The organism is Pseudomonas sp. LBUM1646, assembly GCF_059716165.1.
The window spans coordinates 6,413,014-6,527,411 of sequence record NZ_CP166810.1; the positions used below are offsets into that span (position 1 = coordinate 6,413,014).

Sequence of the window (114,398 nt, forward strand, 5' to 3'; positions counted from 1 at the left end):
GGCCTGATCGCCGCCACGATGCGGTATCTGATGAACGTCCTCAGCGAGAGCGTCACCGCGCGCCGCCAGGCGCTGGCAGATGACAGCCCACGGGCGCATCTGCAGGTGATTATCGAAGGCAACTTCGACGCCAGCCAAGTCAATGGCCCGGCAATGAAAACCTGGCTGGCCTTCTGGGCCACCAGCATGCACCAGCCGTCATTGCACAGGTTGCAGCGGATCAACGATCACCGTCTGTACTCCAACCTGTGCTGCCAGTTCCGCCGTGTGTTGCCGCTCGATGAGGCGCGCAACGCCTCCCGAGGCCTGGCAGCTTTGATTGACGGTTTGTGGTTGCGCGGCGCGCTGTCGGGAGACGCTTTCGACACCGGGCAGGCGCAACAGATCGCTTACGAATACATGGATTTCCAATTGGCCAAGCAGGTGAGCTAGAGCACACATAACCGCTCAGCCCCTGAACCGTCACTGATCAGCGTCGCCAACGCTACACGGCACGCCCAGCGACCAACGCCAACCACTTATGCACTTGCGAGGACACTATGGCCCGTTTCGAACTGCAAAAACTCTACATCGATGGCGGTTACTCCGACGCCAGCAGCGACGCCACCTTCGAAGCCATCAACCCGGCTAACGGTGAAGTCCTCGCAAAAGTACAGCGCGCGACCTTCGACGACGTCGAGCGTGCTGTGGTCAGCGCTGAAAAGGGCCAGAAAATCTGGGCTGCCATGACCGCCATGGAGCGTTCGCGCATCCTGCGTCGCGCCGTGGACATCCTGCGCGAGCGCAACGATGAACTGGCCGCCCTGGAAACCCTGGACACCGGCAAGTCGTACTCCGAAACCAAGTACGTCGACATCGTCACCGGCGCTGACGTGCTGGAGTACTACGCAGGCCTGGTGCCGGCTATCGAAGGCGAGCAGATTCCGCTGCGTACCACTTCGTTCGTCTACACCCGTCGCGAGCCGTTGGGCGTCGTCGCCGGTATCGGCGCGTGGAACTACCCGATCCAGATCGCCCTGTGGAAATCCGCGCCAGCCCTGGCCGCGGGTAACGCGATGATCTTCAAGCCAAGCGAAGTCACCTCGCTGACCACCCTGAAACTGGCCGAGATCTACACCGAAGCCGGCGTTCCGGCTGGCGTGTTCAACGTCCTGACCGGCAGCGGCCGTGAAGTTGGCACCTGGCTGACCGAGCACCCACGCATCGAAAAAATCTCCTTCACCGGCGGCACCGACACCGGCAAGAAGGTCATGGCCAGCGCTTCGAGCTCTTCGCTCAAAGAAGTGACCATGGAACTGGGCGGCAAATCCCCGCTGATCATTTTCGACGACGCCGACCTCGATCGCGCCGCCGACACCGCGATGATGGCCAACTTCTACAGCTCCGGCCAGGTCTGCACCAACGGCACTCGCGTGTTCATCCCGACGCATCTGAAAGCGGCTTTCGAAGCCAAGATCGCTGAGCGCGTTGCGCGCATCCGCATCGGTAACCCGGAAGACGAAAACACCAACTTCGGCCCGCTGGTCAGCTTCGCCCACATGGAAAGCGTGCTGGGTTACATCGCCAAAGGTAAGGAAGAAGGCGCTCGTGTTCTGTGCGGCGGCAACCGTCTGACCGACGGCGAATTCGCCAAAGGCGCGTTCGTGGCACCGACCGTGTTCACCGACTGCACCGACGAGATGACCATCGTTCGCGAAGAAATCTTCGGCCCGGTGATGGCGATCCTGACCTACGACACCGAAGAAGAAGTGATCCGTCGTGCCAACGACACCGACTTCGGCCTCGCTGCTGGCATCGTCACCAAAGACCTGAACCGTGCTCACCGCGTGATTCATCAACTGGAAGCCGGTATCTGCTGGATCAACGCCTGGGGCGAGTCCGACGCGAAGATGCCGGTCGGCGGCTACAAGCAGTCGGGTGTTGGCCGTGAGAACGGGATCAGCTCGCTGAACAACTTCACACGCATCAAATCGGTACAGGTCGAACTGGGCGATTACGCCTCGGTTTTCTAAGCAGACGCTGAAAACCCTGTAGCAGCTGCCGAGGCACGAGGCTGCGTTGCGCGTCCGCAGGACCGCCCCCGGGGGTCGCTGCGCAACCCAACGCAGCCTCGTGCCTCGGCAGCGGCTACAGGCGACCTGACCAACTTCAAAGAGGGTGCATTTAATGTCCCAAGAATTCGATTACATCATCATCGGTGCCGGCTCGGCCGGTAACACCCTGGCGACCCGTCTGACTGAAGACGAAGGCGTCACCGTCCTGCTGCTCGAAGCCGGCGGCCCGGATTACCGTTTCGACTTCCGCACGCAAATGCCGGCCGCCCTGGCGTTCCCGCTGCAAGGTCGCCGCTACAACTGGGCCTACGAAACCGATCCAGAGCCACACATGGACGGTCGCCGGATGGAATGCGGTCGCGGCAAGGGCCTCGGTGGTTCCTCGCTGATCAACGGCATGTGCTACATCCGCGGCAACGCGATGGACTACGACAACTGGTCGAAGCTGCCAGGTCTGGAAGATTGGGATTACCTCAACTGCCTGCCGTATTTCCGCAAAGCAGAAACTCGCGACATCGGCCCGAACGACTACCACGGTGGCGACGGTCCGGTCAGCGTGACCACGCCCAAAGCCGGCAACAACCCGCTGTTCCACGCGATGGTTGAAGCAGGCGTACAGGCCGGTTACCCGCGCACTGAAGACTTGAACGGTTACCAGCAAGAAGGCTTCGGCCCGATGGACCGTACCGTGACGCCGAATGGCCGTCGCGCCAGCACCGCTCGCGGTTACCTGGACACGGCCAAGAAGCGTTCGACTCTGACCATCGTCACCCACGCCCTGACCGACAAGATTCTGTTCGAAGGCAAGCGTGCGGTCGGCGTGCGTTACCTGATCGGCGCCGCTGAAGAGCGCGTTGAAGCCAAGGCGCGCAAAGAAGTGCTGTTGTGCTCCGGCGCCATCGCTTCGCCGCAGATCCTGCAACGCTCCGGCGTTGGCCCGGCCGAACTGCTGAACAAGCTCGATATCCCGGTGGTCCACGACCTGCCAGGCGTCGGCGAAAACCTGCAGGATCACCTCGAGTTGTACCTGCAATACGCTTGCACCCAACCGGTCTCGCTGTACCCGTCGCTGCTTTGGTACAACCAACCGGCTATCGGTGCCGAGTGGCTGTTCAACGGCACCGGCATCGGCGCCAGCAACCAGTTCGAAGCCGGCGGTTTCATCCGCACCCGCGAAGAATTCGATTGGCCGAACATCCAGTACCACTTCCTGCCAGTCGCGATTAACTACAACGGCAGCAACGGTGTGAAAGAGCACGGTTTCCAGGCGCACATGGGTTCCATGCGTTCGCCAAGCCGTGGTCGCGTCCAGGCCAAGTCGAAGGATCCGCGCGAGTACCCGAGCATCCTCTTCAATTACATGGCCACCGAGCAAGACTGGCAGGAATTCCGCGACGGCATCCGCCTGACCCGTGAAATCATGCAACAGCCTGCTTTGGACGCTTTCCGTGGTCGCGAAATCAGCCCGGGCATCGATGTGCAATCCGATGAGCAGTTGGACAAGTTCATCCGCGAACACGCCGAAACCGCGTTCCACCCGTCCTGCTCCTGCAAAATGGGCACCGACGAGATGGCCGTGGTTGACGCTGAAGGCCGCGTGCATGGCATGCAGAGCCTGCGTGTGGTCGATGCTTCGATCATGCCGATCATCACCACTGGCAACCTGAACGCGCCAACGATCATGATCGCCGAGAAAATCGCCGACAAGATCCGTGGTCGTCAGTCTCTGCCGCGTAGCACCGCCGCTTACTTCGTGGCCGGTGATGCACCGGTGCGTGGCAAGCCGATGCGGGATGTGAGTCCTACCGCGCAGTAACCTCCCCTGATCGTTCCCACGCTCTGCGTGGGAATGCATCCCGTGACGCTCTGCGTCACACAGCGGACGCAGAGCGTCCATGGCGGCATTCCCACGCAGAGCGTGGGAACGATCTCCGCACACCGGTAATCATTTCCTACACCTCTCCAAGCTTGATCCTACCCCCCGCGCAGGCCTAATCTAGCGCCACGCAAACGTTTCACCCCCCTCGCTGCACCGATACGCCGCTTCTCCAGACCAAGGAGGTTCTCGAATGTTCGATTTCCACCCCCAGCTCAAGCAGCGTTTTGCTGCCTTGCGCACGGGCGCTGAATTCTTTTCGCTGCGCTATGTACGCGAGTCCGGCCAGTACCTGTCAGTACGCAAGAACGTCGCCGAACCGCCAAGCCTGAGCCGTGATGAAGGCGCGATGCTGACCGTTCGGGTCAACGGCGTCGAAGCCTACGCCGCCACCAACGACCTGTCGCAACAAGGCTTGCAAGCAGCGCTGGACAAGGCCGAGCAACAAGCCCGCCGACTCAAGCCCCACGCTTTGCTCGACCTGAGTGCGCAAGTGGTCTCCAGCGACCGCGCCGACTACTTTTCGCCGAACCTCGACCAGCCCTTCCCGTCCCTGAGCGATTGCTACCAACTGCTCGGCGCCGAATCCGCCGCCGTGCCCAAGGACGAGCGACTGGTGAACTGGGAAGTCAGCATCGGCATCACCAACGTCGAGCAAATCTACCTCAGCAACGCCGGCGCCGAACTGCGCCAGGCCCAGCGTTTCGTCTACCCGAGCCTCGAAGTCACCGCCTACGACGGCAACGACAGCCAGACCCGCACTCTGGGCCGCGAGAACTTCGGCCAACAGGGTGGTTTCGATGTGATCAGCCGCTGTGGCCTGGTCGGTGCAGGCCCGAAAATCGCCGATCAGGCACTGCAATTGCTGCTGGCGCCGAACACCCCGAAAGGCCCGCGCGACCTGCTGTTGATGCCGGACCAGATGATGCTGCAGATCCACGAATCCATCGGTCACCCGCTGGAACTGGACCGCATCCTCGGTGACGAGCGCAATTACGCCGGCACCAGTTTCGTCAAGGCCGAAGACTTTGGCCGCCTGCAATACGGCTCCAAACTGCTCAACGTGACCTTCGACCCGGACATCCCGGAACAACTGGCCAGTTACGGTCACGATGACGACGGTACTGCCGCGAGCAAACAATTCCTGATTAAAGAAGGCCTGTTGCTGCGCCCATTGGGCGGCGCACTGTCGCAATTTCGTGCCGGCATGGACGGCGTGGCCAACAGCCGTGCCTGCAGCTGGAACCGTCCGCCGATCGACCGCATGGCCAACCTGAACATCGAGTCCGGCGATCAACCGCTGGAACAGATGATCGGCAATATCGAACACGGCATCTTGATGAGCACCAACCGTTCCTGGTCCATCGACGATGCGCGCAACAAGTTCCAGTTCGGCTGCGAATGGGGCCAGTTGATCGAAAACGGCGAACTCAAAGGCGTGGTCAAGAACCCCAACTACCGGGCCATTTCTGCGCATTTCTGGAAGAGCCTCAGCGCTGTCGGCAACGCCGACACCGTCAAGGTTCTGGGCACGCCAAACTGCGGCAAAGGCGAGCCGAACCAGGTGATCCGCGTCGGCCATGCGTCGCCGGCCTGTGTGTTTAGCAATGTGGATGTGTTTGGGGGAGATGCCTGATGACTCACTTTACGAGCGCCCCGAACAACCAGGCCGAGTCGTTCAATGTCTTGGTCAACTGGGTGCGCGATGCGATTCGCGAGCCTGAACAATTCACCCTCAGCTACGCCGCCGAGTCCTCGGCCTTCGTGCGGTTCAACCACGCCAAGGTCCGTCAGGCCGGGCAGGTGCAACAGGCGAGCGTCGGTTTCAAACTGATCAACGAGGGTCGCCACGCCGACCTGAACATCACGCTGTCGGGTGATGCCGAAGTCGATGTGCAGCGCTTGGTCGAAGGCCTGCAACAGTTGCGCGAAACCCTGCCGTTACTGCCGCAGGATCCGTATCTGCTGCTCAACCACGACGGCTGGCAGAGCAAGAACGTGCAGGACCATCCGCTGCCGGACACTGAGCAGGTCGTGGCTGAAATCACCCAGGCCGCCGAAGGACTGGACCTGGTGGGTTTCTACGCGGCCGGGCCAATCAGTCGCGGCTTCGCCAGTTCGGCGGGCGCGTTCGGCTGGCATCAAGCGAATAGCTTCAACTTCGATTTCAGTCTGGTCCATGAAAACGGCCAAGCGGTGAAAGCCAGTTACGCCGGGCACGACTGGAACAGCGAAGGATTTGCCAAGCGCTTCCAGCAGGCACGCGAGCAGTTGGCGTTTCTCGGACGGCCGCTGCGCACCTTGGCACCGGGGCAGTACCGCGCTTACCTGGCACCCGCCGCCATGGAAGAAATCATGGACATGCTCGGCTGGGGTGGTTTCTCGGCGCAGTCGATTGCCAGCAAGAACAGCCCGCTGCAGAAGCTTTACGCGGGCGACCAATCGTTCAGCCCGTTGGTGTCCGTCGATGAAAAGGTCAGCGGCTCCCTGAGCCCGGCGTTTTCCAGCGAAGGGTATCCGCGCAGCGATCTGGGGTTGATCGTCGAAGGCAAGGCCGGCGCGCAAATGGTCAGCTCACGCAGTGCTGCGGAATACGGCCTGGCGGCCAACGGTGCCGGCGGCGGTGAAATGCCGAGTGCGTTGAACATGGCGGCCGGCGCGTTGCCAGAAGCCGAGATTCTCAAGCAACTGGGCACGGGGCTGTACATCAGTAACCTCTGGTACCTGAACTACTCGGACCAACCTGCCGCACGCCTGACTGGCATGACGCGGTTTGCGACGTTCTGGGTCGAGAACGGCGAGATCCAGGCACCAGTGAGCACCATGCGCTTTGATGACAGCGCCTACAACCTGCTCGGTTCGCAGCTTGAGGCGTTGACCCAGGAGCGCGAGTTGCTGTTGTCGGCGAGTACGTACAGTCAGCGGGCGACGGCATCGGCGTTGTTGCCGGGGGCGCTTGTCAGCCGACTCACTTTAACGCTGTAAACACCGTGTAGCAGCTGGCGAAGCCTGCGTTCGAGGACGCAGTCCTCGCCAGTTCAGCAAACGCGGTATTACAGACGGAACGCGGTTGCCGGTTTGCGAGGACTTCGTCCTCGAACGCAGGCTTCGCCAGCTGCTACAGGGCTTCATCATTCTGCGGATTGTTTCATCTCACACCTACAAGAGGTCCCATGCCCAACCGCCCGCCTCTCGACGCTGTCACTGCCCGCTGGTTGCCGTGGGTCGTCGCCATTGCCTTCTTCATGCAGTCCCTCGACGGGACCATCCTCAACACCGCCCTGCCGGCCATGGCCCTGGACTTGGCGGAGAACCCGCTGCGCATGCAAGGCGTGATCATCGCCTACATGCTCACCGTCGCCTTGCTGATTCCTGCCTCGGGCTGGATCGCCGACCGTTTCGGCACCAAGAAGATCTTCTTCGGCGCGATCCTGTTGTTCAGCATCGGCTCGTTGCTCTGCGCGTTATCGAGCACGCTGACCATGTTGATCGGCGCCCGGATCATTCAAGGCCTGGGCGGTGCCTTGATGTTGCCGGTTGGACGGCTGGTGGTGCTGCGAGCCTACCCGCGCTCGGAACTGGTGCGGATCATGGGTTTCATCACCATTCCCGGTCTGCTCGGCCCGTTGCTTGGGCCAACCACGGGCGGCTGGATGGTGCAGTACTTGTCGTGGCATTGGATCTTTTTGATCAACCTGCCGGTCGGGGTGATCGGTTGCTACGCGGTGTGGAAATTCATTCCTGACCTGCGCGGCAGCGAACGCACGCGTTTCGATAGCCTGGGCTTTCTGCTGTTTGGCGCGGCGATGGTGCTGATCACCATCGCCATGGAAGGCCTCGGCGAATTGCACCTGCCGCATCTACGGGTGATGTTGCTGCTGTTCGGCGGCATGGCCTGTCTGGCGGCGTACTGGCTACGGGCCGGGCACATTGATAATCCGCTGTTCGCGCCGTCGTTGTTCAAGACTCGGACTTTTGCCGTGGGTATTCTCGGCAACCTGTTCGCCCGTCTGGGCAGCGGCGCCCTGCCGTTCCTTGTGCCCTTGCTGCTGCAAGTGGCGTTGGGTTATTCGCCGTCCCAGGCCGGGATGAGCATGTTGCCCCTGGCCGCGGCGGCGATGCTCGCCAAGTCCGTGGCGCGACCGCTGATCGAACGCTTCGGTTATCGCATCATCCTGACCGGCAACACGCTGGCGCTGGGCGTCATGCTGGCGAGCATGGGCCTGGTCAGCGAGCAAACGCCGTACTGGTTGTTGCTGGTGATGCTGGCGATTGCCGGCGCGATCAACTCCTTGCAGTTCACCGCGATGAACACCGTGACCCTGATCGACCTCGACGATGCCAGCGCCAGCAGTGGTAACAGCCTGTTGTCGGTGGTGGCGCAATTGTCGCTCAGCCTCGGTGTTGCATGCGCCGGTGCCCTGCTCGGTGGCTTTACGGCAGAGGTCGGAAACGATGGCGTGGAAACGGTTTTGGGCGCATTCCAACTGACCTTTGTGACGGTCGGAATCATGGCCATGCTGGCTGCGACGATCTTCTCCCAGCTTTCACCAACCGATGGCCGACGGACAGTCAGCCGCGAACACGACATAGAACACTGACCCGTAGCAGCTGCCGAGGCACGAGGCTGTGTTGCGTGTTTGCAGGACCGCCCTCGGGGGCCGCTTCGCAGCCCGACGCAGCCTCGTGCCTCGGCAGCTGCTACAAATGCGAGGCTGCGTTGCGTGTTTGCAGGACCGCCCTCGGGGGCCGCTTCGCAGCCCGACGCAGCTGCTACAACATGACTTCTCGTCCAGAATTTGCAGGTGCAGCGTGCAGGCCTGATACACTGCGCGACATTTTGTTTTGCAGGCCCGTCCCGTGACCACCATCGCCACCGCTTTTAATACTTTGCCGCTGTCCGCCGCCATGCTGGCTAACCTCGACTCCCTCGGTTATGCCCAGATGACGCCGATCCAGGCGCAAAGCTTGCCGGTGATCCTCAAGGGGATGGACCTGATCGCCCAAGCCAAGACCGGCAGCGGCAAGACTGCTGCCTTCGGTATCGGCCTGCTGAACCCGATCAATCCGCGCTTCTTCGGTTGTCAGGCGCTGGTCATCTGCCCGACTCGCGAGCTGGCGGACCAGGTTGCCAAGGAACTCCGTCGTCTGGCCCGTGCCGAAGACAACATCAAGATCCTGACATTGTGCGGCGGCGTGTCCTTCGGCCCGCAGATCGGCTCCCTGGAGCACGGCGCGCACATCATCGTCGGCACCCCGGGCCGGATTCAGCAGCACCTGCGCAAGGGTTCGCTGATCCTGCATGGCCTGAACACCCTGATCCTCGACGAAGCCGACCGCATGCTCGACATGGGTTTCTACGACTCCATCGAAGAAATCATTGCCCAGACCCCGGAACGTCGCCAGACCTTGCTGTTCTCGGCCACGTACCCGTCGGGCATCAAGCAATTGGCCGCAAAGTTCATGCGCAACCCGCAAATCGTCAAAGCCGAAGCGTTCCACGACGACACGCAGATCGAGCAGCGCTTCTACGAAATCTCCCCGGACGAGCGCATGAGCGCCGTGACCAAAGTGCTTGGCCACTTCCGTCCGGCGTCTTGCGTGGCGTTCTGCTACACCAAGCAGCAGGTTCAGGAAACCGTTGATCACCTGACCTCCAAAGGTATTTCTGCTGTCGGCCTGCACGGCGACCTGGAACAGCGTGACCGCGACCAGGTGCTGGCGATGTTCTCCAACCGCAGTACCTCGGTACTGGTTGCCACCGACGTTGCCGCTCGCGGTCTCGATATCGATGCGCTGGACATGGTGATCAACGTCGAACTGGCCCGTGACTCGGAAATCCACATCCACCGTGTTGGCCGTACCGGCCGCGCCGGTGAGAAAGGGATTGCGATCAGCCTGGTGGCGCCGTCCGAAGCCATCCGCGCCCAAGCCATCGAGAAACTGCAACAGTCGCCGTTGAACTGGGATCAGATCGACAACCTCACCTCCCAGGGTGGCGGTCCGCTGCTGCCGGTGATGAGCACGCTGTGCATCGGCGCTGGCCGTAAAGACAAAGTTCGTCCGGGCGACATTCTGGGTGCTCTGACAGGCGATGCCGGTATTCCGGGCGCCCAGGTGGGCAAGATCGCGATTTTCGACTTCCAGGCGTATGTGGCGGTTGAGCGTGGCATTGCCAAGCAGGCCTTGCAGCGTTTGAACGACGGCAAGATCAAGGGTCGTTCGTTGCGCGTTCGCATCCTCTGAACCTGATCGTTCCCACGCTCCGCGTGGGAATGCATCCCGTGACGCTCCGCGTCACATAACGGCGGGCGCAGAGCGTCCATGGCGGCATTCCCACGCAGAGCGTGGGAACGATCATTGTGTGAGGACACCGTTTTGCGCTCTACCGAAGTCGTGATCATTGGCGCTGGCGCCGCAGGGTTGATGTGTGCGCTGACCGCCGCCGGGCGCGGGCGCAAGGTGATGTTGCTCGACCACGCCAACAAGGCCGGCAAGAAAATCCTGATGTCGGGCGGTGGCCGCTGCAATTTCACCAACATGTACACCGAACCAAGCAATTTTCTCTCGCAGAACGAACACTTCTGCAAATCCGCACTGGCCCGTTACACCCAGTGGGATTTCATCGGCATGGTCGCCAAACATGGCGTGCCGTACCACGAGAAAAAACTCGGCCAGCTGTTCTGCGATAACAAATCCAGCGACATCCTCGAGATGCTGCTCAACGAGTGCGATCAGGTCGGCGTCAGCCTGCACCTGGACACCTCGATCCAGACCATCGAGAAACTCGAAAGCGGTTACCTGCTGGACACCACGCTCGGTCAGTTGACCTGCGAATCCCTGGTCATCGCTACAGGCGGTTTGTCGATCCCAACGCTGGGCGCCACCGGTTTCGGTTACCAAGTGGCCAAGCAATTCGGCCACGACCTGCTGCCAACCCGCGCCGGCCTGGTGCCGTTCACCATCACCGATCAGCTCAAAGAACTGTGTACCGAGCTGTCCGGTACGTCGGTGGATTGTCTGGTGAGCTGCAACGAACAAAGCTTTCGCGAGAACATCCTGTTCACTCACCGTGGCCTCAGCGGCCCGGCGATTTTGCAGATTTCTTCGTTCTGGGAATCCGGCGACACGGTAGAAATCAACCTGATGCCGGACCACGACGTGCCGAGCTGGCTGCAACAGCAACAGGCCGAACGTCCGAACAGCGAGTTGAAAACCCTGCTGGGGGAAATCTTCACCAAGAAGATGGCCAACTTGCTGGCGGACAACTGGTTCGTCTCCAAACCGATGAAGCAATACACCCACGCGGAAATCGCCGACATCGCCGAAAAACTGGCGAGCTGGAAAGTCGTGCCCGCCGGCACCGAAGGCTACCGCACCGCTGAAGTGACGTTGGGCGGGGTCGACACCCACGAAGTGTCGTCCAAGACCATGGAATCGCTGAAAAGCCCTGGGCTGTATTTCATCGGCGAAGTGCTCGACGTTACCGGGCATTTGGGCGGCTTCAACTTCCAGTGGGCCTGGGCCTCGGGTTACGCCGCCGCGCAGTACGCCTGACCCCACCACTCGGTGCAGGAGCTGTGTAGGAGCTGTCGAGTGAAACGAGGCTGCGATCTTTTGACTTTGCTTTTTAAAGGCAAGATCAAAAGATCGCAGCCTCGTTTCACTCGACAGCTCCTACAGGGGATTTCATTTCAAGGTGATAACCCCATGTTCACCACGCAAGGAACAGATTTTGCTGTCAGATGTGATCGGCGCCATTGCGTCGGCGTCATTACTGGCTCAATTTAGCGTCATCGCCTCGGAAGGCCCTCGCACTTCATGTCATCGACCCCATTCAGTCAGTCTCTGCGTCGCCTCTGGGCGCTGGATAAATTCAGTTACAGCGTAAGGGTGTTCATCGCCCTGACCGGCAGCATGGCCGTCTGTTGGTATCAGGATGAAATGGGGCTATTGATCCCGTTGTTCCTGGGCATCATCGCCAGCGCTTTGGCCGAGACCGACGACAGTTGGCAGGGCCGCCTCAACGCGCTGGCCGTGACGCTGGTGTGTTTCAGCATCGCCGCATTCTCGGTCGAATTGCTCTTCCCCTACCCCGTCATCTTTATCATCGCTCTGGCATTGGCCGCCTTCGGCCTGACCATGCTCGGCGCCCTCGGCGAACGCTATGGCGCGATTGCCTCGGCAACGTTGATCCTGTCGGTCTACACCATGATCGGCGTGGACCAGCGTGGCGGCGCGGTGACCGATTTCTGGCACGAGCCAGTGCTGCTGGTGGCCGGTGCAGCCTGGTACGGTTTGCTCTCGGTGTTGTGGCAGGCGCTGTTTTCCAACCAGCCAGTGCAGCAGAGCCTGGCGCGGTTGTTCCGGGAATTGGGTTTGTACCTGAAGCTCAAATCGTCGCTGTTCGAACCGATCCGGCAGATGGACGTGGAAGCACGACGCCTGGAACTGGCCCAGCAAAACGGTCGAGTGGTCGCCGCCCTGAACGTGGCCAAGGAAATCATCCTGCACCGTGTCGGCAATGGTCGGCCGGGCTCGAAAGTCAGCCGTTACCTTAAGCTGTACTTCCTCGCCCAGGACATCCACGAGCGCGCCAGTTCCTCGCACTACCCTTACAATGCCCTGGCCGATGCGTTCTTCCACAGCGACGTGATGTTCCGTTGCCAGCGCCTGCTGCGTCAGCAAGGCAAAGCCTGCCGCGCCCTGGCGGAATCAATCCAGATGCGCCAGCCGTTCGTCTATGACGCCAGCTTCGCCGAAGCCCTGAGCGACTTGCACGCCTCCCTCGAACACCTGCGCATCCAGAGCAACCCGGCCTGGCGCGGGTTGCTGCGCTCATTGCGCGCACTGGCGGCCAACCTCGGCACGCTCGACCGCTTGCTCAGCGACGCGAGCAACCCCGACGCCCTCGCCGACGCCACCGACAGCAGCCTGCTCGACCGTTCACCGCGCAACCTCAAGGATGTGTGGCTGCGCTTGCGCACACAACTGACGCCGACGTCGCTGCTGTTCCGCCACGCCCTGCGCTTGCCCCTGGCGTTGAGCATCGGCTACGGCATGGTGCATTTGATTCACCCGTCCCAGGGTTACTGGATCATCCTCACCACGCTGTTTGTCTGTCAGCCGAACTACGGCGCGACCCGGCGCAAACTCGGCCAACGGATCATCGGCACCGCCATCGGCCTGACCCTGGCCTGGGCGCTGTTCGATCTGTTCCCGAACCCGCTGGTGCAGTCGTGCTTCGCCATCGCCGCCGGCGTGGTGTTCTTTATCAACCGCACCACCCGCTACACCTTGGCGACGGCGGCGATCACCTTGATGGTGTTGTTCTGCTTCAACCAGGTCGGCGACGGTTATGGGCTGTTCCTGCCGCGCCTGTTCGATACCTTGGTCGGTAGCCTGATCGCCGGGCTCGCGGTGCTGCTTTTCCTGCCGGACTGGCAGGGCCGACGCCTGAACAAAGTGCTGGCCAACACCCTGACCTGCAACAGCATTTACCTGCGCCAGATCATGCAGCAATACGCCGCCGGAAAAAGTGACGACCTGGCGTATCGGCTGGCCCGACGCAATGCGCACAACGCCGATGCGGCGCTGTCGACTACGTTGGCGAACATGCTGATGGAGCCTGGGCATTTCCGAAAGGAAGCGGATGTCGGTTTCCGCTTTCTGGTGTTGTCCCACACGCTGCTGAGCTACTTGTCAGGGCTGGGCGCGCATCGGGAAACACAATTGCCGCCGGATGTGCGCGAGCATTTGATCGACGGCGCTGGCGTGAGTCTGGCGGCGAGCATCGATGAGATCGCGCAGGGGCTGGCGAGCAAACTGCCGGTGGCGATTCAGAGCGATGCGGAAGAAGCACTGGCCAATGAGCTGGAACAGATGCCCGATGAGATTGATGAAGGCCAGCGATTGGTTCAGACGCAGTTGGCGTTGATTTGCCGGCAGTTGGGGCCGTTGCGCACGTTGGCGGCGCATCTGATTAAAGACACCAGCGAGACCTGAGATTTGCAGTGGCTGGGCGGGCTTGCTCGCGAAGGCGTCATCAGCCACACCACCAACCAACTTGCTGCTTGAGGCTCAAAACTTGCCGCTGCCCTACATCCCATGCTGCTTCATCAACCGCTCGTAACTCCCGTCCGCCTTCATCGCCGCAATCTCCCGATCAAAACCCGCCACAATTTGCTCATGCGCCGGGTTCTTCAGGCTGACCAAAATGTGCAGGCTGTTCTCGCTCAATGGCTTGGGCAGGAACTCCACGGAGTTACGGACTTTGGAGGACTCCCGGGCCAGGTAGTAGCGGGCGACGAACTCATCCTCCAGGGTCAGCTTGACCCGGTCGGCCGCGAGCATGCGCACGGCCATAGCGAAGTTATGCACCGGGACTTTCTGCAGCGCCGCATCTTCATCGAATTCCGGTGAGTAGGCATAACCACGCACCACCGCAATCGGGTAGGTGTGCAGTTGCTGAAGGTTGTTGTATTCGATGGGCGCGTCTTTGCGCTTGATGAAGCGCACGCGGTTGAGCAGGTACTCAGAGGAAAACTGCCCGAGCTTGGTCCGGTCGTCGTTGTACCAGGCGTTGACCAGCACGTCGTAGCGGCCCTCGCCCACGCCCAGCAAGGCGCGCGCCCATGGCACCTGTTCGAAATCGCTGGCATAACCGGCCCGGGCCAGCGCGGTGCTGACGATGTCAGTGGCCAAGCCACCATTGACCAGCGTGGCATCGGTAAAGGGCGGCCAGGCATCGGCCACCAGACGCAGCTTTTCCGCTGCCGCGGTCTGAGTCAGCAACAGCAATCCAATCAAAGCAAAAGCTCGATGCAATCGCGGCATGCTAGAAAATCCTTAGCGGGCGGGCTGCCCGACGTGTTTTTCAGCCAAAACTCCAAAACTCCAAGACTCGAATACCGGCGTAGCGGTACTAAACCTTAGCTCATTGAAGCCACTGCACAGCGCTGACTTGCAGATTACACAAAGAAGACAACGCCGCGCTAAATGAATGATGGCATTTTGGCCTTTGTCACAGATTTCTCAGCCATCAAGACATCTTTCGTCAGGGCGCTTAGTATCGGAAGGACGAAGTTCAAGGAATGTGAAGATGACAATCGAGTGGGTTTGCAAACATCACAGCGATCTCGGGAAAGAGCAGCTGTATGCCATTTTGAAACTGCGTGCCGAGGTGTTTGTCGTCGAGCAGCGCTGTGCTTATCAGGACGTCGACGGCCAGGACCTGGAAGGTGACACCTGCCATTTGATGGGCTGGAACGACGATACGCTGGTGGCGTACCTGCGTTTGCTCGACCCGGAATTACAGGGCGGTGATGTGGTGATCGGGCGGGTGGTGACGGCGCCTGAAGGTCGTGGCCAGGGGCTGGGGCACGTAATGATGGAACAGGCATTGAAGCAGGCTGAGAAGCGCTGGCCTGAAGTGCCGATTTATCTGTCGGCGCAGGCGCATTTGCAGGGGTATTACGGGCGGTACGGGTTTGTCGTGGCGGGTGAGGAATATCTGGAGGATGACATTCCACATATCGGGATGCGTCGTTCCTGAGGGCCCTTTCGCGAGCAGGCTCGCTCCCACAAGGGTACGCATTCCAATGTGGGAGGGGGCTTGCTCGCGAAGGCATCAGAACAGGCGCCACAACTATCAGGGATATTCCAACACCGCTTTAATCTGCCGCAAATTACGCTCGATCCACCCCCGATCAATCGCCCCCCACTCGCGAATCCGATAACGCCCGGCATGATTGCGCGCGCCGTCTTCCTGCTCGAACTCACACACGATATCCAGATCCGCCAGCGCCGCAATGGTGTCCTGGGCCGTGCGCCGGGGCATGCCGGTGACTTCGGTCAATGCCGGGACGCTGCTGGCCAGCCCGCTGTCGATCAGGTACGCCACGTACAACCGGCGGTAGAAGCTGCTTTTGGTCTTGCTGACGTCCATCCAGACACTCCGTTATTGCATATCCCGCCACGTCAGATACACCCGTAGATCAAACTCCACCTGGTGATACCCCGGCAACATGTGTTCGCACAGCTTGTAGAACGCCTTGTTGTGATCCGACTCTTTGAAATGCGCCAGCTCATGCACCACGATCATTTTCAGAAACTCCGACGGCGCTTCCTTGAACAGCGACGCCACGCGGATTTCTTTCTTGGCCTTGAGCTTGCCACCCTGCACCCGGGAAATCGTGGTGTGCAGGCCGAGGGCGCGATGGGTCAGGTCCAGGCGGTTGTCGAATAACACCTTATCGATGGCCGGGGCGTTGCGCAGGTATTCCTGCTTCAGGTCCAGGGCATAGGTGTACAACGCCTTGTCGCTTTGCACGCCGTGCTTTTGCGGGTAACGCTGGCTCAGGTAGTCGCCCAGCCGACCGTCGGTGATCAGCTGACGCACCTGGTCCTGCAACGCAGCGGGATAGGCCTGGAGGTATTTCAACGCGGTCATTGGGCGGGCAACACGAATCACGAAAAGGTCGCCAGTGTAGCGAATTCAGCGAGGCAGCGCGCTCCAGTCGAAGGGCTGCACAAACTCCCCGGCATCGTCGGAGGTCATGGGCCGCGCCACCAAAAACCCTTGCACATACTCGCAGCCATTGGCCTGGAGCCAGTCGTATTGCGCCACCGTTTCCACCCCCTCGGCGATCACCAGCAGACCGTATTGTTTGCAAAGATCGATCACCGTGCGCACCAGCGATGCATCCCGCGTCGAGTCCGGCAATCGCGCAATCAGATGCCGGTCGAGTTTGAGGGTGTCCAGCTCCAGATCCCGCAGATGCGCCAGCGAACACGGACCCGAGCCGAAGTCATCCAGCGCCACCCTCACCCCCAGATTGCGCAGCAAACGCAGTTGCTTGCGGGTTTCGTCGGGGTTGATCATCAACGCTTCTTCGGTGATCTCGACTTCTATCTGGCTCGGCCGCAAGTCATGGCGTTCCAATGTTTGCCGCAACTCAGTGACCAGGTTGGGCATGCCGAACTGCGTACTGCTCAGACTCACCCCCAGTACCAGATCGTCAGCGAACAAGGTTTCCCAGGCTTTGCGCTGCTTGGCGCTGCGATGGTAAATCCAGCTGCCCAGGCGACTGATCAACCGCGCCTCTTCCAGCAACGGCAAAAACAGCCCGGGCGGGACATCGCCGACACTCGGGTGCTGCCAGCGCAGCAACGCCTCGAAGCCACGAATCTGTCCGCCAGTGATGGCGACCTGCGGTTGATAGACCAGATTGAAATCGCGGTTCTCAATGGCCGTGCGCACGCTTTCTTCGAGCATCAAACGCGAGCGCGCCCTGCCGTTCATTTCGTGATCGTAGAAGCGATATTGCTGACGCCCGGCGCGCTTGGCTTCGTACATCGCAATGTCGGATGCACGCAGTAAACCGTCGAGATTCGACCCACAATCCGGGTACGTGGCGATGCCGATGCTGGCGCCAAGGGCAATGTCCAGGCCTTCGATCTGCTGACAGATCGACACCCGCTCAATCAGTTTCTCGGCAATCTTCGCCGCTTGCTCGGGGAATTCCAGATCCAGCAGCGCCGTGAATTCATCGCCGCCCATCCGCGCCAGAATGTCGAAGGGCCGCAAGCAGGCTTTCAACTGTTCGGAAACCCAGCGCAACACCCGGTCACCGGCATCGTGACCGAGGGAATCATTGACCCGTTTAAAACCGTCCAGGTCCAAGTACAGCAATACCCAGGCGCTGTCGGAACGTTCGCCGCGCAGCAGCAGGTTTTCCACGGTCTGGTGAAAACCACGCCGGTTGAGCAGCCCGGTCAGCGGGTCGGTCACCGCCTGGAACTCCAGTTGCTGATGCAGGTGACGCACCACGGACATGTCCAGCACCGTCACCACCATCGCATGCTGTTCGGAGGGCAATGGCGCGCAGGACAACGCCACGGGCACCTGCTGGCCCGGTGCCGTGCGCAACAGCGCATCGTGCAGGCGCAGGGTCTCGCCGCGTTTATAGCCGGTATAAAGGTCGGAATCGGCCCAGATCGGGATGTGCGGTTTTTGCAGGAAATCCAGAAACTCCCGGCCTTGCAGGTCTTTGACCGTGGCATTGAGCAGCCGAGACATCGCGGGGTTGGCAAATCGAATCAGGCCGTCCTCACCCACCACCAGGATGCCTTCGGCGGCATTGTCCAGCACCGAGGCATTAAACGCGCGGGCGACCTCCAGATCGTGGCTCAGGCGCTGCAGCGCCCGGCGATTGCGTTGATGCTCAAGCAACGCCTGCACCTTGGGCTTGAGAATTTGCGGGTCGAAGGGTTTAAACAGGTAATCCACCGCGCCGCTGGCGTAACCCTTGATCACGGCGTCTTGGGACTGTTCGTTGGCAGTGAGGAAAATTATCGGCGTCAGACGGGTGCGTTGACTGCCGCGCATCAGCCGCGCGACTTCAAAACCATCCATACCCGGCATCTGCACATCCAGCAGCACCAGGTCGACTTCGTGTTCAAGGAGCAAACTGAGGGCCTCGAAGCCCGAGGCGGCGGTTATGACCTGCCAATCCTGGCGCTGTAACAGGGCGCGCATGCTGATCAGGTTTTCAGGGTAATCATCGACGATCAATAGGACAGAGCTGCCTTCACTTGGCGTGGGTTGCGCGCATTCCATGCTGCTTCTCTTGTTCGGGGCGACAGGCCGGTTTCTCGTGAAAACCGGACATATACTGAGCCTTCACTCTAGACCCGGATCGGGAAAAGCAGTAGGTGTCATCGCGCCATCATTTAACCAAAGAGTCCATAAGCCGACTAACGGTCGGCGCTACAGCCCCCTGAAACCGGGAGAGATGGCTTTTTGACAGGATGTTGACGTCAATCATCTGCCAGACGGGCATTAACAAAGACGCCGACTACGCTTATAAAGACTGCCCTCCAAGGCCCGTGCTAGAGCTTCTGGCACGGGCGTGCAGCATGAATTCGTGGAAGCTTTGTCTATGATCGATCTCGCAACATGGAACCTCAGCGTTCCTGTCGGCAATCCGCCGTACACCGTCGAAACAGCCAAACTGGTGAACGGTTTCAAGGACCAATACTTCCACTCCGACACCGGCACCTTGTTTTTCTGGTCCCCGGTCACCGGCTCCAAAACCGCAAACGCCAAATACCCCCGCACCGAACTTCGCGAAACCTACAGCAACGGCACTCTGCGTAACTGGCTCTACCCGGAGGCCGACAATTCCCTGCGGGCCACCCTGGCGGTAAACCAGGTGCCGAGCTCCGGCAAAATCGTCATCGGCCAGATCCACGCCTATGAAAGCCAGAAGCCGCTGATCAAGCTTGAGTACCAGTTCAAGACCAGCACGCAAACGGGCAACATCGTCGCCAAAGTGCGCATGCACCCCGATGACGGCGAAGGCCGGGTAATCACCATTGCCACGGGCGTGAAACTGGACCAGGAGTTTTCCTACCTCCTTCACCTGAGCCCTGGCGGTCAATTGGGCATTAGCGCCGCGGGTTATCAGTGGGACTCGGACATCAGCGCGACGTGGCGCGACAAGCCGCTGTATTTCAAGGCTGGCGTGTATGTGCAGGACCACACCGGGTACACCAGCGAAGGTGGGAAAGTGACGTTCAGCAAGCTGGATATTGATCACGATAAGTAAGCCTTCTGCCCTGATCGTTCCCATGCTCCGCGTGGGAATGCAGCCCGGGACGCTCCGCGTCCCTTCCTGAGGCTGGAACGCAGAGCGTCCCTAGAGGCATTCCCACGCAGAGCGTGGGAACGATCTCAATCGCTGAGCTTCCGAAAATGACGTAGGAATGATGTCTTTGTGGCGAGGGAGCTTGCCCCCACCGAGCCGCGAAGCAGCCCCATCCAACTGCCACCGCATTCCTACAGACCCACCACAGCACCCGGTTTACGCCGGCTGCACCGCCGAACGGGGGCAAGCCCCCTCGCCACAATGACCGAGTTACGGTCCTACAGCCCGGTTGCAGCCGCCAAAGTCGCCGCTTATAGTTCGCCCCGTCGCTGACAGCAGTCGGCGATAGGGTTTCGCAGCCCTACCGAGTTAAAACCGCAACCGTCAAAATCCGACATAGGCGACTTCCGCCTATGCTCGGCTTTTATATGGCGGCTGTGCGTGGGAGACCTTCGGGTCTGCCGGGTCTTAACTCCTCGGTCTGCGAACCCGCGCACAGTTGCCACCCAATTTGTTTCGCAGCAAACGGTGGTGAATTCTTACTTTGAGTTAAGGATTTTCCATGACAAACCAGTTACCGCCACGCCGCTTCACCCCCATGTCCCAATTCGCCACCGACTACCCCGTCCTGCTCATCGACAGCGACGCCCCCCTCCGCGAACTCCACAACTGCGTCAGCGAACGCCTCAACGCCGTCCTCAAATACCTCAACCTCATGGCCTGCACCAGCCTGCCGGACTATGCCGAGAACGATATCAACACCGTTACCAATATCGCCTTGATCCTGATCCGGGATGTACATGATGTGTTTCGAGTGATTGAGCAGCGTGGGTTTGATGCGCCCAAAGGGCGGTGATCAACTTGAAGGCATAAAAGAACCCGCATGTCTGCGGGTTCTTTTGCACCACCACTAACCACCTCTCACACGATCTACTTCATGTAAAGTCGATTCGTACTCAACACCGTAATCAGATAAACGAAAACCTTGTTCCAACTGCTTACCCCCAAATATCAAGCGTTGCTGGTCCGGTGGCACACCTTTTTTCTCGTGAAATTTCGCCATTACATTTTCAATTGAATCTGAGAGAGACACATCTAAAACAACAGTCCCCCCTCTAAGCGTTTTGACACTAATTTGAGTTCGCTGCGTAACAGTAAATCTGGTTATTTTTCTAGTTGGAATCCCCTTGTAATATAAAGGTGAATATTCAATCAGAATCTGCGAGCCATCTTCATCTTTTTTTGAAAGAACACCCTAGAATGTCTGCGCACGCACAACGCCAGCATCTACATCATAAAGATCAGCAACCACCTTACCCGCCAACCTAATTGCGCCTCGTTTAGAGAAGCTTGAGATTGGGCTTCCATAACACACCTCCTAGCTAATTGATAACTTATACAAAAAAGGGACAGATTTATTTATGCGCCCTCTCTACCTCTAACGATAAACAGCCTGCCCTCACAAAACACCTGTAAGAAATAACAGTTCCTAATACGATTTTGCGATAACAAAACAAAGAGCCATGACACAAAACCTTACTGCAAACCCATAACTATTTGTTCCACCCATCTGCTACGCGTCCTAAAACATACACGGAAGTAGGTGGCTATATGCCCAGAACGGCACGCATTTTGTCTTATGACCAATCATGTCCACTTGTTACTGCACCAAGTGACTCTGTCGGCCTCGGGAACGTGATGAAAGGCTTGTCGGGTTGAATGACGCGGTACCGCAACAAACTGGAAGGACGCTCGGGCATGCTATGGGAAAGCCGCTACAAATCCAGCGTCGAACAAACCGACACGTACTTGCTAGTCTGTAGCCGATGCATCGAACTCAATCCGGTGCGAGCGCAAATGGTTCAGCGTGCACAGGACTACCCTTGGCCTAGCTAATATCAATAACAAAAAGCTCTAAAAAACTGTCAAATCTTACAGCTGCCAACACAATCACTGCCGCCTACTATTCACCATGAGACACAAAAAAGAAAAAAACAGATAAATAAATCAGCCCCCCTTTCCTAATTTCCAGGAGAACGTGTCATGGTTAAGAAAAACACAGTATTGGAAGGCGCTATTTTCGGTATGACAGAGAAGCTAAGACCAGGACCTGAGGAGCACCACAAAATTGTAATTAGCTCCGCGGAATACGACTCCGGAAAAGTTGAGGGCTATTTCCAAAAGGTTGATGACTATTCCAGAAACGCAGAAAACGCGATACAAGACGGGTGGTACAAATTTAAAAAGCCCGGCTTAACGCTGACCTTCTCTTCCGGCGGACTTACATTTAATCTACAGACGGACAATGATGTTTACGATCCGCTGTATGGGACGATTTACGAAAACGGAACAGATTTAGGCAAGTTCACTTTCAAAAAGATCGGGCCGGACTTCCAGCTCGGATACGATTGACTGGGAGAAAAGCGAGAGCAAAAAAGGGGCAAAATTATTTAATCTGCCCCTTAATAACCCAAAAAACCCGCCTCTCGGCGGGTTTCTTTTCAACACTGTTTAACACCCAGGCTTAGTTAACCTTAGCGTTCAACTCACCTTTCAGATAACGCTGATACATCGCTTCCAACGAGATCGGCTTGATCTTCGAAGCATTACCCGCAGTACCAAATGCCTCGTAGCGAGCGATACACACATCACGCATCGCCGTCACGGTCGCGCCGAAGAACTTACGCGGGTCGAACTCGCTCGGGTTGGTGGCCATCAGGCGACGCATCGCACCGGTGGACGCCAGACGCAGGTCGGTGTCGATGTTGACCTTGCGCACGCCGTGCTTGATGCCTTCGACGATTTCTTCAACCGGTACGCCGTAGGTTTCTTTGATGTCGCCGCCGTACTGGTTGATGATCGCCAGCCAGTCTTGTGGCACGGAAGACGAACCGTGCATCACCAGGTGGGTGTTTGGGATGCGTTTGTGGATTTCTTTGATGCGGTCGATGGCCAACACGTCGCCGGTAGGTGGCTTGGTGAACTTGTAGGCGCCGTGGCTGGTGCCGATGGCGATGGCCAGGGCATCAACTTGGGTGCGTTTGACGAAGTCAGCGGCTTCTTCCGGGTCGGTCAGCATTTGGCTGTGATCCAGAACGCCTTCGGCGCCAATGCCGTCTTCTTCACCGGCCATGCCGGTTTCCAGCGAACCCAGGCAGCCCAGCTCGCCTTCTACCGAAACGCCGCAGGCGTGAGCCATGGCCACGGTTTGTTGTGTAACGCGAATGTTGTAGTCGTAGTCGGTCGGGGTCTTGCCGTCTTCGCCCAGGGAACCGTCCATCATGACCGAGCTGAAGCCCAGTTGGATGGAGCGCTGGCAGACGTCAGGGCTGGTGCCGTGGTCCTGGTGCATGCACACCGGGATGTGCGGGAATTCTTCGATTGCCGCGAGGATCAGGTGACGCAGGAACGGGGCGCCTGCGTATTTGCGAGCACCGGCCGAAGCCTGGACGATCACCGGGGAGTCAGTCTTGTCAGCGGCTTCCATGATGGCGCGCATCTGCTCAAGGTTGTTGACGTTGAAGGCTGGAACGCCGTAGCCGAACTCGGCTGCGTGGTCCAACATCTGGCGCATGCTGATAAGTGCCATTGTGTGTGTCTCTCCCGGTTTGGGTCGTTAATCGTGCCAGCCTGCCGTAGCGGCGGCGGCTATTCAAGTTATTGCAGATCGGGGGTTGGTCCGGTCCGCTCATTCGGTGTTGCCTAAATCTCAAGAACTACACAGAAACCCTGTGGGAGCGAGCTTGCTCGCGATGAGGGCCTGACAGCCAACAGTGCAATGACTGTCAGACCGCTATCGCGAGCAAGCCCGCTCCCACATTAGGTCCGTGGTGTGTCAATTACTGCGCTTTACAACCGCGGCCAATCAAATCGTTGGTGGCGACCCAGTACACCAGGCCTTCCTCACCTTTTACGTGAAACGCCAGCATGTCGTTGCTGTACAGCGAACCCTCGGCGCCCGGTTCAAGCTTCAAGCGGTAAACCTGATCGGCCCCGCCGAGGCGCACGTCGACTTCCTTGCGGCTGACGTCGGTATAGCGCCAGAGCACTTTGGCCTGGCTGTCGCAGGTCCAGGTGGTCCAGTTGTCCGTCGATTCGGCAGGCTTGAACAGGTTGAAATTCGAGCAACCTGCCAGCAGTGCCAGCGCCATGATGGCGATAAAGCCTTTCATCCGTGTTCCTCGACCAACGGCGCACGCCGCCGGCCTTGAGTAAAGTGTCAGACCCGTCAAGGGCAGCCATGTTCCTTGGCCGGGGTCTGTGTCTCGTATTTGTCCAGGCCATCCGGCCCGGAACGCTTGTTGAGCACCGGGTTGGTTTCCGCCTGCCAGTCGGCCTGGTAACAGCCTTTATCAGCCGGCGCAGTCGGCGCGGGATCCGGTTTGGCCTTGGGATTACTCCCGCAAGCCGTCAGCGAAACCGCGACGATCAACAGCGCAATCGCCCTGACCATATCAACACTCCTTTGCCTGGTCATTTGAGTGATCTCAGGCCTTGGCCCGGCTTTCCAGGACTTCAACGGCCGGCAGAACCTTGCCTTCGACGAATTCCAGGAACGCGCCACCGCCGGTAGAAATGTAGGAGATCTTATCGGCAACGCCATATTTATCGATGGCGGCCAGGGTGTCGCCGCCCCCGGCGATGGAGAACGCCGAGCTTTCAGCGATGGCTTGGGCCAGGACCTTGGTGCCGTTACCGAACTGGTCGAATTCGAACACGCCGACCGGACCGTTCCACAGAATGGTTTTGGACGACTTCAACAACTCGGCGAAATTCGCTGCGGTCTGTGGGCCGATGTCCAGGATCATGTCGTCTGCCGCTACATCAGCAATCAGTTTGACGGTCGCGGTCGCGCTTTCAGCGAACTCCTTGGCAACCACCACATCCACCGGCAGCGGCACGCTGACTTTGGCGGCGATGGCGCGGGCGGTGTCCAGCAGGTCCGGTTCGTACAGGGACTTGCCGACCGGGTGACCGGCCGCCGCCAGGAAGGTGTTGGCAATGCCGCCGCCGACGATCAACTGGTTGCAGATCTGGCTCAGGCTGTTGAGCACGTCGAGTTTGGTCGAGACCTTGGAACCGGCGACGATGGCAGCCATTGGCTGGGCCGGGGCGCCGAGGGCTTTGCCCAGTGCGTCCAGTTCAGCGGCCAGCAGCGGACCTGCTGCAGCGACTTTGGCGAACTTGGCCACGCCGTGGGTCGATCCCTCGGCACGGTGAGCGGTGCCGAAGGCGTCCATCACGAACACGTCGCACAGGGCGGCGTATTGCTGGGCCAGTTCGTCAGCGTTCTTTTTCTCACCTTTGTTGAAGCGCACGTTTTCGAACAGGACGATGTCGCCGGCCTTCACGTCAACGCCGCCCAGGTAATCGGCCACCAGCGGCACTTCGCGGCCCAGGGCCTTGCTCAGGTAGTCGGCGACTGGCTTGAGGCTGTTCTCGGCCGAGAACTCGCCTTCGGTCGGACGGCCAAGGTGCGAGCAGACCATCACGGCCGCGCCTTTTTCCAGGGCCAGCTTGATGGTCGGCAGCGAAGCCAGGATACGCGCATCGCTGGTGACAACACCGTCCTTGACTGGGACGTTGAGGTCTTCGCGGATCAGTACGCGCTTACCTTGCAGATCGAGGTCGGTCATCTTCAACACGGTCATGGGTCGCAATTCCTACTGTTTTAGAGAGGCGGCTGTTTGCAGATAGTGTTCTGCAACGTCCAGCATTCGGTTGGCAAACCCCCATTCGTTGTCGAACCAGGCCAGGATGTTCACCAGCCGTGGGCCGGAAACGCGGGTCTGACTGGCATCGACGATGGCCGAATGTGGGTCGTGGTTGAAATCACAGCTTGCGTGGGGAAGCTCGGTGTAGGCCAGCAGGCCTTTGAGCGGGCCACTGGTGGCGGCCTCGCGCAAAATCCGGTTGACCTCGGTGGCGTCGGTGTCGCTGACTGTTTGCATCGTAATGTCGAGACACGAGACGTTCACCGTCGGCACCCGTACGGCTTTGGCCTGAATTCGCCCGGCAAGTTCCGGCAGCAGGCGTTCGATGCCGCGCGCCAGACCAGTGGACACCGGAATCACCGACTGGAACGCCGAACGGGTGCGGCGCAGGTCTTCGTGGTGATAGGCGTCGATCACCGGTTGATCGTTCATCGCCGAGTGGATGGTGGTGATCGACACGTATTCCAGACCAATGGCCTGATCCAGCAGGCGCAACAGCGGCACGCCGCAGTTGGTGGTGCAGGACGCGTTGGACACCAGCAACTCGTCGCCGGTCAGGCAATCCTGATTCACACCGTAGACGATGGTGGCGTCGACATCCGCCTCGCTGGCCATCGGCTGTGAAAACAAGACGCGCGGTGCGCCAGCGTCGAGGAAGCGCTGGCCGTCGGCGCGCGTGTTGTAAGCGCCAGAGCACTCCAGCACCAGATCGACGCCCAACGACGCCCAATCGATGCCTTCGGGGGTGGCACTGCGCAAGACCTTCACGCAGTTGCCATTAATATGCAGACAATCGTCCTCAACCCGCACTTCCCCGGGAAAACGCCCGTGAGTGGAGTCGAAGCGTGTCAGGTATTCAATGCTGGCCATGTCAGCCAGATCGTTGATCGCGACAATTTCAAACCCGGCCTTCTCGCCTCGCTCAAACAACGCACGCAAGACGCAACGACCAATCCGGCCGTAGCCGTTGAGTGCAACTTTGTAAGGACGCGGTTGAGGCATGGGGTTCTCGATAGACGCGGGCAGACGAATTCTTTGTAACAACACGGACCTGTAGCAGCTGGCGCAGCCTGCGTCCGGCCGCGAAGCGGTCGTAAAATCAGGCACCGCGCTCCAGTTGAAGATACGCGTTGTCAGGTTTACGACCGCTTCGCGGCCGAACGCAGCCTTCGGCAGCTGCTACAGGGATCGCGGCAGGCATGAAAACATGACTGCCACGTCCGTGATTAGTCTTCCAGCAGCTCTTCCGCCTGACCCAGGATGTTTTCCAGGGTAAAGCCGAATTCTTCGAACAAGGCTGGCGCAGGCGCCGACTCGCCGAAGGTGGTCATGCCGATGACGCGGCCTTCCAGGCCCACGTACTTGTACCAGTAGTCCGCGTGGGCGGCTTCGATGGCGATACGGGCGCTGACTTGCAACGGCAGAACCGCTTGCTTGTAACCGGCGTCCTGAGCATCGAACACGCTGGTGCACGGCATCGAGACAACACGCACCTTGCGACCTTGCTCGGTCAGCTTGTCGTAAGCCTGAACCGCCAGGCCCACTTCCGAACCGGTGGAGATCAGGATCAGCTCAGGCTCGCCTGCGCAGTCCTTCAACACGTAACCGCCACGGGCGATGTCGGCGATCTGGCCGGCATCACGGGTTTGGTGCTGCAGGTTCTGACGCGAGAAGATCAGCGCCGAAGGGCCGTCCTTGCGCTCGATGGCCAGCTTCCAGCAAACCGCCGATTCCACGGCATCGGCTGGACGCCAGGTGTCGAGGTTCGGCGTGCTGCGCAGGCTGGTCAGTTGCTCGATCGGCTGGTGAGTCGGGCCGTCTTCGCCCAGGCCGATGGAGTCGTGGGTGTAGACGAACACCACACGTTTCTTCATCAGCGAGGCCATGCGTACTGCGTTGCGCGCGTATTCCATGAACATCAGGAAGGTCGCGCCGTAAGGCACCAGACCGCCGTGCAGGGACACGCCGTTCATGATCGCGCTCATGCCGAACTCGCGAACGCCGTAGTACATGTAGTTGCCGCTGGCGTCTTCAGCCGAGACACCTTTGCAACCTTTCCACAGGGTCAGGTTGGAACCGGCCAGGTCAGCGGAGCCGCCCAGCAGTTCAGGCAACAGCGGGCCATAGGCATTCAAGGCGTTCTGGCTGGCTTTACGGCTGGCGATGGTTTCGCCCTTGGCCGCGACTTCAGCGATGTAAGCCGAGGCTTTTTCCGCGAAGTCGGCTGGCAGTTCACCGCTCAGGCGACGGATCAGTTCGTTGGCTTCGGTCGGGAACGCAGCGGAGTAAGCAGCGAAACGCTGATCCCACTCGGCTTCGGCGGCGCGGCCGGCTTCCTTGGCGTCCCACTCGGCGTAGATATCAGCCGGGATTTCGAACGGACCGTGATTCCATTTCAGCGCGGCACGGGTCAGAGCGATTTCCGCGTCACCCAGTGGGGCACCGTGGCAGTCTTCCTTACCTTGCTTGTTCGGCGAACCGAAACCGATGGTGGTCTTGCAGCAGATCAGCGTCGGCAGCTCGCTTTTGCGTGCGGTTTCGATCGCGATCTTGATTTCTTCCGGGTCGTGACCGTCGACGTTGCGGATCACCTGCCAGTTGTAGGCCTCGAAACGCTTCGGCGTGTCATCGGTGAACCAGCCTTCGACTTCGCCATCGATGGAGATGCCGTTGTCATCGTAGAAGGCAATCAGTTTGCCCAGGCCCAAAGTACCGGCCAAGGAGCCGACTTCGTGGGAAATGCCTTCCATCATGCAGCCATCACCCAGGAACACGTAGGTGTGGTGGTCGACGATGTTGTGGCCAGGACGGTTGAACTGCGCCGCCAGGACTTTTTCCGCCAGGGCAAAACCCACGGCGTTGGCCAGGCCTTGGCCCAGTGGGCCGGTGGTGGTTTCGACGCCCGGGGTGTAGGCGAATTCCGGGTGACCCGGGGTGCGGCTGTGCAGCTGACGGAAATTTTTCAGGTCTTCGATCGACAGGTCGTAGCCGGTCAGGTGCAACAGCGAGTAGATCAGCATCGAGCCGTGGCCGTTGGACAGCACGAAGCGGTCACGGTCGGCGAACGATGGATTGCTCGGGTTGTGCTTCATGTAGTCACGCCAAAGCACTTCGGCGATATCCGCCATACCCATAGGGGCACCCGGATGGCCGCTGTTGGCTTTTTGCACGGCATCCATGCTGAGGGCACGAATGGCGTTGGCACGCTCACGACGGCTTGGCATCGCTGATCTCCTAGGGTTTGAATAAAACGAAACGGAAAAAAGGCGAGCATTTTCCCTCACCCACCCGCCTCGGGGCAATGACAGATAGTCATCTAGAGGCGTTTTTCCAATGGATAACGACGGTTTCGACTGATGAAACCTTTCTGCTATTCGTTTGTAGAGACAACAGCGCCTTGAGAAGTGCCATCTATCGAGCAATATCAAAACTTTTTGATATTGCTCTTGCGGGGTTTTCTGACCGTCACTAGACTGCTGGCCCTATGAATCTACGCGTACCTTCCATTCAACATGACGATTGCGATGAGCTGGCGGCCCTGTGCAAGGCCGGCGGCGATCCTCTGCGGCTGAATGTATTGCGTGCGCTGGCCAACGATTCGTTTGGTGTACTGGAACTGGCGCAGATCTTCGGCATGGGTCAGTCGGGCATGAGTCATCACCTCAAGGTGCTGGCCCAGGCCGATCTGGTGGCGACCCGCCGTGAAGGCAACGCGATTTTCTACCGTCGCGCTCTGCCCCACACCGACCTGCTGGGCGGCAAGTTGCACGCAGCGTTGCTGGAAGAAGTGGACAACCTGACCCTGCCTGCCGATGTGCAGTCGCGGATCGCTCAGGTGCACGGGCAACGGGCGGCGGCCAGCCAGGACTTTTTCTCACGGGTGGCGGAGAAGTTTCGCGCCCAGCAAGACTTGATCGCCGGCCTGCCGCAGTACCGCGAAAGCGTGCTCGCGCTGCTCGACAAGCTGAGTTTCAACGAAGGCGCCACCGCCATCGAAGTCGGCCCCGGCGATGGCGGTTTTCTGCCGGAACTGGCGCGCCGCTTCACCCAGGTGACGGCGCTGGATAACAGCGCGGCGATGCTCGAGTTGGCGCGCCAGGTCTGTGAGCGTGAAACGCTGAGTAACGTCAGCCTGCAATTGGCCGATGCACTGAATGGTGTAAGTCTTACCGCCGATTGCGTAGTACTGAACATGGTGCTGCACCATTTTGCCGCGCCGGCCGAAGCGCTCAAGCACATGGCCGGCTTGCTGCAACCAGGCGGTAGCCTGTTAGTGACAGAGTTATGTAGCCACAACCAGAGTTGGGCCAGGGAGGCCTGCGGTGATCTATGGTTGGGGTTTGAACAGGACGATTTGGCCCGTTGGGCCACCGCTGCGGGACTCGTTCCCGGGGAAAGCCTCTATGTAGGCTTACGCAATGGTTTCCAGATTCAGGTCCGCCATTTTCAGCGGCCGACTGGCGACACTCACCATCGGTAAATTCAGGAAAACATCGAGATGAGCGAATACTCCCTCTTCACCTCCGAGTCCGTGTCTGAAGGGCATCCGGACAAAATCGCCGACCAGATTTCCGATGCGGTGCTGGACGCCATCATTGCTGAAGACAAGTTCGCCCGTGTGGCGTGCGAGACTCTGGTTAAAACCGGCGTGGCAATCATCGCGGGTGAAGTCACCACGTCGGCCTGGGTCGACCTGGAAGAGATCGTGCGTAACGTCATTCTGGACATCGGCTATAACAGCTCCGATGTCGGCTTCGACGGCGCCACTTGCGGTGTGATGAACATCATTGGCAAGCAGTCCCCTGACATCAACCAGGGCGTTGACCGTGCCAAGCCTGAAGATCAGGGCGCCGGCGACCAGGGCCTGATGTTCGGCTACGCCAGCAACGAAACCGACGTGCTGATGCCAGCACCGATCACCTTCTCGCACCAATTGGTTCAGCGCCAGGCCGAAGCCCGTAAATCCGGTCTGCTGCCTTGGCTGCGCCCGGACGCCAAGTCGCAAGTGACTTGCCGTTACGAAGGCGGCAAGGTTGTGGGTATCGACGCTGTTGTATTGTCGACCCAGCACAACCCTGAAGTGTCCTACAAAGACCTGCGCGAAGGCGTGATGGAGCTGATCGTCAAGCACGTGCTGCCTGCCGAACTGCTGACCAAGGACACCCAGTTCCACATCAACCCGACCGGCCAGTTCATCATCGGCGGCCCGGTAGGCGACTGCGGCCTGACCGGTCGCAAGATCATCGTCGACAGCTACGGCGGCATGGCCCGTCACGGCGGCGGCGCGTTCTCTGGCAAGGATCCATCGAAGGTTGACCGTTCGGCGGCTTACGCCGGTCGTTACGTGGCCAAAAACATCGTTGCGGCCGGCCTGGCCGAGCGTTGCGAAATCCAGGTTTCCTACGCGATCGGTGTGGCCCAGCCGACGTCGATCTCGCTGAACACCTTCGGCACCGGCAAAATCAGCGACGACAAAATCGTCAAACTGGTTCGCGAAGTGTTCGACCTGCGTCCATACGCAATCACCACCATGCTCGATCTGCTGCACCCGATGTACCAGGAAACTGCTGCGTACGGCCACTTCGGTCGCACTCCGCAAACCAAGACCGTTGGTGACGATACGTTCACCACGTTCACTTGGGAAAAGACCGACCGCGCCGATTCCTTGCGCGCTGCTGCCGGCCTGTAAGACTTCCCTGGCGGTACCAAAAGCCCCGCACGGTTCGCCGTGCGGGGTTTTTTATTGAATGGAAATCAAAAGATCTTTCGCGCTCGAAACACCCCGAAAAACACCTCCAGCGTCACAAAATCCGAGACCGACTAGCCTTCAAGCATCCCAATGAGCAAGGACGCTCTCGATGCTCCCCAACCTGCGCCTGTTTTTCGCCCTCCTGCTGACATCCCTGACCGCCAGCGCGGCCGACTGCCCCGACTGGTCACCCTCTCGCGCCCTGGCCGAAATCACCACCCTGCAACAGCAAATCGACCGCTGGGACGACAGCTACCACCGCAACGGCCGCTCCCTGATCGCTGACGAACTCTACGACCAGTCCCGAGCCCGGCTGACGCAATGGCGCACCTGCTTCGACCTCGGCCCGTCCGCCGAACCGCTGCGAACGGCGGGCGGCAAGGTGGCTCACCCAGTCGCTCACACCGGCTTGGAAAAACTGCACGATGAGCGTGCCGTCGAACACTGGCTGCATGATCGCAAGGACGTCTGGATTCAACCCAAGGTCGATGGTGTGGCCGTGACACTGATTTACCGCAATGGCCGGCTGCATCAGGCGATCAGTCGTGGCGACGGCATCAACGGCCAGGACTGGACCGCCTCCGCGCGCCAGATCGCTGCCATTCCCCAACAACTGCCGCAACCACTGGACTTGCTGGTGCAAGGCGAACTCTATTGGCGCCTGACCGATCACGAACAAGCCCAGGCCGGCAGCCTCAATGCCCGCGCCACCGTGGCCGGGCTGATGGCGCGCAAGTCGCTGAGCAGCGAGCAGGCGGCCGGGGTCGGATTGTTTGTCTGGGATTGGCCGCAAGGCCCGACGAGTTTGCCTGCCCGAGTGGCGACCCTGGATGAGTTGGGCTTCCCGCCCACCGGGCTCTACAGCCAACCAATCAACACGTTTGCCGACGCGCAGCGCTGGCGCGATCACTGGTATCGCTCGCCCCTGCCCTTCGCCAGCGATGGCATCGTCCTGCGCCAGGGTCAGCGTCCGTCCGCCGAGCGCTGGCAGGCCCGTCCGCCTTATTGGGGTGTTGCCTGGAAATACCCCTTTGCCCAGGCGCTGGCCAAGGTGCGCAAGGTCCATTTCAAGATCGGTCGAACCGGGCGGATCACCCCGGTACTGGAGCTTTCGCCGGTAAAGCTCGATGACCGACAGATCAAACGCGTGAGTGTCAGCTCCCTGCAACGCTGGGAGCAGCTGGACATTCGCCCCGGTGATCAGGTCGCCATCAGCCTGGCGGGCCTGACCATTCCCAGGCTTGATGATGTAGTGCTGCGCAGTACCGAACGCCCAGAAATGAACGCGCCACGGGCGGCGGACTTTCATCCATTGAGTTGCTGGCAGCCAACGCCGGGCTGCGAGAGTCAATTTCTTGCACGGCTGACCTGGCTTAGCGGCAAACAGGGGTTAGCCCTGCCGCATGTCGGTCCCGGCACTTGGGAGAAACTTCTCGAAACAGGCCGCCTCAACAACCTGCTGGATTGGTTGACCCTCGATGCTCAAGAGCTTGCTAACATTGCTGGCTTCGGCGAGCGCAGCAGTGCTCGTCTTTTAAACAGTTTTGAAAGCGCCCGGCAACGCCCCTTTGATCGCTGGCTCAAAGCCCTGGGCTTGCCGCCGACGGGCCAGGCACAGTTTGCCGACTCCTGGCAGGCCCTGGCGCAACGCAGCAACGAACAATGGCAGGCCGAAGCTGGCATCGGCCCGGGACGCGCAGCGCAATTGAGCGCGTTTTTCCGCGACCCACAGGTCCTGGCCTTGAGTGAAACATTACGTGTGGCGGGGATTGAGGGTTTTTAGCGACCTACAATGCCTGTCAGCCCGGGAACCCAATGGTGGCGCGGCGCTCAAACAGCCCATTGCCACATCGACCCGATTGCCTTTTTTGCATGGAGCCTTTATGAAATTTCTTGCACCGCTCGCCCTGCTGACCCTATGCGGCATGATGGCCGCGCCACTGATGGCGGCTGAAGAAATTCCGGAACTGACCGGTTGCGCCGCCAAGAAACAAGGCATCGTCAACCAGATCGAACAGGCCAAATCCCGTGGCAACGCCGACCAGCAGGCTGGCCTGGAAACCGCTCTGAGCGAAGTCACCGCCCACTGCACCGACGCCTCCTTGAAGAAGGAACGCGAAAACAAGGTGCTCGACGCCAAGCATGAAGTCAGCAAGCGTCAGGCCGATCTCGACAAGGCCATGAGCAAAGGCGATGCCGAGAAAATCAACAAACGCAAAGACAAACTCGCCGAGTCCCGCAAGGAATTGCAGGAAGCGCTGGATGAGTTGGACAAGTAAGTCTCAGGAAGATCGTTCCCACGCTCTGCGTGGGAATGCAGCCATGGACGCTCCGCGTCCGCTTTTGACCAGCGATCAATGATCCCGAAACTGTTTATGGCACGCACTGCAGGCATCTTCTACTTTCTGCACTGCCGGCCCAAGGTTGCTGGCCTTGTAAGGCTGGACCTTGCTGGCAATCACCAATTCACCGGTGGCGCCTTCAAGGTTGCGGGCCATTTCCTGGAAGCGTGCCTGCTGCTGCCACACATCGTCCTTGGCGCTGGTGTGATCTTCTTCACGCACCTGCGGGAAATGCTTCCACGGCTCATGGGACAGCGAATCAAGCTTCACCGCGCCGTCGGCAAATTTCGGCCCGTCGAACGGAATGCGCCCACGCAACATGCCCCCCAGGTCTTCGCCGGTCTTGAGCATTTGCTTGAAGATTGCCTTGCGCTGACCCAACGGGGAATTGGGGTCGACGCCACCGCAGGCGGACAAGGTCAGGCAGGCCAGCAATACAACAGAAAGTCTTTTAAGAGTCATGGTGGCTTCAGGTCACGAGGAACGGCGGCCAGTATCCTCGCGTCATCGTTAAAGACCAATAGCCCTATTATCAATAAGGGTTGTTTGAGCGCATGGAGCACTCAGGCAACCGTCACAGGAATTACTCCATGAATAGCCGTATCAAGGCTTGGCGCCCCCGCCTGGCCTGGACCCTTCCGATGGTGGCCGTGCTCGCGGGCTGCACCGGCGGCGAAAACACCACCCCGAAAACCCACGCCTTGGCCACTTACACCAGCGCCACCTGGGAAGCGTTGCCAGCCGTGTCCGACAACGATCTGGTGGCCGGTTTCGGTTCCTGGCGCAGTGCCTGCACCCGACTCAAGGCCGACCCGGTCTGGGGCTCGACCTGCGCGGCTTCCGCCAATGTGCCGCAAACCGCCGGTGAGATTCGCGGCTTCCTCAAGCAGAACCTGGACGTCTACGGCCTGCGTGCCGCCAACGACAATCCCAACGGTCTGATCACCGGCTACTACGAACCGGTGTACCCCGGCAGCCTGACCCAGACTGAAGTGGCGAACATCCCGGTCTATGGCGTGCCCGAGGACATGATCATTGTGTCCCTGGACAGCATCTACCCTGAGCTCAAGGGCAAACGCCTGCGCGGACGACTCGAAGGTCGCGTACTCAAGCCGTATGACGACGCCGCCACCATCGAGACCAAAGGGGTCAAGGCGCCGGTCGTTGCCTGGCTGACCGACCCGATGAACCTGCAGTTCCTGCAAATCCAGGGCTCCGGGCGTATCCAGCTCGATGACGGCCGGCAACTGCGCATCGCTTATGCCGACCAGAACGGCCACCCGTATCGACCTATCGGCCGCTGGCTGGTGGATCAGGGTGAGCTGAAGAAGGAAGACGTGACCATGGGCGCCATCAGCGCTTGGGCGAAAGCAAATCCGTCACGCATTCCGCAACTGCTGGGCAGCAACCCGAGTTACGTGTTCTTCACCCAAAACCCGGACAGCAACGAAGGGCCTCGCGGCTCGCTGAACGTTCCGCTCACGGCCGGCTACAGCGCGGCGGTGGATCGCAAGGTGATTCCGCTGGGCAGTCTGCTGTGGTTATCCACCACGAAACCGGACGGCAGCGCACTGGTTCGTCCGGTAGCGGCTCAGGACACGGGCGGCGCAATTGCCGGCGAAGTGCGGGCGGACCTGTTCTGGGGCACCGGCGAAGCGGCCGGGCAATTGGCCGGGGATATGAAACAGCAGGGGCAGATCTGGATGCTGTGGCCTAAAGGCGCGGCGTTGCCGCAAGTGCCGCAGGTGGCTGATAAACCTTAAAGTCAAAAGATCGCAGGCTTCGCCAGCTCCTACAGGGACCGTGTTCTCAACGATTCCCCGTAGGAGCTGCCGCAGGCTGCGATCTTTTGCTCTTGCTTCAATCAGATCGACACAAAAAAGAAACTGGCAATCAACCCCATCCCCACAAACCACACCAGCGACCGCAAGATCGCCCAGTCCGCCAGATAGCAAATGATGTACAGCAGCCGACTGGTGATAAACAGCACCGCCAGCACGTTGACCGTCACTAACTGTGCCGTGCCCACCAGGTGCGCCGCGAGCACTGCCACTGCAAACGCTGGCATCACTTCGAAGCTGTTCAACTGCGCCGCATGCGCCCGTCGACCCAAACCATTGAGCGACTCGAGAAAATCCCGGGGATCATGGTTGTCTTTCAGGTTGTACCTGCCACTGGCCTTGGCGATGGCCGTGCAGACATAGGGCAGGAAAATCGCGATCAAAACGCACCACAGCGCAACCGTCATAAAGCAGTCCCTTCTTCAGTTTTCAGAAATTCGGTGGTCGGTCAAAACTTCATCACCAGGATGCCGATCAGCACCAACCCACAGGCTAAGAGCCGTGGCCGGCCGAAAGGTTCTTTCAAGTAGCGCATGCCGAACAGCACCACCAGGATCACACTGATCTCGCGCAGCGCCGCCGCTTCGGCAATCGAGCCCAGCTGCATCGCCCACAGCACCAAAGCGTAGCTGAACAACACGCAAAACCCGACCGCCAGCCCCAGTCGCCACTGTTCGCGCCAGAACAGCATGAACGCCGGCCGTTTGCGCACCAGCGCCAGCAGCGGGAACGGCCAGGCACTGAGCAGCGTGACCCAGACCAGGTAGTCCAGCGGATGAGACCAGCGCCGCAACGCTTGGCCATCGATGAAGGTGTAGCAACCGATGCACAGGCCGATCAGCGCCACCACCGGCAGCATCGACCACGGCAATCGCGCACCGCCACCGCCCTGCCAGAGCAGGCACAGCATGCCGAACGGGATCAGCAAAATGCCGAAGATCTGCTGATTCGTCAGCACTTCCCCGGCGAAGATCAGCGTCAGCGCCAGCACCACCAGCGGCGATAGGCCACGCATCAGCGGATAGACCAGCCCCAGATCGCCGACCCGATAGGCCTGGATCAGCAGATAGCGATAAAGCAACTCGAAGGCCGCCGACGCGAGGATCCAAGGCCAGATCTCCAGCGGTGGCAGGTTCACGAATGGCAGCATCACGGCGACAAACAGCATCGCCACCGAGTCCATGCACGCCACTACCAGCAGCCGCTCGGCGCTGAACTTGATCAGGGTATTCCACGCCGCATGCAACAGCGCCGCGACTAACACCAGTGCTGTTGCAAGCACGGCCCACTCCTTTGTTTATTGTTGTTCCCTACGGGAAGCGCCCAGATAATTGATTCGCCATATGTCCGCAGCTGTTTATACTGCAAGCGACCACGCCGCACTCAGTTGCGCACAGACTAATTCCAATAATTTCTGCCCCCGCCCGCTCTCATCGAGAACGGTCGATGGCCTGCGCATGCCTGATCCGAGCGTCAAGACTACCGACAGAGACCTTGCGCATGCCACTCGCCTTGCTTGCCCTCGCTGTTGCCGCGTTCGGCATCGGCACCACTGAATTCGTCATCATGGGTTTGCTGCCTGATGTCGCCCGCGACCTCGCCGTGAGCATTCCCCACGCCGGCCTGCTGATCACCGGTTACGCCCTGGGCGTGGTGTTCGGCGCACCGATCCTGGCGATCGGCACCGCCAACATGCCGCGCAAAGCCACGCTACTGGGGATGACGCTGATGTTCATCCTCGGCAACATCCTCTGCGCCCTGGCGCCGAACTACGCGACGCTGATGGCCGCGCGGGTAGTCACCGCGTTGTGCCACGGTGCGTTTTTTGGCATCGGCTCGGTGGTGGCCGCCGGTCTGGTGGCACCGAACAAGCGTGCCCAGGCGATTGCCATGATGTTCACCGGCCTGACCCTGGCCAATGTGCTCGGCGTACCTTTGGGCACGGCGCTCGGCCAATACGCCGGCTGGCGTTCGACGTTCTGGGCGGTGTCGGTAATCGGCGTGATCGCGGCCATCGCCCAATGGGTCTGGTTGCCGAAGGACATCACCATGGAAAAGGCCAACCTGGCCAGCGAGTTCAAGGTGCTGGGCAAGGTCAATGTGCTGCTGGCCCTGGGCATGAGCGTACTGGCGTCCACCAGCCTGTTCAGCGTATTCACGTACATCGCGCCGATCCTGCAAGACATCACCGGCGTCAGCCCCCATGGCGTGACCATCATGCTGCTGTTGTTCGGCGTGGGATTGACGGCGGGCAGCATGCTTGGCGGTCGCCTGGCGGACAGTCGTTTGCTGCCTTCGCTGGTGGGCATGGCGCTGGTTGTCGTGGTGGTGTTGGCAGCGTTCAGCCAGACCAGTCATTCGGTGATTCCGGCGGCGATTACGTTGGTGTTGTGGGGGATTTTCGCGTTTGCCCTGTGCCCGATCCTGCAACTGCTGATCATTGATCAGGCGCATGAGGCGCCGAACCTGGGGTCTACGTTGAACCAGAGCGCGTTTAACCTCGGCAATGCCGCCGGCGCGTGGATTGGCGGGCTGGTAGTCGCCAGCGGCGCGGACCTGGCGGACTTGCCGTGGACCGGTGCGCTGGTCAGTGGCTTGACGGTGCTGGTGGCGCTTTTCTATATCTATCTGCAACGTCGTGGTGCGGCTGCGGTCAATGTGTCCGGCTGAACAACGGCGCCGTCCATGACTATGCATTCGCGGGCAAGCCTCGCTCCTACGGGATTGGTGTCGTTCACAAAATGGGCGACAACCTTACCCCTGTAGGAGCGAGGCTTGCCCGCAAAGAAGCTCACACGGTGCACCTACCTGAAAACCATTTTTCTTCCTCCCATCCAAAGGACCCCGGATGCTTGAACTTGTCGCTGCGTTTATCTGCCTCACGTCCCTCCTCACCTACGTGAATTTCCGCTTCATCGGCCTGCCCCCGACCATCGGCGTCATGGTCACGGCGCTGATGTTTTCCCTGCTGTTGCAAGGCCTGAGCCTCATCGGCTACCCCGGTCTCGAAGAGCGCATACAACAGCTGATCGGCCAGATCGACTTTGGCGATCTGCTGATGAACTGGATGCTGTCCTTCCTGCTGTTCGCCGGCGCCCTGCACGTCAATCTGAACGACCTGCGCAGCTACCGTTGGCCCATCGGCTTGCTCGCGACCTTCGGTGTATTGATCGCCACGGCGGTGATCGGCAGCCTCGCCTATTACATTTTTGCCCTGTTCGGCTGGCACGTGAGCTTCCTCTATTGCCTGCTGTTCGGCGCGCTGATCTCCCCCACCGATCCGATCGCGGTGCTCGGTGTGCTGCGGACGGCCAATGCGTCCAAGCCTCTGAAAACCACCATCGTCGGCGAGTCGCTGTTCAATGACGGCACGGCGGTTGTGGTGTTCACCGTGTTGCTGGGCATCGCGCAATTGGGTGAGACCCCGACTGTCGGCGCCACCGCCATGCTGTTCGCCCACGAAGCGATTGGCGGCGTGGTGTTCGGCGGGCTGATCGGGTACCTGGTGTACCTGATGATCAAGAGCATCGAGCAGCATCAGATCGAAGTGATGCTAACCCTGGCGCTGGTGATCGGCGGCTCGGCCATGGCTTCGGAGCTGCACGTTTCCGCGCCGATTGCGATGGTGGTCGCCGGTCTGATCATCGGCAACCTGGGCCGCAACCTCGCGATGAATGACATGACGCGAAAGTACCTGGACGGTTTCTGGGAACTGCTCGACGACATGCTCAACGCCCTGCTGTTCGCGCTGATCGGCATGGAGTTGTTGCTGCTACCGTTCAACTGGCTGCACGTACTGGCGGCGAGTTTGCTGGCGTTGGCGATCCTGCTGTCGCGCCTGCTGACCGTGGCCCCGGCCATTTTGCTGCTGCGGCGCTGGCGCACCGTTCCGCGCGGGACGATCCGGATTCTGACCTGGGGTGGTTTGCGCGGCGGTGTATCGGTGGCGCTGGCCCTGGCCTTGCCGCTGGGCCCGGAGCGCGATCTGATCTTGAGCATCACTTACATCGTGGTGCTGTCGTCGATCCTGTTGCAGGGTTTGAGCATCGGCAAACTGGTCAAGCACGTGACCAAGGACGACCCTGCGCCAACGGCACAGGCCGGGCATCACTGATCATTTTTTGATCTTCTGCGGGTCGGGCTTCTCGGCCTGATCCGCAGACTGCTTCGGCGTACCGCTTTCACTGCGCACCTGCGCATGACTGATCAGCGCAAAGATGAAGCTGCCGCCAATGATGTTGCCCGCCAGCGTCGGCCCGGCGAACACCAGCCAGAAATCCCTCCACGGCAACTCGCCGGCAAACACCAGATACGACACTTCCGCTGAACCAACGACGATGTGGGTGAAATCCCCCAGCGCCATCAGGTAGGTGATGAGGATGATGATCCACATCTTGGCGCTCTCCATGGACGGGATCATCCAGACCATGGTGGCGATCATCCAGCCGGAAATAATGCCTTTGGCGAACATCTGGCTGGCGCTGTTTTCCATGATCTTGCGCCCGATATCGAGGAAGGCCAGGTCAGTCTTGGTATCGAAAATCGGCAGGTGCAGCATCACATAGGCCACCAGCAACGTGCCGCACAGGTTACCGAACAGCACCACGCCCCACAGGCGCAGCAGCCGACCGAAATTATTCAACGTGGGTTTGGTCATGATCGGCAGCACGGCCGTCAGGGTGTTTTCGGTGAACAGTTGCTGTCGTGCCAGGATCACCGCGAGGAAACCGGCGCAGTAGCCAAAACTGGCGATCACCTTGAAGCCTTCACCGTCCGGCAGGCGTGAGTTGAGCAACCCCATGGCCATCAGTGACAGGCCCATGGTCAGCCCGGCAGCGAGGGCCGACCACCAAAGTGCGGCGACGCTACGCTCGAGTTCCTGATCGCCCTGGGTGCGGATGATTTCGTGTAATACCGCCGCGCGGGGTGGCTGGTTGCGGTCGGCTTCGTGTTGTTCTTCAGCCGAGAGGTTCGGGGTCTTGCCGTCTTTTTGAGTGTCCATGGAGCTCCGGAACCTGTGGCGTGTCATTTAAGTACGACACGCGGGGCTCGGAGCTGTTCACTGACCTCGGCAGATCATTCCCACGCTCCGCGTGGGAATGCCTCTTGTGACGCAGAGCGTCACGCTTTGGGACGCAGAGCGTCCGGGGCTGCATTCCCACGCAGAGCGTGGGAACGATCATCACTCGTCCTTGAATTGGTCTTTGACGTAAAGGATCTCGGTCCGCCCGTGGGGTGCCGGCAAGCCGTCTTCACCGAGGTTCACAAAGACCATCCGCTCCACCGTCAGGATGCTTTTGCGGGTGATCTTGTTGCGTACTTCGCAGGTCAGGGTGATCGAGGTGCGACCGAACTCAGTGGCCGTGATGCCCAGTTCGATGATGTCGCCCTGGCGCGAAGCGCTGACGAAGTTGATTTCGGAAATGTACTTGGTGACCACGCGTTGGTTGCCCAACTGGACGATGGCGTAGATCGCCGCTTCTTCGTCGATCCAGCGCAACAGGCTGCCGCCGAACAGCGTGCCGTTGGGGTTCAGGTCTTCGGGTTTTACCCATTTGCGGGTGTGGAAATTCATGTTCACTCCTGAGCGTCTGGCCGAATGATGGGCGCCATCATGGCAGAGCCCGAGCTAGAGCTCTATTAAGCATCGACTATGGTCTCGATTACCGTTCAGACATTGACCAACAGAAACGCTTTGGAAGTATCGCTCACACGGCTATAATCGCCACCGTTTCAAAACGGTAACGTTCCATTGCTACCGTTTTCCCGCCACCTGTCCGAGGGGCGCTGCAGCAGGTCAAACCTGTCAGGCTCGGATGGGGCGTTGACTGGCCCAGGCCAGACACTAAACGCACAACGGCGCCCATTCGCATACATTACGAATGGAGGCTCATCATGAGCGCTGTTATCACGCCTGCAGATTTTACCGATTACAAAGTGGCTGACATGTCCCTGGCTGCCTGGGGTCGTCGCGAAACCATCATCGCCGAATCCGAAATGCCAGCCCTGATGGGTCTGCGCCGCAAGTACGCCGGTGAGCAGCCGCTCAAAGGCGCGAAGATCCTCGGCTGCATCCACATGACCATTCAGACTGCCGTGCTGATCGAAACCCTGGTTGCACTGGGTGCCGAAGTACGTTGGTCGTCCTGCAACATTTTCTCGACTCAGGATCAGGCCGCTGCTGCTATCGCCGCTGCCGGCATCGCGGTTTATGCCTGGAAAGGCGAGACCGAAGAAGAGTACGAGTGGTGCCTGGAGCAAACCATCCTCAAAGATGGCGCGCCTTGGGATGCCAACATGATCCTCGACGACGGCGGCGACCTGACCGAGCTGCTGCACAAGAAATACCCGGCCATTCTGGACCGCGTCCACGGCGTGACCGAAGAGACCACCACTGGCGTTCACCGCCTGCTGGACATGCTGGCCAAGGGCGAGCTGAAAATCCCGGCCATCAACGTCAATGACTCGGTGACCAAGAGCAAGAACGACAACAAGTACGGCTGCCGTCACAGCCTGAACGACGCGATCAAGCGCGGCACCGACCACCTGTTGTCCGGCAAGCAAGCGCTGGTCATCGGTTACGGTGACGTGGGCAAGGGCTCGGCCCAGTCCCTGCGTCAGGAAGGCATGATCGTTAAGGTCTCCGAAGTTGACCCGATCTGCGCCATGCAAGCCTGCATGGATGGCTACGAGCTGGTTTCGCCGTTCATCGACGGCATCAACAACGGCACCGAAGCGAGCATCGACAAAGCGCTGCTGGGCAAGATCGACCTGATCGTGACCACCACCGGCAACGTCAATGTTTGCGACTCGAACATGCTCAAAGCCCTGAAGAAGCGCGCTGTTGTCTGCAACATCGGCCACTTCGACAACGAAATCGACACTGCTTTCATGCGCAAGAACTGGGCATGGGAAGAAGTGAAGCCACAGGTTCACAAGATCCACCGTACCGGTCCTGGCGCGTTCGACGCCCAGAACGACGACTACTTGATCCTGCTGGCCGAAGGCCGTCTGGTAAACCTGGGCAACGCCACCGGTCACCCAAGCCGCATCATGGACGGTTCGTTCGCCAACCAGGTTCTGGCGCAGATCTTCCTGTTCGGCCAGAAGTACGCCGACCTGTCGCCAGCCCAGAAAGCCGAGCGCCTGACCGTTGAAGTACTGCCGAAGAAACTCGACGAAGAAGTGGCCCTGGAAATGGTCCGCGGTTTCGGCGGCGTCGTGACTCAACTGACCAAGACCCAGGCCGACTACATCGGCGTGACCGTCGAAGGCCCGTTCAAGCCGCACGCTTACCGCTACTGACAGCAGGACAGCAGCTGCAAGTGGCAACTTTCAAGCGGCAAGTAAGAGCGGTTCGTTTACTTGCACTTGAGGCTTGCTGCTTGCTTCTTCATCGCTATTACGCAGCCGTGAGTTGCGGGCTTCAATTACGAGAGTCGGCGCTACGCCCTCTTGTAGCTTGCAGCTTGCAACTTGCAGCTGGAGATTTCCGACATGTCCCAAGACCGTCGCTACAGCTTCGAGTTCTTCCCGACCAAGACCGATGCTGGGCATGAAAAACTGCTCGCCACTGCCCGTCAGCTGGCGACCTACAATCCCGATTTCTTTTCCTGCACTTATGGCGCTGGCGGTTCGACCCGTGATCGCACCATCAACACCGTGTTGCAGCTTGAAAGCGAAGTCAAAGTCCCTGCCGCTCCGCATTTGTCTTGCGTGGGCGACAGCAAGGACGACCTGCGTGGCCTGCTGACGCAATACAAGGCTGCCGGCATCAAGCGTATCGTTGCCCTGCGCGGTGACCTGCCTTCGGGCATGGGCATGGCCAGCGGTGAGTTGCGTCACGCCAACGACCTGGTTGAATTCATTCGTGAAGAAACCGGCGATCATTTCCACATCGAAGTCGCCGCCTACCCGGAAATGCATCCGCAGGCGCGCAATTTCGAAGACGATTTGAACAACTTCGTGCGCAAGGCCAACGCTGGCGCCGACAGTGCGATCACCCAGTACTTCTTCAACGCCGACAGCTACTTCTACTTCGTCGAGCGTGTACGGGCGATGGGCGTGAACATCCCGATCGTGCCGGGGATCATGCCGATCACCAACTACAGCAAACTCGCGCGTTTCTCCGATGCCTGCGGTGCGGAAATCCCGCGCTGGATCCGCAAGCAACTGGAAGCCTACGGCGACGACACCCAGAGCATTCAAGGCTTTGGTGAGCAAGTCATCACCGAAATGTGCGAACGCCTGCTGCAAGGTGGCGCTCCAGGGCTGCACTTCTATACGTTGAACCAGGCTGAACCGAGTCTGGCGGTGTGGAATAACCTGAAGTTGCCGCGTTAAAAATCGTACAAGCAAGATCAAAAGATCGCAGCCTTCGGCAGTTCCTACAGGGTGTACACAAACCAATGTAGGAGCTGGCGAAGGCTGCGATCTTTTGCGTTAAACGCCCTGTTGTTGTGCAGCAACACACTGACTTAGAGCTTCTGGATCCCGTTTCTGGCTCTTTACGGTTTCTCGTCGTAATCTCAAGCCATGCCTTTAATCACGCAGTTACTGACCGTGCTTCTTTTCACTTGCCTGAGCTTTACCGCCCGGGGCGAGAAATTGCGCATTGTCACGGAACCGTGGGCACCGTACGTGTACGAGGAGAACGGCAAATCCCTGGGCCTGGACTACGAAACCACCGCTATTGTCTTCAAACGCCTGGGGATCGAAGTGGAATGGCAATTCCTGCCATGGAAACGCTGCCTGTCGATGCTCGACACCGGCCAGGCCGACGGCGCACTCGACATTTTCCACAGCGACGAACGTGACGCCACCCTCCTCTACCCCAGCGAACCGCTCTCGGAAGTCGAGTTCGTGATGTTCTACGCCAACGAACGACCCCACCCTTTCAGCACGCTCAATGACCTGAAAGGCCTGACCATTGGCACCTCGCCGGGTTATTTGTACAGCGAGGACTTCAGCGGTTCGACGTTGTTTACCCGCGAGCCCGCACCGACCCACGAAGCCAACTTCGGCAAGCTGCTGCGCGGGCGCATCGACCTGCTGATCACCGACCGCCGGGTCGGCCAGCATTTGCTGGACGAGTTGAAAATCCGCGATCAGATCACCGAAAACCCCACGATCATCAGCCATCAAAGCCAGTTTCTCGCGGTACGACGCAACGCCGGCATGGATTTGCTGGTGCAGCGTTTTGGTGCCGAACTCAAGCGGTTCAAGCGCGAGCCCGCCTATGCTGAGCTGAGCGCCCGCTATGGCGCCGGTCCGAACCCAGACATACAAACGACGAGCGCCTCGGCCGAGCGTGGAAAAACCGTTGAGCAGCAGGAAAGCGGCGCGCAGTGATTGCTCTGTTATACTCCGGCCTTCCCGCCAGGCTCACGCCCGGACGCTCGGAATCGTTCAAGGCATCTCGACCCCGCTACAGCGCAGCTTTTCAGCCCGCGCGAGCGCTCCAGACGAGCCTTCGAAACCCAGCAGGACCGGACGGGATTGCGTCCTCTTAAACGCCATTCGCGCCAGGCAAGACTCCCATTGGGCCAAGCCCTAACTAAAACAGGATTACTCATGTCCTTTGCTTCCCTCGGTCTCTCCGAGGCTTTAGTCCGCGCCATCGAGGCAGCGGGCTATACCGAGCCTACTCCGGTGCAACAGCGGGCTATTCCCGCCGTGTTGCAAGGTCGCGACCTGATGGTCGCGGCACAGACAGGTACTGGTAAAACCGGCGGCTTCGCCCTTCCGATTCTGGAGCGGTTGTTCCCTAACGGTCACCCGGACAAATCCCAGCGTCACGGCCCGCGCCAACCACGCGTACTGGTCCTGACCCCTACCCGCGAACTCGCGGCTCAAGTACACGAAAGCTTCAAGGTCTATGCCCGTGACCTGAAGTTCGTCAGTGCCTGCATCTTCGGCGGCGTCGGCATGAACCCACAGGTTCAGGCCATGTCCCGCGGTGTTGACGTGCTGGTAGCCTGCCCTGGTCGCCTGCTCGACCTCGCCGGCCAAGGCAGCGTCGACCTGTCCCACGTGGAAATCCTCGTGCTGGACGAAGCCGACCGTATGCTCGACATGGGCTTTGTCCATGACGTGAAAAAGGTCCTCGCCCGTCTGCCGAGCAAACGCCAGAACCTGCTGTTCTCGGCGACGTTCTCCAAAGACATCACCGACCTCGCCGGCAAGCTGCTGCACAACCCGGAACGCATTGAAGTCACGCCGCCGAACACCACGGTCGAGCGTATCGAACAGCGCGTGTTCCGCCTGGCTGCCAGCCACAAGCGTTCCTTGCTGGCGCACTTGATTACCGCTGGCGCCTGGGAACAGGTTCTGGTGTTCACCCGCACCAAGCACGGCGCCAACCGCCTGGCCGAGTACCTGGACAAACACGGCCTGAGCGCCGTCGCCATCCACGGTAACAAGAGCCAGAACGCTCGCACCAAAGCCCTGGCCGACTTCAAGGCCGGCGAAGTGCGCATCCTGGTCGCCACCGACATCGCCGCTCGCGGCCTCGACATCGACCAGTTGCCACACGTGGTCAACTTCGAACTGCCGAACGTCGATGAAGACTACGTGCACCGTATCGGCCGTACCGGCCGTGCCGGTCGTTCGGGCGAGGCGATCTCGCTGGTTGCCCCGGACGAAGAAAAACTGCTGAAAAGCATCGAGCGCATGACCAAGCAAAAGATTGCCGACGGCAACCTGATGGGCTTCGACTCCAGCGCTGTAGAAGCCGAGAAACCTGAAGTTCGCGAGCGTCCGGATGTGCGTAACCCGCGCAACCCACGTGGCCCGCGCGGCGACGGTCCGACCGGCACTGGCGGTGGCGGCGGTCGTAAGGACAAAGGCAAGGACAAGGGCGGCAAGGAAAAACCTGCCGCTACTGGTCGTGGCGATCGTCCGGCTCGTGAACACAAGCCACGCGAAGGCACCCCGGCTCGCGAACAACAGCGTCCGGCGCCACGCGCAGCCGCTGCTGATCGTGCTCCGGACGAGTTCCTGGACGACGACGTGGATAACTTCGGCAACCGCGTTGACTACGTGCCGCAAGCCAAACCGGCCCAAGGCCGTGGCCGTCGTCCGGGTGCTCCGGCACAAGGTGCGGCAACTGGCGCAGGTGCTGGTGCTCCGCGCACCGGCGGCAAGCCTCAGGGTCGCCAAAGCGGTCCGCGCAGCAGCGATGGCGCCACCACCGGCACCCCGCCAGCCAAGCGCAGCGGCCCACGCAACGGCGCTCCACGTGACGGTCAGGCCCGTCGCGAAGAGTCCCGCAACCGCCGCCCGGCCCGCACCGACGACCAGCCTCGTTCGGAACCGGTCGTGCAAAACCCGCGTGGCCCGGCACCGAAGATCATCCATAAAGAGTCGAAAACCGATCGGTTCCCGACTCCTGAGCAACTGGATCAACTGCCTGGTCGTCCGCGCGGCGAGAAACCAGCGTTGCTGACCCGCAATCGCTGAGTTTTTGAAGTAAACAAAAATGCCCCGGATCTCACGATCCGGGGCATTTTTTATGGTGCGCCACAAACCTGTAGGAACGAGGCTTGCCCGCCAAGGCGTCATCCGCCACACCTGCGAAACCAAGTCGCCCCCATTCGCGGGCAAGCCTCGCTCCTACAGATTTGCGGTGCAGCGCAGATTTCGTCGAAAAAAAACGCCCCCGATCGTGAGATCGGGGGCGTTTTTGTGTCGGCGCGAATGTTACTTCGCTTTAACACCTTCAAACGAGATGTACAGCTCAACCGCGTCGGAGGTTGGGCCCAGGTCTTTCTGCTTGCCGAAATCGGAGCGCTTGATGCTGGTGGTGCCTTCGAAGCCGGCACGGTAGCCGCCCCATGGATCCTTGCCTTCGCCCAGGAACGTGGCCTTGACCACGATTGGCTTGGTCACGCCCAGCAGGGTCAGGTCGCCGGTTACGTCGGCAGTGTCTTTGCCAGCAGCGTTTTTGCCGGTGGATTTGACGCTGGTGGAGACGAACTTGGCATCGGCAAATTTGCCCACGTTCAGGAAGTCACCGCTGGCGATGTGCTTGTCACGTTCAGCGTGGTTGGTGAATACGCTGGCGGTTTTGACATTGAACTCGATCTTGCTGTCTTCAGGCTTGGCAGCGTCGAAGCTGAACTTGCCGTCGATATCCTTGAAGGTACCGGTGATGTAGCTGTAGCCAAGGTGGCTGATCTTGAAGTCAACGAAGGCGTGCTGGCCTTCTTTGTCGACGGTGTAGTCAGCCGCCATTACGTTGGCGGACAGCAGGGCCGAACCGATAGCCAGAGCAGCGAGGGTCTTTTTCAACATGCTTTCTATTCCTTTGGAGTCGAGGTTGAACTTCAAGCTTTGCGGCCGAGCATTCGCGTCAGCGTCGCATCACGGTCGATAAAGTGGTGCTTCAATGCTGCCAACGCATGGAGACCGGAAAAAATTACCAGTGCCCACGCCAGGTACAGATGAATCACACCGGCGGTGTCTGCCTGGTCCGGTAGTCCGGAAACCAGTGCAGGAATCTCAAACAGGCCAAACACCGGGATCCCGACACCGTCTGCGGTGGAAATCAGGTAACCGGCAATCATCACAGCGAACAGACTGAGGTACAGGAACGAGTGGCCGAACTTGGCGCCCAGGCGCGTCATGCGGCTGTAGCTTTGCAAAGTCGGCGGTGGCGGGCTGATGAAGCGCCACAGCACCCGCAGCAGCATGATGGCGAACAGCGTCAGGCCAATGCTTTTGTGCAGGTCCGGCGCGTCTTTGCGCCAGGTGCTGTAGTAATCCAGACCGACCATCCACAGGCCCAGCGCAAACAGCCCGAAGACCGCCAACGCCACACCCCAGTGCAGGAAAACGCTGACCCAACCATAGCGGGAAGAAGAGTTACGTAGCTGCATTGCCCAAATCCTGTGAGAACTGCGACCAAGACTATCGAGTTATCTATCGATTTAAAGCGGAAAATTTCGCTTTGAAATATCGAGAAATACGATCAAGAGTCTGTTAGTCCTGCGTTAAGGAAAGATTAACCTAGGGATACGCTCCTAGGCCGCAAAATGAAATATCCCACACTGATTACTTCTGTTGTCGTAGGTCAGCGAGTGAAAAACGCGAAAAACGGGCAGATACAGACGTTGTCTCTGTAGGAAAATGTAGAAATTTCAGTCATTTTTTCACCATCCTCGTATGCAGAGTATCGCTCGCGCCATGCCGCCCATCAGCTCCTAGCCTGATCACTTGGTGTCGACTAGTCTTTAGCAAATTAGCACGTCCTCCGGTGCGCTCAGTTGAGTCGTTGGGTGATTTGTGGACTTATCAGAACAAAACCATAGCAAGGAAACGAAATGCGATTTGATGGGGAGCTAAGCGAACTCAAAATAAAGCTAGCATCGCTGCAACAAGCGGGTGAATGGAGAGTGGTCAACCAGAATCAATTTCAATTCAGAGCAAAGAATAGAGGAATCATGAATTGGTATCCCTCTACTGGCAATATCACATTCCAAGGCAACACTACTTCAGCAGAACAACTCCAAGCTCTGATTGAAGAATTACTAGATAGCGAAGTAAAAATAGAAAAAAATATCACTGCAGAAACACTGACTGAAGTTGAGACAGCAGTGGCAAACCTATCAACAGAGGCAGTTGAAACGGCGACCTATTTCTTAGACGACTCATACTCTGATTCCGAATTAGTCATTGGCTTAGTCGGGACGATTGGAACCAATCTCGCGGAAGTTTCTGGCCTCATCGAAGAGCGGCTATTAAAATTCAACTACACTACAGAACGTATAAAAATCTCAACCGACATAATATCCAACATTGGCTCACCTTCTGCTAGCTCTGATGAGTTTGGCAGGATCAGCGCTTATATGGAGGAAGGAAACAAGCTGCGCAGGGAAAGCAAGGACAATTCAATACTCGCGCTTGGCGCAGCGGCAAGAATCAATCTCTTGCGCAAAAACCAAGAAGCTCTCCGAAGAAAATCCTTCATTATCAATTCGTTAAAAAACCCAGCAGAAGTTCAACGGCTACGCAAAATATACTCACACGGTTTTTTCCTTATTGGCGTACATGCTGACCACACAAGGAGACATAACTATTTAACAAAGGACAAATCAATACCCGAAGAGCAAGCATCAAAACTTATTGACAGAGATGCCGATGAGCGCGACGACTATGGACAACATACTCGCGACACCTATCATTTGTCCGATTTTTTCGTTGACTACAATGGAAACTCTGACTCACTTAAAAAGCAAATTTGGAGAGTTTTTGATTTGCTTTTCGGAAAGCCTTACATCACTCCTACCTTTGACGAATACGCGATGTTTATGGCTTTCTCTGCTTCTTTGAGATCAGCGGATTTGTCACGTCAAGTAGGGGCAGTGCTAACCAAGAATCAATGCATAATTTCTACCGGTGCCAATGACGTACCCAAGGCCCATGGTGGGCTTTACTGGCCTGAGTTGGACGAGGAAACTCAGGAAATTGCGGACGCAAAAGATGGCCGTGATTACATGAAAGGTGAAGATTCAAATGCTACACAAAAGCGCTTAATCATTGACAGCATTCTTGAGGTTATTCCAGCAGAATACAGGAATGAATTAAGACCACTTATAAAACGCAGCAAAATCAAAGACATCACAGAATACGGAAGGGTCGTTCACGCCGAAATGGAGGCACTGCTTTCAAGCGCCAGATTAGGTGTAGGCACTTCTGGCAGCGACTTATACTGCACAACGTTCCCCTGTCATAATTGCGCCAAACATATCGTCGCAGCGGGAATAAAAAGAGTTATATATGTGGAGCCCTATCCAAAGAGCAAAGCCCTAGACTTTCACTCAGACTCCATATCACTAAACCAACGTAGCAACAACGTTGTGTTCGCACCGTTCATCGGAGTTGGCCCTAGAAGCTTTTTTAACCTATTCTCCACAAATCTTGGTAGCGGTTATCCAGTAATAAGAAAATCTGATGACGGTCAAGCTCTTGACTGGAGCGAGGCGGATGCTAAATTACGCACCCAAATGTTGCCTTGCTCGTACATTGAACGCGAAACCATAGCTGCAACCCTTTTATCAAGGTACCTGGAGGAAAGCCAACATGACGCCCACTAAGGAAGAATTCCTCAACCACCTAGCGGCATCGCGCCGTACCGTTGAGCAATGGCCTTCTTGGAAGCAAGAAGCGCTCAAGGCATCTCCTCAGCAGAATCCTTCCGCGTCCACGTCGGCTAGACAACAAAAAGAAAAGCGCTAAACGAATTAAATTAACCAAAGGACCGCTCCCTTTGGTTAATTTATAAAAATTTCGCTAACAAGCTAAGCAGATCAACTGCATCAATCCCCCTCAGCAGAACACCCTGTCTACTTCACGACGAATTTAGACTGATATCGTCGACTGCAAACTTACTTAGCATTTTTCAAGTACTTAACCAAAAACACACAAATAAAAAGCGCGGCATCACTGCCGCGCTTTTTTTTCAACTCAAAGCCTTACTGCGCTTTGGTATCCGTCGCTGCCGGGGTCGTTGCAGCAGGCTTCTTGGCTGCTGGTTTCTTCGCCGGTTCAGCTTTTTTGGCCGGAGCCTTTTTCGCCTCGGTTTTCGCCGCTGGCTTCTTCGCCGCAGGCTTGGCCGCTTTCTTGGCTGGCTCGGCTTTAACCGGCGCCGCTGGCTTCGGTGCTTCAACCGGAGCAGGGGCCGGGGTTGGCGCAGGGACTGGAGCGGGTGCCGGAGCAGGCGCTACTGGCTCAGGTGCCTTGGCCGGTGCTGGCTTGTCGTCAGAACCACCGAACAGGTTGGTAAAGAAGTTACCTTTCTTCGCCGCCACTGCGCCGGCCGCTGCTGCGGTCGCCGCTGGCACAATTTTCACCGGTTCAAACGACTTGCCTGCCGCCAGGTCTTCAACCTGACTGGCCGCACGCTGACCGGTGCGCAAAGCGCCTTCCAGGGTGCCCGGGTACAAGGTGTCGGTGTGTTCGCCGGCAAACGCTACGCGTTGCAGCGGACGCTCCCACAGGCGCCAGTACTTGCTGATCTGGCCCGGGCCGAAGGCCAGGTAAGCGCCACCCATCGAAGGGTCGGTGCTGTAGCGGCGGATTTCATAGCCGGTGAACGAACCGCGCGCCTGTGGATAAAACGCGTGCAGACGGATCAGTACCTGATCGACCATCTGCTTGTCGCCGAAGGCCTGCATAACGCGGGCATTGTCGCCGGACAGGTTGATCACCACGTTGGCGCCACCCTTCAGCGCCGGCTCTACCCACAACATGCCCAAACCAGCGTTGCTGTAGATCTCACCGGACATCCGCGCCTTGCTTTCCCATACCGGCGTCTTGAACTTCAGCATGATCTGGTCGCGCCAGCCGTAGTTGGTGCCCTTGATCGCGCCCATGTGCTGGGCATCCAGCGACGGGGTCATGATGATTTTGTTCAGGGCGCGCAATGGCACGGCTACCACGACGTAGTCAGCCTGGTAGCCAACGCTACCGACTTTGACGGTCACGCCGTCCTTGTCCTGGGTGATCGCCGATACCGGGGAGCTGGTCTTGATGGTTTTCAGCTGTTTGACGAAGGCCTGGGCCAACACCGGGCTGCCACCGATCAAGCGCGAAGCGCGCAGGTCACGGTCGGACACGCCACGGTAGACCCGGCTCTGTTGTGCGAAGTACAGCAGCGACAGCCGCGAAGGTTCGTCATAACGGGTACGAATCTGCTGGTTCACCAACTGACGGGCCGTGGCCGGCAGGCTCAGGCGATCGAGCCAGTTGGCCACGTTGATCTGGTCCAGGGCGAACAGCGTGCTGTTGGCCGCCGGGTTCTGCGGATCCGTGATCGAGCTAGCCAGGTCATCCAGGGTCTTTTCGTAGCGCTTGAGCGCTTCGGCGGTGGCCGGTTGTTTGGTCGCCAAATCGGCGGCGGTGAAGTATTCGCCGTCGATCAGGTAGCCCGGCGTGCGCACGAACTCAGGCGCGGGCGTGGTGCCGAGCTTGAAGGTCGAGACGTACTTGTTCAGCACCGGCTGGGTCTTGTCGTTGCCGATCCACTCACTGGTGGCCATGCCGGAGCGACCGCCCAGGCTTGGCTTGGCTTCCAGCAGGGTCACCTGCCAGCCTTTGTTTTGCAGCTCGTACGCCGCGGTGAGGCCCGCAAGCCCGCCGCCGATCACGATCGCCGTTTTATCCTTGGCCAGCGCAGACACGCTGAACAGCCCCAACATCACCAGCGCACAGGCGCGCAGCCAACCAGCAGACATTCAGCGAACTCCGGAAATACAGGTAGGAAAAAGCAGTTTTGCGAGTCAGACGACTCAAAGAACCGCGAAGAATACGTCAGCCATCAAAACGCCGCCAGCGACGTCTATCGCCCCCTACAAAGTAGCTCAATCGACACAATGGGTTGTCCCGGCGCGACGCATTGCATAGGCTTGCGCGATTGTTTGCCCGCGCCTGCCGCGGACCGCCTCGAGGAGACTGTAAATGGGCCTGAATAATCAGTGGATGCAACGGGACCTGGCCGTGTTGTGGCACCCCTGCACCCAGATGAAAGACCACGAACAGCTGCCGCTGATCCCGATCAAGCGCGGTGAAGGCATCTGGCTGGAAGACTTCGAAGGCAAGCGCTACCTCGACGCCGTCAGTTCCTGGTGGGTCAACGTGTTCGGCCACGCCAACCCGCGGATCAACCAGCGCATCAAGGACCAGGTCGATCAGCTGGAACACGTGATCCTCGCCGGTTTCAGCCATCAGCCGGTGATCGAGCTGTCCGAGCGCCTGGTGAAGATGACCCCGGAAGGCCTGACCCGGTGTTTCTACGCCGATAACGGCTCGTCCTGCATCGAAGTCGCGCTGAAAATGAGCTTTCACTACTGGCTCAACCGCGGCCAGCCGAACAAGAAGCGCTTCGTCACCCTGACCAACGGCTACCACGGCGAAACCATGGCGGCGATGGCAGTGGGCGACGTGCCGCTGTTCACCGAGACCTACAAAGCCCTGCTGATGGACACCATCAAGGTGCCGAGCCCGGATTGCTACCTGCGCCCCGAAGGCATGAGCTGGGAAGAACACTCACGCAACATGTTCGCCGCCATGGAACAAACGTTGGCCGAGAACCACGACACCGTAGCCGCCGTGATCCTCGAACCGTTGATCCAAGGCGCGGGCGGCATGCGCATGTACCACCCGGTGTACCTCAAGTTGCTGCGCGAGGCCTGCGACCGTTATGGCGTGCACCTGATCCACGACGAAATCGCCGTCGGCTTCGGCCGCACCGGGACGATGTTCGCCTGTGAACAGGCCGGCATCCGCCCGGACTTCCTGTGCCTGTCCAAAGCCTTGACCGGCGGCTACCTGCCGCTGGCTGCGGTGCTGACCACCGATGACGTCTACAGCGCGTTCTACGACGACTACCCGACCCTGCGCGCCTTCCTGCATTCCCACAGCTACACCGGCAACCCGCTGGCCTGTGCGGCGGCCTTGGCGACGCTGGACATCTTCGAAGAAGACAACGTCATCGAGAACAACAAGGCCCTGGCCCAGCGCATGGCCACCTCCACCGCGCACCTGGTCGATCACCCGAACGTCGCGGAAGTGCGCCAGACCGGCATGGTCCTGGCCATCGAGATGGTCAAGGACAAAGCAACCAAGGAAGCCTATCCGTGGCAGGAGCGCCGTGGCTTGAAAGTGTTCAAGCATGCGTTGGAGCGCGGTGCTTTACTTCGCCCGTTGGGCAGCGTGGTGTATTTCCTGCCGCCGTACGTGATTACCCCGGAGCAGATTGATTTCCTGGCGGAAGTGGCCAGCGAAGGGATCGACATTGCGACCCGTGACAGCGTTAGCGTTTCGGTGCCGAAAGAGTTTCACCCGGGCTTCCGAGATCCGGGCTAGTACTTTCGCTCGTTCCCACGCTCTGCGTGGGAATGCATCCCGTGACGCTCTGCGTCACATCCAGAGCGGACGCGGAGCGTCCGTGGCGGCATTCCCACGCAGAGCGTGGGAACGATCAAACTACAGAGACCCAAGATGAGACTGTCCCGCTTTTTTATCGACGCCCCCCTGAGCACCGGCGAGCACGAGTTGCCCGAAGCCCAGGCCCATTACATCAGCCGCGTGCTGCGCATGGCCGAGGGTGATGCGGTGCAACTGTTCGACGGCTCGGGCCACGAGTTTCGTGGCTCGCTGGTGGAAGTCGGGAAAAAACGCGTCACCGTGCAGATCGATGAAAGCTTCGCCGGGCAAGTCGAGTCGCCGCTGCAAATCCATCTCGGCCAGGGCTTGTCCCGTGGCGAGCGCATGGATTGGGCGATTCAAAAAGCTACCGAACTGGGCGTCAGCGAAATTACCCCGATCTTCACCGACCGCTGCGAAGTCCGCCTCAAGGACGAACGCGCCGATAAACGTCGGCTGCACTGGCGCCAGGTAGCGATCAGCGCCTGCGAACAATGTGGGCGCTCACGGGTGCCGGTGATTCATCCGCCGTTGCTGCTGGCGGACTGGTTGAAGCAGACCGAGGCTGAGTTGAAACTGGTGCTGCATCCGGTGGCGGAGCCGTTGGTGAGTCATGCCAAGCCTGCGACGTTGGCGTTCCTGATTGGCCCTGAAGGTGGGTTGTCGGATGTTGAGGTTGATCAGGCCAAGGCTGCCGGTTTCCACGCTGCTCGGCTTGGACCGCGGGTGTTGCGCACAGAGACCGCGCCGGTTGTTGCGTTGGCGGTTGCCCAGCAGCTTTGGGGTGACTTCTAAAAGATCGCAGCCTTCGGCAGCGCCTACAGGGATCGTGCGCGGATCGTTCCCACGCTCTGCATGGGAATGCCTCCACGGACGTTCCGCGTTCGGCCTTTTGGGACGCGGAGCGTCCCGGGCTGCATTCCCACGCGGAGCGTGGGAACGATCATCAGTCAGGAACTATTGCACCGGATCACTCACCGGTTTGGCGATGATTGCTTTCAGTTCGCTGGTCATCGGAAACTCCAGGTTCAGGCCTTTGGGTGGAATCGGCTGCTGGAACCAGCGGTTGTAAATGCCGTTGATTTCCCCTGAGCTGTACAAATCGGCGAGTGTCGAGTTCACCAACTCGAGAAATTGCGGGTCGCCCTTGCGCACCATGCAGCTGTAGATTTCCCGCGATTGCTCCTCACCCACCACCACCCAGTTATGCGGATCGCGAGCCTTGGCCCGTTCGCCGTAGAGCAGCGCATCGTCCATGTAAAACGCCGCCGCCCTTCCCGACTGCAGCATCTGGAACGCTTCGCCGTGGTCCTTGGCACTGATCACGAACATGTCGATTTTGTGATCAACGTTGTAGCTCTTCAAAAACCGCTCATTGGTGGTACCAGCAGTGGTCACGACATTCTTGCCGCGCAGGTCAGCGAAGCTTTTGATGCCGCTGTCCTTGGCCGTGAGCAACTGCCCCTTCACATAAATAAACCCGTAGGAAAACGCCACTTGCTGCATGCGCTCGGCCGTCACCCCGGTGGAGCCGCACTCAAGGTCGACCGTGCCGTTCTGCACCAGCGGAATGCGCGTTTGCGAGGTCACCAGGTTGTACTTCACCTGCAGATTCGGCTGATCGAGTTTTTGCTTGATGCGCTCGACAATCTTGCTCGCCAGATCCACCGAGTAGCCCATCGGCTGCCCCGAGTGATCACCCACGTAGGAGAACGGCACCGATGCATCGCGATAGCCCAGCGTGATGCTCTTGGCATTGGCGACCTTGTTCAGCGTGCCGGTCAGCGGCGCTTCATTGGCCTGGACCTGGCTGGCGAGCAGCAGGCCGAGGGTGCAGCCGATCAACGTAATTTTTTGCATTGTTATTCTCCGTTGTGGGTGAGGCAATTAGCGGCGGGCGGCGATCACGGTGATTTCCACCAAAACCTCTGGACGGGCCAGTTGAGCTTGCAATGTGGTGCGGGTCGGCGCCTTGCCCGGCGACAACCAGTGTGACCAGACCTCGTTCATGGCGGCGAAATCGCGGCCAATGTCGCTCAAGTAAATGGTCGCGCTGAGCAGGTGATCCTTGTCGCTGCCCGCCTCGGCCAGCAGCGCATCGATTTTCGCCAGCACCTCGGCGGTCTGGCCGCTGACGTCACGGCTATCGCCCGGCACCTGCCCCGAGAGAAACACCAGTTCGCCAAAGGTCAGGGCGGCAGAGAGTCGGCTGTTGCTGTTGATTCGGTTGATGCTCATCGGTGCTTCCTTTTCAAGTCAGGCGACGCGAGGCGCGAGGCCATGCATTTCAATCGAAGGTGCGCGCTGCGTGATCAAATCGCTGAGCAGCCGCGCGCTGCCGCAGGCCAAGGTGAACCCCAGCGCACCATGGCCGAGGTTGAGCCAGAGGTTGCGGTACGCCGTGGCGCCAATCAACGGCACACCGCTGGGGGTCGCTGGGCGCATGCCGGCCCATTCGATGGCGGCGTCGTAGTCGCCGGCATTGGGTAATGTTTCCTGGGCCTGGCGTTTGATCAGTGCCAGGCGCTTGGGATCGAGCGCCGGGTCGAAGCCGACAATATCGACCATCGCCGCCACGCGCAGTTGAGCACCGATTCGCGCATAAACAATCTTGCGGTTGTAATCGGTGATGCTCAGGTCCGGCGCCCGATGTTCGGCGCGAATGGGCAAGGTCAGGCTGTAACCCTTGAGCGGGTACAGCGGCAAGCTCATACCCGGCAACGCCAGCGCCGGGCTGCGATGCCCGGCCGCGATCACCAGTTGCTCGACCGGCAACACCTGCGCGCCCATTTCAATGGCCTGCACCGCGCCGTCCGTGTGGCGAATGCCGGTAACCTGTTGCCCGAGCAAAAATTCGCAACGCCCCGACGCCTTGAGCCGGGCCACCAGTTGCTGGCAGAAAGCGTGGCAGTCGGCGACTTCTTCATCAGCTGTGTAAATCGCGCCCACGAACGGCGCTTCGGCGAGCGCCGGCTCCAGTTGGGCACATTCGGCCCGGGACAACACCTGTTGCTGTTGCGGATCGGCCAAACTGTGGCGCGCATGCTCGAAACTCGCGGCTTCACGAAACGTCACCAGTTTGCCGTTGCGCCGCCAGCCGAAACCGTCGAGGCGATCTTCGTCGCGCCAGCCTTGCAGCGTGGCCTGGCTCAGCAGCGCCAGGCGCAGCAAATGCGCGCCATTGCGCTGGTTCACCGAACGCCGGCAGGCTGCCAGAAAGGAAGCCATCCAGCGCCATTGCGCCGGGTCCAGCCGTGGGCGCAGCTTCAGGGGCGAGTCACCGCGCAGCATCCAGCCGATTGCTTGCAGCGGTACACCGGCATCGGCCAGAGGTGCGACGTAACGGTAGGACAACTGGCCGCCGTTGGCGAAACTGGTTTCGCTGGCCAGCGAATCCCGGGCCTCGACCAAGGTCACGTCGATGCCGTCGCGAACCAGTGCGTAAGCCGTTGTCAGCCCGATGACGCCGCCGCCGATGATGCAAACCCGCTGAGCCATGTCTGTCCTTAACCGTTGTTGAAACAGGCTTCAGGTTAGGACCAGGTGACAGCCGTTGAACAATGCCTAAAGATGGCTGACCCATAAACAAAGGTTATGGACTCGCCATGCGCCTGCGTCACATCGAGATTTTCCAAGCCATTCGCCAGACCGGTTCGGTCAGTGGCGCCGCACAGTTGCTGCACGTCTCGCAGCCGGCGGTGAGCAAAGTGCTGCAACACGCCGAACAGCAACTGGGCTTTGCGTTATTCCTGCGGGTACGCGGTAAATTGCAGGCCACGCCCGAAGCCCTGGAGCTTGAGCGTGAGGTCGATAAGGTCACCGAAAGCCTGCAAGGCGTGCGACGCCTGGCCCAGAGCCTGCGCCGCGAGCCGGGCCACAGTATGCGGATCGGCGCGATCCCGGCGTTGGCGCTATCGCTGCTGCCACCGGCGATCAACGAGTGGACGCAACGCTACCCGGACATCGTCTGCGAACTGTCCAGCGCCCACAGCCGTGAGCTGATGCAGAACCTGTTGATGCGCGAAGTGGATGTCGCCCTGACGTTGCAGCCGCCGGATCATCCGGGGCTGAAGGCGCAAGCCCTGGCCAGTGGGATGCTGGTGGCGCTGGCGCCGCTGGGCTATTGGCCCGTCGCCAGCCATGGTCAACCGTTGCCATTGCTCGAATTGGCCGGCGCGCCGCTGATCGGCCTGTCCAGCGCCGACCCGCTGGCCGTCAGGCTCGACAGCTACCTTGAAGCGGTCGATCCGCCGCCACGGGTGCGCATCGCCGTGCAGACCTATTCGCTGGCGCGGGCGATGGTGGAATCCGGTGCCGGGCTGGCGGTCATCGACCCGTTTACCGCGCTGGGTGCCTCCCCCGCCACCACCGCGATTCGACCGCTGGCCCCGGCGCTGCCGATCACCCTGTACGCCGTGACCCGCGCCGACGAACCGCCGCCCCACACCTTGAGCGACCTGTTGCAGGTCTTCAGCCGACGGGCGCAGGCGCAACTGGATCGATTGATTCCGTAGCCGGCTCAGAGGACGTAAAACAGAATCGCCACAAAGTGCAGCAGACTCCCGGCGATCACGAACAAATGCCAGATCCCGTGGGCATGGCGCAGGCGATGGTCGAGGGCAAAAAATACAATCCCCACGGTGTACAACACCCCACCCGAGGCCAGCCAGGCGAAACCGGTAGCGCCCAGTGCCGCGAGCAGCGGTTTGACCGCCACCAGCACGATCCAGCCCATCACTGCGTAGATCACGATCGACAGAATCCGCGCTTCCGAACGCGGCTTGATCTCTTGCAGGATGCCGATCAGCGCCAGCCCCCAGACAATCCCGAACAACGTCCAGCCCCACGGTCCGCGCAGGGTTACCAGGCAGAACGGCGTGTAGCTGCCGGCGATCAGCAGGTAGATCGAAAAGTGATCAACCTTCTGCATGATCTCTTTCTTGCGCCCGCGCACGCTGTGGTACACGGTCGACGCGCTGTAGAGCACCATCAAGGTGAAACCGTAAATCGCCACGCTGACAATCTTCCACGGGCTGCCGTCCATGCTGGCGATCACCAGCATCCACACCACCCCGACCGTTGCCGCCAACGCCCCGACCAGATGGGTCCAGGCGTTCAATCGTTCCCCGTGATACATGTATCGCTTACCTCGAAATTCGTTGCCGCAGTGCGCAAGGCTCAGGCCTTGAGACTAAAAGCGCAATGTTTCAAGACACATATCTCCCGTACGCGATGCGTAGACCCTGTGTAGGAGCTGTCGAGTGAAACGAGGCTGCGATCTTTTGATCTTGTTTCTCGGCGCCCTTGAAAACGCCAAGATCAAAAGATCGCAGCCTCGTTTCACTCGACAGCTCCTACATAGCTCCTACAAGAAGTCACATACGTGCACAATCAGGTCATTCCAAAAAGAGTCCGCGCGATGCTGATCGACGAAGAGTTGACCCTGAAAAAACTCGAGGTGTTCCTCGCCTTTATGCGCACCGGCAATCTGGCCCGGGCCGCCGCCGAGTTGCAGACCAGCAACGTCAGCGTGCACCGGGCGATTCACTCGCTGGAAAGCGCCCTTCGCTGCCCGCTGTTCAAGCACGAAGGCCGTAATCTGACGCCGCTGGAAAGCGCCTACGTGTTGGAAGAACGGGCGCAGAAGCTGATTCAAGACGTGGTCGAAAGCGTGCGCCTGACCCGCGAAGCCGCCGGGTTCTCGGCCGAGCGCTTCAAACTCGGCTCGCTGTATTCGTTGACGGTGAAGACCGTGCCGCAGCTGATCATGGGCCTGAAGATTCGCCGCAGCGAACTCAACATCGACCTGATCCTCGGCTCGAACATCGACCTGCTCTACAAGCTGAAAAACATGGAAGTCGACGCGATCCTGGTGTCCCTGGACGACAGCGTCAACGACCCGGATTGCGAGCATATTCAGCTGTTTTCCGACGACATCTTCCTCGCCACCCCGGCGGATTCGAAGTTCGCGCAACGGACCGAAGTCGATCTGGCAGAAGTGCGCGACGAAACCTTCATCACCCTGACCCAAGGCTTCGCCACGCACCAGGACGGGATCCGGGTGTTCAAGCAGGCGGGGTTCGAGCCGAAAGTGGCGATGCAGGTCAACGACATCTTCACCCTGCTGAGCATGGTCAGCTCGGGGGTGGGTTATGCGTTGCTGCCGGGAAGGATTGCGGCGGTGTATGAAAACCGGGTGAAGCTGATTCCGTTGCAGGAAAAGTATCGGCTGCAGCAGCACATTGGCGTGGTGTTCTTGAAAGCCAAGGAGCGCGATCCGAATTTGCTGGCGTTGCTGGCGGAGTGTCGGATGTATGCCAATCGCCAAGCCACCACATGATCGTTCCCACGCTCCGCGTGGGAATGCAGCCCGGGACGCTCCGCGTCCCTACTCAAGCGTGACGCAGAGCGTCACAGGAGGCATTCCCACGCGGAGCGTGGGAACGATCATTAGCCAACAATCCCGCGAACAATGAAGTACAACAACGAAGGCCCAAGCAGACAGCCAAGCCCGGTATGGAACGTCGCCGTCAACGCCCCATAAGGCACCAACCGCCGATCCGTCGCCGCCAACCCGGCTGTCACGCCGCTGACCGTGCCAGCCAACCCGCCAAACACCATCGCCGAGCGCGGGTTATCCAGCCCCATCCATTTCGCCGCCATCGGCGTACCCACCATCACTAGGATCGCCTTAATCAACCCGGTAGCAATCGACAACGCCACCACATCCGAACTGGCACCAAGCGCCGCCCCGGTCACCGGCCCGACGATGTACGTCACCGCGCCCGCGCCGATGGTGGTCATGCTGATCGCATCGCGATAACCAAAGGCCCAGGCGATGCTCGCGCCGACAATAAACGGCAGGATCGTACCCAGCAGCAGCGCAATCGCGCCGATCAACCCGGCCTTTTTCGCTTCGGTGGCTTGCACCTCGAACGCCGTGGCAACGATCGCAAAGTCCCGCAGCATGGCGCCGCCCATCAAACCGATGCCAGAGAACAACGACAGATCCGCCAGGCCTTTTTGCCCGCCGGTCATGGTGCCGCCGACCCAGGCCAGCACCAGGCCGATGACGATGGCAATCGCCGAGCCGTGAATGCGTCCGTAGGTCAGGCGTTTGGACAACACCACCGAGACCCACATGATCACGCCGACGAAAGCGAACGCCGTGACCAGACCGTTATTGGTCAGACCTTTATCAATGAGTTCCCACATATCAGCGGCCTCCTACAGGCGTACCGACCGGCGTGACGTCCGCCGGTTCATCGGGCAGGGGTTCGCCTTTGTGGGTCCGGCTGATCAAGGCAATGGTGCAACCGCAAATCACCACCGAACCAATGGCCGCCAGCACCGCCACCGGGCCGCCGTGCAGCGCGGTCACGACGTTCTGCTGCGCCGCCATCGCGACCACTACTGGAATGTACATCGCACCCCAGAAACCGACGCCCATCTCGCAATCCTTGGTCATGCCGCCGCGCTTTTGCATGTACAACCGCGCGCAGATCAACAGGATCATGGCGATCCCGACCCCGCCGACGTTGGACTTCACGCCCAATAACACGCCCAGCGCATCCCCCAGAATCACCCCTGCCAGCGTACAGATCGCCAACAGCGCCACACCGTAAATAATCATTGTTGTAGTCCTCAAAGTGCATCGTCGAAGTTGTTGTTTTTGTGCTTCGCAAGCCTGAGTCGGTGTTCTAGGGTTGGCGGCTTCCCTCCTCACGCAACAGCGCTTGCAAGGTGTCCAGCCGCGCACCGTCGAAGGCAATCACGGTGCCCTGCTCGAACACCCGGCGCGCCAGCCCGGTTAACACCGCACCGGGCGGCAGTTCGATTTGTAGCCGTACGTCGCGCTCGTAGGCGCTTTGTACGGTGCCGCGCCAATCGACGATGCGGCACATGTTGAAAGCCAGGTCATCGCGCAAGGCTTCAATATTAACGATGGGCCGCGCGCGACTGCCGCTCAGGTAGCCCATCGTTGGGGTTTTCAGTGTCACTTTGGCGAAGGCTTCTGCGAGGGTTTTCGCCGGAGCGTCCAGTAGCGGACAGTGCGACGGCACGCTGACGGCCAGGCGTTTGGCCAGGCCTGCGCCGTGACCTTTCGCCAGCGCGGCAACCGCTTTCATCGCCCCGTCGCTGCCGGCAATCACCACCTGGTTATCGGCGTTGATATTGGCCAGGTACACCGGCGTTTCGACGCTGTGAACCTGCGCCAGCAATCCTTCCACTGTGGATAAATCAAGACCGATGATCGCAGTCATGCCGTAGCCCTGTGGATAAGCCTGTTGCATCAGTTCACCGCGCAGGCTGACCAAATGCAGGGCATCGCTGAATTCCAAGGCACCCGCAACCACCGCTGCCGGGTAAGCGCCGATGGACAACCCCGCTACGTAATCCGCTGGTTCCAACAGTTGCCGTGATGCCGCGACTCCAGCGATCAGCAGGCAAAGCTGAACCGCCCTCGTCGACTTCAATGCCTCGGCAGAATCCAGCCGCAACGCGTCTTCACCCAGGACCTCACTCGCTTCGTTCACCGTTTCCCGAGGTAAACGATGGAGCATGCCCGGCTGCTGCGCGCCCTGGCCGGGGAACACCAGCAAACTGCTCACGCTGCTTGCTCCTGAGGGTTCCAGGGATCGAGCACCAGACAGGCTTGGCTGGCGTTTTTCAGCAGGACTCGACGCGCAGGGCCGGCCCATTCGCGCAGGGCGACGGCACCCAAAGGCGTCTGCAACTGCATGTCCACCTGGCAGGCGGCGGTATCAAAAATCCTCACTAACGCCCGAGCCTGTTCACGGGCAAGCGGTTGCGGTGTGCGCAAGATCAAGTCGAGATCGCTGCGCTCATGCAATGCCTGAAAACCACTGGCCAGTTCGAATCCGGTGCTGCCGCTGATACCCCAGACGAAACCGCAACCATCAAGCTTCGCCCGTAGCTGATCCAGAGCGCGCAATGCAGGCAAGTCTCGATCACTTGAGGCATGACAAAGGTCTTCCGGTTTTATCCGACGCTGAATCGCCTCGACTGACATCACCGTCGCAAACCGCTGTTCCCGCAATGGCCCACGCACCCCGACCGCGACCTGACCCGGCGCGCTCAACGCACGCCGAACCACAACAGGCTGACCTGCACTGAGCGATTCGATCACCCACGCAGGCGCGTCCACAGGCAACTGCTCCGAGGTCATGCCCCAGAGCAAGTCGTGCGCCAGAAACGTATTCACCACTGCGCTCTCAGCAGTTCGCGAACCTTGCTCGACGCCGCCCGGTTACTCGCGCCCAAGCGACTGCTCAGGTCACGGCCCTTCGCGGCGACATCGCTGATCGCCTGATTCAGGCATTCAGTCACGCGGGTCAGATCTTGCGCCGTCGGCTGTTCAATCTGTTCCACCGACAAGGTTTCCCAGAGCAAACCGAGGCTTGCGTAGCTCTCAATGTCATACGCCATCGGCGGCACGCTGGCGGCCAGTGCTTCCAACTCTTCGACGCTGCGCAAGGTCACCCGCGCCGCCGAGGCCTTGCCCATGGCATGCACCATCACGCCCGGATCACGCAGGGCAATCAGTCGATTGGCTTGATAACCATGGGCCAGAAACGCCCCGGACATGGCCTTGCCCACCAGCAGACCGATCACGGCATGGCCGGCCAGTCGAGCGCGAGCGTAGCTGTCCGCCGCACCCGCCAATGCCTGGTGAATACCGAGCGCTTCTTCGCGACGACCGTAGGCTTGGCTCGGTACATCGACGATGGCGATCAACGCGCGCTTCTGCGATTTGCCGCTGTCGGCCGCAATGACTTCATCCACGGCTTTGGCCAACCCCCAACCTTCCAGCAATCCAACCTCGCCATTGCGGGCGCGGGCAAAGCGGTTGTCGGAATCAGTCACCACCGCGATAAATCGTACGGGTTGATCACCCAAGAAGCCGTCAGCGACTTTCAACGAAGCAGGCAAACCAACGACAGGTTTGGCGCCGCGACTCAAAGCGTTAAACCAGTTCAAACCTCTCATGAGCGCTCTCCTTGATACAGATCGCGAACCACTGAAGGCTCGATTTGCGGTTCAGCATCCAGCCGCGCCAAGCGCTTCAGAAACAGTGCGGACTGTTGGCTACGTTGCTGCTCGGGCAAACCTTGCTTAAGCAATTCACTGACCTGCAGCTGAATCTGCGCCACATCATCAGCGACGTAGCGATCCGCCAAACCACTGGCAAACCGCTGCTCGCCACCGGTCAGGCTCCAGATGAAAGGACGATCCCGCGAGTCGTATTCCTCAAGCCCGGCTTCCTGTTCGATCACCTGCGGACCGTTCAGGCCAAGCCGCGCTTCCTGAGTCACCAGCAAATAACTGCATAACCCGGCGGCAATCGACATCCCGCCAAAGCAACCGACGCTGCCCGCCACCACACCAACGACTGGCTGGTACTGACGTAAATCGACAATCGCCGCGTGAATATCGGCAATCGCCGCCAGCCCGAGGTTGGCTTCCTGCAACCGCACGCCGCCGGTTTCCAGCAACAGAACAGCGCGCGTCGGAATGCCTTTGCGGTTGTCTTCAGCCGCCAGTTCCAGCGCACCGGAAATCTTCGCACCGCCGACTTCGCCGAGGCTGCCGCCCTGAAATGCACCTTCAATGGCAGCGATGACCACCGGCAATCCACCGATGCTGCCCTTGGCGATCACCACGCCGTCATCGGCCTGCGGCACCACGCCCTGGCGCGACAGCCATGGCGACATCACGCGTTGAAACGGGTCGAGCAATTCGCGATAGGTGCCAGCATCGAGCAAGGCTTTCGCCCGTTGCCGAGCGCCGAGTTCGACGAAGCTGTGCTTGTTGAGGAGATCAGTCATGGCCAACCTCCTCAAAGCCTTGTTCCAGACGCAAGCGCACCACGCCCGGCGTCGCGCCGAAGTCGTGGATATCGATGGCCATCGCTGGCGGCGTCTGACCGTCAAACATCCGCGCAAACAGATGCTGCCAGCGTTGTTCAGCGCCATTCACCGAGGTCTGCACCTGGATCGTCAGTTTGCCGGCCACACCCGGTTCGATCAGCACTTCCAGATCGCCCGAGCCAACACAGCCCACCAGCGTCCGGCCCCGAGGCGGCTGCCCGGCGGGGAATTCAAAGGATAAGGTTTCCATCAGAAAGCTCCGGATTCGATGCGGTCGATGAACAGGCAGGCGGCGAGCAAGTCGGCGGCGCCGCCGGGCGAGGCGTTCAACGCGATTAATTGTTCATCCAACTCGTGCAGGCGGCGGCGACCGCTGAGGCTGGCACTGCCACCCGCGTCGAGTACGGCTTGGGCGCCGAGTTGCATGGTTTGCAGGCCGGTTTCGCCGGCGCGGTAGAGCACGCAGGTGTCGGCCAGTCGGGTCATGATCGCCAGCAAGGCGTCGAGGCGCGCGTTTTGTTCGCCATGGCCGAGGGTGCGGCTGCGCTTGAGTTGGGGCAGTGCACGTTGTAGTACAGAAGGAAAGCCGAGCTGCGCTTCCTCACGCGCACCGCGTGCGCCGTAGCGTTGTGCGACTTGGGCACCGTGGCTCAGCGGACGTGGTGCGTAGCGGTCATCGAGCAAAGCCAGACGTGCGGCGCGTAAAGTCACGGCGCTGACGTTGGTGTTTGTGTTTTCAAGCGCGGCAGCAGCGACCAACAGGCCCAAGGCCCAAATCGCCCCGCGATGGGTATTCACGCCGTCGGTGGTGGCGAGCATCGCTTGCTCACCTTCCCGACCAATCCGCCCAAGGGCTTCGCGCAACGGCAAACCGACGTCGCCGAACTCAATGGCAGCTTCGGCCATTTCCTTGAACGCCGGCCACAACGACAGCGCCGAAGCGTGCATCAGGCCGAGGTGCAAATCGGTGTGCGCGCCATTGCCGCGACGGTCCACCAACGCCGGTTTCGGCGAAAGGTCCGCTTCGTCGATCAGCGCATCCACCGCTAGGTCCGCCAGCCGATCGGCCAGGGTTAAAGTTTTGGGTTGCAGGTTAAGTGCGTGCATTACCAGCTCCTGAACTTGGCGGGCGGGTTGTAGAGGCCACCGGACCACTCCACCAGATCGGCCACGCTTTTCGCCGCGAGCAGCTCGCGGGTGGCGTCGGTGCGGCGGATGCCGAGGTCTTCGGGCAAGGCGATCAAGCCTTCGCGGCGCATGCGCGCGGTGTCTTTCGGGTTGTGGCGCAGGCCGATGACCGTCACGCCTGCGACGGCAGCGATCATCGCTTGGCGTTCTTCCAGCGACCGCGCCTTGTACAGATAGGCGATGCCTTCTTCGGTCAGCAGGTGGGTGACGTCGTCGCCATAGATCATGATCGGCGCCAGCGGCATACCGCTTTTGCGCGCCACTTCCACGGCGTCGAGGGTTTCGACGAAGGTCGGTTTGCCGCCCTCCTGGAAGGTCTCGACCATTTGCACCACGAGTTTTTTACCGCGTTCGAGCAAGGCTTCCGGCGCATCGTCGTGGCGCATATCGAGCCAGGCCGGGGTGCCGTGACGGCGACCGCGTGGGTCGTGGCCCATGTTTGGCGCGCCACCAAATCCAGCGAGGCGTCCACGGGTCACGGTGGAGGAATGGCCGTCGCCATCGACTTGCAGGGTCGCGCCGATGAACAGGTCCACCGCGTACTGTCCGGCCAATTGGCAGAACATGCGGTTGGAGCGCAGCGAACCGTCGCGGCCGGTGAAGAACACGTCCGGCCTCGCGGCGATGTAGTTTTCCATCCCCAGTTCGGTGCCGAAGCAATGCACGCTTTCGACCCAGCCGCTTTCGATGGCCGGGATCAGCGTTGGATGGGGATTGAGGGTCCAGTTGCGGCAGATTTTGCCTTTGAGGCCGAGGGATTCGCCGTAGGTCGGCAGGATCAATTCGATGGCGGCGGTGTTGAAACCGATGCCGTGGTTCAGGGACTGGACGTTGTGTTTTTCGTAGATCCCACGGATCGCCATCATCGCCATCAACACATGCACAGGCTTGATGTGCCGTGGATCGCGGGTGAACAGCGGTTCGATGTAGAACGGCTTGTCGGCCACCACCACAAAATCGACCCAGGACGCGGGGATATCAACGCGGGGCAGGTCAGTGACGTCGTCCACCAATTGGTTGACCTGGACGATGACGATACCGTCGCTGAACGCCGCCGGTTCGATCAATGCCGGGGTGTCTTCGGTGCTCGGCCCGGTGTAGATGTTGCCGGCGCGGTCGGCCATGAAACCGGCCGAGAGCACGACGTTGGGAATCAGGTCCACCACCAGCCGTGCATAGAGTTCGATGTAGGTGTGGATTGCGCCGATTTCCAGCAGGCCGTCTTCCAGCAACTGACTGATGCGCAGGCTCTGGGTGCCGGCGAAGGAGAAATCGAGCTTGCGGGCGATGCCGCGTTCGAACAGGTCCAGGTGCTCGGAGCGCCCGACGCTGGGCATGATCATGTGCAGGTCATGCAGCTTGGCAGGGTCAGCCTTGGCCAGGGAGCGCGACAGGAAATCCGCCTGCTTCTGGTTATTGCCCTCCAGCACCACACGGTCGCCGGGCAGAATCAACGCCTCCAGCGCCGCGACGATCTTGTCGGTGGGCAACACCACACCATCGGCAAAACCTTTGACCAACTCAAGACGCCGCTGCTTCTCGCTGCGCCGCCGCGTCCATCGCGAGTCGGGGGATATTGTTGTTGTCATGACCACTCCACGGGTTCGCTGTCGTGGGGTCACCTTAGGAGGGTTGGGTGCGGGGCATCAATCAAGCAGAGCGACGGATCGTTACGCTCACCGTAACGATCCACACAGCCCCCGATCGTTCCCACGCTCCGCGTGGGAATGCCTCAAGGGACGCTCCGCGTTCCAGCTCCCGAATGGGACGCGGAGCGTCCCGGGCTGCATTCCCACGCGGAGCGTGGGAACGATCATTACAGCCCGGCCATCTGCTGCTCCACACGAACCAGAAGCTGCTCAGCGCTTTCCAACAACTGCGCCAACAACGCCGGATCTTCATCCATATAGCCTTCGTACTCCGCCAGGTTCCGTCGCTCGTGGCACAAGGCAAATAAACGAACCTGCACTTTGCCAATATCCGCCGTATGAACCCGACACTGAAACACCCGATATCGCTTGTCTGAGCGGTAACCACATAAGCGTAAAGCCGTCAGAGCCAAGGCATGGGCCGCGTTGTAAGCCAGGTCGAACCGGCTCGCGAAGGACAGTGAAGCGGTTTGCGCATCCTTCAATCGATCCACCGCCGAGCGCATCAAACCTTCACATTCCTTGCGATCCGGCGGTTCGGCTTTCAATCCACCGCTACGTAACAGATTCTCCAGATTCTCGTTGCTGCCCATCCTTGGACTCCAAAGGGTTTTGCCCCATCAGATTGATCTTGTCCTGCTGCGCTACCCGCACGACAAAACTGTTTTCAGCCGCCAGTTTTGCGGCCCAGTCGCCGGGGGTGTAGAGCGTCGGATTGAGGACGCGGCCCAGTTGCTCTTCCAGAGGCATGAGCCGCTCCATCACTTCACTGTAGTGCAGGCCTTCGCCGATCAGCATGAGATCAATGTCACTGGATGCGTTTGCCGAATCCTTGGCGATGGAGCCGTACACGAATGCCCAGGCGATCTGTTCGACAAAGGGTTGCAGCGCCTGGCGCAGGGGCTCGGCGATGCCGAAGGTTTTGCGGGCGATGCCTAGCAGTTCGGCATAGATCGGGCAGTCGGGGTTGGCTTGATAGTGGGTCTGGTTGCCCTGGCGGGTCAGGGTCAGCACGCCGGCCTGCTGCAACCGATCCAGTTCGCGCATGAGGCTGCCTTTGCCTACTTGAGCCCAGCGGGCGATCTCGTTGGCGTAAAAACTGCGGTCGGGTTTGCCGAACAACAAGCCCAGCACTTTTTGCTGGGTGGTGGTGAATAAGGCTTCGCTGAGGGAGAGGTTTTTCACAGTGGCAACCGATGAGTCCCAAAAAGGGAACGATAGGTCCCTTTTTGGGAATCTTCAACCTTTGCCTCCGATTGAGGGTTTGTATTTGATCGTTCCCACGCTCTGCGTGGGAATGCAGCCGGGACGCTCTGCGTCCCATTCGAGAGCTGGAACGCGGAGCGTCCCTTGAGGCATTCCCACGCGGAGCGTGGGAACGATCACTACTCTTCAATCTGCGGCAGCTGAATGGGTTTTGTGTTTAAAAGTTTCTCCGCAGGAAGGGTGAGCGGCTACGCAGTCTGGCGTCGCGGCCTACAGCAATGCGGGAAGCCGCTGACTGGTGGGGTTTTGTGTTGGTCTTTATCGTTTGGGGGTCGCTGCCAATTCAGCGACCGGGTCTGGAATCCCGCGGTGTAGAAGGCGCGAAAGCGCCCCTCATGACGTATGCTTGCGCACCTTTAATGTGTGCATTCAGTTATGGCGGCTGTGCGCGGGAGACCTTCGGGTCTACCGGGTTTTCTCCACCTCGGGTTCCAGCCCGCGTACAGCTGCCACCCCTTCGGCTGGAACCGAGGGAGCAGCTGAAACTCATTACTGGAGATTTCACTATGTTCAAAGCTACCCCCAACCCCCCGGAATCCGGCACCGATTCCCCAGAAGCGCTCGACGCAATAAAAATGAAGGAAGCCGCCGACCGCGCCTTCGCCCATTACTTCCCCCCATCTGATGAAAAACCCGCCAAGCGCCGTAAATACCACCTCTTCGCCGTCGCCCCAGGCGTCGACGATCCCGAGGCCATGCTAGCCAATGCCTCCGAAGACTTGCTGTCCATCAGCGCGATTGCGGCTGGCTTGGCAGACGATGTGGAAGGCTCACGCCGATCAGTAGCCTTGGCGATCAGCCGTTTGACGGATGGTGTGCAGTTGTTGGTGGAGCGGGTGCTGGATCACCATGAGGCGACGGCTGAGGCCAAGGTTTAGCCGTTACGCCTGATCGTTCCCACGCTCTGCGTGGGAATGCAGCCCGGGACGCTCTGCGTCCCATTCGAGAGCTGGAACGCGGAGCGTCCCTTGAGGCATTACCACGCGGAGCGTGGGAACGATCAGTGGCGTTCAGCGGGCTAAGCCGGCTGCGACGAGTAATTCTTCCAGCGCCAACAAGTCCGGCACTTTGGCCACTTGCTCCCCGATCTGCACAGCCGCCTGTTCCAGCGGACACAACGGCACATCGACATAGCTCAACTGGCTATCAAGCTTGTATGACCGTGGAATCCCCTGCACCAGCAGCGCAATAAACTTCAACTCCGGCCGCCCGCCAAGCGCATTGAGAATGACGATCCTGACGCGCTCGCCAATCACCACTTTGTTGCCACACGCCGACTCAAAACTCAGCAACGGAATCTGCCGATCCCGCCACGTCACCAGCCCCAGATACCACGGCGGCGTATCAAGATCGAACGCCCCCGGTTGATAGTCGATCAGTTCAGCGACGGCGACGTTAGGCAGGATCAAATTGCGATCCGCCAGGGGCAGCAACAGCCCCGTGAGGTTGCTGGTGCGGTGTTCAAGCATGGGTTCTGCTCCACAGGGCGATGCTTTCGAGCAGCACCGATTCCTGATACGGCTTGCCGAGGTAGTCGTTGACGCCGATGGCCATGGCGCGGTCGCGGTGTTTTTGGCCCGTGCGCGAGGTGATCATGATGATCGGCAGGTGCTGCAAGCGTTCATCGGCGCGCACTTGGGTGGCGACTTCGAAGCCGTCCATGCGCGGCATTTCGATGTCCAGCAGCATCACGTCGGGCAGGTGATCTTCGAGCAGCAGCATGGCGTCGACCCCGTCCTTGGCGGTCAGCACGTTCATGCCGTGGCGTTCGAGCAAACGGCTGGTGACTTTGCGCACCGTCACCGAGTCATCCACCACCAACACCAGCAGCGGCTTTTGCGGTTCGGGCTCTGCGTCTTGAGCCAGAGGCCGTTGCGGCACGTGCGCCTGCATCGCGCGGATCGGCGCCAGCAAATCCAGAATCAGCACCACCCGACCGTCACCGAGAATGGTCGCCCCGGACAACCCTTGCACCGCCGCGAATTGCGGGCCGAGGCTCTTGACCACAATCTCACGGGTGCCGGCCATGGAATCCACTTGCACCGCGATGTGCCGTTCGTTGCACTGCACCAGCAACACCGGCAACGGCAGGCTCTGGCCCAACAGTTTCGGGCGGGTGCTGGTTTTCAGCAGTTCGCCGAGATAGCACAGTTCATAGTGTTGCCCCGCGTATTTGTAGGTCGGCGGATCGAGGCGGTAATGGCCTTCGAGTTCGTTGGGCAGCACGCGGACGATGCCGTCGATGGTGTTCAGCGGGATCGCATATTGATCGTCGAAGCACTGCACCATCAACGCCCGGTTGACCGACACGGTAAACGGCAGGCGAATGCGGAAATGCACGCCCTGCCCCGCCGTCGAATCGATACTCATGCTGCCGCCGAGTTGCCGCACCTCTTCATGCACCACGTCCATGCCCACGCCACGTCCGGAAATCTGGGTGATTTTCTCGGCGGTGGAGAACCCCGGTTGCAGGATGAATTGCAGCACGTCGCGGTCGCTGATGTCGCTGTCCGGCGCCAACATGCCGCGCTTGATCGCCTTGCGCCGCACCGCGTCCAGCGGCACCCCGGCGCCGTCGTCGCGGATGTCGAAAATGATGTCGCCGCCCTCTCGCGAGAGATCAAGGGTGATACGACCCTGAGCCGGTTTCCCCGCCGCGACCCGCACTTCAGCGGATTCCAGGCCATGATCCACGGCGTTGCGCAGCATGTGTTCCAGCGGCGCGGCCATGCGTTCCAGCACGTTGCGATCCATCTCGCCTTCGGCGTTGCCGACAACAAATTCCACGTCCTTGCCCAACTCGCCGGACACCTGGCGCACGATGCGTTTCAAGCGCGGCAGCATCCGTTCGAACGGCACCATGCGCGTGCGCATCAGGCCTTCCTGCAATTCGGTGTTGATGCGGCCCTGCTGTTGCAGCAGGTTTTCCGCATCTTGGTTGCGGCGGTCGAGGGTTTCCTTGAGGTCGAGCAAGTCGGAGGCGGATTCGAACAACGCGCGGGACAGTTGCTGCAATTGCGAATGACGGTCCATTTCCAGCGGATCGAATTCTTCGTAGCCCAGGCGTTCGGCTTCGACTTGCTGACGGCTGAGAATACGGCCCTGAGTTTCGGTGTCGAGGCGGCGCAACTGGTCGCGCATCCGCTCGATGGTGGTTTCCATCTCGCTCAGCGCCACCCGAGCGTCGTTGACTTGCTGCTCGATGCGGCCACGGAAGATCGAGGTTTCCCCGGCGAGGTTGACCAGATCGTCTAGCAACTCGGCCGAGACCTTGACCATGTCCGCGCCGGCATCCGGTGCCAGTGTTTCAACCTTAACCGTAACTGGCGCAACGACCGGCGCTTCGGGCACCGCCGGATGGCTGAAATTCTGAATCGCATCGATCAGCCGATCCGCTGGCGGACACGGTTGCCCGGCGCGGGTGGCGTCGAGCATCTGCGCCAGTCGGTCGTGGCTGCTTTGCAACAGCGTGAACAGCGCCGCCGTCGGTTGCAGCACCCCGGCCGACAGGCCCTCGTAGAGGAATTCCAGCTCATGGGCGAGGTCGCCAATCGGGGCGATTTCTACCATCCGCGCGCCGCCCTTCAGCGTGTGCAAATCCCGCAGCAGCGTTTCCACTTCCTGACGGTTCGACGGCTCGGCCTGCCAGCGCACCAGCGCTGCGCCGGAATTTTCGATGATGTCGAAACCTTCTTCGAGGAAGATTTCCAGCAGCTCCGGGTCGTGGCCCGGCGAATCATGTTCGTGGGCCGGTTCGACCGTTTCCACCGTGCCGGCATTGCCCTGGCGAAACGTGCGAATGGCTTCAATCAGTTCGTGGGGATCACCCATCGGCTTCTGGCTTTGTAACTGTTCAAGCAGCACCGCCAAGCGGTCATGACTGCTTTGCAGCAGCCGCGCCAGCGCCTCGCTGTGGCTGTAGCGGCGGTCCACCAGGCCTTCGTAAAGGTTTTCCAGTTCATGGGCCAGGTTGCCGACCGCCTCGACTTCGGCCATCCGCGCGCCACCCTTGAGGGTGTGCAAATCCCGCTGCAAGGACGACAACGGCGCGGCGTTGTCCGGGTCGCTCAACCAGCGCTGCAAGGCTTGGCCGGCGCTTTCGAGAATATCCACCGCTTCTTCGAGGAAGATCGAAACGATCTCATCGTCGTGTTCAATCTGCGTCGCGGTTTGCGAAAGTTCAGCGGTGGCAGTGCCCAGTTCGCGAATACTCAAACTACGGCTGCCGTCGCTGCGAATCAGACCCATGGCCGACGGGTCGAGACTGGTATCGAGCAACCCGCGCAAGGCCCGGACGCGCTCCGGTTGCGGGCTGACTTCCTGCCCGGCGGCCAGTTCGTCGAGCATGTTGATCAGTGCTTCATGGGCACTTTGTGCTTCATGGAAAAACGCGTCGCTGACCGCCAGGCTGCTCTCTTCCACCGCGCCATACAGGTCGAGCAACGCTTCGCAAAGTTCATCCACCGGGTGCAGATCGGCCAGGTGCGCGCCTTCGCCGAGGGTGGTCAGTTCATCCAGCAGCGCGCTGAGTTCCTGGCGCTCGCCGGGGTGCTGCTGCCAACGCTGTAACAGGCTTTCGGCGTCCAGCAGGATGTCCATGCCCTGAGCCAGAAAGTTGTTGATCAACTGCGGATCGCGTTTGATCCGCAGGCCCCGGTTCGGCGCGCTGAGGATCGCTTGCAAGTGATCTTCCAGCACCGTGTGAGTGCGCTCGATCAACGAGCGCGCGCCGGGAATTTCGGCCAGCGGATCGGTCCTGAGTTGGCGCAATCCGAGGCGGAACAGCCCTTCGGCTTCCAGCAGCAACTCGACTTCATCCAGGTCCAGGGCGATCAGGTGCGCCTTGTACTCACGGGCCAGTTGGTCCAGTGGCGCCGCCAGTTCGGCAATCGGCAACACGCCGGCCATCGAAGCGCTGCCTTTGAGGGTGTGCAAGGCGCGCTGCAGCTCATCGCTGGCTTTGAGCGGCACATGCTCGGCAGCCTGATCGAGGAAGCGATTGAGGCTGGCAAGGTGGGTTTCGGCCTCGTTGCGGAAGATCTCCAGCAACAACGGATCAAGGGCAGCGACGTCTTGGGTGTCCTCATCGGACAGCGATTCATCGCCCTTGGCCAAGGCATGGGCCCGGGCGGCCAAGCGATCCACATCGTCGCGTTGGCGCTGAGCATTGGCGGCAAATTCGGCCACCAGTTCCGGCAGCAGTGTTAGCGCATCGTCCAGCAATTGCAGCACCGCTGGCCCAGGCTCGACGCTGTGCTCCAGCACCCGGTTGAGCAGGTTTTCCATGGCCCAGGCCAGTTCGCCCAGCACCAACGCGCGGACCATCCGGCCACTGCCTTTCAAGGTGTGGAAGGCGCGGCGCAGTTCGCTCAACGCAGCGGTGTCGCCAACGTTGGCCGACCAGCGCGGCAGGTATTCGCGCAGCACTTCCAGGACTTCGTCGGTTTCTTCGAGGAAGACCTCCCGCAGTTCATCGTCTACCGGTTCCTCCCCCAGCGGCGGCGGTAACAGGCTGCCGGGTGTGTTCAGGGCTGGAGGATTGACGGCGGAGACCGGGCTGGCCAGCACTGCGGCCAGCGACTGCACGGTCTCGGGATCGTCCAGCTCCTGGAGGTCCTGCATGACCTGGGCTTCGTTGGGACTGAGCACGTCGTCGAGTACCGGCACGAGCTTTTCGCTGGGGAAAAAACCGAGTGCCGCCAGGCCTTTTTCTGCCACATCGAGCAGTTGCTCACCGGACTCTTGCGGGTCGTCGTTGAGGCGCTCCAGGTAATATTCGAGGCTGGTAATGACGTCGGCCAGGCTGTCCAGTTGCTGCCAGCCGGGATGATCGGTATCCACCAGCAAGTGTTCGCGGATGAAACCGTTGCAGGCTTCGATCAGGCTCGCGGCACGGCTCAGCGGAATCATCGCCAACGCGCCGCGCACCTGGGTCAACAGCTCCGGCAAGGGCTGCAACTGCTGGCGATCCCAATCGGCGTCGATGTAGTCGACGATCATGTCCTTGGCTTGTTGCAGGCAAATCCGCGCTTCGCGAATCACGATCTGGTGGATTTGGGTCAGGTCGGTGGTCGGCAGGCGGCTTTCTTCCTGGCTTTCCGGTTCCACGGTGCCGACCATCCCGGCCAGCGTCGCTTCGACGTAGAGCAAGGCGCCTGCCACGTCCATCAGGATCGCATCGTTGGGTTCGCGCTGCCCCTGGGCGAGGCTCAGCACCACGGCCAGTTGATCGATGATCACCTTGCGCGGCTGGCCGAAACCGAGCACCGCCAAGGTGTCGGCGATTTGCCGCAGCGGCGCCAAAAGGCTTTCCAGGTCCGAGGTGTGCTGACGGTCGCTGCGCACAAACAAGTCGAGGCGTTCCTTGACCCGCACCAGCTCTTCACACAGGGCGGCGAGCACCGAGCGCATGGCGTCGCGGTCAGGGCCGGCGAGGCGTGCGCGTTCTTCGTCGACCATCGCGCTGTCAGGCAGCGCATCGTCCAGTCCGTAGCGATCTTTCATGGTCAGCATCTGCCCGGTGGGATGTTCGGCTTTGGCAATGTAGAACAACAAGCTTTTGAACAGCTCGGGCGGTGGCGCCTGATTGACGCCGGACATGCCCTGTTCCAGCAAGCGTTTGAGTTCCTTGTCGGCGTCCTTGAACAGGCTGCGCAGGGCCGGGCTGTTGGCAATCGAGCCGCCGCGCATGCCTTCGACTAGCGCCGAAGCGACTTGCCACAACGGACTCAACGGCGCGTCGCCGCACAACGTTTCGAGCTTGGCGAAGACCTTGGTCAGGTAATCCAGATTGGTCTCTCCATCCTGCTCGCGGAGCAAACCGACCAGCGCCATTTGTAACATCTGCCGCAACTTGCGCAGCACATTGGGTAGTTCGGGTGGCTCCAACACCGCCAAGTCGTCTTGATCCAGCGGTGGCAAATCCGGCAATTGCGGGCTGAACAGGCTGGTTTCCGAGAGCAGGCTTTCGCCACGGGCGCTGCGCAAATCGTTGATCAGCGGCAGCACCACCAGCGGCAAGTCGCGGCGTGCGCCTTGCACCCGGTCGAGGTAGATCGGCAGTTGCCCCAGTGCCTGTCTTAACAGATGAATGGCTTCATCGCGATGACTGACGCGGTTTTGCTGCAACGCGGCGGTCAGTTGCTCCATTTCCTCGGCGAGCAGGGCCGCGCCGTAGAACTCGACCATCTGCAAACTACCGTGAACCTGATGGACGCACGCCAGGCACTCGCCCAGCGCGTAGGTCGCCTGCGGGTCATCAAGCAACTGCTCCAACGCTTGATGAGCCTGCTTCAGCGTTTCGGCAATCTCGCCTTTGACCCACTCGAGGGCCACATAGTCGTGCCGATCACCCATAACCACTCCACTACTCTCAATTCTGACGCCCGCAGGCGGTTCAAGCGTTGTCCGTGGCCTGTTTTGGCTCGGTCGGCAAGGTGAAACCCGAGACCGAGCGCCGCAACTGGCTGGCCATTTTCGCCAGGTTGCCGATGCTTTCGGCGGTCGCCGTGGAGCCGGACGACGTCTGCGTGGTGATCTGCTGGATCACGTTCATGGTCAGGGAAATCTGCCCGGCCGACGACGTCTGTTGCTGCGCGGCGTTGGAAATACTCTGGATCAGCGCCGCCAGGGTCTTCGACACGCCTTCGATTTCTTCCAGGGCCACACCGGCATCCTGCGCCAGACGCGCGCCACGCACCACTTCGGTGGTGGTCTGCTCCATGGAAATCACCGCTTCATTGGTATCAGTCTGGATCGCCCGGACCAGGGTTTCAATTTGTCGGGTCGCCGCAGACGAACGCTCGGCCAGACGCTGCACTTCGTCAGCGACCACGGCAAAGCCGCGCCCGGCGTCACCGGCCATTGAGGCCTGGATCGCTGCGTTAAGGGCGAGGATGTTGGTCTGGTCGGCAATGTCGTCGATCAGGCTGACGATGTCGCCGATTTCCTGAGAAGACTCGCCCAGACGCTTGATGCGCTTAGCGGTGTCCTGGATCTGCTCGCGGATGTTGTCCATGCCGTGGATGGTGTTGTGCACCACCTCGTTGCCCTTGTTGGCGATTTCCACCGAACGTTCGGCCACCGCCGAAGACTCGGCGGCGTTCGCCGAGACCTGATCGATGGACTGGGCCATGTCGTTGATCGCCGTGGAGGCTTCGCTGATCTGTTGCGCCTGATGCTCCGAGGCCTGGGCCAGGTGCATGGCGGTGGCTTGGGTTTCCTGCACGGCGGCGGCGACTTGGCCGGCGGTGAGGTTGATGGTCGCCACCAGGTCGCGCAGTTGGTCCACGGAATAGTTGATCGAGTCGGCGATGGTCCCGGTGAAGTCTTCGGTCACCGAGGCGGTCACGGTCAGGTCGCCGTCGGCCAGGTCTTCGATTTCGTCGAGCAGGCGCATGATCGCGTTCTGGTTACGCTCGTTTTTCTCGGCGGTTTCCTGGAGCTGGCGGTTGGTTTCGCGAACCATCACCAGACCGATAAGGATGATCGACATCAGCGCTAACAGGCCCAGCACGTAGCCGCCGATGGTATCGGTGGTGCGCCCGCCCGCGAGGTTTTCGAAACCGGTAGCAAGGTGCGAGGCTTCGTCGAGCAGGGTTTGCGACAAGGTGAAGATGCTGGTCGCTGATTCCCGGACTTTGAACAACTCCGGCGAGGTTTCGAGGATTTCATCCACCGAACCCGAGACAAATTCGAACAGTTCGGAGATTTCCGTCAGTCGGGCGCGGGCATCCTTGTCTTCAACCTGGCTGACTTTCAGTGCTGGGTTGCCCTGGAGCATGCCGTTAAGCACCTGGCCGAAACGCGCGGCATCGCGGCCGAAGGCGTCAGCGGCTTGCTGGGAATTTTCGTCGCCCGACAACACGGTGTTCACTGCACCGAGAATCCGTTCAGCCAACAGCGATTGACGTTGAGCCATGGCGACTTGGGCCGCCGGGGCACCGCGCTGGAGGAGGATTTCGACAACTTTTTCGTACTCGACCTGCAACTGCGGCACGGTTTCCGCCAAGGTTGCGGCGACCTGATGCAGCGACAACACAGTCTGTTCGCTGGAGAGAATCGTGTCGGTGTTTTTCAGCAGGCGCTCCCAGTCCAGCTGCACGGCGCGCATTTCCGGGCGCACGGTGGACGGCGCGGGTGGCAGGCCGGTGCTTGGGTCACCCTTCTTCAGGTAACCCCAGCGCTGGGCGAAGTCGTTGCGCGCATCGCTGAGCAACTTGAACGCCGCCGCTTTGCCGGCGGCGGCTTCCGTGGCGTTTTTGGCGATGCGCTGGGACAGCACACGCAGTTCACCGGCGTGGCCGATGTACTGTTTGTCGTAGGTGGCCTGGGTATTGAGGTAAGCGAAGTTGGCGAACAGCAGCATGATGAAGATGATCAGCGCGATAAACAGCACGATGATCTGCGAACGGCTGCGTGATCCTTCTGGCTTGACTGTTTTTGCTTTTATCATCGGTCCTCGCCTGAACAGCTGAATTATCTGTGGTCGCCAATCACTCGACACCTACGCGGTCCCTTGTAGCAGTTGGCGTAGCCTGCGTCCGGCCGCGAAGCGGTCGTAAACCCTGGCGCCGCGGTGAATCTGGAAAACCGCGGGGCCTGATCATGCGAGGGCCTCGCCCTCGAACGCAGCCTTCGGCAGCGGCTACAGAAGAGCAACGCGTTCGGACCTACACCGCGACATGCATGAAGCTCTGCGACTGCGCCAACGCAAACGGGCTGAACACTTGCCAGCTCTGCTCACGCTGGAACCGGCCTTTGACGAAGGCGCCGATCGGGCCGTTCAGCTCGCTCGGCGGCACCGCTTCCAGGCTGTCCTGGGCAAAGTGCTGCAAACCGTAGACTTCATCGACCATCAGCCCGGCAAACACGTCTTTGTATTCCACCACCAGCACCCGTCGCTGCTTGCGCACCGCCGATAGCTCATGGCCGAAGAAGCCACACACATCCATGATCGGCAACAACCGCCCGCGCAAGTTGGCCACGCCCTTGACCCAGGACTTGACCCCCGGCAATTGGGTGCAGCGCGGTTCATGCAGGACTTCGCTGACTTCGCCCATCGGCGCTACGTACCAGTGCTCACCCAGGCGAAAACCGATGCCGCTCCAGCTGTCCTGTCGAGATGGCTGGGACGGCAATTCCGCCGCCAGCACGCGACAACGCTGGTCGATCTGCAGCAGCAGTTCGAAAGCCGTCAGCGACTCGCTCATGGGCGGGCGATCAACCGGCCAGCACGTTGTTCAGGGTCTTGATCAGGGTTTCTTCATCGACCGGTTTGGTCAGGTAGTCCTTGGCGCCCTGGCGCGTGCCCCAGACCTTGTCGGTTTCCTGATCCTTGGTGGTGATGATGATCACTGGGATGTGCCCGGTTTCCGGGTCTTTGGTCAACTGACGGGTGGCCTGGAAACCATTGAGGCCAGGCATGACGATGTCCATCAGCACCGCATCGGGTTTTTCCTGGCGGGCCAGGGCCACGCCGTCGGCGCCGTTTTCGGCTTTCAACACTTCATGACCGTGCTTTTCCAGCATGCCGGTCAGTTTGTACATTTCAGTCGGCGAATCATCGACGATCAGAATACGTGCCATGGTCTTCCCCATTCTTGTCAACGCCGGGCCCGCTGGCCGAGCGTCACTGTGCGTGTCCTACTGCGGCAAAACGGCGGCGAAGCCCGGTACATGGGCCTGGATCGCGTTCAGCAGTTCTTCCTTGCTGAAAGGCTTGGTCAAAAACTGGTCGGAACCGACGATGCGCCCCTTGGCCTTGTCGAACAGCCCGTCCTTGGACGACAGCATAATCACTGGCGTGGACTTGAACGCACTGTTGTTCTTGATTAAAGCGCAGGTCTGATAACCATCCAGACGCGGCATCATGATGTCGACAAAGATAATGCCCGGATGATTATCGGCAATCTTGGCCAGGGCATCGAAACCGTCGATGGCCGTGATGACTTCACAACCCACATTCTTCAATAGCGTTTCGGCGGTACGGCGAATCGTCTTCGAATCGTCGATCACCATGACCTTCAAGGCGCTGGAATGCTGTTCCATAAATGCTCTACCGTCGCCTTTGAGAAACAATTTGTCCGTTTGACGGCTCGAAACCCTTGATACTCAAGGGCCAGCACGACATGGCGACCTTTTTAGCACAGTCTCCAAATCCAATCTATCGGCCGACCTGTGCGGTGGTTTTTCCTTGACCGGGAACACACTCAGCGCCACTCTGACGCCACTTTTTCGTGTCCATTCGGACCACCCAAATTCGAGGAAAAACCCATGAGCGTTCGCGTCGGGATTGTCATGGACCCTATCGCCAGCATTTCCTATAAAAAGGATAGCTCGCTGGCCATGCTGCTGGCCGCACAGAAGCGCGGCTGGGAACTGTTCTATATGGAACAGAAGGATTTGTACCAGGGCGAAGGTGAAGCACGGGCGCGGATGCGGCCGCTGAAAGTGTTCGCCAACCCGGAAAAATGGTTCGAACTGGAAGCCGAAACCGACGCGCTGCTGAGCGATCTGGACGTGATCCTGATGCGCAAGGATCCGCCGTTCGACATGGAATTCGTCTACTCCACTTACCTGCTGGAGCAAGCCGAGCGCGCTGGCGTGCTGGTGGTCAACAAGCCGCAGAGCCTGCGCGACTGCAACGAAAAGCTGTTCGCCACGCTGTTCCCGCAGTGCACGCCACCGACCGTGGTTAGCCGTCGCGCCGACGTGTTGCGTGAATTCGCCGCCAAACACGGCGACGTGATCCTCAAGCCGCTGGACGGCATGGGCGGCACGTCGATCTTCCGTCATCGTGCGGGCGATCCGAATCTGTCGGTGATCCTCGAAACCCTGACCGCGCTGGGCACCCAGCAGATCATGGGCCAGGCTTACCTGCCGGCGATCAAGGATGGCGACAAGCGCATCCTGATGATCGACGGCGAACCGGTGGATTACTGCCTGGCGCGGATTCCTGCTGCGGGTGAAACCCGCGGCAACCTCGCGGCCGGTGGCCGTGGCGAAGCCCGTCCGCTGAGCGACAAGGATCGCTGGATCGCCGCGCAAGTCGGCCCGACCCTGCGTGAGAAAGGCCTGCTGTTCGTGGGCCTGGACGTGATCGGCGAGCACCTGACCGAAATCAACGTCACCAGCCCGACCTGCATTCGCGAGATTGATAACGCGTTTGGCACCGACATTGGTGGGATGCTGATGGATGCGATCGAGAAGAAGCTGCAAGCTGTAAGCCTCAAGCCGCAAGTTTGAAGCGCGCGAAGAACAGCTTGTCGCTTGAAGCTTGAACCTTGAAGCTAAAAACCAACATTGCGTTATCATGCCGAGCTCGAAAAAACGCGATGTTGGTTTTTCTGCCATGACTCTGCCGTCCGATCTGCCCGCTGAATTCGCCCATCGTGGCGTGCGCCCGGCCGATCGCCTCGGTTTTACCCTGTTTCTTGCGGCGTTGATTCACCTGGCCTTGCTGCTGGGCGTCGGTTTTACGATGGTCGAACCCAAGCAAATCAGCAAAACCCTGGAAATCACCCTCGCCACGTTCAAAAGCGAAACCAAGCCGAAAAAAGCTGATTTCCTCGCCCAGGAAAATCAGGAAGGCAGCGGCACCCTGGATAAAAAGGCGATTCCCAAGACCACCGAGGTCGCGCCGTTCCAGGACAACAAGGTGCAGAAAGTCACCCCTCCGCCGGCGGCCAAGCCTGAAGTGCAGGAAACTGCACCCAAGGCGTCCGTGACCACTGTCGCACCGAAGCCGAAAAAAGCCACCGCCAAAAACGAAGAACCCAAGACCCAGCCGAAACCCGCCGTGGCCGCGCCGACGTTCGACAGCTCGCAACTGTCCAGCGACATCGCCAGCCTCGAAGCGGAATTGGCCAATGAACAACAGCTGTACGCCAAACGCCCGCGCATCCACCGCTTGAGCGCGGCCTCGACCATGCGCGACAAGGGTGCCTGGTATAAGGACGAGTGGCGCAAGAAGGTCGAGCGCATCGGCAACCTCAACTACCCCGACGAAGCGCGGCGCAAGCAGATCTACGGCAACTTGCGCCTGATGGTCTCGATCAACCGCGACGGTTCGCTGTATGAAGTGCTGGTTCTGGAGTCCTCCGGGCAACCGTTGCTGGATCAGGCAGCGCAGCGGATTGTGCGGCTGGCGGCACCGTTTTCGCCGTTTACAGGGGATTTGTCGGATATCGATCGGCTGGAAATCATCCGGACGTGGAAGTTTGCCCGTGGGGACAAGCTCTCCAGTAATTAAGGGTTACGCAGTCTGTGTAGCAGCTGGCGAAGCCTGCGTTCGAGGACGCAGTCCTCGCAAACCCGCAAAACGAGGTCCTCCCGAAGAATTGATGTATGACTATTTACGACTGCTTCGCAGCCGAACGCAGGCTTCGCCAGCTGCTACAGGGGCGTACGACACCATTTCCTGTGCATCCCCAGCTTGTCAGTTCGCCCCTCCAACGCCACACTAGCGCTCATGAAGAACGTCAGCCCCAGCTACCTCAAGCATCACTTCCTGATCGCCATGCCACACATGGCCGACCCGAACTTTGCGCACACCTTGACCTACATCGTCGAGCACACGGCCAATGGTGCCATGGGGCTGGTGGTCAACCGTCCGCAAGAACTGAACCTGGCCGATATCCTCGAGCAACTGCGCCCTGACATCGAGCCGCCATTGCTCTGTCAGCACGTGCCGATCTTTATCGGCGGCCCGGTGCAGACCGATCGCGGGTTTGTCCTGCACCCGTCGGGGAAAACCTTCCAGGCGACCGTTGATCTGGAAGGCGAGCTTTCGTTGTCGACCTCCCAGGACGTACTGTTCGCCATCGCTGACGGCGTCGGTCCCGCAAAAAGTGTGATCACCCTCGGCTACGCCGGTTGGGAAGCCGGGCAACTGGAAGCCGAGCTGGCCGACAACGCCTGGCTGACTTGCCCATACAATGCCGACATCCTCTTCAACACCAGCAGCGAATCACGCCTCGAAGCGGCGGCCAGGCACCTGGGGATCAACCTCAGCTTGCTGACCAGCCAGGCGGGTCACGCCTGATGGCCCTGCGACTGATTCTGGGTTTTGACTACGGCACCAAACAGATCGGCGTGGCGGTCGGCCAGGTGATTACCGGCCAGGCCCGCGAGCTGTGTACCTTGAAGGCGCAAAACGGGATTCCCGACTGGAATCAGGTCGAAGCCCTGATCAAGGAATGGAAACCCGACGCCGTAGTGGTCGGCCTGCCGCTGAACATGGACGGCACGCCCAGTGACATGTGCCTGCGGGCCGAAAAGTTCGCCCGCCGCCTCAACGGCCGCTACAACCTGCCCTTCTATACCCACGATGAACGCCTGACCACCTTCGAAGCCAAGGGCGAGCGACGTGATCGTGGCGGGCAAAAAGGCAGTTACCGCGACAACCCGGTCGATGCCATCGCCGCCGCCCTGCTGCTGCAAGGCTGGCTCGACGAAAACACCGCACTGTTCGAATCCTGAAGAGCTGCAACAAGCGACTCTCTATAGCGACAACCCGAGCCAAACCCCGCACGCACCGGCTCGGGCCCAAGAAGGAGCAACCATGAGCCTGCCCAATCCCGCCGACCTGATCAGCCAAATGGCGATCCGTCTCAAGGCACACCTGGAACACCGAGGCATCAGCGAACCGCGCTACATCGGTATTCGTACCGGCGGCGTCTGGGTCGCCCAGGCGTTGCTCGATGAGCTGGGCAGCGATTCGCCGCTCGGCACGCTGGACGTTTCCTTCTATCGCGACGACTTCAGCCAGAACGGCCTGCACCCACAAGTGCGCCCTTCGGCCCTGCCGTTCGAGATCGAAGGCCAGGACCTGGTGCTGATCGACGACGTACTGATGAGCGGCCGCACCATCCGCGCCGCCATGAACGAACTGTTCGACTACGGCCGCCCGGCCAGCGTGACGCTGGTGTGCCTGCTGGACCTGGACGCCGGCGAACTGCCGATCCGCCCGAACGTGGTCGGCGCGACTCTGGCGCTGGCCGCCCACGAACGGGTGAAGCTGTCCGGCCCGGAGCTCAAGCTTGAACTGCAAGACCTCGCCCTTTAATTCGCCCTATTGAGAGTCCCCCTCGCGATGACGCCTCTAGACACCAAGCGCCCGCTGCAGCTCAATGATCAGGGCCAGCTGCGCCACTTCCTCTCGCTCGACGGCTTGCGCCGGGAGCTGCTGACGGAAATCCTCGACACCGCCGACTCGTTCCTCGAAGTCGGCGCCCGGGCCGTGAAGAAGGTCCCGTTGCTGCGCGGCAAGACCGTGTGCAACGTGTTCTTCGAGAACTCCACCCGCACCCGCACCACCTTCGAACTGGCGGCTCAGCGCCTGTCCGCCGACGTGATCACCCTGAACGTGTCGACATCGTCGGCGAGCAAGGGCGAAACCCTGCTCGACACCCTGCGCAACCTGGAAGCGATGGCCGCCGACATGTTCGTCGTGCGCCACGGTGACTCCGGCGCCGCGCACTTCATCGCCGAACACGTGTGCCCGCAAGTGGCGATCATCAACGGCGGCGACGGCCGTCACGCCCACCCGACCCAAGGCATGCTCGACATGCTCACCATCCGTCGGCACAAGGGCGGTTTCGAAAACCTCTCGGTGGCCATCGTCGGCGACATCCTGCACTCGCGGGTCGCGCGCTCGAACATGCTCGCGCTGAAAACCCTCGGCTGCCCGGACATCCGCGTGATCGCGCCGAAAACCCTGCTGCCGATCGGCATCGAGCAATACGGCGTGAAGGTCTACACCGACATGACCGAGGGTTTGAAAGACGTCGACGTGGTGATCATGCTGCGCCTGCAACGCGAACGCATGACCGGCGGCCTGCTGCCGAGCGAAGGTGAGTTCTATCGCCTGTTCGGCCTGACCACCGCACGCCTGGCCGGGGCCAAGCCGGATTGCATCGTCATGCACCCGGGGCCGATCAACCGTGGGGTGGAGATTGAGTCGGCGGTGGCCGACGGCCCGCATTCGGTGATCCTCAATCAGGTCACCTACGGTATTGCGATTCGTATGGCCGTGTTGTCCATGGCCATGAGCGGGCAGACTGCCCAGCGCCAATTCGAGCAGGAGAACGCCCAGTGAAGCTCAGCATTCTCGGCGCCCGCGTTATCGATCCAACCTCCGGTCTGGATCAAGTTACCGACATTCATATTGAAGCCTGCAAGATCATTGCTCTTGGCACTGCGCCGGCCGGTTTTGTCCCGGTCGAGACCATCGACGCCAAAGGCCTGGTGGCCGCGCCTGGGCTGGTGGACCTGAATGTCGCCCTGCGTGAGCCGGGTTACAGCCGCAAAGGCTCGATTGCCAGCGAAACCCGCGCTGCGGCGGCCGGTGGTGTCACCAGCCTGTGCTGCCCGCCGAAAACCAAACCGGTGCTGGACACCTCGGCCGTAGCGGAATTGATCCTCGACCGCGCCCGCGAGGCCGGCAACACCAAAGTCTTCCCGATCGGCGCCCTGAGCAAAGGCCTGGACGGCGAACAGCTTGCAGAGCTCGTTGCCCTGCGCGATGCCGGTTGCGTGGCCTTCGGTAATGGTCTGGAGAGCTTCCGCAACACCCGCACCCTGTGCCGGGCGCTGGAATATGCAGCGACGTTCGACCTGACGGTGATTTTCAACTCTCAGGATCATGATCTGGCCGAAGGTGGCTTGGCCCACGAAGGCCCGACCGCGAGTTTCCTCGGCTTGCCGGGGATTCCGGAAACCGCCGAAACCGTGGCCCTGGCCCGGGACCTGCTGCTGGTCGAGCAAAGCGGCGTGCGCGCGCACTTCAGCCAACTCACCAGCGCTCGCGGCGTGGCCCTGATTGCTCAGGCCCAGGCTCGCGGACTGCCGGTGACCGCCGATGTGGCGTTGTATCAGCTGATCCTGACCGACGAAGCGCTGATCGACTTCAGCAGCCTCTATCACGTCCAGCCGCCGCTGCGCACCCGTGCCGACCGTGATGGCCTGCGCGCGGCGGTGAAGTCGGGGGTGGTCTCGGCCATCTCCAGCCATCACCAGCCCCACGAGCGGGATGCCAAGTTGGCGCCGTTTGGGGCCACGGAGCCGGGGATCAGCAGTGTCGAGTTGTTGCTGCCGCTGGCGATGACGTTAGTGGAGGATGGTTTGCTCGATCTGCCGACCCTGCTCGCGCGCCTGAGCGCAGGGCCGGCCGAGGCATTGCGCCTGCCGGCGGGCAAGTTGGCGGTGGGTGGTGCGGCGGACATCGTGCTGTTCGACCCGACGGCTTCGACCGTGGCCGGGGAAACCTGGCTGTCCAAAGGCGAGAACTGCCCGTTTATTGGCCACAGCCTGCCGAGCGTGGTGCGTTACACCTTGGTGGATGGGCGAATTAGCCACCAGGCGTAGCGCGAACTGATCGTTCCCACGCTCCGCGTGGGAATGCCTCAAGGGACGCTCCGCGTCCAGTGATGCGGAGCGTCACGGGCTGCATTCCCACGCGGAGCGTGGGAACGATCATTAAACGATCATCTTTACTTAACGATTACTCTGCGCGTTACGCACCGACACCTGATCATTCAGCGTCCAGAAGTCATACAGCACCCCCAGAAAGAACACCCCGCCCGTCACCAGGTACAGCAACCCGCTGAGCCATTTCCCCTGATACATCCGGTGCACACCGAACACCCCGAGAAACGCCAGCAGAATCCACGCGACGTTGTATTCGATGGGGCCAGCGGTAAAGCGCAGGTCCGCCTCACGGTCCATCGCCGGGATCAGGAACAGGTCGATCAGCCAGCCGATGCCAAACAAACCTAAGGTGAAGAACCAGATCGTCCCGGTCACCGGCTTGCCGTAATAGAAGCGATGAGCCCCGGTAAAACCGAAAATCCACAGCAGGTAACCAATGACTTTGCTGTGGGTGTCTTGGTATTCGCCAGGGTGTCGATAGCTGTTCATTGATGACCTCGTTTCAGACGATAGATAAATATTGTTGAATTCTTTGTGACTTTTTTACGAGCACCCGACGTATGGCAAATGCTACCTTCATTCCCGTCAAAGCCTTATACCACCTGACCTCTGTCAGACAATCGCGTCAATTTGCCGCTTATTTGGTTCCGTTGACTCCAAGGTCCAATCGACCAACGGCCTCGGAAGGGTCAAAAAAGCTGTTATAAAGTTGCGCGCTAACCCATATGAGCCTTGCCTAATGCGTCCATTTTTCAAGACATGGCTAACCATTTGCCTTTTGATGCCACTGGCCGCCCACGCCACCAATCGTGAGCAACGTCTTCCAAACGTTAATGGTTACACCCCGAAATCCCATGTTTCTGCTCCTTCGAGCAAAAACAAGCAAACTGCCAAACACTCCACCACGCTGGCAACCGCCAACAGCAAGCTGGTGCCGCCGATGGCCACCAAGCAAAGCAGCAACGTGTTGAGCCGTGCAGTGAACGTCCTCGGTACTCCTTACCGTTGGGGCGGCAGCAGCCCAAGTAAAGGGTTCGATTGCAGTGGCCTGGTGAAATACGCGTTTAACGACGCCACGTTCGACCTGCCACGCACCTCGAATGCCATGGCCAGTGGTCATGGCGAGAAAGTCGATCGCAAGGATCTGAAGCCGGGCGATCTGATTTTCTTCAACATCAAGAGCCGCCGGGTCAATCACGTTGCCATCTACCTGGGCAACGACCGCTTTATCCACGCACCGCGCCGTGGCAAGTCGGTGAGCATCGATACGCTGAAGAAGCCGTATTGGGAAAGCCACTATGTGGTGGCCAAGCGGGTCCTGCCGAAAGAACCGAATCAGATGCGCGTCGTACAGCGCTGATCCGACACTGATCGTTCCCACGCATGATCGTTCCCATGCTCCGCGTGGGAATGCCTCCACGGACGCTCTGCGTTCGGCCTTTTGGGACGCGGAGCGTCCCGGGCTGCATTCCCGCGCAGAGCGCGGGAACGATCACTTCCTCCTAGAAGTTATCCGGCGACCGCGCCTTCTCCCGCGCATGCTCGCGACTGATCAAGCCCTTTGTCACCAGCTCCTTCAAGCACATATCCAGCGTCTGCATCCCCAGGTTGCCCCCGGTCTGAATTGACGAGTACATCTGCGCCACCTTGTCTTCGCGGATCAGGTTACGGATCGCCGACGTGCCGAGCATGATCTCGTGCGCCGCAATCCGTCCTCCGCCGATCTTCTTGACCAGTGTCTGGGACACCACCGCGAGCAACGACTCGGACAACATCGAACGCACCATCGACTTCTCGTCCCCTGGAAACACGTCCACCACCCGGTCGATGGTTTTCGCCGCTGACGTGGTGTGCAGCGTGCCGAACACCAGGTGGCCGGTCTCGGCTGCGGTCAACGCCAGACGAATGGTCTCCAGATCACGCATCTCACCGACCAGAATTACGTCCGGGTCTTCCCGCAGCGCCGAGCGCAGGGCAGTGGCGAAACTGCGGGTATCACGGTGGACTTCGCGCTGATTGATCAGGCATTTGCGCGATTCGTGGACGAACTCGATCGGATCTTCGATGGTAAGGATGTGGTGATGGCGATGGTTGTTCAGGTAATCGATCATCGCCGCCAGGGTGGTGGATTTGCCGGAACCGGTCGGGCCGGTCACCAGCACCAGGCCACGGGGCGCGTCGGTAATCTTGCGAAACACATCACCCATGCCGAGGTCGTCCATGCTCAGGACCTTCGACGGAATGGTCCGGAACACCGCGCCAGCGCCGCGATTCTGGTTGAACGCGTTAACCCGGAAGCGCGCCACACCCGGCACTTCAAAGGAGAAGTCGGTTTCCAGATGCTTTTCGAAGTCCACCCGCTGGGTGTCGTTCATGATGTCGTAGATCAGCTCGTGCACCTGTTTGTGGTCCAGGGCCGGCAGGTTGATGCGCCGCACATCGCCGTCGACGCGAATCATCGGTGGCAGGCCGGCAGACAGGTGCAAGTCGGACGCGCCCTGTTTGGCGCTGAATGCCAGCAGCTCAGTGATATCCATAGCGCTCCTCAATTCCAGTAGAATGCCGCGAACCTTCAGACCGGCGGCGCCTCTTGATGTCCACGATAGCAGACAACATTCTCCAGGTTAGTTCGCGTATCCAGGCTGCGACCCAGGCTGCTCACCGCGACGAGCACAGTGTTCAACTGCTGGCCGTGAGCAAGACCAAGCCTGCCGAGGCCCTGCGTGAAGCCTACGCCGCGGGGCTGCGGGACTTTGGCGAGAACTATCTGCAGGAGGCCTTGAGCAAACAGCTCGAATTGGCCGACCTGCCCTTGATCTGGCACTTCATCGGCCCCATTCAATCGAACAAGACTCGCGCTATCGCCGAGCACTTTGCTTGGGTGCATTCCGTGGATCGTTTGAAAATTGCACAACGCCTGTCCGAACAACGTCCTGCCGATCTGCCCCCGCTGAATATCTGCATCCAGGTCAACGTCAGCGGTGAAGCCAGCAAGTCCGGCTGCACCCCGGCCGACCTGCCGGCCCTGGCCAACGCCATCAGCGTCCTGCCGCGCCTCACGTTGCGCGGGTTGATGGCGATCCCGGAGCCGACTGAAGATCGTGCCACCCAGGACGCCGCTTTTGCTGCCGTACAGAACCTGCAAGACAGCCTCAATCTGTCGCTCGACACACTTTCCATGGGCATGAGCCACGACCTCGAGTCGGCCATTGCCCAAGGCGCCACTTGCGTCCGTATCGGTACGGCCCTCTTCGGTGCGCGCGACTATGGCCAGCCTTGATCAATGGCCGACTCCTCCCTTTATAAGGACCTGACATGAGCAAGACTCGTATTGCCTTTATCGGTGCCGGCAACATGGCCGCCAGTCTGATCGGTGGCCTGCGCGCCAAAGGTCTGGAAGCGGCACACATCCGCGCCAGCGATCCCGGCGCCGAAACCCGTGCTCGCGTGGCCGCTGAACACGGCATCGAAGTGTTCGCCGACAACGCCGAAGCCATTCAAGGCACCGACGTCGTCGTTCTGGCGGTCAAACCCCAGGCGATGAAAGCCGTGTGCGAAGCCATTCGCCCAAGCCTCAAACCGAATCAATTGGTGGTTTCCATCGCGGCGGGCATCACCTGCGCCAGCATGAACAACTGGCTCGGCGCCCAGCCAATCGTGCGCTGCATGCCCAACACCCCGGCACTGTTGCGTCAGGGCGTGAGCGGTTTGTTTGCCACCGCCGAAGTGAATGCCGAGCAACGCCAACAAGCTGAAGAACTGTTGTCGGCCGTCGGCCTCGTACTGTGGCTGGACGAAGAACAGCAGCTGGACGCGGTCACCGCCGTTTCCGGTAGCGGCCCGGCGTACTTTTTCCTGCTGATCGAAGCCATGACTGCTGCGGGCGTGAAACTCGGCCTGCCGGCGGACATCGCCGCACAACTGACCCTGCAAACCGCATTGGGCGCCGCGCACATGGCAGTCGCCAGTGACGTCGACGCGGCGGAACTGCGGCGCCGTGTGACTTCGCCTGCGGGCACCACGGAAGCCGCCATCAAGTCGTTCCAGGCCGGGGGCTTCGAAGCCCTGGTAGAAAAAGCACTCGGTGCCGCTGCGCACCGCTCGGCCGAGATGGCTGAGCAACTTGGCCGCTAATCAGCTCTTACAAAGGAATCAATGATGCTCGGACTCAATGACGCTGCCATTTTTGTAATCAAAACCCTGGGCAGCCTGTACCTGCTGATCGTGCTGTTGCGCTTCATCCTGCAACTGGTCCGGGCGAACTTCTACAACCCGCTCTGCCAGTTCATCGTCAAAGCCACCCAACCGCTGCTCAAGCCACTGCGCCGGGTCATCCCGAGCATGTTTGGGCTGGACATGTCGTCACTGGTATTGGCGCTGATCGTACAGATGGTGCTGATCGCGGTGATCCTGCTGCTCAAAGGCTTCATGGTCGACTGGCTGTTCCTGGTGCCATGGGCCCTGATCGCGATTTTCTCGCTGTTCTTGAACATCATTTTCTACGCGATGATCATCAGCGTGATCCTGTCCTGGGTCGCTCCGGGCAGCCACAATCCGGGCGCCGAACTGGTCGCGCAGATTACTGAACCGGTACTGGCGCCGTTCCGTCGGCTCATTCCGAACCTGGGCGGCCTCGATATCTCGCCGATCTTCGCGTTTATCGTGATCCAGCTGCTGCAAAGCTGGCTGATCCCACGCTTGGCGTACTACGCCCTGATGCCCAACGGGCTGCTCGGGTTGATCTGACCCGGTGAGCTACTTTCGCTGGGACGGTGATGACCTGATTCTGGAATGCCACCTGCAACCGGCGGCCCGCAGCGATGATTTCTGCGGGCTGCACGGTGATCGCCTGAAAATCCGCCTGACCGCGCCGCCAGTCGAGGGCAAGGCCAATGCCTATTTGATGGCGTTTTTGGCCAAGGCGTTTGGGGTTTCAAAGAGCCAGGTGAGCTTGATCAGCGGTGAGTTGAACCGGCAGAAACGCGTGCGGATTTGCTCGCCGAAGAAATTGCCGGCATTGCCGGATCTCACCTTCCCCTGATCGTTCCCACGCTCTGCGTGGGAATGCCGCCCGGGACGCTCCGCACCCCATCCAAAAGCGGACGCAGAGCGTCCATTGAGGCATTCCCACGCAGCGTGTGGGAACGATCATGGGTAGTCGCTTGCTGCTACGGGCAGCGGTCTTTAGACTTACGCCTCATTTCAACGAGAGCAGGGTCGATGCCAACTGCCTTTCCCGCCGATTCTGTTGGTCTGGTGACGCCGCAAGTGGCGCACTTCAGTGAACCCCTGGCCCTGGCCTGCGGCCGTTCGCTCCCAGCTTATGACCTGATCTACGAAACCTACGGCACGCTGAACGCCACGGCGAGCAACGCCGTGCTGATCTGCCACGCCTTGTCCGGGCACCATCACGCTGCCGGCTTCCACAGCCTCGACGACCGCAAACCCGGTTGGTGGGACAGCTGCATCGGCCCCGGCAAGCCGATCGACACCAGCAAATTCTTCGTGGTCAGCCTGAACAACCTCGGCGGCTGCAACGGCTCCACCGGCCCGAGCAGCATCAATCCGGAAACCGGCAAGCCGTTTGGCGCCGACTTCCCGGTACTGACCGTGGAAGATTGGGTGCACAGCCAGGCGCATCTGGCCGACCGCATCGGCATCAGCCAATGGGCCGCCGTGATTGGCGGCAGCCTCGGTGGCATGCAGGCGATGCAGTGGAGCATCACTTACCCTGATCGCATTCGCCATTGTCTGGCCATCGCCTCGGCGCCCAAACTGTCGGCGCAGAACATCGCGTTCAACGAAGTGGCGCGCCAAGCCATCCTCACCGACCCCGAATTCCACGGCGGTTCGTTTCAGGAAGCGGGCGTAATCCCCAAGCGTGGTTTGATGCTGGCGCGGATGGTCGGGCACATCACTTACCTGTCCGACGACTCCATGGGCGAGAAATTCGGCCGCGGCCTCAAGAGCGAAAAGCTCAACTACGACTTCCACAGCGTCGAGTTCCAGGTCGAGAGCTACCTGCGTTATCAAGGGGAAGAGTTCTCCGGGCGTTTCGACGCCAACACCTACCTGCTGATGACCAAGGCGCTGGACTACTTCGACCCGGCGGCGAACTTCGACGATGACTTGGCGAAAACCTTCGCCGGCGCCACCGCCAAATTCTGCGTGATGTCCTTCACCACCGACTGGCGCTTCTCCCCTGCCCGTTCGCGGGAACTGGTGGACGCGCTGATGGCAGCCAAGAAAGACGTCTGCTACCTCGAGATCGACGCTCCGCAAGGCCACGACGCCTTCCTGATTCCGATCCCGCGCTACCTGCAGGCGTTCAGCAATTACATGAACCGCATTACGTTGTGAGAAAGCCATGAGAGCTGATCTGGAAATCATCCAGGAATGGATTCCCGCCGGTAGCCGCGTGCTCGACCTCGGTTGCGGCGACGGCGAACTGCTGACCTGGCTGCGCGACAACAAGCAAGTCACCGGCTATGGCCTGGAAAACGACCCGGACAACATCGCCGAGTGCGTGGCCAAGGGCATCAACGTCATCGAACAGGACCTGGACAAAGGCCTGGGCAACTTTGCCAGCAACAGTTTCGACGTCGTGGTCATGACCCAGGCCCTGCAAGCCGTGCACTACCCGGACCGGATCCTCGACGAGATGCTTCGGGTCGGACGCCAGTGCATCATCACCTTTCCCAACTTCGGTCACTGGCGCTGCCGCTGGTACCTGGCGAGCAAGGGCCGGATGCCGGTTTCCGACTTTCTGCCGTACACCTGGTACAACACGCCGAACATCCACTTCTGCACTTTCGGCGACTTTGAAGAACTGTGCCGCGAACGTGAAGCGAAGGTCATTGATCGGCTTGCCGTGGATCAGCAGCACCGACACGGGTGGGCCAGTAAGCTATGGCCTAATCTGTTAGGTGAGATCGGTATCTACCGCGTCAGTAGCCCCGGGCTGCAAGACCACAAGGTCGCGGTCTGAACCACGACATTCCAAGGAGAACGATCATGGGTCGTCTAGCGTTATTTGTACTTACTGCCTGCCTGAGCGTCACCGCCATGGCCGCCGACGTGATCAAGGGCGAGCGCAAGGAAACGTTTGGTGATGTGACGGTGCACTACAACACCTTCAATTCCACGTTCCTGACACCGGACATCGCCAAAGCGGCGGAACTGGTTCGCAGCAAAAACCAAGGCGTGATTAACGTTTCGGTGATCAAGGACGGCAAACCGCTGATCGCCCAGGTCAACGGTACGGTCAAAAACCTCACCAGCCAAAGCGTCCCGCTGAAATTCAAACAGATCACCGAACAAGGCGCTGTCTACTACATCGCGCAATACCCGGTCGATCAGCAGGAAGTCCGCACCTTTGAGATCAAGGTGCAGAACGGTGACAAAATCAACACCATCAATTTCAACCAAGAGCTTTTCCCCGGCGAATGATGAACTTCACGCAACTCGTACTGGCCAGCCATAACGCCGGCAAACTCAAGGAACTCCAGGCCATGCTCGGCGCATCGGTGCAACTGCGCTCGATCGGCGAGTTCAGCAATGTCGAGCCTGAAGAAACCGGCCTGTCGTTCGTCGAAAACGCCATCCTCAAGGCCCGCAACGCCGCGCGCATCTCCGGCCTGCCGGCGCTGGCCGACGATTCGGGACTGGCGGTGGATTTCCTGGGCGGTGCACCAGGGATCTACTCGGCCCGTTACGCTGATGGAAAGGGCGATGCGGCGAACAACGCTAAACTGCTCGACGCCATGAAAGACGTGCCGGAAGCCGAGCGCGGTGCGCAGTTCGTCTGCGTGCTGGCGCTGGTGCGCCACGCCGATGATCCGTTGCCAATTCTCTGCGAAGGCCTGTGGCACGGCCGAATCCTGCACGCTGCCAGCGGTGAGCACGGTTTTGGCTATGACCCGCTGTTCTGGGTGCCGTCACGCGATTGCTCCAGCGCCGAGTTGAGCCCAAGCGAAAAGAACCTCATCAGCCACCGCGCCCGTGCAATGGATCTGCTGCGCCAGCGTCTAGGCTTGATATGACCCATGAATCATCCGCGTCGCCGCTGATCTTCGGTGGCGCCGCCCAATCGCCTCGGGCGGCGTTGCCAACGCTGCCGCCCCTGGCGCTGTACATCCACATTCCGTGGTGTGTGCGCAAATGCCCTTATTGCGACTTCAACTCCCACACCGCCAGCCCGGTGCTGCCGGAGGAAGAGTACGTCGATGCGCTACTGGCCGACCTCGATCAGGATCTGCACGCGGTTTACGGCCGTGAGCTGAGCTCGATCTTCTTCGGTGGCGGTACGCCGAGCCTGTTCAGCGCCGAAGCCTTGGGTCGTTTGCTCAAAGGTGTGGAACAACGCATTCCGTTTGCCAGCGACATCGAAATCACCCTGGAAGCCAACCCAGGCACGTTCGAGCAGGAGAAGTTCGTCGCTTACCGGGCGCTGGGGATCAATCGTCTGTCGATCGGTATCCAGAGCTTTCAGGAAGAAAAGCTCAAGGCCCTGGGTCGAATCCACAACGGCGACGAAGCGGTGCGTGCCGCCGGCATGGCCCGTCAGGCCGGGTTCGACAACTTCAACCTGGACCTGATGCACGGTTTGCCCGATCAGTCCCTGGACGACGCCCTGAGCGACTTGCGCCAGGCCATCGCCCTGAAACCGACCCACTTGTCCTGGTATCAACTGACCCTGGAGCCGAACACGGTGTTCTGGAACCAGCCGCCGACGCTGCCGGAAGACGACACGTTGTGGGACATTCAGGAAGCCGGGCAGGCACTGCTGGCCGAACACGGTTACGCGCAATACGAAGTCTCGGCCTATGCCCTGCCCGGTCGCCCGGCGCGGCATAACCTCAATTACTGGAGTTTCGGCGACTTCATCGGCATCGGCGCCGGCGCCCACGGCAAGCTCAGTCACCCGGACGGACGCATCGTGCGCACCTGGAAGACCCGCTTGCCGAAGGATTACCTCAACCCAGCCAAAAGCTTCAAGGCTGGCGAGAAAGCCCTGACCAACGACGAGTTGCCGTTCGACTTCCTGATGAACGCCCTGCGACTGACCGAAGGCGTGGAATCGCGCCTGTATCCGGAACGCACCGGCCTGCCCCTGGAAAGCCTCGCCGAAGGTCGCCGGGAAGCCGAACAAAGCGGCTTGTTGCAGGTCGAACCGTCACGTCTGGCGGCCACCGAGCGCGGACAACTGTTTCTCAATGACTTGCTGCAGACATTTCTGAGCTGATTTCAGCCTTAAGGGAAAACCAATGGATTTGATCCTCGACCTGCTCGCCACCGTGTCCCGCTGGAGCCGTAGCAACCTGTCGGAAATCTCTCTGGCCCTGGTGGGCTGCCTGCTGGTGCTGTTCGGCGCGGACATCAAAGGCTGGGTCGAACAACGCCTGGGCGGCATCGCCGGCGCCTTGCGCGTCCCGATGATGGCCCTGCTGTGCATGGTCGGCAGCGGCGTCGCGCTGATCTATGCCACGCCGTGGATCATCAAAGGCCTGAGCCAGTTCAACAACTACAGCCTGGCGCCGGTGTTGTTGGTGGTGCTGGTGCTTATCGGCGTAGTCGCTGACCGCCGCTGAGGGCTGATGATCGTTCCCACGCTCTGCGTGGGAATGCCGCCATGGACGCTCTGCGTCCGCCTCTAAATGTGACGCGGAGCGTCACAACATGCATTCCCACGCGGAGCGTGGGAACGATCAGTCGGGTTAGGTTCAGGACTGCTTTTCGAACTTCAGGTCCCACACGCCATGCCCAAGACGTTCGCCGCGGCGTTCGAACTTGGTGATTGGGCGCTCGGTCGGGCGCGGCACGCATTTGCCGTCTTCGGCAAGGTTACGGTAGCCCGGCGCGACGCTCATCACTTCCAGCATGTACTCGGCGTACGGTTCCCAGTCGGTGGCCATGTGCAGCACACCGCCGACCTTCAACTTGCTGCGCACCAGCTCAGCGAACGACGCCTGAACGATACGACGCTTGTGGTGGCGGCTCTTGTGCCACGGGTCCGGGAAAAACAGCATCAGGCGATCGAGGCTGTTGTCGGCCACGCAATTGTTGAGCACTTCGATCGCATCGCAATCGTAAACGCGCAGGTTGGTCAGGCCCTGGGTCAACACGCCATTAAGCAGCGCGCCGACACCCGGACGGTGAACTTCCACGCCGATGAAATCCTGCTCCGGCGAAGCCGCGGCCATCTCCAGCAGCGAATGGCCCATGCCGAAACCGATTTCCAGCGAACGCGGCGCCGAGCGGCCGAACACCTGGTCGAAGTCCACCGGCGCATCGGCCAGCGGCAGGACGAACAGCGGTGTGCCCTGCTCCAGGCCCTTTTGCTGGCCTTCGGTCATGCGTCCGGCGCGCATCACGAAACTCTTGATGCGGCGGTGTTGGCGTTCTTCGCCTTCTTCCGGCTGGATAGGCGTGTCGTTCGATTCAGTCATCAATGGCTCTTACTTGATCAGACCATCCAGCGGCGAGGAGGCGCTGGCATAGAGTTTTTTCGGCATGCGGCCGGCGAGGTAGGCCAGGCGACCTGCAACGATGGCGTGTTTCATGGCTTCGGCCATCATGATTGGCTGCTGGGCATGGGCGATGGCCGAGTTCATCAGCACCGCTTCGCAACCCAGTTCCATGGCGATGGTGGCGTCGGAGGCGGTACCGACACCGGCATCCACCAACACCGGGATCTTGGCCTCTTCGAGGATGATCTGCAGGTTGTACGGGTTGCAGATCCCCAGACCCGTGCCGATCAGACCAGCCAGCGGCATGACCGCGATAACGCCGATTTCCGCCAGTTGACGGGCGATGATCGGGTCATCGCTGGTGTAGACCATCACGTCGAAACCTTCCTTGACCAGCACTTCGGCGGCCTTGAGGGTTTCAATCACGTTAGGGAACAGGGTTTTCTGGTCCGCCAGCACTTCCAGCTTCACCAGGTTGTGGCCGCCGAGCAGCTCACGGGCCAGGCGACAGGTGCGCACAGCCTCGATCGCGTCGAAGCAACCGGCGGTGTTCGGCAGGAAGGTGTAGCGATCCGGCGACAGGACTTCGAGCAGGTTCGGTTCGCCCGGGTTCTGGCCCAGGTTAGTGCGGCGCACGGCGAAGGTGACGATCTCGGCACCCGAGGCTTCGATGGCCAGGCGGGTTTCTTCCATGTCGCGGTACTTGCCGGTGCCTACCAGCAAACGCGACTGGTAAGTACGACCGGCCAGGACGAAGGGCTTGTCGCTACGAACGATGCTCATGGGAAATCCTCTGTAGGGGTGAGGTTCTTGCAGAATTCTGTGCCCTTGCGGGGCGGGCGACTAGCCGCCGCCGATGGCGTGCACGACTTCGACATTGTCGCCGTCGTTCAGCGTGGTGTCGGCATGCTGGCTGCGCGGGACGATATCCAGATTGAGTTCAACCGCCACCCGGCGTCCGGTCAGATCCAGACGGGTCAGCAGGGCCGCAACGGTTTCACCGTCGGGCAGTTCAAGGGATTCGCCGTTCAACTGAATGCGCATGCAAGAAGCCGCCATCATTTTTAGGGGCTGGCATTCTAGCCCGATCATGACCTAAAGGTCAGCACCAAGCGTCAAGCGGTAAGCGGCAAGCGCCACGCGGCAAGCCCCAGACACAGCCAGCCGATCAGGAATGCCAGGCCACCGAAGGGCGTAATGATCCCCAGCTTGCTGACGCCGGTGATCGTGAGCAGATACAAGCTGCCGGAAAACAGCAGAATGCCGATGGCAAAGGATGCGCCGGCCCAGGTGATCAAGCGACCGGAAATCTGCGTGGCCAACAGCGCGACACCCAACAGCGCCAAGGTGTGCACCAATTGATAGGTGACGCCGGTATGAAATATCGCCAGGTATTCCGGCGTCAGGCGGTTTTTCAAACCATGCGCGGCGAACGCGCCAAGGGCAACGCCGGTGAAGCCGAAGAAAGCGGCCAGCATCAGAAAGCCACGCAGCATGAAGAACTCCAGTCAGACTCGATCAACAGGGTCTGTATAATGGCCCGCTCAACGGGTTCGGCCAAGCCATCTCTATGCTGCGTTTAATTTTGCGACGATTCACAAAGGCCCTGCTCTGGTTCGCGGGCGGCAGCGTGTTGCTGGTTCTGATCTTTCGCGTGGTGCCGCCACCGGGCACGGCGCTGATGGTCGAGCGCAAGGTCCAATCCTGGTTCGACGGCGAGCCCATTGACCTGCAGCGCACCTGGCAACCCTGGGATCAGATCTCCGATGACCTCAAAGTCGCGGTGATTGCCGGTGAAGACCAGAAATTCTCTGAGCACTGGGGCTTTGATATCGGGGCAATTCAAGCGGCATTTGCCCATAACGAACGCGGCGGCTCGATTCGCGGCGCCAGCACCCTGAGTCAGCAGGTTTCGAAGAACCTCTTTCTGTGGTCCGGCCGCAGTTGGTTGCGCAAAGGCCTGGAAGCCTGGTTTACCGGGTTGATCGAAGTGTTGTGGCCCAAGCAGCGGATTCTTGAGGTTTACCTGAATAGCGTTGAATGGGATGACGGGGTGTTTGGCGCTGAAGCGGCGGCTCGGCATCACTTTGGTGTCGGTGCCCGGTCATTGTCGCGGCAGCAGGCGAGTTTGCTGGCGGCGGTGTTGCCTAATCCAAGGGTTTGGAGCGCGAGTCATCCGACCAACTATGTCGCACGACGTGCCGGGTGGATTCGGCAGCAGATGAGCCAGTTGGGTGGCGATAGTTATCTGGTAGGGCTCAATGATTCGCGTCGGGCGCCTTGGGCTCAGTGATCTTTTGATCTTAAAAACAAAAACGCCCCGATCATCTCTGATCGGGGCGTTTTTTATTACCGGTGCGCAGGTTATGCAGCAATCGACAACTTGAGCTTGTTCATCGCGCTCTTCTCGAGCTGACGAATACGCTCGGCCGACACGTTGTACTTCTGCGCCAGGTCGTGCAGCGTGGCTTTTTCTTCTGCCAGCCAGCGCTGATAGAGGATGTCACGGCTGCGGTCGTCCAGCACTTCCAGCGCTTCGTGCAGGTTGTGGTTGGAGTTGTCGCTCCAGTCGGCATCTTCCAGTTGACGGGCCGGATCGTACCGGTGGTCTTCCAGATAGTTGGCCGGCGACTGGAAGGCGCTGTCGTCGTCCGCTTCTGCGGCCGGGTCAAAAGCCATGTCATGGCCGGTCAGGCGACTTTCCATCTCGCGCACTTCCCGCGGCTCTACCCCGAGGCTTTCCGCCACACGGTGGACTTCCTCGTTGTTCAGCCACGCCAGACGTTTCTTCTGGCTGCGCAGGTTGAAGAACAGCTTGCGCTGGGCCTTGGTGGTCGCGACTTTCACAATGCGCCAGTTGCGCAGGATGAACTCGTGGATTTCCGCCTTGATCCAGTGCACAGCGAACGAAACCAGGCGCACACCCATTTCCGGGTTGAAGCGCTTGACGGCCTTCATCAGGCCGACGTTGCCTTCCTGGATCAGGTCAGCCTGGGCCAGGCCGTAGCCGGAATAGCTACGGGCAATGTGTACGACAAAACGCAGGTGGGCGAGCACCATCTGCCGAGCCGCCCCCAAATCCTGCTCATAATAGAGACTCTCGGCCAGTTCACGCTCCTGCTCCGGCGTCAGCAATGGAATGCTGTTCACCGTGTGCACATAAGCCTCCAGGTTTGCGCCTGGGACCAGAGCATAAGCAGGTTGCAAAGAAGTGGTCATACGAAAAAACCTCCGTCTTACATAACTCGTGCAGTTCAGCACTGCGAAAATTGACCGGAAACCGTAGGACAAGTTCCCATATAAACCGAAAGGTCAATACGCGCAAAAAGATACTACTTCGGCGCCAACTCCCTGAGATGACGTGCGACTGCAATCCATGCACCGATATAACCCAACAGCACCGCGCCAAGCAAGAGCGACAGACCATCGGCAACTGGCACTCCGGCCAGCGCAAAATTACTGCCGTATAAGCCGGCCAGTCCAACCACCGCGTCGTTCAGCCAGTTCAGGCCAAACGCCAAGACGCCCCAGGAAAGAATCCCCGCACCGAAGCCATAAAGCGCGCCCATGTACAGAAAGGGCCTGCGCACATAGCTGTCCGTGCCGCCGACGAGTTTAATCACTTCTATCTCTGTGCGGCGGTTTTCAATATGAAGACGAATGGTATTGCCTATCACCAAAAGTAATGCAGACACCAAAAGCACGGTCAGGCCGAAGACAAACCGGTCTCCGAGCTTGAGGATGGCGGCCAGACGCTCGACCCAGACTAGATCAAGTTGCGCTTGCTGTACCTTCGGCAGCTCGGAAAGTTTTTGTCTTAATGCTTCAAGCGTCGGCTTGTCGACCTCATTCGGCGTGACCAGCACCACGCCCGGCAGCGGGTTTTCCGGCAGTTCCTTGAGCGCCTCACCCAAACCGGACTGCTGCTGAAACTCCTCCAATGCCTGATCACGGCCGACATATTCAGCATCCGCGACGCCAGGCATGCCTTTGATCTGCTCACGCAACGCCTCGCCCTGTTCCGGGCTGGCATCCAGTTGCAGGTAAAGGGAAATCTGCGCCGCACGCTGCCAGGAACCGCCCAGTCGCTCGACGTTATTCAGCAAAAGTGACAGCCCCATCGGCAAACTCAGGGCTACCGCCATCACCAGGCAGGTGAAAAAGCTACCGATCGGCTGTTTAGCCAACCGGCGCAGACTGTCCAGCAGGCTGGCCCGATGGCTTTCGATCCAGGCGCGCAACAGCGTGGCGAAATCCGGGCCGTCGTCATCGTCGCGTTTTTTCTTTTGCGGTTGCGGATCAGCGGCCTTCGGGGCCACGCGCTCGGAAACCTTGGGGCTGCGTGTCGCACTCATACGCCGGCCTCCCCGTCACCGATCAAGCGTCCGCGTTGCAGGGTCAGCATGCGGTGACGCATGCGGGCGATCAGGGCCAGGTCGTGGCTCGCGATCAGTACGCTGGTGCCCAACCGGTTGATGTCTTCAAACACGCCCATGATCTCGGCCGCCAGACGTGGGTCGAGGTTACCGGTCGGTTCGTCCGCCAGCAGCAAGGCCGGGCGGTGCACGATGGCGCGGGCGATGCCGACGCGCTGTTGCTGACCGGTGGACAGGTCGCCGGGGTACAGATCGGTCTTGTCCGAAAGCGCCACGCGCTCCAGGGCCGAATCCACCCGTTTGACGATCTCGGACTTGGACAGGCCAAGAATCTGCAACGGCAGCGCGACGTTGTTGAACACCGTGCGATCAAACAGCAACTGGTGGTTCTGGAACACCACCCCGATCTGCCGCCGCAAGTAAGGAATCTGCGCGTTGCTGATGGTGCTCAGGTCTTGCCCGGCCAGCAGCAATTTGCCGGTGCTCGGGCGCTCCATGGCCAGCAACAGCCGCAACAAGGTGCTTTTACCGGCGCCGGAATGGCCGGTGACAAACAAGAATTCGCCCCGACGGACTCGAAAGCTCAGCTCATGCAAGCCGACATGACCGTTCGGGTAGCGTTTACCGACCTGTTCGAAACGAATCATGAACGCTCCCGCTCGGCAAACAATGCCTGGACAAAGGGTTCTGCTTCAAAGGTACGCAAATCATCGATGCCTTCACCGACGCCGATGTAGCGAATGGGCAAGCCGAACTGCTTGGCCAGGGCGAAAATCACCCCGCCCTTGGCAGTGCCGTCGAGCTTGGTCAACGCCAGGCCGGTCAATTGCACGGTCTGGTTGAACTGTTTGGCCTGGTTGATAGCGTTCTGGCCGGTACCGGCATCGAGCACCAACAGCACTTCGTGCGGTGCATCGGCGTCGAGCTTGCTGATCACCCGGCGAACCTTCTTCAGTTCTTCCATCAGGTTGTCTTTGGTGTGCAGACGACCGGCGGTGTCGGCGATCAGCACGTCGATGCCACGGGCCTTGGCGGCCTGCACGGCATCGAAGATCACCGAAGCCGAATCGGCGCCGGTGTGCTGGGCGATCACCGGGATCTTGTTGCGCTCACCCCAAACCTGCAATTGCTCCACAGCAGCGGCGCGGAAAGTGTCACCGGCGGCGAGCATGACTTTCTTGCCCTCCAGCTGCAGCTTCTTCGCCAGTTTGCCGATGGTGGTGGTCTTGCCGGCGCCGTTGACGCCGACCACCAGAATCACGAACGGCTTGTTCTGCGAGGTGATTTTCAGCGGTTGTTCAACGGGCTTGAGCATCGCCGCCAGTTCAGCCTGCAAGGATTTGTACAACGCATCGGCATCGGCCAACTCTTTGCGAGCGACTTTCTGGGTCAGGCGCTGAATGATCACCGAAGTCGCCTCGACGCCAACGTCGGCGGTCAGCAGGCGGGTTTCGATGTCTTCGAGCAGTTCGTCATCGATGATCTTCTTGCCGAGGAACAGGCTGGCCATGCCTTCGCCGATGCTGGCGCTGGTCTTGGACAGGCCCTGCTTGAGGCGGGCGAAGAAACCGGCTTTGGTTTCTTCGGTGCGCGGTGGCTCGGCAGGGGTTTCGACGAGGGCGACAGGTGCTTCGACAACAGGAACGACAACCGGCGCGGGCGCTTGAGCAATCGGCGCAACAGGCTCTACGAAGACCGGCACTTCTGGCTCAGGAACAACAACCGGTTCAGGCTCGGCCACGAAGACTGGCACGACAACCGGCGCGATCACTGGCGCATGGACCGGCTCAGGGGTAAACGCAATCGGAGCTGGAATCGGCGGAGAAATGTGCGCCGCCTGTTCATCTTCGACCAACGCCACCGGCTCTTCTGCGACCGGTAATGTCAGCCAGGGCTCAGCGACTGGCGTCAATGGCAACTCAGCCGCGACTTCGACTTGAGGCTCAAGCTCAAGCTCAGGCTCAGGCTCAGGCTCGACCTCAACCACCGGTTGCAACACCGGCTCGGCAATCGGCAGGACAATCGGCGCCGGCTCTTCTTCTATTACCGGTGCAGGAATTGGCTCAGGAATGGGCTGTGGCTGTTCGACGACGGTTTCCTGCGGCTTTTTGCGCAGCCATCCGAACAGGCCTTTCTTCTCGCCAGCCGCAGCTGGGGTCTTCTTGTCGTCGTTGGAACCAAACATGGAGGACGGCTATCTCACGGTAGCGACGCGCCAAAGGGCGCCCCGGCAAATAAATATTCGATGCAGAACAGACTGCGATTCACCCAGCTTGTTCACGCGCAACAATTTGTCGAAGTGCCAACGGCACCTCAAAGGTCGACTAATACGAAGGACTGGACCGGCATCGTCGGCGAAAACGCAGAGTTTAGCGGACAAACTCAAAGCTTCTGCCGAGAACCCATACAACCTGCGGGCCGATAAAAGGCCTCACAGGCGTGGCCGCCAGTAAAACGGATCAGTATCCTAGCACCCTCTCGCCCGCTGACGCTAAGAACAAGCGGGCCGCTCAACAGGTTTAAAAACGTATGAATGCTCTAGCCCGCCGCGCTGCAGGCCTGCTTCTCTGCACAGTTTGTCTGCCCCTCTCGGCCCTGGCTGCCGATCCACAACCCACCCATGAGTTCACACTCGACAACGGCTTGAAGGTCGTCGTGCGCGAAGACCATCGGGCGCCGGTGGTGGTGTCCCAGGTCTGGTACAAGGTCGGCTCCAGCTATGAGACCCCGGGCCAGACCGGCCTGTCTCACGCCCTGGAACACATGATGTTCAAGGGCAGCGAGAAAGTTGGCCCCGGCGAAGCGTCGCTGATCCTGCGTGACCTCGGCGCTGAAGAGAACGCCTTCACCAGCGATGACTTCACCGCCTATTACCAAGTGTTGGCCCGGGATCGCCTGGGCGTCGCCTTTGAACTCGAAGCCGACCGCATGGCCAACCTCAAACTACCGGCCGACGAGTTCAGCCGCGAAATAGAGGTAATTAAAGAAGAACGTCGCCTGCGCACCGACGACAAGCCGATGTCCAAGGCCTACGAACGCTTTAAGGCCATGGCCTACCCGGCCAGCGGCTATCACACGCCGACCATCGGCTGGATGGCTGACCTGGAACGCATGAAGGTCGAAGAACTGCGCCACTGGTACCAATCCTGGTACGTGCCGAACAACGCCACCCTGGTGGTGGTCGGCGATGTCACCCCGGATGAAGTCAAAGCCCTGGCCCAGCGTTACTTCGGCCCGATCGCCAAGCGTGACGTACCACCGGCGAAAATCCCGCTGGAACTGGCCGAGCCGGGCGAACGGCAGATCACCCTGCACGTGCAAACCCAACTGCCGAGCCTGATGCTGGCCTTCAACGTGCCGAGCCTCGCCACCGCCGAAGACAAGCGTTCAGTGAATGCCCTGCGCCTGATCTCGGCGCTGCTCGACGGCGGCTACAGCGGACGTATCCCGACGCAACTGGAGCGCGGCGAAGAGCTGGTGTCCGGCGGTTCGTCGAGCTACGACGCCTACACCCGTGGCGACAGTTTGTTCACCCTGTCGGCCAGCCCGAATTCGCAAAAGAAGAAAACCATCGCCCAGGCTGAAGCCGGCTTGTGGAAGCTGCTTGAACAGCTGAAAACCACCGCGCCATCGGCTGAAGAACTGGAGCGCGTGCGGGCTCAGGTCATTGCCGGCCTGGTTTACGAGCGTGATTCGATCACCAGCCAGGCCACTGCCATCGGCCAACTGGAAACCGTCGGTTTGTCGTGGAAACTGATGGACACCGAACTCGCCGATCTGGAAAGCGTCACCCCCGAAGACATCCAGAAAGCCGCCAAGTTGTATTTCACCCGCGAACGTCTCAGCGTCGCCCATGTACTTCCACTGGAGACGACTCATGAGTGAGCGTAAAAAACCGCACCTGGCGCTGATTGGCCTGATCCTAGTCGCCTTGATCGGCTCGGCGACCGTCTACCTGCTACGGCCCGACGAGTCCACGGCCAGCGAAGCCCTCGACAAGGCCAAGTCCAGCCAGAAGCTGCAATCGTTGGCCGAACTCGACGGCAAAGCCCCAAGCCACCGTAACCTCGACGTGCAAACCTGGACCACCGCCGAAGGTGCCAAGGTGATGTTCGTTGAAGCACGGGAGTTGCCGATGTTCGACATGCGCCTGATCTTCGCCGCCGGCAGCAGCCAGGACGGCAATGCGCCGGGCCTCGCCCTGCTGACCAATGCCATGCTTAACGAAGGCGTGGCCGGTAAAGATGTCGGCGCCATCGCCCAGGGCTTTGAAGGCCTGGGCGCGGACTTCGGCAACGGTGCCTACAAAGACATGGCCGTGGCTTCGCTGCGCAGTCTGAGTGCTGTGGATAAACGTGAGCCGGCCTTGAAGCTGTTCTCGGAAGTCATCGGCAAGCCGACCTTCCCCGCCGACTCGTTCGCACGCATCAAAAACCAGCTGCTCGCCGGCTTCGAATACCAGAAACAGAACCCCGGCAAACTGGCCGGCCTTGAGCTGATGAAGCGTCTGTATGGCGATCACCCTTACGCCAACTCCAGCGACGGCACGGCGAAATCCGTTCCGGCGATCACCCTGGCGCAGTTGCGCGCTTTCCATGAGAAAGCCTACGCCGCCGGCAACGTGGTGATTGCCTTGGTGGGCGATCTGTCCCGCGCCGAGGCCGAGGCGATTGCCGCACAAGTCTCCAGCGCCCTGCCTAAAGGCCCGGCCCTGGCGAAAATCCCGCAACCGACCGAACCCAAGGCCAGCATCGGCCACATCGAGTTTCCGTCCAAGCAGACCAACCTGATGCTCGCGCAACTGGGCATCGACCGCGATGATCCGGACTACGCGGCATTGTCCATGGGCAACCAGATCCTCGGCGGCGGTGGCTTCGGCACCCGGCTGATGAGCGAAGTGCGCGAGAAGCGTGGCCTGGCTTACGGCGTCTACTCGGGCTTTACGCCGATGCAGGCCCGCGGCCCGTTCATGATCAACCTGCAAACCCGCGCCGAAATGAGCGAAGGCACGCTGAAACTGGTGCAGGACGTACTCGCCGACTACCTTAAAACCGGCCCGACCGAGAAAGAACTCGACGATGCCAAGCGTGAACTGGCCGGCAGCTTCCCGTTGTCCACCGCCAGCAACGCCGATATCGTCGGCCAACTCGGCGCCATGGGTTTCTACAACCTGCCGCTGAGCTATCTGGAAGACTTCATGCAGCAGTCCCAGAGTCTGACCGTCGAACAGGTCAAAACTGCACTGAACAAACACTTGAGCACGGACAAAATGGTCATCGTCAGCGCTGGCCCGACCGTGCCGCAAAAGCCGTTACCGGCCCCATCTGATAAACCCGCCGAGCAGCCGCTCGGGGTTCCGGAGCATTAATGGCCAGTCCATCGCGTCCTAAGAAACCTGTCCACAACGTCCATAACGGCGTGAACCAATTGCGCATCATCGGCGGTGAATGGGGCAGCCGAAAGCTGAGCTTCCCCGATGCGCCGGGCTTGCGTCCGACTCCGGACCGGGTGCGTGAAACGCTGTTCAACTGGCTCGCGCCGTATATCGCCGGGGCCAAGGTGCTCGATCCGTTCGCGGGTAGCGGCGCACTGTTCCTCGAAGCACTGTCCCGTGGCGCTGCCATGGGCCAGGCGTTGGACGCCAGCAACATCGCGGTCTCCAGCATCAAGGAACACTTGGGCACCCTGCGCTGCACCACCGGCCAAGTGCAGACTGCCGACGCCTTGCGCTACCTGGAAACCCAGACCGCGACCGCCTACGACGTGGTGTTCCTCGACCCGCCGTTCAACCAGGATCTGTTGCCGGGCGTTTGCACCTTGCTTGAAGAGCGTCAGTGGCTGGCCGATGACGCCTGGGTCTACACCGAAAGCGAAAACGCGCCCTCGGTGCTCGGCTTGCCGGGTAACTGGCGCCTGCACCGGGAGCAGAAATCCGGGCGGGTGTACTACGCGTTATGGCAGCGCAGCCCACTGGCAAACTGATCAATCCGTAGCGTGAAACAAGGCAAGCAGTGCGGTAGATAATTACCGCCAATGTCCTTATCCAATTCTCCACAGTGGTTTACGTCATTTCCGTAAACCACTGAGGATGAACACGGATGAACATCTCCCGCAGCAGGAAGCTGCTCTTTTCCTGGCTACTGCCCTTCACGGCACTGGCCGACCCCGTACAACCGACCCACGAATTCACGCTGAAAAACGGCCTGAAAGTAGTCGTACGCGAGGACCATCGCGCGCCCGTAGTGACCTCGCAACTCTGGGTCAAGGTCGGCTCCAGCGATGAAACGCCGGGGCAATCCGGCCTGTCCCATGCCCTGGAGCACATGCTCTACAAAGGCAGCAGTAAAACCTGCCCCGGTGAAGCTTCCGCCATCCTGGACAAGCTGGGCGCGTCTCATAACGCCTTTACCGATAATGACGTCACGACCTATTACCAGACCTTGCAGCCTCACCAATTGGGTGTCGCCTTCGAGTTGATGGCCGACATGATGTCCACCGCTCAACTGCGAGCCGAGGATTTCATTCCGGAACTGGCCGTCATTCAGGAAGAACGGCGGCTTCGAGTCGACGACGATCCGGATGCGATCGCACAAGAGCGCCTCGCGCGCGTCGCCTACCCCGCCAGCAGCTACGGCCCGCCGATCATCGGCTGGATGCATGACCTGAAACGCTTGAACGCCGACGACCTGCGTCACTGGTATCAGACTCGCTATGCACCCGGTAATGCCACGCTTGTCATTGTCGGTGACGTCACGCTGGAAAAGGTCCAGACCCTGGCCGAGCGCTACTTCGGCGTACTGGCGACCAAGCCGTTTGTCGCGGCAAAAACATCGCTGGAACTGGCCGAACCCGGCGAGCGGAAAATCATCCTGCGCCAGGCAATCCCCGCGCCTCGACTGATCATGGCGTTCAACGTGCCGAGCCTGGCCACCGCTGAAAACCGTCGAACGGTGCATGCGTTAAGGCTGCTTAACACCCTGCTGGCCGGCTCGAACAGCGCACGCCTGGGTAAACGCCTGCAATTCACCGAACGGCTGTTTTCCAGTACCTCGTCCGACTACAACGCCCTGCATCGCGGCGACAGTCTTTTTACCCTGAACGCCCAGCTCAACTCCCAAAGTGCCGTCAGCCTTGATCAGGCCCAGACCCGAATCTGGGAACTGATCGACGAACTCAAGGCCACACCGCCCGACCGTGTCGAACTGGAGCGCGCCCGCACCCATTTGATCGCCCGACAAATCTACGACCGTGATGGCATCGAACACCAGGCGGATCAGCTCGGGGCACTTGAGAGCATCGGCCTGCCCTGGCGACTGATGGACGAGGACGCCGATGAATTGACTCAGGTAACTCCCGAAGACATTCAACGTGTCGCGCAGACCTACCTGACCCGCCAACGCCTGAGCACCGCCCATGTCCTCGTGGAGAAAACCCATGAATAAGTTCACCGGCATGACGCTGTGCCTGCTGATCACTGGCCTGCAAGGCTGCCTGGTCTTTGCCGACGCCGAGCCGCAGCCATCGGCCGCTGTTCCGTCGTCACGTCTGCAATCGCTGGCGGAACTGGACGAACAGGCAGCCACCCCGCGCGCCCTGAAAATCCATGGCTGGAAATCCCTGGCCGGCAGCAAGGTGCTGTTTATTCGTACCCCTGAACTGCCGATGTTCGACTTGCATGTCAGCTTCCCGGCCGGTAGCACGCAGGATGGCGCGCACCCCGGGCTGGCGGCGGCGACGTTCAGCCTGCTTAACGAAGGCGTGCCGGGTAAGGATCTGTCAGCGATTACCGAAACCTTTGATGGCCTCGGTGCAAAATTCGATATGAAAATCGGCCAGGATCGGGCCTCGCTGTCTCTGCGTAGCCTGGCCGCCACCGAAAAGCGCGATCCGGCGCTGCAGTTGTTCAGTCAGATCCTTGGCCAACCTCTGCTGACCGGTGCAGCGCTGGTCCACGTCAAAAGTGAACTGACCGATATTCTCAAGACCCAGCAGCAGGATCCCGAATCACAAATCACCCAAGCCATGAATGAGCTGCTGGTGCCCGGCCACCCTTATGCTCAACCGGTGTTTGGCACGGAAAAAAGCCTGACGGCGCTCTCTCGGGAACAGGTCCAGGCCTTTCATCGGCAAGCGTACAGCGCGGCGAATGTGGGGATCACGCTGGTCGGCGACCTGACGCTGGAGCAAGCCCAGGCAATCAGCTTGCAGGTTATCGATACCTTGCCAACCGGATCCGAAATGCCCCGCGTGCCCGCGCCACCGCGCCGTGAGGGCGACGCGACGTCACAGCACATCGAACGCGCCTTGAGCCAGACACAAATTATGCTGGGGCAGACCGGCGTGACCCGGCAGCATCCCGATTACCTGGCGCTGACCGTGGGCCATCAGATTTTCGGCGGGCAAAACGTTACTTCCCGACTGATGACGCAGTTGAGAGAAAAACGCGGGCTGACCTATGTCGTGCAACTGACGACCACGCTCTGGCAAGAGAGCAGTACTGCCGTCATCAGCCTGAAAACCAGCCCGCCATTCAGCGAGGGCGCGGTGAAGCTGGTGCAGTCGATGTACCGCGACTACCTGCAAACGGGGCCGACTCAGCAGGAACTCGACGACATGCTGCGCCAACTGCGCAGCAGCGCCGCGTTAAACAGCGCCAGCAACTCACAGATCCTTGCCCGACTGGTCGATATCAACCAATACGGCTTGCCGCTCGACCTGGATTTTTCGGTCGAGCAAGCTCAAGGGCTGACTGTTGCTCAAGTCAAAGACGCCTTGAACAGGCACTTTGACGCCGACCAATGGGCGGTGGTGACCGTGGGCCCTACCGTCGAGCAACAGCCTTTACCATTGCCGGCCGATGACGTGCCGCAGAGCATGTGTCGCGCCGAGGCGGGGATTGTGGCAAGTTAGTTTCTTTGGACATAGGTGGCAGGGACACGCTTTTCAGCCCTGCTGCCGACTGTTTTACCTTTTAGAGAAACATCGTGCTCCCGCCCAGCGAACGCTTCACCCCGGCCATTGGTCTTGGCAACCCGCACTTGCAAACCTTGTGGGGGCCGCTATGGCGTAAAACCACGCATATCGACCGCACGCGCGAACGGCTTTGGCTCGACGATGGTGACTTCCTCGACCTCGACTGGCACGGCCCTCATACAGCCAACGCGCCCTTGGTGCTGGTGTTACACGGGCTGACCGGCTCGTCGAACTCACCCTATGTGGCCGGCCTGCAAAAAGTCCTCGGGGATCAAGGTTGGGCCAGCGTCGCGCTGAACTGGCGCGGTTGTTCGGGTGAGCCGAATCTGTTGCCACGCAGCTATCATTCCGGCGCCAGTGAAGACCTGGCCGAAGCCATCAAACACCTGAAAGCCCAACGCCCGCTCGCGCCGTTGTATGCGGTCGGCTATTCCCTGGGCGGCAACGTATTGCTCAAGCACTTGGGCGAGACCGGCAGTGACAGCGGCGTGCTCGGCGCCGTGGCGGTGTCGGTGCCGTTTCGCCTTGATCAGTGCGCCGACCGCATCGGCCAGGGTTTTTCCAAGGTCTATCAGGCGCACTTCATGCGCGAGATGGTGGCCTACATCAAGAACAAGCAGCGCCAATTCCAACATGACGGACGCGAGGATGGACTGGCGGCACTGGCTGCGCTGGGCTCCCTGGAAAACATGCGTACGTTCTGGGACTTCGATGGCCGGGTCACTGCACCGTTGAATGGTTTTGTGGACGCCGAGGATTACTATCGCCGTGCCTCGAGTCGCTATTTCCTGGGGGAAATTCGCACGCCAACCCTGATCATTCAGGCGGCTGACGATCCGTTCGTATTCCCTCACAGTCTGCCGCTGGCCGATGAACTGTCTGCCTGCACCCAATTCGAATTGCAGGCCAAGGGTGGGCATGTCGGCTTCGTCGATGGCTCGTTCCGGCAGCCGAGTTACTATCTGGAACGCCGCATCCCTCAATGGCTGACCGCCGCAGGTCGCGAGTAAGGCCATGGACGCCGATCAAGGCGAGTCGATTCGGTTCTGGCAAACGGCGCCGTTGGCCGGGGTCGAACTGTTGTCCGCGCGCTACATCGAGCACCGCTTTGCGCCCCACGTGCATGACGGCTATGTCATCGGCATGATCATGGCCGGCGCCCAACGTTACCGTTATCGCGGCGCCGAACATTTGGCCGCCAGCGGCACGCTCGTCTTGATCAACCCGGACGAACTGCACACCGGCCATAAAGGCGCGGAGGACGGCTGGTTGTACCGGGCGTTTTATCCAGACAGCGGGCAGATTCTTTCACTGCTGGGCGAGCTGGAATTGCCGACCAGCGAATTGCCAGCGTTTGGTGCCACGCTGTATCGCGACCCGGATCTGGTGAAGGGTTTCTGCCAGTTGCATCGCTTGCTGGAGAGCCCGTCCACGGCGCTGCAACAGCAAACGGTCTGGCGGGAAATGATGCTGTCACTGTTGCAACGCCACGCCGCCGTGCCGATTGCCGGCAAACCCGGCAAGGAACACCGGGCGGTGACCCTGGCCAAGGACCTGCTGCAATCGCAACTGGCGGCACCACCTTCACTGGAAGAACTGGCAAGCGCGGTAAACCTGTCGCCGTTCCACTTCGCCCGGGTATTCCGCCGCGCCACCGGCATGCCGCCGCACACCTGGCTGATGCAGCAGCGCATCGCTCGGGCGCGAGCCTTGTTACAGGACGGCTGTCTGCCGCTGGAGGTTGCCACGCAATTGGGGTTTGCCGACCAGAGCCATCTGAGCCGGCAGTTCAAGCAGGTTTATGGGGTTGGGCCAGGGGCGTATCGCAGCGCCCGGCTTTAGAAACAAAAAGATCGCAGCCTGCGGCAGCGCCTACAGGAATACTCGTCCCATGTAGGCGCTGCCGCAGGCTGCGATCTTTTGATCTTCATTCGCCGGTAGCGATGCCCCGCGCCGGCTCATTGATCCACTCGCTCCACGATCCCGCATACAACGCCGCCAACGGATAACCCGCCAGGCACAACGCAAACAGGTTGTGGCAAGCCGTCACGCCAGAGCCGCAATACGCCACCAGTTCCGTCGGCGAGCGATCACCGAGTTTCGCGGCAAACCGTTGCTTGAGCTGATCAGCCGGGAGGAAGCGCCCGTCACTGCCCAGATTCTCGGTGAACGCCGCGCATTGCGCGCCGGGGATGTGCCCGGCAATCGGGTCGATCGGTTCCACTTCGCCCTTGAAGCGCGGCAAGGCGCGGGCGTCGAGCAGGGTCAACGCAGGCTGGCCGAGACGCTGCTGGAGTTGTTCGGCACTGAGCAACAATGATGCATCCGGCGTACCCGTGAAGTTGCCACGCAGTACGGAAGGCGCATCGAGACTCAAGGGCAGCCCGGCCGCGTGCCAGGCCTTGAGCCCGCCGTCGAGGATGAACACGCCATCGCGCTTGCCCAGCCAGGCCAGCAGCCACCAGGCCCGCGCCGCATAGGCACCGGGACCGTCGTCGTACAAAACCACATCACTATCAGCGTTGATGCCCCAGGCTTGCAGGCGTTCGATCAGGTCTTCGGGCTCAGGCAACGGATGGCGCCCGGTGACGCCCTTGACGATCGTCCCGCTCAGATCACGCTCCAGATCGGCAAAGCTCGACCCGGCGATATGCCCTTCGGCATAGCTGCGCTGACCGTAGTCCGGGTCTTCGAGGGCAAAACGACAATCCAGAATCACCAGCCCCGGCTGCTCCTTCTTCAGGTCCAGTGCTTGCGGGCTGATCAGTTGCGCAATGGGCATAACGGGCTCCTGTGCTTAAGTCGGTGTTTGATCCTACTGCACTTCTTCCAGGGCTTGGGCCAGTGGCACGTAAAACTCTTCGAACAGTGCATTCACCGCATCGCGTGACTGATCAGTAACGAACCCGGCTTCCAGCACCAACACCTGATACACGCCACGTTTAATCGCTTGTTCGCTCAAGTGATTGGAATTTTCCCGCGTGGTGCACAGAAAACGCACCCAGGAGGTGAGGATGATCCAGGCGTTGAGCGTCAGGGATTCGATCTGCACGCGATCCATGTTCAGGATGCCGGCCGCGACGAACCCTTCGTAGATGGCGGTGCCCTGAATCAGGCAGCGTTGGGAAAAGCGCCGGTAACGGGCGGCCAGCTCCGGATCGCTATCGAGTAAATGTTCGAGGTCGCGGTGCAGGAACCGGTAGCGCCACATGGCCGACAGCAGCTCCTGGAGGTAGTAGCGCTTGTCCTCCACCGTGGCCGCACGGCCCTGGGGCGGGCGCAGGAAGCTGTCCACCAGGGTTTCGTACTCACTGAACAACACGGCGATGATCGCCTGCTTGTTGGGGAAGTGGTAGTACAGGTTGCCCGGGGAAATTTCCATGTGGGCAGCAATGTGGTTGGTGCTGATGCTGCGCTCGCCCTGCTGATTGAACAGCTCCAGGCTGTTCTGCACGATGCGCTCGCTGGTTTTGATCCTGGGGGCCATGGCTTGAGCTTTAATTCAGAGGGCGGTGACGGGCATCTTACGACCTATCCGTGAACGGATAAAACAAAGCTGCGTCAGGATGTCATTTGACTTTATAGAGCATAGACTCTAAATAGTCCCTCATTACAATAAAATCCGGAGCCGACCATGAGTGCCGACATCGCCTACCTGCAGAACCTACAGCAGCCTTTGGACGAGCTCCAGACTTTGTTCGATGCGCAACGCGCCGCGTACGCCGCCAACCCGATGCCGCCGGCCGCCCAACGCCAGCAATGGCTCAAGGCATTGCGCGATCTCTTGAGTAATGAACGACAGGCCCTGATCGACGCCATCAGCCAGGATTTCAGCCATCGCAGTGCCGACGAAACCCTGCTCGCCGAACTGATGCCCAGCCTGCACGGCATTCATTACGCCAGCCAGCACCTCAAAGGCTGGATGAAACCGTCGCGGCGCAAGGTCGGCATCGCGTTTCAACCCGCTTCAGCCAAAGTCGTTTACCAGCCATTGGGCGTAGTCGG

The 114,398-nt window shown here is 60.1% G+C and carries 109 protein-coding genes, 1 pseudogene and 1 riboswitch (2 of these 111 only partly in view); of the genes and pseudogenes, 58 read left to right on the plus strand and 52 right to left on the minus strand.

Annotation, left to right across the window (positions count from 1 at the left end):
* The 9 genes from betI to yccS all read left to right on the plus strand — a co-directional run.
* On the plus strand, positions 1–432 hold the 3' portion of the coding sequence (gene betI / locus ACA071_RS29260) for a transcriptional regulator BetI (RefSeq protein ID WP_497642204.1). The gene continues 162 nt to the left of window position 1, outside the view; the window shows 432 of its 594 coding nt (coding positions 163–594); its start codon lies beyond the left edge, outside the window; its stop codon occupies positions 430–432.
* Positions 433–539: 107 nt separating this feature from the next.
* The gene (gene betB / locus ACA071_RS29265; RefSeq protein ID WP_497642205.1) at positions 540–2,012 is read left to right on the plus strand and encodes a betaine-aldehyde dehydrogenase; all 1,473 of its coding nucleotides are present in this window, start codon (positions 540–542) and stop codon (positions 2,010–2,012) included.
* 154 nt (positions 2,013–2,166) lie between these two features.
* Positions 2,167–3,870: a choline dehydrogenase gene (gene betA / locus ACA071_RS29270; protein WP_497642206.1), complete on the plus strand. Its 1,704-nt coding sequence runs from the start codon at positions 2,167–2,169 to the stop codon at positions 3,868–3,870.
* 253 nt (positions 3,871–4,123) lie between these two features.
* Complete coding sequence (locus tag ACA071_RS29275; RefSeq protein WP_497642207.1) at positions 4,124–5,566, plus strand: TldD/PmbA family protein; 1,443 nt, start codon at positions 4,124–4,126, stop codon at positions 5,564–5,566.
* Positions 5,566–6,915, plus strand: a complete 1,350-nt coding sequence (locus ACA071_RS29280) for a TldD/PmbA family protein (protein WP_497642208.1) — start codon at positions 5,566–5,568, stop codon at positions 6,913–6,915. The genes ACA071_RS29275 and ACA071_RS29280 overlap by 1 nt, the downstream gene beginning before the upstream one ends.
* A 188-nt stretch (positions 6,916–7,103) precedes the next feature.
* Positions 7,104–8,531: a multidrug transporter subunit MdtD gene (gene mdtD / locus ACA071_RS29285; protein WP_497642209.1), complete on the plus strand. Its 1,428-nt coding sequence runs from the start codon at positions 7,104–7,106 to the stop codon at positions 8,529–8,531.
* A gap of 259 nt (positions 8,532–8,790) precedes the next feature.
* A complete protein-coding gene (gene dbpA, locus ACA071_RS29290) occupies positions 8,791–10,176 on the plus strand; it encodes an ATP-dependent RNA helicase DbpA (RefSeq protein WP_497642210.1) in 1,386 nt (461 codons plus the stop codon).
* Positions 10,177–10,308: 132 nt separating this feature from the next.
* On the plus strand, positions 10,309–11,487 hold the full coding sequence (locus ACA071_RS29295; RefSeq protein ID WP_497642211.1) for a BaiN/RdsA family NAD(P)/FAD-dependent oxidoreductase: 1,179 nt from the start codon (positions 10,309–10,311) through the stop codon (positions 11,485–11,487).
* A gap of 264 nt (positions 11,488–11,751) precedes the next feature.
* Positions 11,752–13,935, plus strand: a complete 2,184-nt coding sequence (gene yccS, locus ACA071_RS29300; RefSeq protein ID WP_497642212.1) for a YccS family putative transporter — start codon at positions 11,752–11,754, stop codon at positions 13,933–13,935.
* Positions 13,936–14,028: 93 nt separating this feature from the next.
* Here the strand turns inward: yccS and ACA071_RS29305 are convergent, their stop codons facing one another.
* Complete coding sequence (locus ACA071_RS29305) at positions 14,029–14,766, minus strand: substrate-binding periplasmic protein (protein ID WP_497642213.1); 738 nt, start codon at positions 14,764–14,766, stop codon at positions 14,029–14,031.
* A 265-nt stretch (positions 14,767–15,031) separates the two neighbouring features.
* Here ACA071_RS29305 and ACA071_RS29310 point away from each other — a divergent pair, with 265 nt between their 5' ends.
* Positions 15,032–15,484, plus strand: a complete 453-nt coding sequence (locus ACA071_RS29310) for a GNAT family N-acetyltransferase (RefSeq protein ID WP_497642214.1) — start codon at positions 15,032–15,034, stop codon at positions 15,482–15,484.
* Positions 15,485–15,580: 96 nt separating this feature from the next.
* Here the strand turns inward: ACA071_RS29310 and ACA071_RS29315 are convergent, their stop codons facing one another.
* From ACA071_RS29315 to ACA071_RS29325, 3 genes are read right to left on the minus strand one after another with little or no spacing between them, the layout of a single operon-like run.
* A complete protein-coding gene (locus ACA071_RS29315; protein ID WP_123369167.1) occupies positions 15,581–15,877 on the minus strand; it encodes a winged helix-turn-helix domain-containing protein in 297 nt (98 codons plus the stop codon).
* A gap of 12 nt (positions 15,878–15,889) precedes the next feature.
* Positions 15,890–16,381 (minus strand): M48 metallopeptidase family protein, encoded by a 492-nt coding sequence (locus ACA071_RS29320; RefSeq protein ID WP_497645401.1) that lies wholly within the window; start codon positions 16,379–16,381, stop codon positions 15,890–15,892.
* A gap of 45 nt (positions 16,382–16,426) precedes the next feature.
* The gene (locus tag ACA071_RS29325; protein WP_497642215.1) at positions 16,427–18,550 is read right to left on the minus strand and encodes a putative bifunctional diguanylate cyclase/phosphodiesterase; all 2,124 of its coding nucleotides are present in this window, start codon (positions 18,548–18,550) and stop codon (positions 16,427–16,429) included.
* 322 nt (positions 18,551–18,872) lie between these two features.
* On the opposite strand from ACA071_RS29325, the gene ACA071_RS29330 reads away from it, so the two are divergent.
* Together ACA071_RS29330 and ACA071_RS29335 are read left to right on the plus strand one after the other, a co-directional pair.
* Entirely contained in the window at positions 18,873–19,541 is a 669-nt protein-coding gene (locus tag ACA071_RS29330; RefSeq protein WP_497642216.1) for a polysaccharide lyase family 7 protein, read from the plus strand.
* Between the two features lie 601 nt (positions 19,542–20,142).
* On the plus strand, positions 20,143–20,436 hold the full coding sequence (locus ACA071_RS29335; protein ID WP_497642217.1) for a fructose-bisphosphate aldolase: 294 nt from the start codon (positions 20,143–20,145) through the stop codon (positions 20,434–20,436).
* Between the two features lie 54 nt (positions 20,437–20,490).
* On the opposite strand, the gene ACA071_RS29340 is transcribed toward ACA071_RS29335, so the two are convergent.
* Entirely contained in the window at positions 20,491–20,799 is a 309-nt protein-coding gene (locus ACA071_RS29340) for a ubiquitin-like protein (RefSeq protein WP_497645402.1), read from the minus strand.
* 405 nt (positions 20,800–21,204) lie between these two features.
* On the opposite strand from ACA071_RS29340, the pseudogene ACA071_RS29345 reads away from it, so the two are divergent.
* Both ACA071_RS29345 and ACA071_RS29350 read left to right on the plus strand, forming a co-directional pair.
* Positions 21,205–21,473: pseudogene (locus ACA071_RS29345) on the plus strand (transposase); the annotation flags it as partial.
* Positions 21,474–21,623: 150 nt separating this feature from the next.
* Positions 21,624–21,992, plus strand: coding sequence for a hypothetical protein (locus ACA071_RS29350; protein WP_497642218.1), 369 nt, complete (start codon positions 21,624–21,626; stop codon positions 21,990–21,992).
* 112 nt (positions 21,993–22,104) lie between these two features.
* Here the strand turns inward: ACA071_RS29350 and fba are convergent, their stop codons facing one another.
* The 6 genes from fba to tkt form a co-directional block, all read right to left on the minus strand.
* Positions 22,105–23,169: a class II fructose-bisphosphate aldolase gene (gene fba, locus ACA071_RS29355; protein ID WP_054044249.1), complete on the minus strand. Its 1,065-nt coding sequence runs from the start codon at positions 23,167–23,169 to the stop codon at positions 22,105–22,107.
* Positions 23,170–23,419: 250 nt separating this feature from the next.
* A complete protein-coding gene (locus ACA071_RS29360; RefSeq protein WP_497642219.1) occupies positions 23,420–23,752 on the minus strand; it encodes an MliC family protein in 333 nt (110 codons plus the stop codon).
* Positions 23,753–23,808: 56 nt separating this feature from the next.
* Positions 23,809–24,033: a hypothetical protein gene (locus tag ACA071_RS29365; protein ID WP_497642220.1), complete on the minus strand. Its 225-nt coding sequence runs from the start codon at positions 24,031–24,033 to the stop codon at positions 23,809–23,811.
* Between the two features lie 34 nt (positions 24,034–24,067).
* Complete coding sequence (locus tag ACA071_RS29370; RefSeq protein WP_497642221.1) at positions 24,068–25,231, minus strand: phosphoglycerate kinase; 1,164 nt, start codon at positions 25,229–25,231, stop codon at positions 24,068–24,070.
* A gap of 12 nt (positions 25,232–25,243) precedes the next feature.
* Complete coding sequence (gene epd, locus ACA071_RS29375) at positions 25,244–26,296, minus strand: erythrose-4-phosphate dehydrogenase (RefSeq protein ID WP_497642222.1); 1,053 nt, start codon at positions 26,294–26,296, stop codon at positions 25,244–25,246.
* Between the two features lie 224 nt (positions 26,297–26,520).
* Positions 26,521–28,518 (minus strand): transketolase, encoded by a 1,998-nt coding sequence (gene tkt / locus ACA071_RS29380; RefSeq protein ID WP_497642223.1) that lies wholly within the window; start codon positions 28,516–28,518, stop codon positions 26,521–26,523.
* Positions 28,519–28,778: 260 nt separating this feature from the next.
* On the opposite strand from tkt, the gene ACA071_RS29385 reads away from it, so the two are divergent.
* The 4 genes from ACA071_RS29385 (at position 28,779) to ACA071_RS29400 (ending at position 33,322) form a co-directional block, all read left to right on the plus strand.
* Entirely contained in the window at positions 28,779–29,774 is a 996-nt protein-coding gene (locus tag ACA071_RS29385) for an ArsR/SmtB family transcription factor (RefSeq protein ID WP_497642224.1), read from the plus strand.
* 18 nt (positions 29,775–29,792) lie between these two features.
* A complete protein-coding gene (gene metK, locus ACA071_RS29390; protein WP_163911044.1) occupies positions 29,793–30,983 on the plus strand; it encodes a methionine adenosyltransferase in 1,191 nt (396 codons plus the stop codon).
* Positions 30,984–31,152: 169 nt separating this feature from the next.
* Positions 31,153–32,826 carry an NAD-dependent DNA ligase LigB gene (gene ligB / locus ACA071_RS29395; RefSeq protein ID WP_497642225.1) on the plus strand — a complete coding sequence of 558 codons (1,674 nt, stop codon included), beginning with the start codon at positions 31,153–31,155 and terminating at the stop codon, positions 32,824–32,826.
* Positions 32,827–32,926: 100 nt separating this feature from the next.
* Positions 32,927–33,322 carry a DUF1090 domain-containing protein gene (locus ACA071_RS29400; RefSeq protein WP_497642226.1) on the plus strand — a complete coding sequence of 132 codons (396 nt, stop codon included), beginning with the start codon at positions 32,927–32,929 and terminating at the stop codon, positions 33,320–33,322.
* Between the two features lie 75 nt (positions 33,323–33,397).
* Here the strand turns inward: ACA071_RS29400 and ACA071_RS29405 are convergent, their stop codons facing one another.
* Positions 33,398–33,847, minus strand: a complete 450-nt coding sequence (locus ACA071_RS29405; RefSeq protein WP_497642227.1) for a c-type cytochrome — start codon at positions 33,845–33,847, stop codon at positions 33,398–33,400.
* 128 nt (positions 33,848–33,975) lie between these two features.
* Here ACA071_RS29405 and mltA point away from each other — a divergent pair, with 128 nt between their 5' ends.
* Entirely contained in the window at positions 33,976–35,148 is a 1,173-nt protein-coding gene (mltA, locus tag ACA071_RS29410; RefSeq protein ID WP_497642228.1) for a murein transglycosylase A, read from the plus strand.
* Between the two features lie 101 nt (positions 35,149–35,249).
* Here the strand turns inward: mltA and ACA071_RS29415 are convergent, their stop codons facing one another.
* Both ACA071_RS29415 and ACA071_RS29420 read right to left on the minus strand, forming a co-directional pair.
* Complete coding sequence (locus ACA071_RS29415; RefSeq protein ID WP_123404270.1) at positions 35,250–35,633, minus strand: MAPEG family protein; 384 nt, start codon at positions 35,631–35,633, stop codon at positions 35,250–35,252.
* Between the two features lie 41 nt (positions 35,634–35,674).
* Entirely contained in the window at positions 35,675–36,508 is an 834-nt protein-coding gene (locus ACA071_RS29420) for an EamA family transporter (RefSeq protein WP_497642229.1), read from the minus strand.
* A gap of 218 nt (positions 36,509–36,726) precedes the next feature.
* Between ACA071_RS29420 and ACA071_RS29425 the strand changes: the two genes are divergently transcribed.
* The gene (locus ACA071_RS29425) at positions 36,727–37,896 is read left to right on the plus strand and encodes an MFS transporter (RefSeq protein WP_497642230.1); all 1,170 of its coding nucleotides are present in this window, start codon (positions 36,727–36,729) and stop codon (positions 37,894–37,896) included.
* 178 nt (positions 37,897–38,074) lie between these two features.
* A complete protein-coding gene (locus ACA071_RS29430; RefSeq protein ID WP_497642231.1) occupies positions 38,075–39,340 on the plus strand; it encodes a cation:proton antiporter in 1,266 nt (421 codons plus the stop codon).
* On the opposite strand, the gene ACA071_RS29435 is transcribed toward ACA071_RS29430, so the two are convergent.
* On the minus strand, positions 39,341–40,228 hold the full coding sequence (locus tag ACA071_RS29435) for a formate/nitrite transporter family protein (protein ID WP_497642232.1): 888 nt from the start codon (positions 40,226–40,228) through the stop codon (positions 39,341–39,343). It abuts the gene before it with no gap.
* 180 nt (positions 40,229–40,408) lie between these two features.
* A complete protein-coding gene (locus tag ACA071_RS29440; RefSeq protein ID WP_497642233.1) occupies positions 40,409–40,801 on the minus strand; it encodes an acyl-CoA thioesterase in 393 nt (130 codons plus the stop codon).
* A gap of 198 nt (positions 40,802–40,999) precedes the next feature.
* Positions 41,000–41,098, plus strand: a riboswitch (S-adenosyl-L-homocysteine riboswitch).
* A gap of 23 nt (positions 41,099–41,121) precedes the next feature.
* Here ACA071_RS29440 and ahcY point away from each other — a divergent pair.
* From ahcY to rhlE2, 4 genes are all read left to right on the plus strand, one after another.
* Positions 41,122–42,531: an adenosylhomocysteinase gene (ahcY, locus tag ACA071_RS29445; protein ID WP_133835625.1), complete on the plus strand. Its 1,410-nt coding sequence runs from the start codon at positions 41,122–41,124 to the stop codon at positions 42,529–42,531.
* Between the two features lie 192 nt (positions 42,532–42,723).
* Positions 42,724–43,569 carry a methylenetetrahydrofolate reductase [NAD(P)H] gene (gene metF / locus ACA071_RS29450; RefSeq protein WP_497642234.1) on the plus strand — a complete coding sequence of 282 codons (846 nt, stop codon included), beginning with the start codon at positions 42,724–42,726 and terminating at the stop codon, positions 43,567–43,569.
* Between the two features lie 192 nt (positions 43,570–43,761).
* Positions 43,762–44,577, plus strand: coding sequence for a substrate-binding periplasmic protein (locus ACA071_RS29455; protein WP_497642235.1), 816 nt, complete (start codon positions 43,762–43,764; stop codon positions 44,575–44,577).
* A 222-nt stretch (positions 44,578–44,799) separates the two neighbouring features.
* Positions 44,800–46,686 carry an RNA helicase RhlE2 gene (rhlE2, locus tag ACA071_RS29460; RefSeq protein WP_497642236.1) on the plus strand — a complete coding sequence of 629 codons (1,887 nt, stop codon included), beginning with the start codon at positions 44,800–44,802 and terminating at the stop codon, positions 46,684–46,686.
* A 240-nt stretch (positions 46,687–46,926) separates the two neighbouring features.
* Here rhlE2 and ACA071_RS29465 read toward each other — a convergent pair whose 3' ends face one another.
* Positions 46,927–47,520 carry a YceI family protein gene (locus ACA071_RS29465; protein ID WP_497642237.1) on the minus strand — a complete coding sequence of 198 codons (594 nt, stop codon included), beginning with the start codon at positions 47,518–47,520 and terminating at the stop codon, positions 46,927–46,929.
* 32 nt (positions 47,521–47,552) lie between these two features.
* Positions 47,553–48,104: a cytochrome b gene (locus tag ACA071_RS29470; protein ID WP_497642238.1), complete on the minus strand. Its 552-nt coding sequence runs from the start codon at positions 48,102–48,104 to the stop codon at positions 47,553–47,555.
* Between the two features lie 444 nt (positions 48,105–48,548).
* Here ACA071_RS29470 and ACA071_RS29475 point away from each other — a divergent pair, with 444 nt between their 5' ends.
* Positions 48,549–50,321, plus strand: a complete 1,773-nt coding sequence (locus ACA071_RS29475; protein ID WP_497642239.1) for an anti-phage dCTP deaminase — start codon at positions 48,549–48,551, stop codon at positions 50,319–50,321.
* 378 nt (positions 50,322–50,699) lie between these two features.
* On the opposite strand, the gene ACA071_RS29480 is transcribed toward ACA071_RS29475, so the two are convergent.
* Positions 50,700–52,460 carry a flavin monoamine oxidase family protein gene (locus ACA071_RS29480; protein WP_497642240.1) on the minus strand — a complete coding sequence of 587 codons (1,761 nt, stop codon included), beginning with the start codon at positions 52,458–52,460 and terminating at the stop codon, positions 50,700–50,702.
* A 223-nt stretch (positions 52,461–52,683) separates the two neighbouring features.
* Here ACA071_RS29480 and ACA071_RS29485 point away from each other — a divergent pair, with 223 nt between their 5' ends.
* Both ACA071_RS29485 and ACA071_RS29490 read left to right on the plus strand, forming a co-directional pair.
* Positions 52,684–54,090 (plus strand): adenosylmethionine--8-amino-7-oxononanoate transaminase, encoded by a 1,407-nt coding sequence (locus ACA071_RS29485; RefSeq protein ID WP_201198531.1) that lies wholly within the window; start codon positions 52,684–52,686, stop codon positions 54,088–54,090.
* 135 nt (positions 54,091–54,225) lie between these two features.
* On the plus strand, positions 54,226–54,945 hold the full coding sequence (locus ACA071_RS29490) for a 16S rRNA (uracil(1498)-N(3))-methyltransferase (RefSeq protein WP_497642241.1): 720 nt from the start codon (positions 54,226–54,228) through the stop codon (positions 54,943–54,945).
* 162 nt (positions 54,946–55,107) lie between these two features.
* Here the strand turns inward: ACA071_RS29490 and ACA071_RS29495 are convergent, their stop codons facing one another.
* Genes ACA071_RS29495 through ACA071_RS29505 form a run of 3 tightly spaced genes read right to left on the minus strand, consistent with a single transcriptional unit; the run spans position 55,108 to position 57,648 of the window.
* Positions 55,108–56,010 carry a transporter substrate-binding domain-containing protein gene (locus tag ACA071_RS29495; RefSeq protein WP_497642242.1) on the minus strand — a complete coding sequence of 301 codons (903 nt, stop codon included), beginning with the start codon at positions 56,008–56,010 and terminating at the stop codon, positions 55,108–55,110.
* Positions 56,011–56,037: 27 nt separating this feature from the next.
* Positions 56,038–56,388 (minus strand): RidA family protein, encoded by a 351-nt coding sequence (locus ACA071_RS29500; RefSeq protein ID WP_497642243.1) that lies wholly within the window; start codon positions 56,386–56,388, stop codon positions 56,038–56,040.
* Between the two features lie 18 nt (positions 56,389–56,406).
* Positions 56,407–57,648, minus strand: a complete 1,242-nt coding sequence (locus tag ACA071_RS29505; protein ID WP_497642244.1) for a D-amino acid dehydrogenase — start codon at positions 57,646–57,648, stop codon at positions 56,407–56,409.
* A gap of 107 nt (positions 57,649–57,755) precedes the next feature.
* On the opposite strand from ACA071_RS29505, the gene ACA071_RS29510 reads away from it, so the two are divergent.
* Positions 57,756–58,664 (plus strand): LysR substrate-binding domain-containing protein, encoded by a 909-nt coding sequence (locus ACA071_RS29510; RefSeq protein ID WP_497642245.1) that lies wholly within the window; start codon positions 57,756–57,758, stop codon positions 58,662–58,664.
* 5 nt (positions 58,665–58,669) lie between these two features.
* Here the strand turns inward: ACA071_RS29510 and trhA are convergent, their stop codons facing one another.
* Positions 58,670–59,287, minus strand: coding sequence for a PAQR family membrane homeostasis protein TrhA (trhA, locus tag ACA071_RS29515; RefSeq protein WP_497642246.1), 618 nt, complete (start codon positions 59,285–59,287; stop codon positions 58,670–58,672).
* 282 nt (positions 59,288–59,569) lie between these two features.
* Here trhA and ACA071_RS29520 point away from each other — a divergent pair, with 282 nt between their 5' ends.
* Positions 59,570–60,490, plus strand: a complete 921-nt coding sequence (locus ACA071_RS29520) for a LysR family transcriptional regulator (protein ID WP_497642247.1) — start codon at positions 59,570–59,572, stop codon at positions 60,488–60,490.
* A gap of 110 nt (positions 60,491–60,600) precedes the next feature.
* On the opposite strand, the gene madM is transcribed toward ACA071_RS29520, so the two are convergent.
* From madM to ACA071_RS29575, 11 genes are all read right to left on the minus strand, one after another.
* Positions 60,601–61,365 (minus strand): malonate transporter subunit MadM, encoded by a 765-nt coding sequence (madM, locus tag ACA071_RS29525; protein ID WP_497642248.1) that lies wholly within the window; start codon positions 61,363–61,365, stop codon positions 60,601–60,603.
* A 1-nt stretch (position 61,366) separates the two neighbouring features.
* Complete coding sequence (gene madL / locus ACA071_RS29530; protein ID WP_497642249.1) at positions 61,367–61,783, minus strand: malonate transporter subunit MadL; 417 nt, start codon at positions 61,781–61,783, stop codon at positions 61,367–61,369.
* Between the two features lie 67 nt (positions 61,784–61,850).
* Positions 61,851–62,762 (minus strand): malonate decarboxylase subunit epsilon, encoded by a 912-nt coding sequence (gene mdcH / locus ACA071_RS29535; protein ID WP_497642250.1) that lies wholly within the window; start codon positions 62,760–62,762, stop codon positions 61,851–61,853.
* Positions 62,759–63,379, minus strand: a complete 621-nt coding sequence (locus tag ACA071_RS29540; protein WP_497642251.1) for a malonate decarboxylase holo-ACP synthase — start codon at positions 63,377–63,379, stop codon at positions 62,759–62,761. The genes mdcH and ACA071_RS29540 overlap by 4 nt, the downstream gene beginning before the upstream one ends.
* Positions 63,373–64,161, minus strand: coding sequence for a biotin-independent malonate decarboxylase subunit gamma (gene mdcE, locus ACA071_RS29545; protein ID WP_497642252.1), 789 nt, complete (start codon positions 64,159–64,161; stop codon positions 63,373–63,375). Before mdcE ends, ACA071_RS29540 begins: the two co-directional genes overlap by 7 nt.
* The gene (locus ACA071_RS29550) at positions 64,158–65,000 is read right to left on the minus strand and encodes a biotin-independent malonate decarboxylase subunit beta (RefSeq protein ID WP_497642253.1); all 843 of its coding nucleotides are present in this window, start codon (positions 64,998–65,000) and stop codon (positions 64,158–64,160) included. The genes mdcE and ACA071_RS29550 overlap by 4 nt, the downstream gene beginning before the upstream one ends.
* The gene (locus tag ACA071_RS29555) at positions 64,993–65,292 is read right to left on the minus strand and encodes a malonate decarboxylase subunit delta (RefSeq protein ID WP_149659714.1); all 300 of its coding nucleotides are present in this window, start codon (positions 65,290–65,292) and stop codon (positions 64,993–64,995) included. Before ACA071_RS29555 ends, ACA071_RS29550 begins: the two co-directional genes overlap by 8 nt.
* Entirely contained in the window at positions 65,292–66,149 is an 858-nt protein-coding gene (locus tag ACA071_RS29560; RefSeq protein WP_497642254.1) for a triphosphoribosyl-dephospho-CoA synthase, read from the minus strand. The genes ACA071_RS29555 and ACA071_RS29560 overlap by 1 nt, the downstream gene beginning before the upstream one ends.
* Positions 66,149–67,819, minus strand: a complete 1,671-nt coding sequence (gene mdcA / locus ACA071_RS29565) for a malonate decarboxylase subunit alpha (protein ID WP_133835608.1) — start codon at positions 67,817–67,819, stop codon at positions 66,149–66,151. The genes ACA071_RS29560 and mdcA overlap by 1 nt, the downstream gene beginning before the upstream one ends.
* Positions 67,820–68,046: 227 nt before the next feature.
* The gene (locus ACA071_RS29570; protein ID WP_497642255.1) at positions 68,047–68,472 is read right to left on the minus strand and encodes a hypothetical protein; all 426 of its coding nucleotides are present in this window, start codon (positions 68,470–68,472) and stop codon (positions 68,047–68,049) included.
* Positions 68,435–69,064, minus strand: a complete 630-nt coding sequence (locus tag ACA071_RS29575) for a nucleotidyltransferase domain-containing protein (RefSeq protein WP_497642256.1) — start codon at positions 69,062–69,064, stop codon at positions 68,435–68,437. The genes ACA071_RS29570 and ACA071_RS29575 overlap by 38 nt, the downstream gene beginning before the upstream one ends.
* Positions 69,065–69,651: 587 nt before the next feature.
* Between ACA071_RS29575 and ACA071_RS29580 the strand changes: the two genes are divergently transcribed.
* Positions 69,652–70,023: a DUF6124 family protein gene (locus tag ACA071_RS29580; RefSeq protein ID WP_497642257.1), complete on the plus strand. Its 372-nt coding sequence runs from the start codon at positions 69,652–69,654 to the stop codon at positions 70,021–70,023.
* Positions 70,024–70,155: 132 nt separating this feature from the next.
* On the opposite strand, the gene ACA071_RS29585 is transcribed toward ACA071_RS29580, so the two are convergent.
* The 6 genes from ACA071_RS29585 to pilG all read right to left on the minus strand — a co-directional run bounded on the left by ACA071_RS29585 (position 70,156) and on the right by pilG (position 80,194).
* On the minus strand, positions 70,156–70,614 hold the full coding sequence (locus ACA071_RS29585; RefSeq protein WP_497642258.1) for a chemotaxis protein CheW: 459 nt from the start codon (positions 70,612–70,614) through the stop codon (positions 70,156–70,158).
* Complete coding sequence (locus ACA071_RS29590) at positions 70,607–76,501, minus strand: Hpt domain-containing protein (protein ID WP_497642259.1); 5,895 nt, start codon at positions 76,499–76,501, stop codon at positions 70,607–70,609. The genes ACA071_RS29585 and ACA071_RS29590 overlap by 8 nt, the downstream gene beginning before the upstream one ends.
* 40 nt (positions 76,502–76,541) lie before the next feature.
* A complete protein-coding gene (locus ACA071_RS29595; protein ID WP_497642260.1) occupies positions 76,542–78,599 on the minus strand; it encodes a methyl-accepting chemotaxis protein in 2,058 nt (685 codons plus the stop codon).
* Positions 78,600–78,816: 217 nt separating this feature from the next.
* Positions 78,817–79,356, minus strand: coding sequence for a chemotaxis protein CheW (locus ACA071_RS29600; RefSeq protein WP_497642261.1), 540 nt, complete (start codon positions 79,354–79,356; stop codon positions 78,817–78,819).
* 10 nt (positions 79,357–79,366) lie between these two features.
* A complete protein-coding gene (gene pilH, locus ACA071_RS29605; protein WP_008068134.1) occupies positions 79,367–79,732 on the minus strand; it encodes a twitching motility response regulator PilH in 366 nt (121 codons plus the stop codon).
* A 57-nt stretch (positions 79,733–79,789) separates the two neighbouring features.
* A complete protein-coding gene (gene pilG / locus ACA071_RS29610) occupies positions 79,790–80,194 on the minus strand; it encodes a twitching motility response regulator PilG (RefSeq protein WP_008152601.1) in 405 nt (134 codons plus the stop codon).
* Between the two features lie 225 nt (positions 80,195–80,419).
* Here pilG and gshB point away from each other — a divergent pair, with 225 nt between their 5' ends.
* From gshB to ACA071_RS29645, 7 genes are all read left to right on the plus strand, one after another.
* Complete coding sequence (gene gshB / locus ACA071_RS29615) at positions 80,420–81,391, plus strand: glutathione synthase (protein ID WP_497642262.1); 972 nt, start codon at positions 80,420–80,422, stop codon at positions 81,389–81,391.
* Positions 81,392–81,497: 106 nt separating this feature from the next.
* Entirely contained in the window at positions 81,498–82,397 is a 900-nt protein-coding gene (locus ACA071_RS29620; protein WP_497642263.1) for a TonB family protein, read from the plus strand.
* A gap of 219 nt (positions 82,398–82,616) precedes the next feature.
* Positions 82,617–83,189, plus strand: coding sequence for a YqgE/AlgH family protein (locus ACA071_RS29625; RefSeq protein WP_497642264.1), 573 nt, complete (start codon positions 82,617–82,619; stop codon positions 83,187–83,189).
* Positions 83,189–83,626 (plus strand): Holliday junction resolvase RuvX, encoded by a 438-nt coding sequence (gene ruvX / locus ACA071_RS29630; protein ID WP_005792259.1) that lies wholly within the window; start codon positions 83,189–83,191, stop codon positions 83,624–83,626. Before ACA071_RS29625 ends, ruvX begins: the two co-directional genes overlap by 1 nt.
* Positions 83,627–83,708: 82 nt before the next feature.
* Entirely contained in the window at positions 83,709–84,212 is a 504-nt protein-coding gene (gene pyrR / locus ACA071_RS29635; RefSeq protein ID WP_497642265.1) for a bifunctional pyr operon transcriptional regulator/uracil phosphoribosyltransferase PyrR, read from the plus strand.
* A gap of 27 nt (positions 84,213–84,239) precedes the next feature.
* Positions 84,240–85,244, plus strand: coding sequence for an aspartate carbamoyltransferase catalytic subunit (locus ACA071_RS29640; RefSeq protein ID WP_007913665.1), 1,005 nt, complete (start codon positions 84,240–84,242; stop codon positions 85,242–85,244).
* Complete coding sequence (locus tag ACA071_RS29645) at positions 85,241–86,512, plus strand: dihydroorotase (RefSeq protein ID WP_497642266.1); 1,272 nt, start codon at positions 85,241–85,243, stop codon at positions 86,510–86,512. Before ACA071_RS29640 ends, ACA071_RS29645 begins: the two co-directional genes overlap by 4 nt.
* 129 nt (positions 86,513–86,641) lie before the next feature.
* Here ACA071_RS29645 and ACA071_RS29650 read toward each other — a convergent pair whose 3' ends face one another.
* A complete protein-coding gene (locus ACA071_RS29650; RefSeq protein WP_497642267.1) occupies positions 86,642–87,064 on the minus strand; it encodes an NINE protein in 423 nt (140 codons plus the stop codon).
* 250 nt (positions 87,065–87,314) lie between these two features.
* Between ACA071_RS29650 and ACA071_RS29655 the strand changes: the two genes are divergently transcribed.
* Entirely contained in the window at positions 87,315–87,935 is a 621-nt protein-coding gene (locus ACA071_RS29655; protein WP_497642268.1) for a C40 family peptidase, read from the plus strand.
* A 142-nt stretch (positions 87,936–88,077) separates the two neighbouring features.
* Here ACA071_RS29655 and ACA071_RS29660 read toward each other — a convergent pair whose 3' ends face one another.
* Entirely contained in the window at positions 88,078–89,112 is a 1,035-nt protein-coding gene (locus ACA071_RS29660) for a type IV pilus twitching motility protein PilT (protein WP_497642269.1), read from the minus strand.
* Between the two features lie 56 nt (positions 89,113–89,168).
* Between ACA071_RS29660 and ACA071_RS29665 the strand changes: the two genes are divergently transcribed.
* From ACA071_RS29665 to ACA071_RS29710, 10 genes are all read left to right on the plus strand, one after another.
* The gene (locus tag ACA071_RS29665; protein ID WP_497642270.1) at positions 89,169–89,855 is read left to right on the plus strand and encodes a YggS family pyridoxal phosphate-dependent enzyme; all 687 of its coding nucleotides are present in this window, start codon (positions 89,169–89,171) and stop codon (positions 89,853–89,855) included.
* Positions 89,856–89,890: 35 nt separating this feature from the next.
* The gene (gene proC / locus ACA071_RS29670; RefSeq protein ID WP_497642271.1) at positions 89,891–90,709 is read left to right on the plus strand and encodes a pyrroline-5-carboxylate reductase; all 819 of its coding nucleotides are present in this window, start codon (positions 89,891–89,893) and stop codon (positions 90,707–90,709) included.
* A gap of 24 nt (positions 90,710–90,733) precedes the next feature.
* Positions 90,734–91,321, plus strand: coding sequence for a YggT family protein (locus tag ACA071_RS29675; protein WP_497642272.1), 588 nt, complete (start codon positions 90,734–90,736; stop codon positions 91,319–91,321).
* A gap of 4 nt (positions 91,322–91,325) precedes the next feature.
* Complete coding sequence (locus tag ACA071_RS29680; RefSeq protein ID WP_497642273.1) at positions 91,326–91,616, plus strand: DUF167 domain-containing protein; 291 nt, start codon at positions 91,326–91,328, stop codon at positions 91,614–91,616.
* 179 nt (positions 91,617–91,795) lie between these two features.
* Entirely contained in the window at positions 91,796–92,935 is a 1,140-nt protein-coding gene (gene metX / locus ACA071_RS29685; RefSeq protein ID WP_497642274.1) for a homoserine O-succinyltransferase MetX, read from the plus strand.
* A gap of 7 nt (positions 92,936–92,942) precedes the next feature.
* Positions 92,943–93,563 carry a methionine biosynthesis protein MetW gene (gene metW, locus ACA071_RS29690; protein ID WP_497642275.1) on the plus strand — a complete coding sequence of 207 codons (621 nt, stop codon included), beginning with the start codon at positions 92,943–92,945 and terminating at the stop codon, positions 93,561–93,563.
* Between the two features lie 26 nt (positions 93,564–93,589).
* Positions 93,590–94,024, plus strand: a complete 435-nt coding sequence (locus ACA071_RS29695) for a DUF4426 domain-containing protein (protein ID WP_497642276.1) — start codon at positions 93,590–93,592, stop codon at positions 94,022–94,024.
* Positions 94,021–94,617, plus strand: coding sequence for an RdgB/HAM1 family non-canonical purine NTP pyrophosphatase (gene rdgB / locus ACA071_RS29700; RefSeq protein ID WP_497642277.1), 597 nt, complete (start codon positions 94,021–94,023; stop codon positions 94,615–94,617). Before ACA071_RS29695 ends, rdgB begins: the two co-directional genes overlap by 4 nt.
* A complete protein-coding gene (gene hemW / locus ACA071_RS29705; RefSeq protein WP_497642278.1) occupies positions 94,614–95,819 on the plus strand; it encodes a radical SAM family heme chaperone HemW in 1,206 nt (401 codons plus the stop codon). Before rdgB ends, hemW begins: the two co-directional genes overlap by 4 nt.
* Before the next feature lie 22 nt (positions 95,820–95,841).
* Positions 95,842–96,165 carry a DUF3392 domain-containing protein gene (locus ACA071_RS29710; protein WP_497642279.1) on the plus strand — a complete coding sequence of 108 codons (324 nt, stop codon included), beginning with the start codon at positions 95,842–95,844 and terminating at the stop codon, positions 96,163–96,165.
* Between the two features lie 132 nt (positions 96,166–96,297).
* Here the strand turns inward: ACA071_RS29710 and trmB are convergent, their stop codons facing one another.
* From trmB to ACA071_RS29730, 4 genes are all read right to left on the minus strand, one after another.
* The gene (trmB, locus tag ACA071_RS29715; protein ID WP_497642280.1) at positions 96,298–97,023 is read right to left on the minus strand and encodes a tRNA (guanosine(46)-N7)-methyltransferase TrmB; all 726 of its coding nucleotides are present in this window, start codon (positions 97,021–97,023) and stop codon (positions 96,298–96,300) included.
* Positions 97,024–97,032: 9 nt separating this feature from the next.
* Positions 97,033–97,827, minus strand: coding sequence for a thiazole synthase (locus tag ACA071_RS29720; protein WP_348122486.1), 795 nt, complete (start codon positions 97,825–97,827; stop codon positions 97,033–97,035).
* Positions 97,828–97,887: 60 nt separating this feature from the next.
* Positions 97,888–98,088, minus strand: a complete 201-nt coding sequence (gene thiS, locus ACA071_RS29725; protein ID WP_167394879.1) for a sulfur carrier protein ThiS — start codon at positions 98,086–98,088, stop codon at positions 97,888–97,890.
* Positions 98,089–98,159: 71 nt separating this feature from the next.
* On the minus strand, positions 98,160–98,540 hold the full coding sequence (locus ACA071_RS29730; RefSeq protein WP_497642281.1) for a DUF423 domain-containing protein: 381 nt from the start codon (positions 98,538–98,540) through the stop codon (positions 98,160–98,162).
* A gap of 74 nt (positions 98,541–98,614) precedes the next feature.
* On the opposite strand from ACA071_RS29730, the gene mtgA reads away from it, so the two are divergent.
* Entirely contained in the window at positions 98,615–99,337 is a 723-nt protein-coding gene (mtgA, locus tag ACA071_RS29735; RefSeq protein WP_497642282.1) for a monofunctional biosynthetic peptidoglycan transglycosylase, read from the plus strand.
* Between the two features lie 71 nt (positions 99,338–99,408).
* On the opposite strand, the gene rpoH is transcribed toward mtgA, so the two are convergent.
* The 4 genes from rpoH to ftsY form a co-directional block, all read right to left on the minus strand.
* On the minus strand, positions 99,409–100,263 hold the full coding sequence (rpoH, locus tag ACA071_RS29740) for an RNA polymerase sigma factor RpoH (RefSeq protein ID WP_003176698.1): 855 nt from the start codon (positions 100,261–100,263) through the stop codon (positions 99,409–99,411).
* A 113-nt stretch (positions 100,264–100,376) separates the two neighbouring features.
* The gene (ftsX, locus tag ACA071_RS29745) at positions 100,377–101,399 is read right to left on the minus strand and encodes a permease-like cell division protein FtsX (RefSeq protein ID WP_497642283.1); all 1,023 of its coding nucleotides are present in this window, start codon (positions 101,397–101,399) and stop codon (positions 100,377–100,379) included.
* Positions 101,396–102,067 carry a cell division ATP-binding protein FtsE gene (ftsE, locus tag ACA071_RS29750; protein WP_186707536.1) on the minus strand — a complete coding sequence of 224 codons (672 nt, stop codon included), beginning with the start codon at positions 102,065–102,067 and terminating at the stop codon, positions 101,396–101,398. The genes ftsX and ftsE overlap by 4 nt, the downstream gene beginning before the upstream one ends.
* Positions 102,064–103,605, minus strand: coding sequence for a signal recognition particle-docking protein FtsY (gene ftsY / locus ACA071_RS29755; protein ID WP_497642284.1), 1,542 nt, complete (start codon positions 103,603–103,605; stop codon positions 102,064–102,066). The genes ftsE and ftsY overlap by 4 nt, the downstream gene beginning before the upstream one ends.
* A gap of 344 nt (positions 103,606–103,949) precedes the next feature.
* Between ftsY and ACA071_RS29760 the strand changes: the two genes are divergently transcribed.
* The 7 genes from ACA071_RS29760 to ACA071_RS29790 all read left to right on the plus strand — a co-directional run bounded on the left by ACA071_RS29760 (position 103,950) and on the right by ACA071_RS29790 (position 112,235).
* Positions 103,950–105,305: a M16 family metallopeptidase gene (locus tag ACA071_RS29760; RefSeq protein WP_497642285.1), complete on the plus strand. Its 1,356-nt coding sequence runs from the start codon at positions 103,950–103,952 to the stop codon at positions 105,303–105,305.
* Complete coding sequence (locus ACA071_RS29765; protein WP_497642286.1) at positions 105,298–106,788, plus strand: M16 family metallopeptidase; 1,491 nt, start codon at positions 105,298–105,300, stop codon at positions 106,786–106,788. Before ACA071_RS29760 ends, ACA071_RS29765 begins: the two co-directional genes overlap by 8 nt.
* On the plus strand, positions 106,788–107,402 hold the full coding sequence (gene rsmD, locus ACA071_RS29770) for a 16S rRNA (guanine(966)-N(2))-methyltransferase RsmD (RefSeq protein ID WP_497642287.1): 615 nt from the start codon (positions 106,788–106,790) through the stop codon (positions 107,400–107,402). The genes ACA071_RS29765 and rsmD overlap by 1 nt, the downstream gene beginning before the upstream one ends.
* Before the next feature lie 116 nt (positions 107,403–107,518).
* Positions 107,519–108,862 (plus strand): M16 family metallopeptidase, encoded by a 1,344-nt coding sequence (locus ACA071_RS29775; protein WP_497642288.1) that lies wholly within the window; start codon positions 107,519–107,521, stop codon positions 108,860–108,862.
* Positions 108,855–110,330: a M16 family metallopeptidase gene (locus ACA071_RS29780; RefSeq protein WP_497642289.1), complete on the plus strand. Its 1,476-nt coding sequence runs from the start codon at positions 108,855–108,857 to the stop codon at positions 110,328–110,330. The genes ACA071_RS29775 and ACA071_RS29780 overlap by 8 nt, the downstream gene beginning before the upstream one ends.
* Before the next feature lie 74 nt (positions 110,331–110,404).
* Entirely contained in the window at positions 110,405–111,403 is a 999-nt protein-coding gene (locus ACA071_RS29785; protein ID WP_497642290.1) for a hydrolase, read from the plus strand.
* Between the two features lie 4 nt (positions 111,404–111,407).
* Positions 111,408–112,235: an AraC family transcriptional regulator gene (locus tag ACA071_RS29790; protein WP_497642291.1), complete on the plus strand. Its 828-nt coding sequence runs from the start codon at positions 111,408–111,410 to the stop codon at positions 112,233–112,235.
* 85 nt (positions 112,236–112,320) lie between these two features.
* Here the strand turns inward: ACA071_RS29790 and ACA071_RS29795 are convergent, their stop codons facing one another.
* Both ACA071_RS29795 and ACA071_RS29800 read right to left on the minus strand, forming a co-directional pair.
* Positions 112,321–113,175 (minus strand): sulfurtransferase, encoded by an 855-nt coding sequence (locus tag ACA071_RS29795; protein ID WP_497642292.1) that lies wholly within the window; start codon positions 113,173–113,175, stop codon positions 112,321–112,323.
* 33 nt (positions 113,176–113,208) lie between these two features.
* On the minus strand, positions 113,209–113,880 hold the full coding sequence (locus tag ACA071_RS29800; RefSeq protein ID WP_497642293.1) for a TetR/AcrR family transcriptional regulator: 672 nt from the start codon (positions 113,878–113,880) through the stop codon (positions 113,209–113,211).
* A 147-nt stretch (positions 113,881–114,027) separates the two neighbouring features.
* Between ACA071_RS29800 and ACA071_RS29805 the strand changes: the two genes are divergently transcribed.
* A protein-coding gene (locus ACA071_RS29805) for a coniferyl aldehyde dehydrogenase (protein ID WP_497642294.1) crosses the window boundary here: on the plus strand, positions 114,028–114,398 show its 5' portion. It continues 1,060 nt past the right edge of the window; 371 of the gene's 1,431 nt are visible here — the first part of the coding sequence; it begins with the start codon at positions 114,028–114,030; its stop codon lies off the right edge, out of view.

Bases quoted from the DNA above. Each gene is read 5' to 3' on its own strand.
- betB (WP_497642205.1), top strand. From the start codon at position 540: ATGGCCCGTTTCGAACTGCAAAAACTCTACATCGATGGCGGTTACTCC.
- betA (WP_497642206.1), top strand. From the start codon at position 2,167: ATGTCCCAAGAATTCGATTACATCATCATCGGTGCCGGCTCGGCCGGT.
- ACA071_RS29275 (WP_497642207.1), top strand. From the start codon at position 4,124: ATGTTCGATTTCCACCCCCAGCTCAAGCAGCGTTTTGCTGCCTTGCGC.
- ACA071_RS29280 (WP_497642208.1), top strand. From the start codon at position 5,566: ATGACTCACTTTACGAGCGCCCCGAACAACCAGGCCGAGTCGTTCAAT.
- mdtD (WP_497642209.1), top strand. From the start codon at position 7,104: ATGCCCAACCGCCCGCCTCTCGACGCTGTCACTGCCCGCTGGTTGCCG.
- yccS (WP_497642212.1), top strand. From the start codon at position 11,752: ATGTCATCGACCCCATTCAGTCAGTCTCTGCGTCGCCTCTGGGCGCTG.
- ACA071_RS29305 (WP_497642213.1), bottom strand. From the start codon at position 14,766: ATGCCGCGATTGCATCGAGCTTTTGCTTTGATTGGATTGCTGTTGCTG.
- ACA071_RS29310 (WP_497642214.1), top strand. From the start codon at position 15,032: ATGACAATCGAGTGGGTTTGCAAACATCACAGCGATCTCGGGAAAGAG.
- ACA071_RS29315 (WP_123369167.1), bottom strand. From the start codon at position 15,877: ATGGACGTCAGCAAGACCAAAAGCAGCTTCTACCGCCGGTTGTACGTG.
- ACA071_RS29320 (WP_497645401.1), bottom strand. From the start codon at position 16,381: ATGACCGCGTTGAAATACCTCCAGGCCTATCCCGCTGCGTTGCAGGAC.
- ACA071_RS29325 (WP_497642215.1), bottom strand. From the start codon at position 18,550: ATGGAATGCGCGCAACCCACGCCAAGTGAAGGCAGCTCTGTCCTATTG.
- ACA071_RS29330 (WP_497642216.1), top strand. From the start codon at position 18,873: ATGATCGATCTCGCAACATGGAACCTCAGCGTTCCTGTCGGCAATCCG.
- ACA071_RS29335 (WP_497642217.1), top strand. From the start codon at position 20,143: ATGACAAACCAGTTACCGCCACGCCGCTTCACCCCCATGTCCCAATTC.
- ACA071_RS29350 (WP_497642218.1), top strand. From the start codon at position 21,624: ATGGTTAAGAAAAACACAGTATTGGAAGGCGCTATTTTCGGTATGACA.
- fba (WP_054044249.1), bottom strand. From the start codon at position 23,169: ATGGCACTTATCAGCATGCGCCAGATGTTGGACCACGCAGCCGAGTTC.
- ACA071_RS29360 (WP_497642219.1), bottom strand. From the start codon at position 23,752: ATGAAAGGCTTTATCGCCATCATGGCGCTGGCACTGCTGGCAGGTTGC.
- ACA071_RS29365 (WP_497642220.1), bottom strand. From the start codon at position 24,033: ATGGTCAGGGCGATTGCGCTGTTGATCGTCGCGGTTTCGCTGACGGCT.
- ACA071_RS29370 (WP_497642221.1), bottom strand. From the start codon at position 25,231: ATGACCGTGTTGAAGATGACCGACCTCGATCTGCAAGGTAAGCGCGTA.
- epd (WP_497642222.1), bottom strand. From the start codon at position 26,296: ATGCCTCAACCGCGTCCTTACAAAGTTGCACTCAACGGCTACGGCCGG.
- tkt (WP_497642223.1), bottom strand. From the start codon at position 28,518: ATGCCAAGCCGTCGTGAGCGTGCCAACGCCATTCGTGCCCTCAGCATG.
- ACA071_RS29385 (WP_497642224.1), top strand. From the start codon at position 28,779: ATGAATCTACGCGTACCTTCCATTCAACATGACGATTGCGATGAGCTG.
- metK (WP_163911044.1), top strand. From the start codon at position 29,793: ATGAGCGAATACTCCCTCTTCACCTCCGAGTCCGTGTCTGAAGGGCAT.
- ligB (WP_497642225.1), top strand. From the start codon at position 31,153: ATGCTCCCCAACCTGCGCCTGTTTTTCGCCCTCCTGCTGACATCCCTG.
- ACA071_RS29400 (WP_497642226.1), top strand. From the start codon at position 32,927: ATGAAATTTCTTGCACCGCTCGCCCTGCTGACCCTATGCGGCATGATG.
- ACA071_RS29405 (WP_497642227.1), bottom strand. From the start codon at position 33,847: ATGACTCTTAAAAGACTTTCTGTTGTATTGCTGGCCTGCCTGACCTTG.
- mltA (WP_497642228.1), top strand. From the start codon at position 33,976: ATGAATAGCCGTATCAAGGCTTGGCGCCCCCGCCTGGCCTGGACCCTT.
- ACA071_RS29415 (WP_123404270.1), bottom strand. From the start codon at position 35,633: ATGACGGTTGCGCTGTGGTGCGTTTTGATCGCGATTTTCCTGCCCTAT.
- ACA071_RS29425 (WP_497642230.1), top strand. From the start codon at position 36,727: ATGCCACTCGCCTTGCTTGCCCTCGCTGTTGCCGCGTTCGGCATCGGC.
- ACA071_RS29430 (WP_497642231.1), top strand. From the start codon at position 38,075: ATGCTTGAACTTGTCGCTGCGTTTATCTGCCTCACGTCCCTCCTCACC.
- ACA071_RS29435 (WP_497642232.1), bottom strand. From the start codon at position 40,228: ATGGACACTCAAAAAGACGGCAAGACCCCGAACCTCTCGGCTGAAGAA.
- ACA071_RS29440 (WP_497642233.1), bottom strand. From the start codon at position 40,801: ATGAATTTCCACACCCGCAAATGGGTAAAACCCGAAGACCTGAACCCC.
- ahcY (WP_133835625.1), top strand. From the start codon at position 41,122: ATGAGCGCTGTTATCACGCCTGCAGATTTTACCGATTACAAAGTGGCT.
- metF (WP_497642234.1), top strand. From the start codon at position 42,724: ATGTCCCAAGACCGTCGCTACAGCTTCGAGTTCTTCCCGACCAAGACC.
- ACA071_RS29455 (WP_497642235.1), top strand. From the start codon at position 43,762: ATGCCTTTAATCACGCAGTTACTGACCGTGCTTCTTTTCACTTGCCTG.
- rhlE2 (WP_497642236.1), top strand. From the start codon at position 44,800: ATGTCCTTTGCTTCCCTCGGTCTCTCCGAGGCTTTAGTCCGCGCCATC.
- ACA071_RS29465 (WP_497642237.1), bottom strand. From the start codon at position 47,520: ATGTTGAAAAAGACCCTCGCTGCTCTGGCTATCGGTTCGGCCCTGCTG.
- ACA071_RS29470 (WP_497642238.1), bottom strand. From the start codon at position 48,104: ATGCAGCTACGTAACTCTTCTTCCCGCTATGGTTGGGTCAGCGTTTTC.
- ACA071_RS29475 (WP_497642239.1), top strand. From the start codon at position 48,549: ATGCGATTTGATGGGGAGCTAAGCGAACTCAAAATAAAGCTAGCATCG.
- ACA071_RS29480 (WP_497642240.1), bottom strand. From the start codon at position 52,460: ATGTCTGCTGGTTGGCTGCGCGCCTGTGCGCTGGTGATGTTGGGGCTG.
- ACA071_RS29485 (WP_201198531.1), top strand. From the start codon at position 52,684: ATGGGCCTGAATAATCAGTGGATGCAACGGGACCTGGCCGTGTTGTGG.
- ACA071_RS29490 (WP_497642241.1), top strand. From the start codon at position 54,226: ATGAGACTGTCCCGCTTTTTTATCGACGCCCCCCTGAGCACCGGCGAG.
- ACA071_RS29495 (WP_497642242.1), bottom strand. From the start codon at position 56,010: ATGCAAAAAATTACGTTGATCGGCTGCACCCTCGGCCTGCTGCTCGCC.
- ACA071_RS29500 (WP_497642243.1), bottom strand. From the start codon at position 56,388: ATGAGCATCAACCGAATCAACAGCAACAGCCGACTCTCTGCCGCCCTG.
- ACA071_RS29505 (WP_497642244.1), bottom strand. From the start codon at position 57,648: ATGGCTCAGCGGGTTTGCATCATCGGCGGCGGCGTCATCGGGCTGACA.
- ACA071_RS29510 (WP_497642245.1), top strand. From the start codon at position 57,756: ATGCGCCTGCGTCACATCGAGATTTTCCAAGCCATTCGCCAGACCGGT.
- trhA (WP_497642246.1), bottom strand. From the start codon at position 59,287: ATGTATCACGGGGAACGATTGAACGCCTGGACCCATCTGGTCGGGGCG.
- ACA071_RS29520 (WP_497642247.1), top strand. From the start codon at position 59,570: ATGCTGATCGACGAAGAGTTGACCCTGAAAAAACTCGAGGTGTTCCTC.
- madM (WP_497642248.1), bottom strand. From the start codon at position 61,365: ATGTGGGAACTCATTGATAAAGGTCTGACCAATAACGGTCTGGTCACG.
- madL (WP_497642249.1), bottom strand. From the start codon at position 61,783: ATGATTATTTACGGTGTGGCGCTGTTGGCGATCTGTACGCTGGCAGGG.
- mdcE (WP_497642252.1), bottom strand. From the start codon at position 64,161: ATGAGAGGTTTGAACTGGTTTAACGCTTTGAGTCGCGGCGCCAAACCT.
- ACA071_RS29550 (WP_497642253.1), bottom strand. From the start codon at position 65,000: ATGACTGATCTCCTCAACAAGCACAGCTTCGTCGAACTCGGCGCTCGG.
- ACA071_RS29555 (WP_149659714.1), bottom strand. From the start codon at position 65,292: ATGGAAACCTTATCCTTTGAATTCCCCGCCGGGCAGCCGCCTCGGGGC.
- ACA071_RS29560 (WP_497642254.1), bottom strand. From the start codon at position 66,149: ATGCACGCACTTAACCTGCAACCCAAAACTTTAACCCTGGCCGATCGG.
- mdcA (WP_133835608.1), bottom strand. From the start codon at position 67,819: ATGACAACAACAATATCCCCCGACTCGCGATGGACGCGGCGGCGCAGC.
- ACA071_RS29570 (WP_497642255.1), bottom strand. From the start codon at position 68,472: ATGGGCAGCAACGAGAATCTGGAGAATCTGTTACGTAGCGGTGGATTG.
- ACA071_RS29580 (WP_497642257.1), top strand. From the start codon at position 69,652: ATGTTCAAAGCTACCCCCAACCCCCCGGAATCCGGCACCGATTCCCCA.
- ACA071_RS29585 (WP_497642258.1), bottom strand. From the start codon at position 70,614: ATGCTTGAACACCGCACCAGCAACCTCACGGGGCTGTTGCTGCCCCTG.
- ACA071_RS29590 (WP_497642259.1), bottom strand. From the start codon at position 76,501: ATGGGTGATCGGCACGACTATGTGGCCCTCGAGTGGGTCAAAGGCGAG.
- ACA071_RS29595 (WP_497642260.1), bottom strand. From the start codon at position 78,599: ATGATAAAAGCAAAAACAGTCAAGCCAGAAGGATCACGCAGCCGTTCG.
- ACA071_RS29600 (WP_497642261.1), bottom strand. From the start codon at position 79,356: ATGAGCGAGTCGCTGACGGCTTTCGAACTGCTGCTGCAGATCGACCAG.
- pilH (WP_008068134.1), bottom strand. From the start codon at position 79,732: ATGGCACGTATTCTGATCGTCGATGATTCGCCGACTGAAATGTACAAA.
- pilG (WP_008152601.1), bottom strand. From the start codon at position 80,194: ATGGAACAGCATTCCAGCGCCTTGAAGGTCATGGTGATCGACGATTCG.
- gshB (WP_497642262.1), top strand. From the start codon at position 80,420: ATGAGCGTTCGCGTCGGGATTGTCATGGACCCTATCGCCAGCATTTCC.
- ACA071_RS29620 (WP_497642263.1), top strand. From the start codon at position 81,498: ATGACTCTGCCGTCCGATCTGCCCGCTGAATTCGCCCATCGTGGCGTG.
- ACA071_RS29625 (WP_497642264.1), top strand. From the start codon at position 82,617: ATGAAGAACGTCAGCCCCAGCTACCTCAAGCATCACTTCCTGATCGCC.
- ruvX (WP_005792259.1), top strand. From the start codon at position 83,189: ATGGCCCTGCGACTGATTCTGGGTTTTGACTACGGCACCAAACAGATC.
- pyrR (WP_497642265.1), top strand. From the start codon at position 83,709: ATGAGCCTGCCCAATCCCGCCGACCTGATCAGCCAAATGGCGATCCGT.
- ACA071_RS29640 (WP_007913665.1), top strand. From the start codon at position 84,240: ATGACGCCTCTAGACACCAAGCGCCCGCTGCAGCTCAATGATCAGGGC.
- ACA071_RS29650 (WP_497642267.1), bottom strand. From the start codon at position 87,064: ATGAACAGCTATCGACACCCTGGCGAATACCAAGACACCCACAGCAAA.
- ACA071_RS29655 (WP_497642268.1), top strand. From the start codon at position 87,315: ATGCGTCCATTTTTCAAGACATGGCTAACCATTTGCCTTTTGATGCCA.
- ACA071_RS29660 (WP_497642269.1), bottom strand. From the start codon at position 89,112: ATGGATATCACTGAGCTGCTGGCATTCAGCGCCAAACAGGGCGCGTCC.
- ACA071_RS29665 (WP_497642270.1), top strand. From the start codon at position 89,169: ATGTCCACGATAGCAGACAACATTCTCCAGGTTAGTTCGCGTATCCAG.
- proC (WP_497642271.1), top strand. From the start codon at position 89,891: ATGAGCAAGACTCGTATTGCCTTTATCGGTGCCGGCAACATGGCCGCC.
- ACA071_RS29675 (WP_497642272.1), top strand. From the start codon at position 90,734: ATGCTCGGACTCAATGACGCTGCCATTTTTGTAATCAAAACCCTGGGC.
- metX (WP_497642274.1), top strand. From the start codon at position 91,796: ATGCCAACTGCCTTTCCCGCCGATTCTGTTGGTCTGGTGACGCCGCAA.
- metW (WP_497642275.1), top strand. From the start codon at position 92,943: ATGAGAGCTGATCTGGAAATCATCCAGGAATGGATTCCCGCCGGTAGC.
- ACA071_RS29695 (WP_497642276.1), top strand. From the start codon at position 93,590: ATGGGTCGTCTAGCGTTATTTGTACTTACTGCCTGCCTGAGCGTCACC.
- rdgB (WP_497642277.1), top strand. From the start codon at position 94,021: ATGATGAACTTCACGCAACTCGTACTGGCCAGCCATAACGCCGGCAAA.
- hemW (WP_497642278.1), top strand. From the start codon at position 94,614: ATGACCCATGAATCATCCGCGTCGCCGCTGATCTTCGGTGGCGCCGCC.
- ACA071_RS29710 (WP_497642279.1), top strand. From the start codon at position 95,842: ATGGATTTGATCCTCGACCTGCTCGCCACCGTGTCCCGCTGGAGCCGT.
- trmB (WP_497642280.1), bottom strand. From the start codon at position 97,023: ATGACTGAATCGAACGACACGCCTATCCAGCCGGAAGAAGGCGAAGAA.
- ACA071_RS29720 (WP_348122486.1), bottom strand. From the start codon at position 97,827: ATGAGCATCGTTCGTAGCGACAAGCCCTTCGTCCTGGCCGGTCGTACT.
- thiS (WP_167394879.1), bottom strand. From the start codon at position 98,088: ATGCGCATTCAGTTGAACGGCGAATCCCTTGAACTGCCCGACGGTGAA.
- ACA071_RS29730 (WP_497642281.1), bottom strand. From the start codon at position 98,540: ATGCTGCGTGGCTTTCTGATGCTGGCCGCTTTCTTCGGCTTCACCGGC.
- mtgA (WP_497642282.1), top strand. From the start codon at position 98,615: ATGCTGCGTTTAATTTTGCGACGATTCACAAAGGCCCTGCTCTGGTTC.
- rpoH (WP_003176698.1), bottom strand. From the start codon at position 100,263: ATGACCACTTCTTTGCAACCTGCTTATGCTCTGGTCCCAGGCGCAAAC.
- ftsX (WP_497642283.1), bottom strand. From the start codon at position 101,399: ATGAGTGCGACACGCAGCCCCAAGGTTTCCGAGCGCGTGGCCCCGAAG.
- ftsE (WP_186707536.1), bottom strand. From the start codon at position 102,067: ATGATTCGTTTCGAACAGGTCGGTAAACGCTACCCGAACGGTCATGTC.
- ftsY (WP_497642284.1), bottom strand. From the start codon at position 103,605: ATGTTTGGTTCCAACGACGACAAGAAGACCCCAGCTGCGGCTGGCGAG.
- ACA071_RS29760 (WP_497642285.1), top strand. From the start codon at position 103,950: ATGAATGCTCTAGCCCGCCGCGCTGCAGGCCTGCTTCTCTGCACAGTT.
- ACA071_RS29765 (WP_497642286.1), top strand. From the start codon at position 105,298: ATGAGTGAGCGTAAAAAACCGCACCTGGCGCTGATTGGCCTGATCCTA.
- rsmD (WP_497642287.1), top strand. From the start codon at position 106,788: ATGGCCAGTCCATCGCGTCCTAAGAAACCTGTCCACAACGTCCATAAC.
- ACA071_RS29775 (WP_497642288.1), top strand. From the start codon at position 107,519: ATGAACATCTCCCGCAGCAGGAAGCTGCTCTTTTCCTGGCTACTGCCC.
- ACA071_RS29780 (WP_497642289.1), top strand. From the start codon at position 108,855: ATGAATAAGTTCACCGGCATGACGCTGTGCCTGCTGATCACTGGCCTG.
- ACA071_RS29790 (WP_497642291.1), top strand. From the start codon at position 111,408: ATGGACGCCGATCAAGGCGAGTCGATTCGGTTCTGGCAAACGGCGCCG.
- ACA071_RS29795 (WP_497642292.1), bottom strand. From the start codon at position 113,175: ATGCCCATTGCGCAACTGATCAGCCCGCAAGCACTGGACCTGAAGAAG.
- ACA071_RS29800 (WP_497642293.1), bottom strand. From the start codon at position 113,880: ATGGCCCCCAGGATCAAAACCAGCGAGCGCATCGTGCAGAACAGCCTG.